This is a genomic window from Vibrio vulnificus NBRC 15645 = ATCC 27562, assembly GCF_002224265.1.
GTDB classification, from domain to species: domain Bacteria; phylum Pseudomonadota; class Gammaproteobacteria; order Enterobacterales; family Vibrionaceae; genus Vibrio; species Vibrio vulnificus.
Window position 1 is genome coordinate 1,384,115 of sequence record NZ_CP012882.1, and the last position, 115,343, is coordinate 1,499,457.

At 46.9% G+C, this 115,343-nt stretch carries 83 protein-coding genes and 3 pseudogenes (2 of these 86 running past the window's edge); 38 read left to right on the plus strand and 48 right to left on the minus strand.

What is annotated here, in order from left to right; translation table 11 throughout:
• The 3 genes from AOT11_RS21700 to glgC all read left to right on the plus strand — a co-directional run.
• Positions 1–478: the 3' portion of an inosine/guanosine kinase gene (locus tag AOT11_RS21700; RefSeq protein ID WP_017422885.1), read on the plus strand. It extends 827 nt beyond the left edge of the window; 478 of the gene's 1,305 nt are visible here — the last part of the coding sequence; its start codon lies beyond the left edge, outside the window; the stop codon is at positions 476–478.
• 181 nt (positions 479–659) lie between these two features.
• A complete protein-coding gene (locus AOT11_RS21705; RefSeq protein ID WP_017422886.1) occupies positions 660–2,408 on the plus strand; it encodes a formate--tetrahydrofolate ligase in 1,749 nt (582 codons plus the stop codon).
• A gap of 388 nt (positions 2,409–2,796) precedes the next feature.
• Positions 2,797–4,011 (plus strand): glucose-1-phosphate adenylyltransferase, encoded by a 1,215-nt coding sequence (gene glgC / locus AOT11_RS21710; protein ID WP_017422887.1) that lies wholly within the window; start codon positions 2,797–2,799, stop codon positions 4,009–4,011.
• A gap of 75 nt (positions 4,012–4,086) precedes the next feature.
• Here the strand turns inward: glgC and AOT11_RS21715 are convergent, their stop codons facing one another.
• Both AOT11_RS21715 and AOT11_RS21720 read right to left on the minus strand, forming a co-directional pair.
• Entirely contained in the window at positions 4,087–7,269 is a 3,183-nt protein-coding gene (locus tag AOT11_RS21715) for a chitinase C-terminal domain-containing protein (RefSeq protein WP_017422888.1), read from the minus strand.
• Between the two features lie 368 nt (positions 7,270–7,637).
• On the minus strand, positions 7,638–8,516 hold the full coding sequence (locus AOT11_RS21720; protein WP_017422889.1) for an AraC family transcriptional regulator: 879 nt from the start codon (positions 8,514–8,516) through the stop codon (positions 7,638–7,640).
• A gap of 123 nt (positions 8,517–8,639) precedes the next feature.
• Here AOT11_RS21720 and AOT11_RS21725 point away from each other — a divergent pair, with 123 nt between their 5' ends.
• Entirely contained in the window at positions 8,640–9,788 is a 1,149-nt protein-coding gene (locus AOT11_RS21725) for an iron-containing alcohol dehydrogenase (protein ID WP_026050853.1), read from the plus strand.
• Positions 9,789–9,846: 58 nt separating this feature from the next.
• Here AOT11_RS21725 and AOT11_RS21730 read toward each other — a convergent pair whose 3' ends face one another.
• Genes AOT11_RS21730 through AOT11_RS21740 form a run of 3 tightly spaced genes read right to left on the minus strand, consistent with a single transcriptional unit; the run spans position 9,847 to position 14,769 of the window.
• Positions 9,847–11,115 (minus strand): sigma-54-dependent transcriptional regulator, encoded by a 1,269-nt coding sequence (locus AOT11_RS21730; RefSeq protein ID WP_026050854.1) that lies wholly within the window; start codon positions 11,113–11,115, stop codon positions 9,847–9,849.
• Positions 11,105–13,468 carry an ATP-binding protein gene (locus AOT11_RS21735; protein ID WP_017422892.1) on the minus strand — a complete coding sequence of 788 codons (2,364 nt, stop codon included), beginning with the start codon at positions 13,466–13,468 and terminating at the stop codon, positions 11,105–11,107. Before AOT11_RS21735 ends, AOT11_RS21730 begins: the two co-directional genes overlap by 11 nt.
• On the minus strand, positions 13,468–14,769 hold the full coding sequence (locus tag AOT11_RS21740; RefSeq protein WP_017422893.1) for an ABC transporter substrate-binding protein: 1,302 nt from the start codon (positions 14,767–14,769) through the stop codon (positions 13,468–13,470). Before AOT11_RS21740 ends, AOT11_RS21735 begins: the two co-directional genes overlap by 1 nt.
• A gap of 278 nt (positions 14,770–15,047) precedes the next feature.
• Here AOT11_RS21740 and AOT11_RS21745 point away from each other — a divergent pair, with 278 nt between their 5' ends.
• From AOT11_RS21745 to AOT11_RS21755, 3 genes are all read left to right on the plus strand, one after another.
• A complete protein-coding gene (locus tag AOT11_RS21745; RefSeq protein WP_017422894.1) occupies positions 15,048–16,427 on the plus strand; it encodes an MFS transporter in 1,380 nt (459 codons plus the stop codon).
• 76 nt (positions 16,428–16,503) lie between these two features.
• Positions 16,504–17,973, plus strand: a complete 1,470-nt coding sequence (pyk, locus tag AOT11_RS21750) for a pyruvate kinase (RefSeq protein WP_026050855.1) — start codon at positions 16,504–16,506, stop codon at positions 17,971–17,973.
• A gap of 322 nt (positions 17,974–18,295) precedes the next feature.
• Entirely contained in the window at positions 18,296–19,123 is an 828-nt protein-coding gene (locus tag AOT11_RS21755; RefSeq protein WP_026050856.1) for an EAL domain-containing protein, read from the plus strand.
• Positions 19,124–19,213: 90 nt separating this feature from the next.
• Here AOT11_RS21755 and AOT11_RS21760 read toward each other — a convergent pair whose 3' ends face one another.
• Positions 19,214–19,768, minus strand: a complete 555-nt coding sequence (locus AOT11_RS21760) for an RNA-binding S4 domain-containing protein (RefSeq protein WP_017422898.1) — start codon at positions 19,766–19,768, stop codon at positions 19,214–19,216.
• Positions 19,769–19,913: 145 nt separating this feature from the next.
• Between AOT11_RS21760 and AOT11_RS21765 the strand changes: the two genes are divergently transcribed.
• Positions 19,914–20,726, plus strand: coding sequence for a substrate-binding periplasmic protein (locus AOT11_RS21765; protein WP_017422899.1), 813 nt, complete (start codon positions 19,914–19,916; stop codon positions 20,724–20,726).
• A gap of 12 nt (positions 20,727–20,738) precedes the next feature.
• Positions 20,739–21,707 carry an endonuclease/exonuclease/phosphatase family protein gene (locus tag AOT11_RS21770; RefSeq protein ID WP_017422900.1) on the plus strand — a complete coding sequence of 323 codons (969 nt, stop codon included), beginning with the start codon at positions 20,739–20,741 and terminating at the stop codon, positions 21,705–21,707.
• Between the two features lie 25 nt (positions 21,708–21,732).
• On the opposite strand, the gene cra is transcribed toward AOT11_RS21770, so the two are convergent.
• Complete coding sequence (gene cra / locus AOT11_RS21775; protein WP_017422901.1) at positions 21,733–22,713, minus strand: catabolite repressor/activator; 981 nt, start codon at positions 22,711–22,713, stop codon at positions 21,733–21,735.
• 472 nt (positions 22,714–23,185) lie between these two features.
• Between cra and fruB the strand changes: the two genes are divergently transcribed.
• The 4 genes from fruB to AOT11_RS21795 all read left to right on the plus strand — a co-directional run bounded on the left by fruB (position 23,186) and on the right by AOT11_RS21795 (position 27,914).
• Positions 23,186–24,328, plus strand: a complete 1,143-nt coding sequence (gene fruB, locus AOT11_RS21780) for a fused PTS fructose transporter subunit IIA/HPr protein (protein ID WP_017422902.1) — start codon at positions 23,186–23,188, stop codon at positions 24,326–24,328.
• A 9-nt stretch (positions 24,329–24,337) separates the two neighbouring features.
• On the plus strand, positions 24,338–25,315 hold the full coding sequence (gene pfkB, locus AOT11_RS21785; protein ID WP_017422903.1) for a 1-phosphofructokinase: 978 nt from the start codon (positions 24,338–24,340) through the stop codon (positions 25,313–25,315).
• A 19-nt stretch (positions 25,316–25,334) separates the two neighbouring features.
• Complete coding sequence (gene fruA, locus AOT11_RS21790; RefSeq protein WP_026050858.1) at positions 25,335–27,062, plus strand: PTS fructose transporter subunit IIBC; 1,728 nt, start codon at positions 25,335–25,337, stop codon at positions 27,060–27,062.
• Positions 27,063–27,338: 276 nt separating this feature from the next.
• Positions 27,339–27,914, plus strand: a complete 576-nt coding sequence (locus tag AOT11_RS21795) for a porin family protein (RefSeq protein ID WP_026050859.1) — start codon at positions 27,339–27,341, stop codon at positions 27,912–27,914.
• A 159-nt stretch (positions 27,915–28,073) separates the two neighbouring features.
• Here AOT11_RS21795 and AOT11_RS21800 read toward each other — a convergent pair whose 3' ends face one another.
• From AOT11_RS21800 to AOT11_RS21810, 3 genes are read right to left on the minus strand one after another with little or no spacing between them, the layout of a single operon-like run.
• Positions 28,074–31,133 carry an efflux RND transporter permease subunit gene (locus AOT11_RS21800; protein ID WP_017422906.1) on the minus strand — a complete coding sequence of 1,020 codons (3,060 nt, stop codon included), beginning with the start codon at positions 31,131–31,133 and terminating at the stop codon, positions 28,074–28,076.
• Positions 31,130–32,200, minus strand: a complete 1,071-nt coding sequence (locus tag AOT11_RS21805) for an efflux RND transporter periplasmic adaptor subunit (protein WP_026050860.1) — start codon at positions 32,198–32,200, stop codon at positions 31,130–31,132. The genes AOT11_RS21800 and AOT11_RS21805 overlap by 4 nt, the downstream gene beginning before the upstream one ends.
• Positions 32,200–33,228 carry an efflux RND transporter periplasmic adaptor subunit gene (locus tag AOT11_RS21810; protein ID WP_086016777.1) on the minus strand — a complete coding sequence of 343 codons (1,029 nt, stop codon included), beginning with the start codon at positions 33,226–33,228 and terminating at the stop codon, positions 32,200–32,202. The genes AOT11_RS21805 and AOT11_RS21810 overlap by 1 nt, the downstream gene beginning before the upstream one ends.
• 206 nt (positions 33,229–33,434) lie before the next feature.
• Here AOT11_RS21810 and AOT11_RS21815 point away from each other — a divergent pair, with 206 nt between their 5' ends.
• Complete coding sequence (locus AOT11_RS21815; RefSeq protein WP_011081172.1) at positions 33,435–34,160, plus strand: TetR/AcrR family transcriptional regulator; 726 nt, start codon at positions 33,435–33,437, stop codon at positions 34,158–34,160.
• A 6-nt stretch (positions 34,161–34,166) separates the two neighbouring features.
• Here AOT11_RS21815 and AOT11_RS21820 read toward each other — a convergent pair whose 3' ends face one another.
• The 3 genes from AOT11_RS21820 to AOT11_RS21830 form a co-directional block, all read right to left on the minus strand.
• Complete coding sequence (locus AOT11_RS21820; RefSeq protein WP_017422909.1) at positions 34,167–35,243, minus strand: S1 family peptidase; 1,077 nt, start codon at positions 35,241–35,243, stop codon at positions 34,167–34,169.
• Positions 35,244–35,329: 86 nt separating this feature from the next.
• Positions 35,330–36,463, minus strand: coding sequence for a glycine cleavage system aminomethyltransferase GcvT (gcvT, locus tag AOT11_RS21825; protein WP_015727863.1), 1,134 nt, complete (start codon positions 36,461–36,463; stop codon positions 35,330–35,332).
• Positions 36,464–36,753: 290 nt separating this feature from the next.
• Complete coding sequence (locus AOT11_RS21830; RefSeq protein ID WP_011081169.1) at positions 36,754–37,377, minus strand: helix-turn-helix domain-containing protein; 624 nt, start codon at positions 37,375–37,377, stop codon at positions 36,754–36,756.
• A gap of 383 nt (positions 37,378–37,760) precedes the next feature.
• Here AOT11_RS21830 and AOT11_RS21835 point away from each other — a divergent pair, with 383 nt between their 5' ends.
• The 5 genes from AOT11_RS21835 to AOT11_RS21855 all read left to right on the plus strand — a co-directional run bounded on the left by AOT11_RS21835 (position 37,761) and on the right by AOT11_RS21855 (position 45,991).
• Complete coding sequence (locus AOT11_RS21835) at positions 37,761–39,056, plus strand: serine hydroxymethyltransferase (RefSeq protein WP_017422910.1); 1,296 nt, start codon at positions 37,761–37,763, stop codon at positions 39,054–39,056.
• Positions 39,057–39,098: 42 nt separating this feature from the next.
• Positions 39,099–39,479 (plus strand): glycine cleavage system protein GcvH, encoded by a 381-nt coding sequence (gene gcvH, locus AOT11_RS21840; protein ID WP_011081167.1) that lies wholly within the window; start codon positions 39,099–39,101, stop codon positions 39,477–39,479.
• Positions 39,480–39,582: 103 nt separating this feature from the next.
• Positions 39,583–42,447, plus strand: coding sequence for an aminomethyl-transferring glycine dehydrogenase (gene gcvP / locus AOT11_RS21845; protein WP_017422911.1), 2,865 nt, complete (start codon positions 39,583–39,585; stop codon positions 42,445–42,447).
• Positions 42,448–42,652: 205 nt separating this feature from the next.
• The gene (locus AOT11_RS21850; protein WP_017422912.1) at positions 42,653–42,883 is read left to right on the plus strand and encodes a hypothetical protein; all 231 of its coding nucleotides are present in this window, start codon (positions 42,653–42,655) and stop codon (positions 42,881–42,883) included.
• 117 nt (positions 42,884–43,000) lie between these two features.
• Entirely contained in the window at positions 43,001–45,991 is a 2,991-nt protein-coding gene (locus tag AOT11_RS21855) for a DEAD/DEAH box helicase (RefSeq protein WP_017422913.1), read from the plus strand.
• Between the two features lie 65 nt (positions 45,992–46,056).
• Here AOT11_RS21855 and AOT11_RS21860 read toward each other — a convergent pair whose 3' ends face one another.
• The 4 genes from AOT11_RS21860 to AOT11_RS21880 all read right to left on the minus strand — a co-directional run bounded on the left by AOT11_RS21860 (position 46,057) and on the right by AOT11_RS21880 (position 49,689).
• A complete protein-coding gene (locus tag AOT11_RS21860) occupies positions 46,057–46,623 on the minus strand; it encodes an amidohydrolase family protein (protein WP_017422914.1) in 567 nt (188 codons plus the stop codon).
• A protein-coding gene (locus tag AOT11_RS21865) for an IS3 family transposase (RefSeq protein WP_086016774.1) occupies positions 46,568–47,745 on the minus strand; the annotation gives its coding sequence in 2 pieces (ribosomal slippage) (positions 46,568–47,487 and positions 47,487–47,745; 1,179 coding nt in all). The genes AOT11_RS21860 and AOT11_RS21865 overlap by 56 nt, the downstream gene beginning before the upstream one ends.
• A 596-nt stretch (positions 47,746–48,341) precedes the next feature.
• Positions 48,342–49,283, minus strand: coding sequence for a nucleotidyl transferase AbiEii/AbiGii toxin family protein (locus AOT11_RS21875; protein ID WP_017422918.1), 942 nt, complete (start codon positions 49,281–49,283; stop codon positions 48,342–48,344).
• A gap of 1 nt (position 49,284) precedes the next feature.
• A complete protein-coding gene (locus AOT11_RS21880) occupies positions 49,285–49,689 on the minus strand; it encodes a DUF6088 family protein (protein ID WP_017422919.1) in 405 nt (134 codons plus the stop codon).
• A 333-nt stretch (positions 49,690–50,022) separates the two neighbouring features.
• Between AOT11_RS21880 and AOT11_RS21885 the strand changes: the two genes are divergently transcribed.
• On the plus strand, positions 50,023–51,783 hold the full coding sequence (locus AOT11_RS21885; RefSeq protein ID WP_017422920.1) for an ABC transporter ATP-binding protein/permease: 1,761 nt from the start codon (positions 50,023–50,025) through the stop codon (positions 51,781–51,783).
• Positions 51,784–51,835: 52 nt separating this feature from the next.
• On the opposite strand, the gene AOT11_RS21890 is transcribed toward AOT11_RS21885, so the two are convergent.
• Positions 51,836–52,600 carry a nucleotidyltransferase domain-containing protein gene (locus AOT11_RS21890; protein WP_017422921.1) on the minus strand — a complete coding sequence of 255 codons (765 nt, stop codon included), beginning with the start codon at positions 52,598–52,600 and terminating at the stop codon, positions 51,836–51,838.
• 318 nt (positions 52,601–52,918) lie between these two features.
• On the opposite strand from AOT11_RS21890, the gene AOT11_RS23510 reads away from it, so the two are divergent.
• Entirely contained in the window at positions 52,919–53,113 is a 195-nt protein-coding gene (locus AOT11_RS23510; RefSeq protein ID WP_127891366.1) for a hypothetical protein, read from the plus strand.
• Here the strand turns inward: AOT11_RS23510 and AOT11_RS21895 are convergent.
• The 4 genes from AOT11_RS21895 to AOT11_RS21910 form a co-directional block, all read right to left on the minus strand.
• Positions 53,100–53,846: a carbon-nitrogen hydrolase family protein gene (locus tag AOT11_RS21895; protein WP_026050861.1), complete on the minus strand. Its 747-nt coding sequence runs from the start codon at positions 53,844–53,846 to the stop codon at positions 53,100–53,102. The two genes, AOT11_RS23510 and AOT11_RS21895, sit on opposite strands and share 14 nt — an antisense overlap.
• Positions 53,847–54,035: 189 nt before the next feature.
• Entirely contained in the window at positions 54,036–54,494 is a 459-nt protein-coding gene (locus AOT11_RS21900) for a hypothetical protein (RefSeq protein ID WP_011081157.1), read from the minus strand.
• A gap of 122 nt (positions 54,495–54,616) precedes the next feature.
• Positions 54,617–54,877 carry a DUF5062 family protein gene (locus tag AOT11_RS21905; RefSeq protein ID WP_011081156.1) on the minus strand — a complete coding sequence of 87 codons (261 nt, stop codon included), beginning with the start codon at positions 54,875–54,877 and terminating at the stop codon, positions 54,617–54,619.
• A gap of 219 nt (positions 54,878–55,096) precedes the next feature.
• Positions 55,097–55,534: a carboxymuconolactone decarboxylase family protein gene (locus AOT11_RS21910; RefSeq protein WP_017422923.1), complete on the minus strand. Its 438-nt coding sequence runs from the start codon at positions 55,532–55,534 to the stop codon at positions 55,097–55,099.
• Positions 55,535–55,660: 126 nt separating this feature from the next.
• On the opposite strand from AOT11_RS21910, the gene AOT11_RS21915 reads away from it, so the two are divergent.
• A complete protein-coding gene (locus tag AOT11_RS21915) occupies positions 55,661–56,578 on the plus strand; it encodes a LysR family transcriptional regulator (protein ID WP_017422924.1) in 918 nt (305 codons plus the stop codon).
• A gap of 45 nt (positions 56,579–56,623) precedes the next feature.
• Here AOT11_RS21915 and AOT11_RS21920 read toward each other — a convergent pair whose 3' ends face one another.
• Positions 56,624–57,742, minus strand: a complete 1,119-nt coding sequence (locus AOT11_RS21920; RefSeq protein WP_017422925.1) for a Fic family protein — start codon at positions 57,740–57,742, stop codon at positions 56,624–56,626.
• A gap of 55 nt (positions 57,743–57,797) precedes the next feature.
• Here AOT11_RS21920 and AOT11_RS21925 point away from each other — a divergent pair, with 55 nt between their 5' ends.
• The 3 genes from AOT11_RS21925 (at position 57,798) to AOT11_RS21935 (ending at position 60,909) form a co-directional block, all read left to right on the plus strand.
• A complete protein-coding gene (locus AOT11_RS21925) occupies positions 57,798–58,139 on the plus strand; it encodes a hypothetical protein (RefSeq protein ID WP_017422926.1) in 342 nt (113 codons plus the stop codon).
• Between the two features lie 246 nt (positions 58,140–58,385).
• Entirely contained in the window at positions 58,386–59,411 is a 1,026-nt protein-coding gene (locus AOT11_RS21930) for an HlyD family secretion protein (RefSeq protein ID WP_026050862.1), read from the plus strand.
• Positions 59,412–59,421: 10 nt separating this feature from the next.
• A complete protein-coding gene (locus tag AOT11_RS21935; RefSeq protein ID WP_017422928.1) occupies positions 59,422–60,909 on the plus strand; it encodes an MDR family MFS transporter in 1,488 nt (495 codons plus the stop codon).
• A 121-nt stretch (positions 60,910–61,030) separates the two neighbouring features.
• Here AOT11_RS21935 and AOT11_RS21940 read toward each other — a convergent pair whose 3' ends face one another.
• Positions 61,031–61,228, minus strand: coding sequence for a hypothetical protein (locus AOT11_RS21940; protein WP_011152019.1), 198 nt, complete (start codon positions 61,226–61,228; stop codon positions 61,031–61,033).
• A 552-nt stretch (positions 61,229–61,780) separates the two neighbouring features.
• A complete protein-coding gene (locus AOT11_RS21945) occupies positions 61,781–62,137 on the minus strand; it encodes a hypothetical protein (protein WP_011081148.1) in 357 nt (118 codons plus the stop codon).
• A gap of 575 nt (positions 62,138–62,712) precedes the next feature.
• Here AOT11_RS21945 and AOT11_RS21950 point away from each other — a divergent pair.
• Positions 62,713–63,945, plus strand: a complete 1,233-nt coding sequence (locus tag AOT11_RS21950; protein ID WP_026050863.1) for an L-lactate MFS transporter — start codon at positions 62,713–62,715, stop codon at positions 63,943–63,945.
• Positions 63,946–64,012: 67 nt separating this feature from the next.
• Positions 64,013–65,632 carry a VRR-NUC domain-containing protein gene (locus tag AOT11_RS21955; protein ID WP_017422930.1) on the plus strand — a complete coding sequence of 540 codons (1,620 nt, stop codon included), beginning with the start codon at positions 64,013–64,015 and terminating at the stop codon, positions 65,630–65,632.
• Positions 65,633–65,637: 5 nt separating this feature from the next.
• Here the strand turns inward: AOT11_RS21955 and AOT11_RS21960 are convergent, their stop codons facing one another.
• Positions 65,638–66,708 (minus strand): tetratricopeptide repeat protein, encoded by a 1,071-nt coding sequence (locus tag AOT11_RS21960; protein ID WP_017422931.1) that lies wholly within the window; start codon positions 66,706–66,708, stop codon positions 65,638–65,640.
• 20 nt (positions 66,709–66,728) lie between these two features.
• Positions 66,729–68,051 carry an anaerobic sulfatase maturase gene (locus AOT11_RS21965; protein WP_017422932.1) on the minus strand — a complete coding sequence of 441 codons (1,323 nt, stop codon included), beginning with the start codon at positions 68,049–68,051 and terminating at the stop codon, positions 66,729–66,731.
• A gap of 165 nt (positions 68,052–68,216) precedes the next feature.
• Here AOT11_RS21965 and AOT11_RS21970 point away from each other — a divergent pair, with 165 nt between their 5' ends.
• Both AOT11_RS21970 and AOT11_RS21975 read left to right on the plus strand, forming a co-directional pair.
• Positions 68,217–69,002: a formylglycine-generating enzyme family protein gene (locus AOT11_RS21970; RefSeq protein ID WP_017422933.1), complete on the plus strand. Its 786-nt coding sequence runs from the start codon at positions 68,217–68,219 to the stop codon at positions 69,000–69,002.
• A gap of 24 nt (positions 69,003–69,026) precedes the next feature.
• On the plus strand, positions 69,027–70,727 hold the full coding sequence (locus AOT11_RS21975; protein WP_017422934.1) for an alkaline phosphatase family protein: 1,701 nt from the start codon (positions 69,027–69,029) through the stop codon (positions 70,725–70,727).
• A gap of 91 nt (positions 70,728–70,818) precedes the next feature.
• Here AOT11_RS21975 and AOT11_RS21980 read toward each other — a convergent pair whose 3' ends face one another.
• From AOT11_RS21980 to AOT11_RS22020, 9 genes and pseudogenes are all read right to left on the minus strand, one after another.
• Positions 70,819–71,724 (minus strand): LysR family transcriptional regulator, encoded by a 906-nt coding sequence (locus AOT11_RS21980; RefSeq protein WP_026050864.1) that lies wholly within the window; start codon positions 71,722–71,724, stop codon positions 70,819–70,821.
• Between the two features lie 272 nt (positions 71,725–71,996).
• Positions 71,997–73,328: a BatD family protein gene (locus AOT11_RS21985; protein WP_026050865.1), complete on the minus strand. Its 1,332-nt coding sequence runs from the start codon at positions 73,326–73,328 to the stop codon at positions 71,997–71,999.
• Entirely contained in the window at positions 73,325–75,082 is a 1,758-nt protein-coding gene (locus AOT11_RS21990; protein WP_017422937.1) for a vWA domain-containing protein, read from the minus strand. Before AOT11_RS21990 ends, AOT11_RS21985 begins: the two co-directional genes overlap by 4 nt.
• Positions 75,057–76,145 carry a vWA domain-containing protein gene (locus tag AOT11_RS21995; RefSeq protein ID WP_017422938.1) on the minus strand — a complete coding sequence of 363 codons (1,089 nt, stop codon included), beginning with the start codon at positions 76,143–76,145 and terminating at the stop codon, positions 75,057–75,059. Before AOT11_RS21995 ends, AOT11_RS21990 begins: the two co-directional genes overlap by 26 nt.
• Positions 76,138–76,689, minus strand: coding sequence for a DUF4381 domain-containing protein (locus tag AOT11_RS22000; protein WP_017422939.1), 552 nt, complete (start codon positions 76,687–76,689; stop codon positions 76,138–76,140). Before AOT11_RS22000 ends, AOT11_RS21995 begins: the two co-directional genes overlap by 8 nt.
• Positions 76,690–77,652, minus strand: a complete 963-nt coding sequence (locus AOT11_RS22005; protein ID WP_017422940.1) for a DUF58 domain-containing protein — start codon at positions 77,650–77,652, stop codon at positions 76,690–76,692.
• Positions 77,653–77,663: 11 nt separating this feature from the next.
• Positions 77,664–78,653 (minus strand): AAA family ATPase, encoded by a 990-nt coding sequence (locus tag AOT11_RS22010; protein ID WP_017422941.1) that lies wholly within the window; start codon positions 78,651–78,653, stop codon positions 77,664–77,666.
• Between the two features lie 105 nt (positions 78,654–78,758).
• Positions 78,759–80,063 (minus strand): annotated as a pseudogene (locus AOT11_RS22015) (anaerobic sulfatase maturase).
• A gap of 96 nt (positions 80,064–80,159) precedes the next feature.
• Positions 80,160–80,468: pseudogene (locus AOT11_RS22020) on the minus strand (arylsulfatase); the annotation flags it as partial.
• Between AOT11_RS22020 and AOT11_RS22025 the strand changes: the two are divergent.
• Together AOT11_RS22025 and AOT11_RS22030 are read left to right on the plus strand one after the other, a co-directional pair.
• A pseudogene (locus AOT11_RS22025) lies at positions 80,457–80,924 on the plus strand (LysR substrate-binding domain-containing protein); the annotation flags it as partial. The pseudogenes AOT11_RS22020 and AOT11_RS22025 sit on opposite strands and share 12 nt — an antisense overlap.
• A gap of 271 nt (positions 80,925–81,195) precedes the next feature.
• On the plus strand, positions 81,196–82,761 hold the full coding sequence (locus tag AOT11_RS22030; RefSeq protein ID WP_026050866.1) for an arylsulfatase: 1,566 nt from the start codon (positions 81,196–81,198) through the stop codon (positions 82,759–82,761).
• Positions 82,762–82,908: 147 nt separating this feature from the next.
• Here the strand turns inward: AOT11_RS22030 and AOT11_RS22035 are convergent, their stop codons facing one another.
• The gene (locus AOT11_RS22035; protein ID WP_017422945.1) at positions 82,909–84,102 is read right to left on the minus strand and encodes an acetate/propionate family kinase; all 1,194 of its coding nucleotides are present in this window, start codon (positions 84,100–84,102) and stop codon (positions 82,909–82,911) included.
• 341 nt (positions 84,103–84,443) lie between these two features.
• Positions 84,444–86,381 carry a DEAD/DEAH box helicase gene (locus tag AOT11_RS22040; protein WP_017422946.1) on the minus strand — a complete coding sequence of 646 codons (1,938 nt, stop codon included), beginning with the start codon at positions 86,379–86,381 and terminating at the stop codon, positions 84,444–84,446.
• A gap of 377 nt (positions 86,382–86,758) precedes the next feature.
• Here AOT11_RS22040 and rnb point away from each other — a divergent pair, with 377 nt between their 5' ends.
• Together rnb and AOT11_RS22050 are read left to right on the plus strand one after the other, a co-directional pair.
• Complete coding sequence (gene rnb / locus AOT11_RS22045) at positions 86,759–88,753, plus strand: exoribonuclease II (RefSeq protein ID WP_026050867.1); 1,995 nt, start codon at positions 86,759–86,761, stop codon at positions 88,751–88,753.
• 129 nt (positions 88,754–88,882) lie between these two features.
• A complete protein-coding gene (locus tag AOT11_RS22050; RefSeq protein ID WP_026050868.1) occupies positions 88,883–89,695 on the plus strand; it encodes an AraC family transcriptional regulator in 813 nt (270 codons plus the stop codon).
• Between the two features lie 55 nt (positions 89,696–89,750).
• Here the strand turns inward: AOT11_RS22050 and AOT11_RS22055 are convergent, their stop codons facing one another.
• A complete protein-coding gene (locus AOT11_RS22055) occupies positions 89,751–90,107 on the minus strand; it encodes a DUF3024 domain-containing protein (protein WP_017422948.1) in 357 nt (118 codons plus the stop codon).
• Between the two features lie 217 nt (positions 90,108–90,324).
• Between AOT11_RS22055 and AOT11_RS22060 the strand changes: the two genes are divergently transcribed.
• Positions 90,325–91,152, plus strand: coding sequence for a phosphate ABC transporter substrate-binding protein (locus AOT11_RS22060; protein ID WP_017422949.1), 828 nt, complete (start codon positions 90,325–90,327; stop codon positions 91,150–91,152).
• Positions 91,153–91,281: 129 nt separating this feature from the next.
• Here the strand turns inward: AOT11_RS22060 and AOT11_RS22065 are convergent, their stop codons facing one another.
• Complete coding sequence (locus AOT11_RS22065; RefSeq protein WP_017428762.1) at positions 91,282–92,718, minus strand: IS1182 family transposase; 1,437 nt, start codon at positions 92,716–92,718, stop codon at positions 91,282–91,284.
• Positions 92,719–92,863: 145 nt separating this feature from the next.
• Positions 92,864–96,352: an Ig-like domain-containing protein gene (locus tag AOT11_RS22070; protein ID WP_017422605.1), complete on the minus strand. Its 3,489-nt coding sequence runs from the start codon at positions 96,350–96,352 to the stop codon at positions 92,864–92,866.
• Between the two features lie 836 nt (positions 96,353–97,188).
• Here AOT11_RS22070 and AOT11_RS22075 point away from each other — a divergent pair.
• Complete coding sequence (locus AOT11_RS22075; protein ID WP_026050709.1) at positions 97,189–99,081, plus strand: bifunctional diguanylate cyclase/phosphodiesterase; 1,893 nt, start codon at positions 97,189–97,191, stop codon at positions 99,079–99,081.
• A 106-nt stretch (positions 99,082–99,187) separates the two neighbouring features.
• Here AOT11_RS22075 and AOT11_RS22080 read toward each other — a convergent pair whose 3' ends face one another.
• The 4 genes from AOT11_RS22080 to AOT11_RS22095 all read right to left on the minus strand — a co-directional run bounded on the left by AOT11_RS22080 (position 99,188) and on the right by AOT11_RS22095 (position 106,688).
• A complete protein-coding gene (locus AOT11_RS22080) occupies positions 99,188–99,421 on the minus strand; it encodes a hypothetical protein (RefSeq protein WP_017422602.1) in 234 nt (77 codons plus the stop codon).
• Positions 99,422–99,577: 156 nt separating this feature from the next.
• Positions 99,578–101,224, minus strand: a complete 1,647-nt coding sequence (locus AOT11_RS22085) for a response regulator (RefSeq protein ID WP_026050710.1) — start codon at positions 101,222–101,224, stop codon at positions 99,578–99,580.
• 22 nt (positions 101,225–101,246) lie between these two features.
• Complete coding sequence (locus AOT11_RS22090) at positions 101,247–103,013, minus strand: EAL domain-containing protein (protein ID WP_017422600.1); 1,767 nt, start codon at positions 103,011–103,013, stop codon at positions 101,247–101,249.
• A 3-nt stretch (positions 103,014–103,016) separates the two neighbouring features.
• Positions 103,017–106,688, minus strand: coding sequence for a hybrid sensor histidine kinase/response regulator (locus AOT11_RS22095; protein WP_017422599.1), 3,672 nt, complete (start codon positions 106,686–106,688; stop codon positions 103,017–103,019).
• Positions 106,689–106,892: 204 nt separating this feature from the next.
• On the opposite strand from AOT11_RS22095, the gene dbpA reads away from it, so the two are divergent.
• Complete coding sequence (gene dbpA / locus AOT11_RS22100; RefSeq protein WP_017422598.1) at positions 106,893–108,272, plus strand: ATP-dependent RNA helicase DbpA; 1,380 nt, start codon at positions 106,893–106,895, stop codon at positions 108,270–108,272.
• Positions 108,273–108,393: 121 nt separating this feature from the next.
• Here dbpA and AOT11_RS22105 read toward each other — a convergent pair whose 3' ends face one another.
• From AOT11_RS22105 to AOT11_RS22115, 3 genes are read right to left on the minus strand one after another with little or no spacing between them, the layout of a single operon-like run.
• Positions 108,394–110,376, minus strand: coding sequence for an MtrB/PioB family decaheme-associated outer membrane protein (locus AOT11_RS22105; RefSeq protein ID WP_017422597.1), 1,983 nt, complete (start codon positions 110,374–110,376; stop codon positions 108,394–108,396).
• Positions 110,377–110,386: 10 nt separating this feature from the next.
• Complete coding sequence (locus AOT11_RS22110) at positions 110,387–111,358, minus strand: DmsE family decaheme c-type cytochrome (protein ID WP_017422596.1); 972 nt, start codon at positions 111,356–111,358, stop codon at positions 110,387–110,389.
• A 53-nt stretch (positions 111,359–111,411) separates the two neighbouring features.
• The gene (locus AOT11_RS22115; protein WP_039538202.1) at positions 111,412–113,598 is read right to left on the minus strand and encodes an OmcA/MtrC family decaheme c-type cytochrome; all 2,187 of its coding nucleotides are present in this window, start codon (positions 113,596–113,598) and stop codon (positions 111,412–111,414) included.
• A gap of 714 nt (positions 113,599–114,312) precedes the next feature.
• Between AOT11_RS22115 and AOT11_RS22120 the strand changes: the two genes are divergently transcribed.
• The gene (locus tag AOT11_RS22120; RefSeq protein WP_017422594.1) at positions 114,313–114,936 is read left to right on the plus strand and encodes a c-type cytochrome; all 624 of its coding nucleotides are present in this window, start codon (positions 114,313–114,315) and stop codon (positions 114,934–114,936) included.
• A gap of 26 nt (positions 114,937–114,962) precedes the next feature.
• Positions 114,963–115,343, plus strand: the 5' portion of a protein-coding gene (locus tag AOT11_RS22125) for a NapC/NirT family cytochrome c (RefSeq protein WP_017422593.1). The gene runs 177 nt beyond the window's last position; only the first 381 of its 558 coding nucleotides appear in the window; it begins with the start codon at positions 114,963–114,965; its stop codon lies off the right edge, out of view.

The following is a 115,343-nucleotide window of genomic DNA, read 5'->3' on the forward strand; positions in this document are numbered from 1 at the left end:
CTGGGTTGACCTTGTCCTTTGCACTGCAGGTCCAGACGGCCTTTACATGGCAGGTTACACCGACAACGATGCGAAGCGCGAAACGACGCACGACCTTTACCAAGGTGCGATTGAAGGCTTCAATATGTACGAATTTAGTCGTGCAATGCGCCGAGCTGAATGTGAAGAGCCAGTCCGAGTCTACTCCCATATTGGCCCTTACTTAGGTGGCCCGGCCGAAATCAAAAACACCAATGGTGCTGGCGATGGTGCACTCTCTGCCCTTCTTCATGATATGGCGTCCAACGCGTTTCATCTGAAGAATGTCCCTAACTCAGAGAAACATCAGCATATGTGCCTGACCTATTCGTCACTGTCACAAATTTGTAAGTATGCAAACCGAGTCAGTTACGAAGTACTGACTCAGCATTCTCCGCGCCTATCACGTGCTTTACCAGAACGTGAAGACAGTTTAGAAGAAGCTTATTGGGATCGATAGATTCCGTACTTAATTCTCTTAAGGCTGCTATTATGCAGCCTTTTCTTTTTGATCTAAGCCAATTTTTCTCAAATTAAACTAAGCTGTAGCACAACTAAGCTTATATAATACTTTACTCAATTATGCATTTAAGTATCATGCCTCCGCAAACGTTTGCGTGATTGTTAGATAAGGGTTTTGCATGCTTTCAGATATCGATATTTGTCGTACGACACCTCTTAAACCAATTGAACAGATTGCAACAAAAGCAGGACTGTTGGCGGATGAGTTTGAAACTCACGGTTTATATAAAGCGAAAGTGTCTGCCCGATGTGTAAAACGCCTTGCTGAGCAACAAGATGGCAAACTTGTTTTGGTCACGGCAATTACACCAACCCCACTTGGAGAAGGCAAAACCGTCACCACTATCGGTCTAGCACAAGGGTTACAGAGCCTCAACCAATCGGTAATGGCGTGTATCCGTCAACCTTCTATGGGGCCTGTTTTTGGTGTCAAAGGGGGCGCTGCGGGTGGTGGCTATTCACAAGTCGCCCCGATGGATGAGCTGAATTTGCATCTTACTGGCGACATTCATGCCGTTACTGCGGCGCACAATCTTGCCGCAGCTGCCATTGATGCCCGCATCTATCACGAACAACGCGCTGGTTATCAAGCCTTTGAAGCTCGCACCGGGCTCCCTGCATTAAGAATTGACCCAGATCGCGTGGTTTGGAAACGCGTAATGGACCACAACGATCGCGCACTGCGTAAAGTTCGTGTTGGAATCAATGACGAAGGCAAGACCATCAACGGATTTGAACGTGAAGAAGGCTTTGATATTTCAGCCGCATCTGAACTGATGGCAATTTTGGCGTTGTCGAAAAACCTTCAAGATATGCGTGAACGCATTGGTAAAGTGGTTCTCGCTTACAATCTGGATGGCGAACCTGTTAGCGCAGAACAGCTACAAGTGGCAGGTGCGATGACAGTAACACTGAAAGAAGCGATCAAACCGACACTGATGCAAACACTTGAAGGTGTGCCTACCCTCATTCATGCGGGTCCGTTTGCCAACATTGCGCACGGAAACTCATCCATCATCGCTGATGAAATTGCCTTGAAACTATCGAGTTACGTTGTCACCGAAGCGGGTTTTGGCTCTGATATGGGGCTTGAAAAAGCATGCAACATCAAATCTTCAACTTCGCACAAAGCCCCCGATTGCGTGGTGATTGTTGCGACTTTGCGCGGTTTGAAAGCAAACTCTGGGCTGTATGATCTAAAACCTGGTATGCCATTACCAGACGCCTTATTTCAACCGGATCACGCAGCGCTGAAATCCGGCTTTAGTAACCTAAAATGGCATATTGATAATGCGCAAAAATACGGTTTACCAGTGGTCGTTGCTATCAATCAGTTTCCGCAAGACAGCGCAGATGAGCTTGGGCAACTCAAGCTTTGGATTCAGCAACTGCCACTCAATGTTCATGTCGCAATCAGCGAAGGCTTTGCCAAAGGTGGTAAAGGCATGGAAGCGGTGGCTCGTGAAGTGATTGAAGCATGTGATGCGCCTGCAAGCTTTCGCCCACTGTATAGAGCAGAGCAGACGCTCGAGGATAAAATCATCACCGTTTGTACTAAAGGTTACGGTTGTGGTGAGGTGCAATTTAGCGAAACAGCAAAACAACAGTTGGCTCTTTATCAAACGTTAGGATTTGGCGAGTTGGCCGTGTGTATGGCCAAAACTCCCCTTTCTATCTCGTCCGAGTCCTCTCTCAAAGGTGCACCGAGTGGATTTACCATCATGGTTCGTGAAGTTAGGCTCTGTGCTGGTGCGGGTTTTGTTTACGCGCTCACTGGCAATGTGATGACGATGCCTGGTTTACCAGACATTCCCGCTTTTATGGCGTTGGATATCGATGAAAATGGCAATATTGTTGGCCTAAGCTAAGCCGCGATTTCAATATCACATTGTTGAGGATCCTGTTGAGACTCCTTAAGCGCCTTGCAAAAAGGCGCTTTTTTTGAACCTAACGCAAACTAGATTACAGAAATCCCACCTAAAGCCTTATCTAGCACAACGTGTACTAGCCACTCGTTTTAGTACTTGTGATTATCGCTTATTTACAGTGTAAAACGACTAAGCGCCAAGACCTTAGACGCCGACCTTTTTTATCATTGCAACGCACTAACACCGTGCAACAACCATGCTCACTGCTTGCTTTTTGTGCACAGCAATGGATTATTTAATGAAAACATCATGATTTCTCAATAAAAAGGTTTTGGCTCAAATCTTGTACTAATCTTTAGGACATTGCACACATTCAGGGAGAATACGCATGCAGGACATTTTGACAGTGATACTGGCCGGAGGCATGGGATCACGACTCAGTCCATTAACGGATGACAGAGCAAAACCCGCGGTACCATTTGGTGGGAAGTACCGCATTATCGATTTCACGCTTACCAACTGCTTGCACTCCGGCCTGCGTAAAATTCTCGTCCTCACCCAGTACAAATCGCATTCGTTGCAAAAACATCTTCGTGATGGTTGGTCCATTTTCAACCCTGAACTGGGCGAATACATCACCTCCGTACCGCCTCAAATGCGCAAAGGTGGCAAATGGTACGAAGGCACAGCCGATGCCATCTATCACAACTTGTGGTTGCTCGAACGCAGTGAAGCCAAGTACGTCATGGTGTTATCCGGTGACCACATCTACCGAATGGACTACGCACCGATGCTGGAAGAACACATCGCCAATAATGCGGCACTCACGGTCGCTTGTATGGATGTGAACTGTAAAGAAGCCAAAGCGTTTGGTGTTATGGGGATAGAAGAAAATAATCGTGTCCATTCTTTTGTTGAAAAGCCTGAGAATCCACCGCACCTACCGAATAATCCCGAACGCAGCCTTGTTTCTATGGGCATCTATATTTTTAGTATGGATATACTGCAAAGCGCGTTAACCGAAGATGCGCAGAATGAGAATTCGTCACACGATTTCGGTAAAGATATCATTCCGAAACTTATTGAAACGGGTACTGTTTATGCCTACAAGTTCTGCGGTAGTAAAGGCCGGGTCGATAAAGATTGCTATTGGCGCGACGTAGGCACCATTGATTCCTTTTATCAAGCAAACATGGACCTTTTAGAGCCGATTCCTCCGATGAACCTCTACCAAAAAGACTGGGGGATCCGTACCTATGAACCCCAATATCCACCAGCAAGAACCGTTTCATCAGGTTCAGGAAATGAAGGTATTTTCATTAACTCAATGATTTCAAACGGTGTGATTAATTCGGGGGGATCCGTTCAGCATTCCATTGTTTCTTCGAATGTCAGAATCAACGACAGTGCGACAATTGTCGATAGTATTATTTTTGACGATGTTGAAATTGGTGAAGGATGCCAGTTGGTCAACTGCATCATCGACAAACATGTCAAAATCCCGCCCTACACTCAGATTGGCTTGAACCACTTAGAAGATTCACAACGTTTCAAAATTTCGGACAATGGCATTGTTGTTGTACCTGAAAGCTATCAATTCTAAATTCACTAAGCTTATGTTTAACAATAAAAAAACACCCCAGAATCAATCTGGGGTGTTTGTTTGTAGTGCAATGAACTATGGACAGGTTACTTCATCCCAGAACCAGTTGGTTTGTGTTGGAGACTCCCAAACCCCTGGGCTGTTTTTCGCAACAAAACACTTACCGTTGAAGGTGACTGTTTCGCCATTATTCACTTGTGTGACGCCGGGTTCCCACTGGATAACCGTACCGCTACCTGTATTGCCTCCAGTGTCACCACCTCCGGTGTTACCGCCGCCAGTATCACCACCACCCGTGTTGCCACCGTTGCCTGCAGACAAATCAGCAACTGGCAGATCAGGTTGTTCAAACTTGAATGCGTAATCCACACCGTTGATGTTCACGCTGTAGTTTGCCGGACCAGAAATTGGTAGGTAGTAAACCATATCCAACTCGTAAGTTCCGCCTGCTGGTAGCTCTTTCCATGCAGGAAGCGAGAACGCCACACGATGCATTACGCCATCCAGACCACCGATGTTGTTCGCACGAGTATGACCAGAAGCAATCACTTTCAAGCCACCACCAGATTGATCTTTCGCATTATCTGGCGCCGATACTGGAATGTCGAACTGGAACTCAGTGCCACCCGGAATTGCTGTACCTGTATTGTTGGTAAAGGTCACTTTCGGGTTGATTGGGTAGTTTTGATCACCCACTTTGAAGCCGCCTACAGAAACTGCGATGTCCAGTGTCTCTGAAGGAATTGCGCCCGTCGCGACCGTGTTGCCGTATGGGGTTGCTGACTTAAACTTATCGTAGATAGCTTTGGTCATCGAGTTACCCATGTGGAACTCACCGTTGCCCGTAGCACACGCCTGCTCGCTTTCATCGATGGTCGTGCGGTTGCCATTGGCATCAAATACGTAACAGTTATAGTCACCTGCCAGTTCCCAGAACATGATACCGCCGATCTCTTTATCGATGACGTAGTCTGCTTTCACGCTGACAGACGCTTTATCTTCCGTTGATAGGAATACCGCTTTTTCCGCGTTCCACAACCAAGGCGCGACAGCTACACTGTCGTAGTTACGCACATAGTTTCCAACAAGTTGATCACGTGGATCGTTGACTGGGTCGAGCTTGTAAGCGGACGCGTAGGAACCAAAGATGCCTTTTTCTAGGTTCTTCGCATGCCACATTGGGTTTGAACCCGCGCCCATTTCGTTGCCTTTTGGATCGGTGTCGTGCCACATGTTGTCGATACCCATCGCACCATGACCACAGTTATTCTTCTCACCTTCACCAGTACCCGGAGCACACTCAGCTTGGTTTGGCAGCGCCGCGCGACCCCATAGACCATTGGTACCACCCGTCACACCTTGCCAGCCACGAGTATAGTAAGGCACACCGATGTTAATACGGCCTGCTGGCATTGAGCCACGGAAGTAGTGGTATGCCCAGTCTGTATTGAGGTAACCGATGCCTCCATATTGCGCCGTGCCGTAAACATTCCACTGCGCTAATTCTGAGTCTTCACCGGTATCGTACAGCGCCGCATTGTGACCAACGTGATCGTTCCATGCACCATGTAGGTCGTAAGACATGATGTTGACGTAATCGAGGTACTTAGTCACATCAAACGTTTCCATACCACGCAGTAGGTAACCCGAAGATGGTGCTGCGATGGTGAGCATGTAGTGAACACCATCTTGTGCAGATGCTTGGTCAAGCTTCTGACGCAATACGCGCATTAACTCTTGGTATGAAGCCCAGAGATAAGCACGGCGAGGTTCCATGAAGGATTTGTCATCTGGGTTACCCGCACCCGCCATGGAAGTTGGGTACTCGTAATCGATGTCCACACCGTCGAACTTGTACTTACGGATCATTTCGACCGCAGAGGTGGCAAATTTCTCAATGCCCGCATGGTTGATGGAACCATCCGCATTGGTTGTCATGGTGTAGAAACCACCGTCTGCGATACGCTTGCCGTCCGCACCAAAGTGACCGCCCGTTTCCGCCCAGCCGCCGATAGAAATCAGCGTCTTAACGCCGTATTTTTCTTTGTAAGTGGCTAGCGCACCAAAGTGACCTTTGAAGCCCAGAGTTGGATCGATTTCTACACCCGGCCACTCTTTTCCAGTTGCAGCGTTAGTCGGATCGTTTACGTCACCAACGTTGACTTTGCCGTCAGAGCCAATGCTGACAAACGCGTAGTTAATGTGCGTTAACTGCTCCCACGGAATATCTTTAACCAGATAAGCCGCTTGTGGGTCATCACCGCTACGCCAGCTGGTAAAGTAACCGATCACACGACGTGGGTGGTCTGCCCCCATCTTCTCACGACCTTCTTCATCGTAAATCGTACAGTAAGGCACGTTGACGCCTTCTGTTTGGTACAGGCCGTCAGGGCGACAAGATGCCACTGGTGCCACACCGTTGACTTTCAGTGTCTGCGCAGCGGAATCCGTGGTTGCACCAAGGTTATCCGTCGCACGAGCAAAGACCGACAAAGAGCCAGCTTGAGTGGTGGTATAGTCAAGCGTATAAGGAGCGGTTGCTGCCGTACCGACAAGTACGCCACCAACAAAAAAGTCTACTTTATCAACAGTACCATCGCTGTCTGCTGCATTTGAGGTCAACGTAACCACTGCGCCCTGCTCAACCGTGGTCGCAGAAAGTGCAAGATCGACCGTTGGTGCCGTATTGCCAGGCTGCGTGGATTCCACTGTCAACGTCACTTTGCTTGGTTGGCTTACCGCACCTTTATCGTCATAAGCGACAGAGCTGAAAGTATGAGCGCCTGCGGTTGCAGTCCATGATGCGGAGAATGGTGCCGATGTATCTTGACCAACCACAACGCCATCAACCAAAAACTCAACTTTGGCGACGGTGCCATCTTGATCCGCTGCCGTTGCTGCAAGAACAACAATATCACCTTCTTTCACTACATCCGTTGCAACTGGTGAGGTCAAAGCAGTGGTGGGAACTTGGTTGACTGGGTCAACCGGGCCATTGTCACAAGCACCGAGTGCTTTCCACTGTGCCCAATCACCCGAAAATTCTGCTGGGTTATTATTTTGTGTCCAGTAACGGGCTTCATAAGCACTACCCTGATACTGAACTTTTTCTCCACCGTTATAAACCGTCGAAGAATTCCATTCTTGTAGAGGTGAACAATCAACAGCCGCGTAGCTGTTGAATGCCATCAGACATGAAGCAGTCAAAGTACTGAGTACAAACACATTCTTTGCTGCCTTTCCGTTTTTAAAACGCATACAGGCTCTTCCCTTAAGTTGTTGTTTCAACGTTTAAATCATCACCAAAAGCAATCCCTTGATGACTTATATTTCGCTGTAAAATAACTTAAGTACAGTTTGAAGATTTCACACCTATCAATTGCAATAATTGAACATTGACTCGCAAGAAACTAGTGTAACTATGCAACGGCTACATTCTTATTTTGTACCGATAACTAATTTCTGATTAATTTTATAGAACATAATAAATCGCGTTCACTACCGATAAATACTTAATTTTTAAAATATGTCACTAAATATCGCTTCAATACCGGCATAATATTTGTGCAAATTGTTTTATATATAAGAATGCCACTTACAATCTCATTCATTGAATTGACACACTTTTATGCACTTTTCGGTGTTTCATTGAAATGGCGTTTATATTCACGGCTAAACTGTGAGGTGCTGTTGTAGCCCACCAGGCGTGCGGCATCATTCACTCTTTTTCCTTCCAGCTTGATCAGTTCACGCGCTTTGCTAAGCCTTACTTTTTTGATGTATTGGATAGGAGATTCGAGCGTTACGCTACGAAAAGCACTATGGAAAGCTGACACACTCATGTTGGCTTTGGAAGCCAAATCTTGCACTGTCAAAGGTTGGGAATAGTCCTGATGTACTTTATCAAGCACTTGTGCAATACGAGAGTAGTTGCCTTCGGCGTGCGCCAATTCAAAAAGCACATAGCCTTTCTGGCTGAGCAAAGCACGAAAAACCACCTCTTCGAGTAGCGATTGCCCCAACACTTCGGTTTCTAAAGGATCGCACAAACCGCGCATCAAGCGCTTACACGCATTGAGCATGCTCGTTTCCATTTTGACCGACTTAAGCCCGCAACTCTCCTCTTTCTCAGCGCAAAAGTTCTGAAACCCACGCTGTTCAAGCTTTTGCACCATTTGTTGAAGCAGCACCATGGGGACATCAACAGAAATCCCCAGAAGCGGACGATCTTGATCAGCGAATGCCTCACACTCTAGTGGCATGGGGACACCCACCACCAAATAGTCGTCAGCACCATAACGCACAGGATGGCTACCGATATGAATATTTTTATGTCCCTGCCCCAAGACAATAATGCCAGATTGATAGACAAAGGGCTGTCGAGCATTCCCTTTGCTACTGCGATAAAACCAAACGCCGGAAATATCGGTCTCTATCACACCTTCAAGGGTTTCAAGACCTTTTACTTCAACATATTGCTGCATTAACTCGGCAAGGCTTTCCATAAGAGAATCTCAATTTTGTAGAAATAGGCAAACAATTTAGAGTTTTGATGCTACCAAAGTCAACATCACCGCACTATTATGCACATAACAAAAAAAAACTCCAATCACAATGTGAGGTCAATGATGAAGTTTACTTACTCCAACCCTACACAAATTTTCTTTGGTCAGGGCCAAATTCAAGCGATTAAAAGCGCAGTGCCATCTGATCAAAAAATACTTGTCATCTACGGTGGCGGGTCAATCAAAAGAAACGGCGTTTATGATCAAATTGTGTCGGCGTTAGAAGGCTATAACTGGCTCGAGTTTTCCGGTGTTGAGGCTAACCCGACCAAGGAAACATTGGACAAAGCGGTCGCTATTGTGAAAGAGCAGGAGATCGATTTTATTCTCGCTGTTGGCGGCGGCTCTGTGATCGACGGCTCTAAATACGTCGCCGCATCTGCCCATTACCAAGGTGATGGCTGGGATATTTTAGTTGGTAAACACCACGTGACTTCTGCAACGCCTTTAGGTGCCGTACTAACGTTGCCAGCAACAGGTTCAGAGTCCAACTCTGGCGCGGTAATTACTAAGGCGGAAACCCAAGATAAACTGGCCTTCCTAAGCCCATACGTTCAGCCAAAGTTTGCGGTGATGGACCCAGATGTAATGAAAACATTGCCTGAGAAACAACTGCTAAACGGCATCGTTGATGCTTGGGTGCACGTTTGCGAGCAGTACATTACTCGCCCAGCCGGTGCGATGGTGCAAGACGCCTACGCCGAAGCGTTGTTGAAAACGCTGAAAAATCTCGGTGATCGCTTTGCAGAGCGCGACAGTGATGAATGGCGTGCAAACCTGATGTGGGCAGCGAACCAAGCCCTTAACGGCTTAATTGGTTCAGGCGTACCTCAAGACTGGGCGACGCACATGGTTGGCCACGAACTGACTGCGCTTTGGGGTGTCGATCACGCTCGTTCGTTGGCGATTGTTCAGCCTTCCCTGCTTCGCAACCAAATTGAGTACAAACGTGCCAAGTTGGAGCAAATGGGCCGTGAGGTCTTTGGTTTAGAAAACGGCGAGCAGCTAGCAGAGCGTACGATTGATGCCATTGAGGCTTTCTATCACTCCCTTGATGTCTCAACAAAACTTACTGAGCATAAAGAGAGCAAAGAAGAGGCGATTGAGGCAGTGGTGACACAACTGACCAATCATGGCATGGTGGCACTGACAGAAAACCAAAGCGTGACACCTGAGCAAGTGCGTAAGATCCTCGCAGAGGCGATTGCCTAATCACCCAAAACGATATCTGTATAATCAGAAAAATCCGGCATTCGTATGCCGGATTTTTTTAACGCGATTTGTAGTTATCCTTGTCGATATCGTGCTTTTTCATGCGTAAATAGAGCTTTTTACGCGGGATCTGCAAATACACCGCCGCTTCTGTCACTTTTCCAGAATGCAAAAACAGCGCATCTTCAATGATTTGCTTTTCAAAATCGTCCACCAGCGTATCCAATGGTGATTGAAGCTCGTTTTGGTTCACCAACCGCTCTTTCCCTGTCAGTTTGACAATGCCAATGGCATACAACTCTGCGACGTTTCTTAACTCACGTACATTTCCTGGCCACTGATGATTACGCAACAACGAAAGGTAGCTCGAATCAACGGCTGGCATCGGTTTACCCAGTTTCTGGCAACTGTGCTTAAGAAAGTGATGAAAAATAGCGGCGATGTCATCTGGTCGATGGCGTAGGCTCGGCACTTGAATCGCTCCTTGATTGAGCAGATAGTAAAGCTCGGGCAACAATCGATTTTCCGACATCAACTGTTCTGGGCTGGCATCAAACAGGGTGATCACCCGCGTTTTGCTGGTACTGCCTCGCTCTTGCGACAACAGCAGTTGGACAAACTCTCGCTGCGTCTTTTCATTCATCGATTGAACGTTCTCAATCACCAAAGTAGCCACACTTCCGCCATTGAAATAGCGCGCGATAGCCTCTTTGTCGTGGTCCGCGGTGAGATACAGCTCTTCCAACGTTTGCTCTTTACGTGGCAGGCTCATGTCATGGAGCAGATGAGCGATGCTGTGTCGGCCCGAGCCCGATTCACCACAAATCACGACATTGGTATTGATCAAAGCAAATCTCGCGACATGCTGGCGAATTTGCTCAATTTGCGCCGACTTTCCGACAAGCGCTTTGCCTACAGACTGCGACACATTACTCTTTTGTGCAGTGTAAGCTTGGCGCTCCTTAAGATACGATTTCACCTTAGTGAGCAGCTCTGGCGGCGAAATGGGCTTTTCGAAAAACTCGCAAGCGCCTTTTTTCAGTGCATCTACCGCCATCGGTATATCGCCATGCCCTGTGATGACCAACACCGGAATGTGTTCATCCATCTCTTTGATAAGCGCCAACAGCTCCATGCCATGCATTTGTGGCATATACATATCGAGTAAAACCACACCGGGCCAATCTTCACTGAGATATTGGCACGCTTGCGTCGGATCGTTCACCAGTTTCGCGGTCAAACCAGAAATGGACATCAGATGCGCATAAGAGTCGAGTACATCCTGATCATCGTCAACCAAAAGCACATCATATTGATTAATCGTCATGAGGCATCTCCAATACCACCATGGCTCCACCCTGTGCGTTGGAAGCCAAGTAAATGTTTCCGTTATATTTTTCTATGATTGATTTACAGATGTTCATACCAAGTCCGAGACCGATTTCTTTTGTAGTCGTAAATGGGGTAAAGAGGCGATCAACAATGTCTGGCGCAAAGCCCTTACCGTTGTCGCATACCGCAATCGCATGATGCGTTTGCGTGGAATACAAATGACACAGCTCAATCACACGCTCTGCACCATTGGCTTCGCTCAACGCATCGCAACTGTTCACCATCAAGTTAATGAGCACCTGCTCGTAGGCGACCAAGCTGCCCTGCACCATAAGGGTTGTATCCAGCTGGTTGCGAATTTGAATTTGCTGCCTTTTGGCTCGCGTATTAACGAGTAACATCGAGTGCTCCGCGACATCGTGCAGCTCTATCGAGGCAGACGTCGGCTCGCCATCCGATTTTTTCGCAAAGTGACGCAAACCATTGACGATCTTACTCATGCGCTCTTTGAGGCTTTCAATGTGCGTTAATGAGGTGGCGACCTGTTCACTGTCCGCCTTCTGGTTAAACAAATTAGCACTATAAAGGTAGGTAGACATCGCATTGAGCGGCTGATTTAACTCGTGTGCCAAGCTGGTCATGGCTTGCCCTACCACCGCCATTTTGGCCGCTTGAATCAGCTCGGATTGGGTCTTCTTCAAATGCGATTCCGCTTTTTGACGCTCTTGAATTTCCAGCTTGAGCTGGCGATTTCGCTCCGTCACATCGCGGGTTTTCTCAGCCACTCTTTGCTCTAAGATGCGATTGGCCTGAATCTGTTCGGTTACGTCGGTGATCGTGATGATCACTTTTTCACAATGACCATGAGTAAACAGACTGAACTCACAATGTAAAAAACGACCATACGGATCATCAGCCAATGACATGGTGAGTTCGCTTCGGCACTCTCGCATTAGGGCGGAATCGGTATCAAATTGCGCGCGTAATGCCTCAAACCAATGCTCAGGAAACGCCGACCAAATCGGTAACTCGGTAATGGCATCGTCTAGATCCAATAAGCGTCTCGCGCTAACGTTCGCCGATTCAACCCTGCCACCCAAACTGACCGTCATTAAACTAGCGCTGGTGTTGTTGATTAAGCTCAGGGCGTTGGTTCGCTGCATCTCTTTCACTTTGTCACCGTACTCGATCAGTTTGGCACTTAAGCGACCAATCTCATCGTTGCCGTCAACGCGAATGGGATGGTGTAAATCATCATTGATGATCGCATCAATGCTGTTACTCAAATTAGCCAAGCGCGCCACAATACGCTGATAAATGAAGTAGTAAGCCAAAATCAAACTGGTGAGGATCGAGACCGCAAAGCAGATGAGCAACACGCGGTTGCCCACATTGACCATCTCAGTGGTGTCTTGTTTGACTTCATAAAAAGCTTGGTCTGCCGACGCAACAATCCCGCCAATTTGGTTGTGAATCGTGCCGATTTGGCGATCAATGTCGCGCTGCTGCACTTCAATTCTCTCGCGGATGGAAACGTAATCAAGCAGTTGTTGATGCAAGAAACCTTCAATTTGCAGCAAGGTCGTTAACTCACCGACTAGCTGTTGGTAAGCGATGGACGATGGCCATTCAAAGATTGGCTGGCTCAAACGATGAAGCTCTTCGGTACGATACTGAATCACTTTCATGCCATTATTCACATGCCCCAACTGCGTTGCGCTCACCACATCTAGCGCCAATTCGTAAATCGTGGATTCGAGGTCCAACACCTGTTGAATGACATTCAGCTGTTGAAGTAACGCATCGGTTTTGGCCTGTTTCTGATTACGAGAAATCTGCCAATCTATCTCTTGGCGTAATGGCATCAGTTCGGTGCGGATGTCTTGATGAATCCAATCAAGTTGCTCTTTCAGTAGATCGATTTTTCGCTGTGCATCGATGCGTTTAGACACCAGATAACCATAGAGATCAATACTGCTTGCGAGCGAGGTGTACGACTCTGCAAGGGCACTCAGCGAGTCATGAGTGGCTTCGTCGGCGCGTTGCACACGTTCAACAATCTGCTTGGTGTCGCTTAATTGCTTACTTAGAGAAAGCAAGTGGTTATCGAGTTGAACTTTGCTTTTCACTCGTTCGATCTGGGAGATTTTACGTCGCACTTCACTGCTTTTGCTCTCAAGCAAATAACTGGCGTTGTAACGCGGTACGCTTTCGTCCAACAAACCACTGACTCGCAGATCGAGCTGGCTCCAAGTCATCCAGGCGATGACACAAACGAGAGTCAACAGCAAGGTGCTGCCAGCAAACGCTGCGACCAATTTTACGCCAATCGTGTTGTATCTCCGCATTATTCTTCACCCTGCTTTTTTAGCGTTTGCAAACGTTGATTTGCTGACGCTAGTTGGCGATGAAGCGCGCCGCTGACACGATGGCTAAACTCCGCCATCACAGCCTGTGCATAGCCATCATCCGTCATTTCTTGTTGGGAAGAGAGCGCCAGTTGTTTGCTCACTTCTAGCACCTCCGTTTCACTCACTGGAATATCAAAGGCAAGTTGACGGATGGACTCTAGCTGCGTTAACACAGCAGGGTTATCGGCGTACGCCTTACGCAGTTGAATAATGGTTTGCCAAGTGTCTTTTAGCTCAGGAAGGCGTTTGGTAATGGCCAAATCAAACAGGCGATTGGTCAGCACTTCTCTTTGCATTATCGCGCTAATATTCAACGCTGGGTGATCACCATCTTTGCGCTCGGTATCATGCAAAGAGAACTTGGCGAAACTGTTTTTGCCGAGCGACTCTTGCATTGGAGAAGAAAGCAGCATCGCCATAAAATCGTCCACCAAAGGATCGGCGCTGGCGCGTTGCGTTTTGGCAATGTACGTCGGCATCAGAGTGAAATCCGATTCAAACGCAAAGCCGACATGGTCAAATTTTCGCTGGATCAGCAACGCATAGCTATCGATGGTTGGACCAAGACCAAATTGCCCTTTTGCAATATAGTCACTCACGCCAAAACTGCGCGAAGAGATGGTCGCCAAATTGGCACCAATGTTAATCAAGATGCGCCAGCCATCCTGCCAACCGTATCGACTTAGGATGCTTTCTACCATCATTTGTGTCGTGCCAGAGCGACTTGGCGTACTCATGGTGATGTGACCAAAATATTGAGAACGGGTGAGATCGATAAACCGTTCAGGGATGTTCAGTTGGTGTGCTTGCAGGTAATCGCGATTCCACACAATACCGGCACCTGAATAGCCAATAGTCAGTACCTGCTGTTGAGGAGGCAACACATAAGGCGACATCCAGCTTGGTAAGGTTTCGTGCTGAGCCACATCGCCAAGGCGCTCACTCTCAGAAAGTTTTTGCATCAGAAAAGGCGAAGAGCTCAAGACCAAATCGATGTCTTGCATGTAGGTTTTACCCAGCAGCTGAATACTGGATTCACTGCGGCGATGAATAAAACGAACTTCGGCATCAGGGTGACGTAACTTGAACTCATCAATTAGGATGGACAACGGCTCTTGGGAAAACGTCGTCAATACGACGATCTCTTTGTCCGTCGACGCCGCACTGGCACCAAAACAGACCAAGCTAAACAACAAACTAAACCGACCTAACACGGCAAATCGCTTTTTACTCACCATCGATAACCTTAAAAATTGTGCGTTCAATCAAAACTCTACACTTTGCTAAAAATCGCTTGAAACACAGGCTGAGTCACTACTGACGCAATTTCCTTTCCTTGCTAGTAATTTTATCAGCAATCAAACCACAAACGTTATGCGGTTAGGTTCACTTTTGACTCATTGTTTAAAACAAATTGGGTCAAATGTGCCCCAAAAACGCCCTTTTGTACGGATTAACAGGCCGATTCATCATGCTCCCGACAACACATTTTTGTTGATTTACATGGAGAGCAATCATGCTTAATTTCTTTAAAACTCGTCCGGATGTGCCGTTATCAGACAGCTCCAACGAGGGAATGCTAAAGCGCTATAAGAGTTACCAATGGCAGGTATTCTTAGGCCTTATTTTTGGTTACGCCGTCTTCTACGTAGTACGTATGAGTTTAGGTGTTGTGAAAAAGCCCATGCTCGATGCGGGCATCGTGACCATCGAAGAACTCGGTATTATGGGTTCGGCATTCTTCTTTACTTATGCTTTCGGTAAGTTCTTAAACGGCTTCCTATCTGACTACGCCAACATTGGCCGCTTTATGTCGTGTTCCCTACTGGTATCGGGTGTTCTCTCGGTCGTGATGGGGATGAACACCGTTGGCTTCTTCTTCGTTCTGCTTTGGGGTTTGAACGGTTGGTTCCAATCCGTTGGTTCAGCACCTTCGTGTGTATCGCTTTACCAATGGTTCTCACCAAAGCAACGTGGTAGCCGTTACTCAATTTGGGGTGGTTCGCGTAACATCGGTGAAGGTATCACTTGGATCCTAACGGCGACACTAGTGAGCTACTTCGGCTGGCGTGCAGGTTTCATTGGCGCGGGTATCGCTGCAGTAGTTGCTGCACTGATCATGCTGAAAGTACTGAAAGACCGTCCACAAACTTACGGCTTGCCAGATCCAGGTACTGCATTTGGCGAAGGTACCGAAATCAAGAAAGCGAACGATCCAAAAGAAACACGTCGTGCGCAGATGTTTATCCTAAAACAACCTGTGGTATGGCTCATTGCCTTATCTTGTGCGGCAATGTACATCTCTCGCTACGCGATGTCTTCTTGGGCGGTATTGTTCCTGCAAGAAACAAAAGGTTACTCACTGATTGACGCGGGTTTTGCCATGTCAATGTACCCAACGGCGGGTCTAGCGGGTGCGATTCTGTCAGGTATCCTTTCAGACAAAGTGTTCAAAGGTAACCGTAACATCCCTAACCTACTGTACGGATTGGCAAACATTGCCGGTATGTGTTTGATGTTCTTTGGCCCAGATAACCGTGTTATCGACGCAGTAGCGCTGAGCATGATCGGCTTCTCTATCGGTGGTCTAGTGGTATTCCTAGCAGGTCTGATTGCTTGTGACCTGATGCCTAAGAACGCAGTTGGCGCAGTAAAAGGTTTGATTGGTCTCTGTTCTTACATTGCAGCGTCAGCTCAAGAGCTTATCTCTGCATCTCTGATCACCATCACTGAAGTCGATGGCGTAAAACACTACGACTTTGGTAACGCGCAGTACTTCTGGCTAGCCGCTGGTGTGGTATCGATGCTACTCGCACTGACGGTATGGAATGCGAAGAAAGTGGTCGATATCGACGAAGAACAAGACAAAAAGCTACAAACACGCACAGCTTCTTAATGTTCATTGAGCAGGGGCGAAAGCTCCTGCTGTTTCTCCTACCCCTTTTTTAGTCTCGTCGTTATAGGAATTGAAGATGTGTAAAACCAAAATCGTCGCTACGCTTGGCCCAGCCAGTCAAACACGCGAAAAACTCACTCAACTCATCCAAGCGGGCGTGAATGTAGTGCGCTTAAACTTTTCGCACGGCAGCGCTGAAGAGCACATTGCTCGTGCTGAAATGGTGCGTGAAATCGCACAAGAACTTAACGTTAGCGTTGGTGTACTCGTTGACCTACAAGGTCCCAAAATTCGTATCGCTTGCTTTGAGCAAGGCTCAATTCAGCTCAAAGCAGGTGATCCTTTCATTCTCGACGGCACACTCAACCGAGATGCTGGCACGCAAGAACGCGTCGGTTTGGATTATCCAGAGCTGATCGATGACCTGCAGGTCGGCAATATTCTGCTGCTTGACGATGGCCGTATCCAACTTGAGGTGAAGGCCGTTGATACACAAACTCGCCTAGTCAACACCGTTGCGTTGAACGGTGGCAAACTCTCAAACCGCAAAGGGATTAACTTACTGGGTGGGGGGCTTTCAGCGCCAGCGTTGACCGACAAAGATAAGCAAGACATTCTTACCGCGGCCGAGCTAAAAGCAGACTTTCTTGCCGTATCGTTTCCTCGTAACGCTGACGATATCGAATACGCGCGCTCCCTTGCTCTGCAAGCAGGCTGCCAAGCACACATCGTCGCGAAAGTGGAACGTGCTGAAGTGGTTGCCAGCGAAGAAGCAATGGATGGTGTGATTCGTGCCTCCGATGTCATCATGGTGGCACGTGGCGATTTAGGCGTGGAAATCGGTGATGCGCGCCTGCCTGGCGTACAAAAAGCGCTGATCGCTCGTGCAAAGTACTTAGGCAAACCGGTTATCACGGCCACGCAAATGATGGAATCGATGATCGAGAATCCATTGCCAACACGTGCAGAAGTTTTAGACGTTGCCAACGCGGTACTCGATGGCACCGACGCAGTCATGCTCTCTGCTGAATCAGCGGCGGGGTTGTACCCGGTTGAAGCGGTTGAAGCCATGGTTCGAATTGCACAAGGTGTCGAACACGAAACCAGTTGTGCACAAGGCTGTTGGGATAAGCTCAACCATCTGTGCAACGACGCAGGTAAGAGCTTTGCTCTCTCCTCAATGATCTCGGCAACGAAAGTACACAAAGATCTTGGGGTCGCTATCGTGACTCAACATGGTGAAACGCCACTATTGATGTCACGTTGTCAAAGCCAAGCAACCATTTGGGCGGTCTCGGACAAACCTGAATTGCTACGCAAACTGGCGATTCTGCGCGGCGTAACCCCGGTTTATCTACCCACATTGGACAAACGCGGTGACATTGCGCATCAGCTCATCAGCCTACTGAGTGCCGATGCCAAGCAGAAACAAATCTCATCCATCATGATGACCCAATTAGAATCCGTTGAAGGCGTGGGCGATATGAATGTCTGCCGCTTACTGAATCTAAACGAAACACCCATAACAACCGCCATTGCGGCATAACCGTTTAATCACCCCCCTCCTGCTCCACAGGGATCTTGGCCTGCCTTTTCGGCAGGTCCTTTTTTTTCGTCTAGCGTCCCTTATCCACTTTTCTTTTTTTGCTTCTAAAAATATTTCGCCTCATTTTTGTGACAAGCCTAAATAAAATGACGTTCGGTCTCGCGTTTGGTCAAATTTTATTGTGTACTAAGTTAGAAACGACCTATGATTTTTGAACGCAAATCAAATTTACGCATTCGCGATAAACCACAGTTGTTTTGTTGCTTTACTCAGTTGATCAAAGTGTTACATTTTTCAGTAGATATTCTTTAGGGTTGTGAATATGCAGTTAATCACTCAATCAGACTACGAGCAGTACATTCGTCAAAAGGTGGATGGTGATTACATAATGCTGCTAAACAACCTGACCTTTTCGAGCGTTTTTCAACCAATATTCAATCAGTTAATGCAACTCATTGGCTTTGAAGCTTTGTTGAGAATTCAAGACGAGAAACAGAATTTCATCCGGCCAGATCGCTTCTTTGCCGATCCTAGTCACAGTGACGAATACATTCTTTCGGTTGAATTTCTCTCTCGCGCCATTCACATTCGCAACTTTTCTAAGCACTACACAGCCAAAGGTGTGAAGCTTTTTCTTAACGTGATGCCCAATTCTTTGATCACCATGACCAAAGACCTCGAATACGTTGATAGAAGCCTCTTATTTCGCCGACTAAAACAACTTGGTATGGAACCGTCTGATGTCACCTTTGAAGTCATTGAAGAACTTTGCTATCAGAACGACGATTTACGCGAAGCAGTCAAAGTTCTCCGTTCCAAGGGTTTTCACTTTGCGATTGATGATTTTGGTGCCGGCCATTCCGATGAAAAACGTGCCGTTGAACTGACTCCCGATTTGATAAAGATCGACCGAAGCTATCTATTAAGTTATTGCGCAGGGCAACAAGAGGAGTTACTCCACGCACTCAAACTTGCACAACGTATTGGTGCCCGAGTGATTGTAGAAGGTGTTGAGGAAGAAGAACAGTATCAAGCCATGCGTGAGTTGGGGCTGGAGTTTTATCAGGGCTATCATTTTGGTCGCCCTGAGAACATCGATTACTGGGCAGCGCAACCTATCTCCTTAGCGGTGAACGATGACCGTCGCTAGCTGAGCGATTCAACCGCCAGAAACAAGGAACCTAAGATCCAAAAAAGCCGCGATGGCGGCTTTTTTCGTTTAGAGGCTGACTCGATAAGGCTAGAAGAAATCAATCGAATTGCGGCCACTCTTTGGATCGCGCGTCGCTTGAGGCTTCTCTGCCTTCTGGCCTTTCTTCGCTGACTGTGACAAGGCTTCTTTCTGCGCTTTGCGCTCTTTATGCGCGGCTTTTCGCCCAGTTGATTTTGGACCCGTGCCTTTGGGCTTGGCATTTTTGCTTTGGCGAGATTTTTCTTTACGTGCAGCTTGCGCTGGTTTTTGCGTTTTCTTCTCGGCTTTCTCTTGCTCGGTTTCAGGTTCGGTGACAGGCGCATCACACACTACCACATAGTACTCTTGGTTGAATTCAAAGAAATCACCATCGTACATTTTACGACGTTTGCGGGTTTCGAGTTCGCCATTCACGGCCACATAACCTTCAGCAATAACGTGTTTTGCTTCACCACCGCCACTGACTAGATTGGCAATCTTAAATACTTTGTAGAGTTCGATAGGCTGAACGGAAACTTCGACGCCAATGGCTTCAATTTCAATTTCTTCACCAAACTGCTCTTCTTCGTACTCGTGATCTTGGCTTAGGTGTTCTTGGCTCATGGGTGTACCTCGCAAAAAATTTGCCGCAGTTTAAACCCTCAAACCACAAATAGAAATAACTATTACGATTTCTTCAGCAAGGATTTTTACCCCGTAAGGCCGAGTAAGCTAAAGTTATAGAACGGCAAGAGCAAATGGTTGTGGTATGGAAATCAGCACAAAAGTGAAAATCACCTTGGTCAGTACACTCTACCTAAATGCTGCTCACCTTATGGCGAGCGAGGATGCCATTCCCGTCACCATTTACAGCGACGATGCCTATCCCCCATACAGTTACCAAATCCAAGGGAATGCCGTTGGCATTTATCCTGATATTCTCAGACACGTTTTTGATCAGATGCCTCAATATCGTGTGACCATCAAACCCGTGCCTTTTGTGCGCGGTTTACGGCTACTGGAAACCGGAAAAGGTTTTGCCCTTTTTCCTCCCTACTATTATGAGAATCGGCGTCCTTATATTCACCCTTACTCTAAGCCCATTCTCAAAGAACAAGTGGTGGTTTACTGTCACAACGAAGTGATGTTGAAAAACGTCGCTGAGTTAGCCAAATGGCCAGAAGACTTTTATGGACTAACCATAGGGATAAATGCAGCATTTTCTATTGGAGGTGATGCGTTTTGGATGGCCGCGCATGATGGCAAACTCAAGATTGAAGAAGCCAAAGACAATCAAGAAAACATTTTAAAAATGCGCGCTAAGCGCGTCGATTGCTACATCAATGATCGCCTTTCGATAGCGTGGGAAATTAAACGCCTAAAAGACGTAGGCCGCATCGACCATTCGGACTCTTTCCAACTGGCAGCATTTGTCAGCGAAGAGTATGGTTATTTGGGCTACAGTGCCTACGCAGAGCGATTTCCGTTCAAAGAGCCTTTTACCTCGCAGTTCGACCAAATATTGCAACGTCTTCAAGGTTCGGGCATTGTGGAACAAGTCATCAGCAGTTACGTCGACTAGGAACTCCGCATTTTGATTACCATTGCCAGTTGCAACCTATTTAATTTTCTCGCTCCTCCTGGAGCTTATTACGAGTTCAGCAACATTCTTACCGACTACGAATGGAACAAGAAAACCACTTGGCTCACACAGCAGTTACGAGCAATGAACGCAGATGTGGTTGCCTTTCAAGAAGTGTTCAGTCCGGACGCGCTCAACACTCTGACGAGCGAGTTGGGCTACCCATATTTTGTCTGCCTCGATACGCCTCATGTCACCGACGAGTTTATCTATTCCAAACCCGTCTTGGCGATAGCTTCTCGTTGGCCAGTGATTGAAAGCCGTTTGGTTCGCTTTGGGGATTGCCTAGGGGAACATTCAGAAAATAGTGACGACGTCACTGGTGATAAAGAATTTAGTCGACGGCCCCTGCACGCGGTTATTGAATTGCCCATCATTGGGCTATGCGATGTCATCACTCTGCACCTTAAATCGCAACGCCCAACCCAATGGCAAACGCAGCAGGTCGACAAAGCGGAAGATACGCCACCTTCTGATCCGGTTGGCAGTTGGTTATCCACCGTGCAACGAGGTTGGGAAGCCGTGCTGCTCAGCCAATACATCAAGAAAATTTACGCCAGCCATGCTCGTCCGATGGTGATCATGGGCGATTTTAACGCCAATATAAACAGCACCGAACTTAAGCCGCTCATTGATGAAAGCAATACACCCTTATTGAAAGACGTGCGGGATTGGCTACTCGAACAGCCTATTTTCACCGATGAAGCGCAAAAGGCGACTCACTATCACGGCAGCCAAGGTTTGATTCTCGATTATCTGTTGCTCTCTGAAGAATTTGCTCAACAAAACGCGCAGCAAAGGGGAAAAATCACCAATCTTGTCGTTTGGGATAAGCATTTGGTCAACCCCAGTTTTGAGGTTGACCAATTTGCCAGTGACCATGCGTTTGTTGCTGTCACGATCGATGCGTTGGACGCCTAATCAGTAGCTTACATCGCGATTAGATTTAAAAGCGACGCACAATTTTACGTGGGATCAATTCAACGCCCGGTTTGTAGCGTTTCGCTGAAGCATTGAGTGCCAACTCCAGCGCGCTGTCAGCGATCAATTCAAATTGTTGCGGCAGTGAGTTCACTTTAAACGGTAAGAAATCCAGCAAGCGGTTATCGCCGAATGTGGCCAGTTTAACTTTATTGACCAGTTGTGGCTGTTCCAATAGCACGTCCAACACCCCTTCTAATAAAGTGTACGAAGTGGTCACAATCGCATCCGGAATGGTGTCTGCCAACAGCCACTCGTGCATAATGCGGTAGCCCTCTTCGCGGTAAAAGTGCTCACCGTAGCCCGATTGTGCTTGTTTGCCCATTTTCTTCACCGCAGAAAGATAACCTTGGTGGCGTTCGCGTGAAATATTCAACTCGGGCAACGCACCAATCAGCCCAAGAGTTTGAATTTCATCACTCATTAAAGAGGATGTCAGCTCAAACGCCGCACCAAAATCTTCACTGACGACACAACTGAAATATTCATCGTCTAACGGACGGTCGAGCGCAATCACCGGCGTGCCTGACTTTTGCATTGCCAGATAAAATTCATTGGCATCCGCCATACTGGTTGCGACAAACAGCGCATCAATGCGTCGGCTCACTAAAGCATCGGCTACCTTACGCTCTGTTTCAGGATCATCATCAGAACAGGCAATCAGGATTTGATACCCCGCTTTTCGTGAATTTTGTTCAAGCAACTTAGCAAGGCGTGCATAACTGGTGTTTTCTAAATCCGGAATGATCAAACCAAACGAGCGCGAGTTTCCTGCTCGAAGTGACGATGCTGCGTGATCGGGACGAAAATTGTATTCCTCCACCACCGCCATCACTTTCATCTGCGTTTTTTCGCTGATGCGGTATTTTTGCGCCTTACCATTGATCACATAACTTGCCGTTGTTTTCGAAACACCTGCCAACTTGGCTATTTCATCCAGTGTCATATTACCTACCCTAATCTGTGCGCCTGATCATAGATTCGAATTCCAGATCTTCGCGTCTGTTGAATTATACGCTGAATCGATTCAGTATAAAAGCTGAAAGGATTCAGCAAAATCTGCAAATAGACATACATCACCTAATTGAATGATTTTGTCGAATTGAACAGCATTCTCGGTATTGAACTCGTTGGCCGTGTCCACGTTGTAAATAAAAGTGCCGTTTGCTGAATTTTTTTAAACCAATTGCTGAATCGGTTCAGCTTAAGTTAAGCAACAGTTAAGCAACGCTGTGAAAGTGCTTAACGCTCCAAATCTAAGGGTGTGCTTTTAACCAAAGGCGCTTTTAGGCAGAGACGTTTTTAGGCAAAGACAGTCTGTTAAGCAAAGCAGACTTCTTAAACAAAGAAGACCTCTCACACCGTAGAGAAACAAGTGAACCGAGAGAAATGACGACGCGATACGCTAAGAAGGCAACATGCTCAAATTAACTTCATCAGATATTACGCTCCAGCAGAGCGCCGACAACAAACTTGATGCGATCAAAAGCATCGCTGCCGCTCTCACCGCAAAAGGATTGGTTGAGCAAGGTTACGTTGAAGGCATGCTCAACCGTGAAGCGCAAAACTCCACATTTTTGGGTAATGGCATTGCCATCCCTCATGGCACGACCGACACGCGCGATTTGGTGCAAAACACCGGGGTGGCCGTACATCACTTTCCTCACGGCGTTGATTGGGGCGATGGCAACAAGGTTTACCTTGCGATTGGAATCGCCGCGAAATCCGACGAACACTTAGGCATTCTCAAGCAACTGACTAAAGTGCTCAGTGCAGACGGCGTAGAAACGCGTTTGCAGCAGGCCACAACGGAACAAGAGATCATTGCTTTGTTGAATGGCGAAGTTCAACTTGAAGCCGACTTCGATGCCGCCAGCATCCAACTGCTCTTCCCTGCCAGCGACATGATCCAAATGAGCGCGGTTGCCGGTGGTTTGATTAAAAACAGCGGTAATGCAGGCAGCCCATTTGTGGCAGATCTCGTCACCAAAACCCCGACACATCTGGGCAAAGGTTTGTGGCTTGTTGGGAGCGATGCCAGCGTCACTCGCACTGCCGTGTCATTTGTGACGACCGCGAACGATTGTGAGTATCAAGGCACACCCGTAAAAGGCTTACTGGCATTTGGCGCTTGCAACAACGCGCACCAAGCGATACTCACCAACCTAACTCAACTGGTTTATCAAGGTAAACAAGAGACATTACTCAGCGCGAATGCCGAACAAGTGATTGCCATGCTGAATGGTGAAAGGGTTGCAAATACCTCTCAAGAGCCAGCAACGTCTGACAATACCGCGGTATTTAAAATCAAAAACGCACACGGTCTGCATGCGCGCCCTGGTGCCATGTTAGTGGCAGAAGCGAAGAAATTTGAATCCACCATCAAAGTGGCAAACTTAGATGGCGACCGCTCAGTAGTCAACGCGAAAAGCTTAATGAAAGTAATCGCGCTTGGCGTGAAACACGGTCACCAACTGCAATTTACCGCCGAAGGCCCAGATGCTTCTCAAGCACTTGAAGCAATTGGCGCAGCGATCGCCTCTGGTCTTGGTGAAGGTTAAGGTGCTGCTATGACCACTCAAATGACCAACAAAGTTGTCACTATTACGCTGAACCCCGCGCTGGATCTAACAGGATCACTAGAGCAGTTAAACATTGGTTCTGTCAGCCTTGTGAATCACAGCAGCTTACACGCGGCTGGCAAAGGGGTAAACGTCGCGAAGGTGTTGAGCGACCTCGGTGCACAAGTCACTGTGACAGGGTTTCTTGGCAAAGATAACCCTGAAATGTTTAGCCAACTGTTTGCCGATATCGGTGCAAGCGATCAGTTTGTGCGCGTCGAAGGCGCAACGCGCATCAACGTCAAATTGGTCGAAGCCGATGGCCGAGTCAACGACATCAACTTCCCTGGCGTCACGGTGAACGAACAAGACATCGTTGAGTTTGAGCAGCGCTTAACTCGCCTGATGACGGATCACGATTACTTTGTGTTTGCCGGCAGCCTACCTCAAGGTGTGACGCCAGAGCAGTGCGCAAAGTGGATAGCGTTACTGCAAAATGCAGGCAAGAAAGTGCTGTTTGACAGCAGCCGAGCCGCGCTAAAAGCGGGACTCGACGCCGCACCTTGGCTGATCAAACCCAATGACGAAGAACTCAGCGAGTTCGTGGGAAAAGCACTGCACAGCGCTGACGAATGCCAGCATGCCGCACAGAGCCTTGCCAACAAAGGCATCGCCAACATCGTTGTCTCTATGGGGGCGGACGGTGTGATGTGGCTTCATGACGGTCAATGGCTACGCGCCATGCCACCAAGAATGTCGGTGGTGAGCACCGTTGGCGCAGGCGACACCTTAGTGGCCGGTTTATGCTGGGGCCACATGCAACAAATGCCAAAAATGGATTTACTGAAATTTGCCACTGCACTGTCCGCGATGGCGGTCACGCAGGTTGGCGTGGGATTAACCAGCCAGCAAGAGCTGGAAAGCATACAACAAAGAACGCAAGTTCAATCGCTTGACGACGTGCAGAACTCTGCTATCGCAAGCTAAGAGACATAAGGTTACTACTATGAAAATTGCGATTATTACTGCCTGCCCTAGCGGCGTAGCAAACAGCATTATCGCTGCGGGATTACTCGAACAAGCAGCGAAAAGCCTCAACTGGGATGCATCGATTGAATGTCAATCGAGCGTCATGCCGACCACACCACTCTCTGCGCAGCAAATTGCGGACGCGGATGTGGTTGTGATTGCTGCCAATACCCCTATCGATGAAAGTCGTTTCGTTGGCAAAAAACTGTATCGCTCAGAGATCAGCGCGGTCACCAGCGACGCCATCGCCTTTTTACAAAGCGCGGTCGAGAAAGCGCAACTGCTGCAAGCCAGCGCAGGTGTTCAACCCACAGTGCAAACTGCGGCGAAGAAAATTGTCGCCATCACGGCTTGTCCAACGGGCGTTGCACACACCTTTATGGCGGCAGAAGCTCTAGAGGAAGAAGGCAAACGTCGTGGCCACCAAATTAAAGTGGAAACGCGCGGTTCTGTGGGCGCGAAAAACCAGCTAACCGAGCAAGAAATTGCTGACGCGGATCTGGTTATCATTGCAGCAGATATCGAAGTGCCACTGGATCGCTTCAACGGCAAACTGATGTACCGCACCAAGACAGGCCCAGCATTGAAGAAAACAGGCGAAGAGATGGACAAAGCGTTCGCTCAAGCAACGGTTTATCAACACACTGCTTCTACAGGTAGCAGCAACGCTTCTGAAGAGAAAAAAGGCGTTTATAAGCACCTGATGACAGGCGTCTCTCACATGCTTCCTGTGGTCGTGGCAGGTGGTTTGATCATCGCTCTCTCTTTCGTTTTCGGTATCGAAGCGTTTAAAGAAGAAGGTACATTGGCTTCGGCACTCATGACCATTGGTGGGGGCTCCGCTTTCGCACTGATGATTCCCGTTCTTGCTGGCTTCATCGCGTTTTCAATTGCAGATCGCCCAGGTCTGGCACCAGGTCTCATTGGCGGTATGCTGGCAAGCTCAACTGGCGCTGGTTTCCTTGGCGGTATCGCGGCGGGCTTTATTGCCGGCTACTCAGCGAAATTCATTGCAGATAAAGTGCAACTGCCACAATCAATGGAAGCACTCAAACCGATTTTGATCATCCCATTCATTGCGAGCTTGTTCACTGGTCTCACAATGATTTACATCGTAGGTGGCCCGGTTTCCAGCATCATGTCCGCGATGACAGAATTCCTCAACAATATGGGCTCAGCGAACGCAGTGCTGCTGGGTGTGATTCTTGGCGCAATGATGTGTTTCGACCTTGGTGGCCCAGTAAACAAAGCGGCTTATACCTTTGGTGTTGGTCTACTGGCTTCTCAAACTTATGCACCAATGGCAGCCATCATGGCAGCAGGCATGGTACCTGCACTGGGTATGGGCCTAGCGACTTTCCTAGCGAGAGACAAGTTTGAACCAAGCGAGCGCGAAGCAGGCAAAGCCTCTTTTGTCCTTGGTCTATGCTTTATCTCTGAAGGTGCCATTCCTTTTGCAGCGAAAGACCCAATGCGTGTCATCCCTGCTTGTATGGCTGGTGGCGCACTAACCGGTGCCCTATCCATGCTGTTTGGTGCTAAATTGATGGCACCTCACGGCGGTCTGTTTGTACTGCTGATTCCAAACGCGATTACTCCAGTACTGATGTACCTAGTAGCCATCGCCGCAGGTACCGCATTAACCGGTTTTGGTTATGCCTTCCTGAAGAATCGTGCTGAAGCAAAAGAAGCAGCAACGGCCTAAGTTTTATCCTTACCTTGATGCCAGTTCCCCCTCGAATTTGGCTTTCAACACCTCCCTTGCGGAGGTGTTTTTTTATGCCTCCTCCGTAATGACAAAACCATACATATCAATACTTTTCAGTTAAATCAGCAACTTATAATATACGCCGCATAGGGTGCGGAGGTTATTGATGTAAACAACCTTTCTATCACTTGTATCAATAATAAGACTTGTATCGCATAAGTCGCGCCTTATAATGCACACCGTTTTATTGAACGTAACAGAGTGAATTACAAAATGAAAAAAGCTGTATTTTTGTTAGCTGCTGTCTCTGCATTTGCGCAGGCAAACACCAACGACATCGAGAAGAAAGATGTTTCTGGTTTCTATCTAGGTGGTGGTATCGGTACGACAACCGCATTCGACGATGGTGTGGGCACAAACGATTTAAACCTAAAATCAAACGATTCAACGTACAAACTGTACGGTGGTTACCAGTTCAACCGCATTGTGGCAATCGAAGCGCAATACACGCGTTACGGCGATATTTACAGTAAAGACGACGCAGACCGCCACATGGTAAAACCAGAAAGCATCGCGTTGATGGCAAATCTTGGTTACACCTTTGATAGTGGATGGCGTCCTTTTGCAACAGTGGGCCTTGGCCGCACTGAACTCGATTTTGGTCCTCTATCAAAGACAGAAACCTCATTCCGCGCTGGTGTGGGTGGCGAATACTCACCAAAAGCAATTGAAAGCCTCAACTTCCGCGTAGCCTACGAAGTGGACAGCTTTATGTTCGATAACGGCCCACGTGATGACATCAACATCGTGCTTGGTTCACTTTACGCAGGTGTTTCTTACAAGTTCTAAGCCTTCAACAACGTTTGGTTGAAAGCTAGGAAACCGCATAAAAGAACAATTTCTGACTCTTACACGGAACAAGAAAGCAAAAACAATGCGGAAAAACGATTTGGGGCAGTCACACTGCCCCATTTTTTATCGATAGAATTGTGCCATTGGTAAGTCGGGTTAAGACTTTGCCGGCTTAATGCCAAACAAAATAGCAAACATAACGGGCACGACGACTAAGGTTAGTACCGTCGCGAAACCCAAGCCTGCCATGATGGTAATGGCCATAGAACCAAAGAACGCATCAAACACCAACGGAATCATACCAAGTATGGTGGTCAATGCCGCCATGCTTACAGGGCGAACACGGCTCACCGCGCTATCGATGATGGCAAGATACGGATCTTTCCCTGAATCGAGTTCCAGATTGATCTGATCCAGCAACACAATGCCATTTTTCAGAATCATACCGCTAAGGCTCAACAGGCCAAGAAAAGCGGTAAAACTGAACGGCATGTTGGTGGCTAACAAGCCAAACGCCACACCAATGATAGACAGCGGCACCGTGAACCAAATCACCAACGGTTTTTTGAACGAATTGAAAAGCAACATGGTTATGATGAACATCAACAAATAGCCCATTGGCAGTGAACCAAACAGCCCTTCTTGCGCATCTTTCGATGATTCGTATTCCCCACCCCACGTGATTTCATAGCCATGTGGGATAGGCAGCGCCATCACTTTAGGTTGCACGCGGGCAAACAAACTTGCTGCCGTGTCCTCGCTTAGCACGTCGTGGTCAGCCAACACGGTCAACGTGCGTTTACGGTCGCGGCGTTGTATTAACGGCTCCTCCCAATCTAAAGTCACACCATCGATGATTTGATCAACCGGAATGTAGCTTTGCAACGATGGGCTCCAGATGCTGACGTTTTGTAGCGATTCAAAGTCCACTCGTTCTGTTTCTGGCAATCGCACCATAATCGGCAAAATGTGTGTGCCATCTCTGAGTAGACCCAATGTGCTGCCACCAAAACTCATCTGCAAGGTGCTCGACAAATCTTCTTTTGAGATACCTAAACGGCGCGCTTTCGATTCGTTGAAAATCGGCACGATTTGCTTCGTTCGCTCACGCCAATCATGGCGTATATTACGAGCACCCGGATCGGTATGGAGAATGTCTTCCACTTGAACCGCCAACGCTCTAAGCACTTGTGGATCTGGGCCAGTGATGCGCGCTTCAATCTTAGATGCCGGCGATGGGCCAAACTCCATCAGCTTTAATTGGAAGGTTGGCTTATCAAAAGTTTTGGCTAAGCGGCTATCCAGTTCGTTAAGCAGCACAAACATGGTGTCGCGATCCGTTGTTCGCACTTGAAATTGCGCATACGCTTCGTAGTTCTTGGCCGGCTCATAGGTTAATGCAAATCGCTGCAAGCCCTGACCAATCGATGCTGATACAAAGTCGATGTTTGCTTGTTGGCGAATGTAACTTTCCACTTCACTGGCTTGCTTCATGGTTTCACGAATGTCCGTCCCTTCTGGCATCCACATATCCACGTAAAACATCGGCGTGTTCGATGGCGGGAAGAACTGCTGCTTAACATGACCAAACGCCACTACCGCGCCAACGAGCAAGGCCACCATGCCTGCGACCGTCAGCCAACGAAAACGTAACGCCCACTTTAGCGACGCACCAAATGCGACAAACAACCAACCTTTGTATGGGTCTTCTTCATCGGCAGCGAGCGTTTTGTCTTGCTCTTTCAAGAGCAGATCCGCCAGAAACGGTGTCAGTGTGATGGCGGTGATCCAGCTTAAGAACAGCGAGAAACACAAAACCCAGAACAGCGACCCCATGAACTCACCTGTTGCGTCCTGTGATAAGCCAATCGGCGCAAACGCAGTGATGGCAATCACGGTCGCCCCCAACAATGGCCACTGAGTTTGTTTCACAATGTCGGTCGCGGCTTGGATTTTTGTGCGCCCTTTCTTTAGGCCCACCAAGATCCCTTCCACCACCACAATGGCGTTATCCACCAGCATACCTAGGGCGATAATCAACGCCCCTAGCGAGATTCGGTGCAGTTCAATGTCGTAATGATTCATCAAGATAAAGGTGCCGAATACCGTCAGCAGCAACACCAAGCCGATGATCACCCCACTACGAAGCCCCATGGTGAACAGCAGAACAATAATCACGATCGCCACCGCCTCCGCTAGGCTGATCACAAAGGCTTTCACTGAATCATCCACTTCTTGTGCCTGATTGTAGAAATAGCTCATGTCGATGCCTGCTGGCTTGATGCTTTCTAGGCTGGCCAGTTCCGCTTCAATACGCTGGCCCACTTCCACTACATTCACACCTGACGCAAATGAAACGCCAATGTTGATTGCTTTCTTGCCGTTAAACAACAGCACATTATCGGGCTTTTCTTGAATACCGCGAGTAATGGTCGCCACGTCTTTTAAGCGAATAAGATTCCCAGTATCGCGGCCATGAATGATCAAATTTTCAAGCGCGTCGACGGTGTTCAACGTGCCGCTTGGGCGAATCATCAAACTCTCGCCATTGACCATCACTTCACCGGCAGAAACCACATTATTCTGCTTATTGAGTAAACCGGAAATGACGTTCATATCTAGGTTGAGCGCGGCAAGACGATCGAGGGAGATTTCAACAAAGAGTTGCTCTTGTTGATCGCCTGCGATGTCCACTTTGCCCACACCATCAATCAGTTCAAGCTCACGAGTCAGTTGATCTGCGTAGCGTTTCAGTTCCACATAATCGTAATCGTCGCCCGTAAGCATCAGCATCACGCCGTATACGTCACCAAAATCATCAATGATTTGCAGAGATTGAACACCTTGCGGTAACGAGGGTTGCAGATCATTGATTTTACGGCGCATCTCATCCCAGATTTGGGGTAGCTCGTCAGGGCCGTAATCCATCTTCATGCTCACCATGATTTGCGACAAACCATTCGATGAGGTGGACGTGATCTTATCGATGTAAGGCAGCTTGCGGATCTCTTTCTCGAGCGGATAAGTCAGCTCTTCTTCAACCTCTTTCGACGTCGCGCCTGGGTACGTAGCAATGACCATCGCATCTTTAATGGTGAACGCAGGGTCTTCCAAACGCCCCAATTCTAAGAATGACGTGACCCCGCCAATGGCGAGAATAACGATAAACAGCCAACTGATGACTTTGTTCTTGATGGAATATTCCGCAATGCTCATTCTTGTTCCTTCTCTACCACATCCACGTGTTTGCCTTCGCGCAACTTGCGTAAATTCGAGTTCACCAACACATCACCTTGTGCCACTCCCGATGAGACAATCGCCCCATCGCCGTGGATTTGTTCAATGGCCACAGGCACTTTAGTGACCGCGTCACCATTTAATTTCCAAACAAAGAACTCCCCTTCATGACTTCCCGCTTGCAGTGCTGTCATCGGAATGGTGTAGCCATCAATGGCGGTAATGCCCGCTGCCGCCATATCAACCAGCACGCTGACACTGGTACCAGGCAGGATCTCACTTTGCTGCAACGGCTGTGGCATCGATAAGTACATTTGGTAAGTTTGGGTTTGCGCATTCGGTTCACTGGTGTGTTCCAAATAATTGAGTGCGAACGTTTTCTGCACGCCAGAAAACGTCGCTTGGGGCTGGTAATCCATACTTTGTGTGTTCGGGTTCACCAAAGCTAACACGTTGTCGGACAACTCAATTCGCACGTACACCTTGTCGTTTTGATACAAACTGACGATCGGCTCACCAATCGCGATACGCTCAAAACGTTCTTTGTACACGTCCGAGATCTTACCGGTGAACGGGGCAAACAATCGGGTGTAGTTGAGTTGGTTTGTTGCGTTGTAAAAATTGGCTTCTGCCAATGCTTTGCTCGCAGTGAGCGCATCTAACTCCGCGTTAGAAATCATCCGTTTGGCGTAGAGCTCGTTACCACGTTTCAGCTGACGAATTGCCAAGTTGTATTGCGCTTGTGCATCGTTCACTGCTTGTTTTTCTTTGCTGTCATCAAGCTTAGCGATCATCTGACCTTGCTTGACGAGATCGCCCGCGTTGACCAAAACATGCTGAATTTCTCCGGCGCGGCGAAAAGCGATCGGTGTTTGCTCGGCAGGCACAACTTGGCCTTTAAAGGTGCGATACTGGCTCTTAACCGGCGCATCAACAGAAACCGTTGAAACGTACAACGGCGGTTCATTAAACGACTGTGGCTGGGAATCACACCCTGTCAGCACGGCCAACGTGATTGCCGAAAGTAGTAATAAAGGACGTTTCATTAAATGCCCTCCTCGCGTACCCAAGCTTTCACCACTTGGCCTTCCACTAAACGCTCAACCCCCGCAATGACCACGTAGTCACTGCTGTCGAGGCCAGATTCCACGCCTCCCTCAGCATTTAAAGAGAGCGTTACTTTGTTAACTTGCTGCGTCTCACTGTCCATCACCCACACCTCTCCTTGCGAGGCTTGTTTTGTCACCCATGCAGCATTTGGCAGCATCACCGCGTTTGAGAGGTTTTGCTTGGCAATGTGGACTTGCCCCGTCATTCCCGTTAACAAGTTGCGATCTTCGGGTCTGTCGATGGTGACGATCACTTGGTAGCTGTTTGTGTCTGGGTTTGGTCGAGTTGAGATCTCTTTAAACTGACCAGAAATGCGCTTATTGGGTTCGCTGTCCATCGTCACCCACATCTCAGCATGTTTGAGCGCCGCCAGAGAAAGCGATTCAACATAGGTCACAGGCAATGCAAACGACACATCCAACACACTGTTGTCAATAAGATTGAGGATCTCTTGTTTTTCCGCCACCATTTGATGAGGTTTGACATAGGTGTAAGAAACCACACCATCAAAAGGCGCGTGAATTTTGGTGTAACTGAGATCGGTTTTGGCTTGTTCCCAATTGGCTAGCGCCGCTTTGTATTGGGTTTCTTGCTGATCATAGCTATCGGCGCTGACGAGTTTTTTCTCATACAGTTGCTTGGCGCGTTGCCATTCCGTCTTCGCCAGTGAGTATTGTGCCTGAGCAGCGTTAAGTGCCAATTGCAAATCTTTCGGGTCAAGCGTCACCAAAACATCACCTTGGCTCACCTCTTCCCCCATCTTGACCAATAATTGCTTAATTTCACCGCCCACTTGGAAAGAGAGCTGAGCGCGATACGTTGCGTCGATTCGCGCTAAAAAGGCATCCGATTCAGCAGCGCTCAGATCGTCCACCGCCAGTAACTTAACGGGTTTGATCAGAGGATCGGCAGGCTCCGATATGGCTTTGTCACAGCCCGTCAGCAGTGTTGATAGACCAAGCATCACCACAACAGCGACAGACGTGCGTGTTATCTGGGGTTTGCGCACTGAGATTCTCCGTTTCTTTATTTTGCTATACAGGCGTGCAGTATATGGAGAATCAAAAAATGATCAATATATTTTCCATGTGGACAATATAAGAATTGGTCAAATTCTCTCGTTTCTGGTAAAAATAGGCGCGTTGATGGATATCTGAGAAAACTCGAACGATGACTGAAAGAAAGCAAGGTCGAAGAAGTGCCGAAGCGGCCGAGCAAACTAAGTGCATGATCCTTAAAGTAGCAGCCGATATGTTCTGCGAATTGGGTTACGAGCGCATCTCTTTGCGAAACATCAGTGAGAAGGCAGGCGTGTCACACAGTTTGATTCGCCACCACTTCGGTAGCAAAGAGAAGATTTGGCAAGCCGTCAGTGATGGTATGGACGAGTTTTTGCAACTCTACATGGCTGAACTCATCAACCAAATGCCAAAAGATATGCCATCAAACCGAAAAATTTATCTGTTTATGGTGCGCATGCTTGCCTTTGCTTTGGTCAATCCTCACCCAATCCAAATGATTGCCGATGCGATCCGCCAAGGTGACGACGCCCTACTGCAATACTTCCTCAGATCAAAAGACGAGTTCGCTGAAATTTTTACCAAGCTATTTGCCGACTACAACGTGGAATACCCAGAAACACCCATCGATCAATGGGAATCCAAATGGCAGATGCTGATCTTTGCTCATGGTGCCATCACACTCGCTCCGATGATGAAAGAGACGTGGCCTGACGATGCAGAGAACCGTGATCAAATGCTGATCAATCATTGGGAGCTGTTTAATACCATCATGGCGAACCAGTTTGGTGTTGAAAAAGCGCAAATGATTCACCCAGCGAAGTTGAACGATATCGTCATCGATATGTTCTGCCCAATTGAAGATCTCACTCCTTAGAACGCTTCAGCGAAAAATAGACTCCCGAACACGAGTCAAACAGGCATGCAGTAGGTAGCACATCAACAGCCATAGCCCTACTGCGCCGCCCCCCGAGGAACTGCCGAAACTCATTGGGGCCTCTTCATTGTTGCCAGATGAACCTGTGTCATCGACACTGCCCGTGTCGCCATTCATGTAATCCAATCGCATCTGTTCCGTCACGGTCACTTTTGCCGTTTCATTGCCTGCCAATACACTGTCTATCCATCCGGCGTAATCAGTAATTTCGGTAAACACCGACGTCACGGCCCAATTGGGATCGCCGCAAATATTCGGTCCAAAGCTGGTTACGCCCACTTGCATCATCACCCCATTGTTCTCCCAATACACTGGCCCACCGGAATCACCCTGACATGTGCTGTTTTTCAATTGGCTACTTTGGCTAAAATCGCCATCAAAACAGATCTGCTTGCTGGACAGATAATTTCCGGCGGAAAACACATTGGCGCATTGGGTGTTGCTGATGTACGTAAGTGGTGTTTCTTGCAGTTGCGATTCGCTGTCAAAGCCAGAGCGCGTATTGCCATGACCTACGGCAAAGAAAGTTTCCGAGGCATTGCGGTACACCTCATTTTGCGGACGTCTAATCACGTCATTGACCGAATCAATATTCATCGACGTTTCTAGCTTGAGAATGGCAATGTCGTTTGGAAACAGCGTGGAAGAACTGTTTGAGAAATTATCGGGATAGAAAATTTTCGCTACTCGGTGGCGCTGAATGTTACCAAACGGATAGTCGTTTTCATCTTGAAGCTGCGGCACCACCACCAGAAACAGCGCCAATGAGCCCAACTCTTCCACACAATGGGCAGCCGTTAGCACATGGTCGACATCGAGAATGGTGGCTCCACAAGAAGCACCGGAGTAGTAACCGCCATCGTATTCAAGGGAATCGTAGAAAAGACTGGCAAAGGAGGCGTATCGGTTTACATCAACGACCGTGCCATTGACGATGCGGCTTTCCACTTCACCCGCCATTGTCGCTGCGGAGAAAAGTACAGAAAGGAAGGAAAACTTCGCTAAAGATTGTGCTGAAAACATAACACCGCGCCCCTATGTTAGAAGCGCGGTGCCAATTATTCGCAAAAATAAACGTCTTATTTGCGGTAACTTAGCTCAACGCCTCATTAACCACGGTAGTAGCGTTGTGGTACAAACGGCATTTTCTCTACCGTCATTGGTAGCAGTTTGCCACGAACTTCAGCAAACACTTCAGTGCCGATTTCCGTTAGGTCTGAACGTAGATAAGCCATGGAAACTGGCTTGCCCGCATTTGGACCTGCGGTACCACTGGTTACTACACCCACTTTATTACCTTCTCCATCAAACAGCTCTGCACCTTCGCGGACTGGTGCTTTTGTTTGACCAACCAGACCAACACGCTTGCGAGACACATCCTTCGTTTCGATCTGCTTAAGGATGATGTCTGCCCCTGGGAAGCCACCTTCACGCTCACCACCTGCGCGGCGAACTTTCTGAATGCCCCACAATAGGCTGGCTTCTACTGGCGTGGTGGTTTCATCAAGATCATGACCGTACAAACACAAACCACACTCTAGACGTAACGAATCACGTGCACCAAGACCGATCCATTCGACTTCTTCTTCCGCGGTCAATGCACGAGCAAGCGCTTCTGCTTTGTCTGCTGGTACAGAAATTTCGTAGCCGTCTTCTCCAGTATAGCCGCTGCGAGAGATGATGCATTCTACGCCAAGCAATTCAAGCTTTTGCACGTCCATAAACAGCATCTCAGCCACGGCAGGTTGGAAGCGGCTCAACACCTCAACCGCTTTTGGACCTTGAATAGCAAGCAGTGCGCGATCATCAATGATTTCAAGTTCAACGTCTGATGGAATATGTGCTTGCAGATGGTTGATGTCTTGCTCTTTACATGCAGCATTGACGACAACAAACAGATGATCACCCAGGTTAGCCACCATGAGGTCATCCATAATGCCGCCCTGCTCGTTGGTGAAAAACGCGTAACGCTGTTTGCCTTCACCCAAATCAACGATATCCACTGGAACCAGCGACTCAAGAAACGCTGCTGCGCCCGCACCGTGCAGTCTTAGCTGCCCCATGTGAGACACATCAAACAGGCCTGCCGCTTCACGCGTGTGCAAGTGTTCTTTCTTCACACCTAACGGGTATTGAACTGGCATGTCGTAACCAGCGAATGGCACCATTTTCGCACCCACTTCAATGTGCAATGCGTGAAGTGGTGTTTTAAGTAGTACTTGGTCTGAGTGTTCTTGAGTCATTTTCGTCTCCATTAGCTAGACCCATCACAGCGATCTATCAGCAATTAATTGTCCAGATTTCCACTCAAAGGAAACTGTGTTTCCAATAATAAACACGTGTTGTGCTAATTTGCACGTTCAACCTACTGGGTCCTGCTCAAAATGTGACTTTTAACAATTTAATCACATTAAGCAACCACAAAAAAAGCGCCGCATTGAGGGAATTATCATCAGAGCGGCGCTATTCTAATCTTGTTTTAAACAAAAGCAAACGTTTGCTTTCACTATAGGAAATTTACATCTTTTTAAAACTATTTTGCTGTCACCCACAAAATATGCGCATCTTCCTCGCTAACGGAGACCAACATATGCCCCATGTTCGCATCGTAATAGACGCTGTCGCCTTCGCTCAGAACCACAGGCTCATAGAACTCAGAATAGAATTGAACCGCGCCAGATAAGATCAACAAGAACTCTTCGCCATCGTGACGAACCCAATCGCCATACTCTTCAAACGTGCGCGCATGCACCACACTTTTGAACGGCATCATCTTTTTATTCGACAGCTGAGTGGCCAACAGTTCGTGCTCGTACGTTTGTGTTGGGTGCGGTTTCCCTTGCCCCGCCAACGTAATATCACGACGGCCAGTCGCAACCTTTTTCCTTGGTGGTTCAAAGAGTTGTGGCATATCAATTTTCAAACCGTGCGCGAGTTTCTGCATTGCTTGAAAGGTAGGAGAAATCTGTTCGTTCTCGATTTTGCTCAGTGTTGAACGCGCCAAACCGGTTCGTTGGCTGGCTTCTTCAAGCGTAATACCGAGGCGTGAGCGCACTTCTTTAATGCGTTGGCCAAGCTTCAATGGCTCGATATTTTGCTCTTGCGATTCTTTCGCTAATGTCAGGGACGGGTACTCGTCATACAATTCTTCCGACATAAATCCCTCATGTTTCTTATACGCTTCCTGTTTACAAAACATTGTGCATGAAGCGTAAAGTGGAGAAAAGTCCACCAAGTTAAATAAAGCGTGCTCCTGTTAACAAAATCCGAATCTCTGTTTCCTATAGGAAATTTTTGTTGATTGTTCACTGAACAACGGGTATGTTACCGACTTGTTAGATGAAGAGATGCTTTTTCCGCTTGAAATAGACAATGGATTTGATGCTATTCAGCGGCCTTTTTAACCCATTTGGGACGGAATTCACTCTGTTTGGTGTGTGAAAACAAATCACAAAAACAGCGCCAAACGGTTGTTATAAAGGACGGTCGGATCGTAAAGCAAAGACGCCGATTCGACGGATGATTGAAAGGTTATCTACCATGAATAGTCATTACCAAAATCACAGCTTGGAAAACTTTTTCTCGACTAACTTGTCTGCAACGGATGATGCCGTTTTTGCTGGTATTCAAGCCGAATTTACTCGTCAAAATGAACAAATCGAATTGATCGCTTCTGAGAACATCGTGTCTAAAGCGGTCATGCAAGCGCAAGGCACCTGCCTCACTAATAAATACGCAGAAGGTTACCCAGGCCGTCGTTACTACGGTGGTTGTGAACACGTTGATACCGTGGAAGCCATCGCTATCGAACGCGCGAAAAAACTTTTTAATTGCGAATACGCAAACGTTCAACCGCACTCTGGCGCTCAAGCCAACGGCGCGGTGAAACTGGCGCTATTGCAACCTGGCGACACCATTATGGGCATGTCGCTCGATGCAGGCGGCCACTTAACTCACGGTGCGCGCCCTGCTCTTTCGGGCAAATGGTTTAACGCCGTTCAATACGGTGTTGATAAAGAGACGCTCGAAATCAACTACGATGATGTTCGCGCACTGGCGGTAGAACACAAACCAAAAATGATTATTGCTGGTGGCAGCGCGATTCCTCGCGTGATTGATTTTGCCAAGTTCCGTGAAATCGCTGACGAAGTTGGCGCGATTTTGATGGTCGATATGGCGCACATCGCGGGTTTGATCGCCACAGGCGCACACCCTAGTCCACTGCCTCATGCACACGTGGTGACCACCACCACACACAAAACGCTACGCGGCCCACGCGGCGGCATGATCCTCACCAATCACGAAGAAATCATTAAGAAAATCAACTCTGCGGTATTCCCTGGCCTACAAGGCGGCCCGCTGATGCACGTGATTGCAGCGAAAGCAGTAGCGTTTGGCGAAGCACTCGGTCCTGAGTTCAAAACTTATATCGATTCGGTGATCAATAACGCAAAAGTTCTTGCTGAAGTGTTGCAAACTCGCGGTTGTGACATTGTGACTGGCGGAACGGACACGCACCTAATGCTGGTTGATCTTCGTCCTAAGGGATTGAAAGGTAACAAAGCAGAAGAAGCACTAGAGCGTGCGGGGATCACATGTAACAAAAATGGCATCCCATTCGACACAGAAAAACCTATGATTACATCGGGTGTTCGTTTGGGCACGCCAGCGGGTACAAGCCGAGGCTTTGGCACAGAAGAATTCAAATTAATAGGTCACTGGATTGGTGATGTTCTCGACGGGTTAGTTGAAAACCCAGAGGGCAACGCAGAAGTAGAACAACGCGTGCGTAAAGAAGTGAAAGCACTCTGTTCACGCTTCCCACTTTACCAGTAACCACAAATTTAAATCCTAATACGATATTTTGGAGATTATGCAATGGACAAAACACTGAAGTTTACAGAAAGCCACGAGTGGGTTCGCGACAACGGTGACGGCACTGTAACTATCGGTATCTCTGAGCACGCTCAAGAAATGCTGGGTGATGTGGTATTCGTCGAGCTACCTGAGCTTGAAGCAGAAATCGAAGCAGGTGAAAGCTTTTCACTGGTTGAATCCGTAAAAGCGGCGTCAGACATCTACGCACCAGTGACCGGTGAGGTCGTTGAAGTGAATGAAGAGCTTTCTGATAGCCCAGAGCTAATCAACGAGGAACCGTACGAAGGCGGTTGGATTGTTAAGGTGAAACTGTCTGATCCTTCAGAGCTTGATAATCTGAAAGATGCAGAAGAGTACCTAAACTCAATCGAAGAAGATTAATAAAGGAATTTTGATATAAAGCTGCCTCCTCCCGTGGGCAGCTTTTTTTCAAGGCTGTGTTTTAGCGCTCGCGCTTTCGCAGCTCTCTTGAAGGTAAAGGACCATGACTGAATTACTTCAAAGCCTCAACACACAACACGAGTTCGTTGGTCGCCACAACGGACCAAATCACGCCGATCAACAAAAAATGCTTTCTACCATTAACGCAGAAAGCCTAGATGCCTTGATCGCGCAAACCGTTCCAGCACAAATTCGCCTAGAAAAGCCAATGCAACTGGCCGAAGCGCAAAGCGAAGCAGACATGCTGGCATCAATCAAAAAGTTCGCTGACTTAAACCAAGTTAAGCGCACTTTCATTGGCCAAGGTTACTACAACACCTTCACGCCAAACGTTATTTTGCGTAACGTACTGGAAAACCCAGGCTGGTACACGGCTTACACGCCATACCAACCAGAAATTTCTCAAGGTCGATTGGAATCATTGTTGAACTATCAACAAATGGTGATGGACCTAACGGGCATGGACATCGCAAACGCCTCTCTACTCGATGAAGCCACCGCCGCCGCAGAAGCAATGACGCTTTGCCAGCGCGCAGGTAAGAGCAAGAGCAAAGTCTTCTTCGTCGCAGACGATGTTCACCCGCAAACCATTGAAGTGATCAAAACTCGCGCGAAATACTTCGGCTTTGACGTAGTGATCGGCAATGTTGATGCACTACGACAAACAGAAGCCTTCGGTGCCCTACTTCAATACCCAAGTACAACAGGTGAAGTACGCGATCTCACCGATGTCATCGCACAAGCACAAGCCAACAAAACACTGGTTTCAGTCGCGACCGATCTCCTTGCTTCAGCACTTGTGAAGCCAGCCGGTGAAATGGGCGCAGATGTTGTCATTGGCTCAGCACAGCGCTTTGGCGTACCGATGGGTTACGGTGGCCCACACGCAGCCTTCATGGCAACGCGCGAACAGCACAAACGCACCATGCCAGGCCGTGTGATCGGTGTTTCTATCGACGCCAAAGGCAACCAAGCACTGCGCATGGCAATGCAAACACGTGAGCAGCATATCCGCCGCGAAAAAGCGACCTCGAACATCTGTACGGCGCAAGCCCTGCTTGCCAACATGGCATCGTTCTTTGCCGTGTACCACGGTGAAGCAGGCATCCGCACCATCGCACGCCGCACTCACCACATGACGGCCATTCTTGCTGCAGGCCTAACCAAATCCGGTTACGAGCTTGCGCATAACGCGTTCTTCGACACCATCACCATTAACACCGGTGACAACACTCAAGCGCTTTACGCCAAAGCACAAGCAGCAGACATCAACCTGCGTCTGCTTGACGGCCAAATTGGCATCAGCTTTGACGAAACCACCACAGTGGCAGACATCGACGCCCTATTCGCGATTTTCGATGTGAAAGAGAGCGTAAACGCACTTTCAACCGACATCGCAGGCAACGAGTTTGCAGCGATTCCAGAAGCGTGTCGTCGTACTAGCCGTTTCCTAACTCACCCTGTGTTCAACACTCACCACAGTGAAACACAGATGATGCGTTACCTAAAACAGCTAGAAAACAAAGACTTCTCGCTTACTCACGGCATGATCCCACTGGGCAGCTGTACCATGAAGCTCAACGCAGCGGCAGAGATGATCCCGGTGACTTGGCCTGAGTTTGGTGCGCTTCACCCATTCGCGCCAATCGAGCAAGCCGCAGGTTACACTGCACTGGCTGAAGATCTCAAAGCGAAGCTGTGTGAAATCACTGGCTACGATGCGTTCTCACTACAACCAAACTCCGGTGCTTCTGGCGAATATGCAGGCCTTATCGCGATTCAGCGTTACCACGAGAGCCGTGGCGAAGGTCACCGTAACGTGTGTTTGATCCCAAGCTCCGCGCACGGCACCAACCCAGCAACCGCTGCGATGGTTTCGATGAAAGTGGTAGTGGTGAAATGTGATGAAAACGGCAACATCGACCTTGTCGACCTTGCTGCAAAAATCGAAAAACACCAAGAAAACCTATCAAGCATCATGATCACTTACCCTTCAACGCACGGTGTTTACGAAGAGCAAGTGAAAGAAGTGTGTGAAATGGTTCATGCGGCTGGCGGTCAGGTTTACCTTGATGGCGCAAACATGAACGCGCAGGTTGGCCTAACGTCTCCGGGCTTTATCGGTTCAGACGTTTCGCACCTCAACCTACACAAAACCTTCTGTATCCCACACGGTGGTGGCGGTCCGGGTATGGGCCCTATCGGTGTGAAATCGCACCTAGCGCCTTTCCTACCTGGTCACATCGAAAACGGTGTGGAAGGGAAAGAGTTCGCGGTTTCAGCAGCGGATCTCGGCAGTGCATCAATTCTGCCAATCTCTTGGGCTTACATTGCAATGATGGGCGCAGATGGCCTAACAGAAGCAACCAAAGTAGCGATTTTGAACGCGAACTACGTGATGGAGCGTCTACGCCCGCACTACCCTGTTCTTTACCGTGGCACCAATGGCCGCGTGGCGCACGAATGTATTATCGATATTCGTCCGCTGAAAGAAGAAACAGGCATCAGCGAAGAAGACATTGCAAAACGTTTGATGGACTACGGTTTCCACGCGCCAACCATGTCGTTCCCTGTGGCAGGCACACTGATGGTAGAGCCAACGGAATCGGAAGATCTGGAAGAGCTAGACCGTTTCTGTGACGCGATGATCGCCATCCGTGAAGAGATGTCTAAAGTGAAGAACGGTGAATGGCCACTAGAGAACAACCCTCTGGTTAACGCGCCACACACACAAGTAGACTTGATGGAAGAGCAATGGGATCGCCCATACCCACGTGAAATCGCGTGCTTCCCATCGGCTGCAACTAAACGTTCTAAATACTGGCCAACCGTGAACCGTGTAGACAACGTCTACGGTGACCGCAACCTAGTCTGCTCATGCCCAGGCATTGAGAACTACGAAGAGTAGTTTTTTGTTGAGGATAACTAATTAAGTTGGTTAACGATTTAATGAAGATGGTTATCTTAATAAAGTTGGTTAATTCCCAATAATTCAAAAGCGAACCCTTACAAGGTTCGCTTTTTGCTTTGTGGACTAAGCTATTGATCACAGATAACCAAGTTGGAAACTTTGATAACCGAGTTGAAAACCGATAACTAAGTTGGAAACTAACTTGAAAAAAAAGGTGGAGCGAGCAGTTGCTCCACCAGCATTAGTTTCTAAATACCTAGATAAAGGTGACTTAGAAGGCTACGAGAGATTGGTCTCAGCAGAAGCGCAAAGTCATAAATACGTAACCGCTAAGCCCTGTGACTTGATTGATGACCCGCTGTTTGAGGTGTTCGTTGAGGACTGGTTGAAGTCAGATGAACGACAAGTCTCATCTAAGTATCTAAAATATTAGGGGCATTCTTAATCAGATCTAAACATTTTCAATTGACTACATTAGCAACAGGCACCAATATGCACCTTGTTACAAATAACCATGTTGCATCTGTGTGTTTGTTTAAAGGAATCGAAAATGGGAATCGTAAAAGAGAGCTTAGTCGGAAAAAGCCAACTTTCTTGGTTAGGCTTGGCAGATAAAAAACCATCACCTGACGAAATCTATACTTCATGGTGTGTAAACAATTTTATCTTTAAAGAAGAAAACTTAGCTCTAAAAATCCCAGGTTTGCGCCCTCCCCAAATTGGCGGTATCTATGCTGCACTTGGTTACGAAAAATCCGAAGCTAGCAGTGCTGCAACTATTGTTATGCCAACAGGTACAGGGAAAACCGAAACTATTTTATCCATCGTTGTTGCGGGTAGATTTCGTAAAACACTAGTTATTGTGCCTTCTGACGCCTTGCGTGAACAAACCAAGAAAAAGTTTTTAGAACTTGGGCTCTTAAGACAACTAGGGATGCTTAATGACAGCTTCGAGAACCCTATTGTTGCGACTATAAAACACGGTATTCAAGATCTCATCGAAATCAATCAACTATTAAACTCGAATGTAATCATTGCTACTGCCGCTGCACTATCACAGTTCCACAAGGATGCCTTAGAAGCTTTAACAAAAGCATGTTCTCATCTAGTTGTGGATGAAGCACACCATGTAACAGCGAGCACTTGGGCGCGAATAAAAGCGCAGTTTGCCGACAAACCAGTGTTTCAATTTACCGCAACTCCTTTTCGAACGGATTGCTCTAGAGTAGACGGAAAGATTATTTTTAACTATTCACTTAGCAAAGCTCAACTTGATGGTTACTTTAAGCCAATAGAATTTCATCCAGTGAAAGAGTTTGTAGAAGAGAAAGCAGATAAAGTGATTGCTCAGAAAGCCATTGACTTACTGAAGGCCGACTTGAAGAACGGTCTTAACCACATAGTGATGGCTAGAGCAAACAACATCAAAAGAGCAACACAAGTATTTGAATACTATAAAAACGAGACCGAGCTCAATCCTATTCTGATTACAAGTAAAGCAAAACGCAAAGACGAAGTTCTTAAAGCTATCAAGGCGGGAAAACATCGAATAATCGTATGTGTCAATATGCTCGGGGAAGGGTTCGATTTACCTCAATTAAAAATTTCAGCGATTCATGATCCACATAAGAGTATCAATGTAATGCTCCAGTTTACTGGACGCTTCACAAGAACAACGCAAGGAGTCGGGGATGCAAAATTTGTTGCTAACATAGCCAACCCTAAACTGAACGACTGCCTTGAAGAACTGTACAATGAAGACTCCGACTGGAATTGTATCATCAGTAACATCAGCAGTGAGAAGGTAACGTCAGAGCTAAGGTATCAAGATTTCAAGGCTGGCTTTTCAGAGCCAAGTAAACTGCTGGATTTGGGGCTAACCCCTAGTATAAGTACCACCGTATTTAACTTAAGAGCAGCTACTTGGAAACCTGAAAACTTCTATAAGTTTGGTAATAAGCATTTTCAGATTCATGACTCCGTTCTAAATGATGAGCAAGATACCCTTGTCTTTTCGGTCAAATCATATGCTCCTGTTGGATGGTCAAGCTCTAAAGAACTATTTGACGAATCTTGGGATCTATATATCGCCTATTTAGATAAACGAAACAAGTTACTCTTTATCCACTCATCTGCAAAGGATGGTCTTGTAAAGCGTTTAGCAAAGTTAATCGCGGATGGAGCTCCTCAAGTAAACGGAGAGCGGGTATTTCGTGCACTTTCTGGACTAAAGAGATTGAAGCTCCAAAATGTTGGTCTAAACAAGAACAAGAAAGGTCTCCGCTACTCTATGCATACAGGAACTGAAATCAATGATCAGATTCCAGACATTGAAGCTAAACGTTCTATCAAATCCAATATTTTTGGTAAAGGGTACGAGGACGGTAAACTTGTTAGCGTCGGGTGTTCATACAAGGGTAAAGTCTGGTCAATGGACAGCGATTCTCTGGAGCAATGGATCGACTGGTGCAAAAACGTTGGCAAAAAAATCTTAGATGAGTCAATCGATACTAACCAAGTATTGAAAACGGCTATGCAAAGTGAAGAGTTAACCGAATACCCAGAACTTAGGTTACTCAATGTTGAATGGCCAGTTGAGCTATTGCGCAAGAATGACCGAAAAGTATATCTAAGTGATGGTAAGTGGGAGGAAACATTATTCAACTGCGAGCTAACTTTATCAGATAAGACTAATGATAAAGATAACATCAGGCACTTTGACATCTCGACTCCTCGCGGATCATTTGGTGTTTCTGCAACCATTACAGCCAAGGGAGAAGTAACTTACAGCTCTGATACACCTTTATACATAATCATAGGGAGTGAGGAGCGTCTATTGACTGATTTCTTTGATGAAAATCCCCCCGCTTTCTTCTTAGAGGATACCTCTATCATCGATGGTGGATATAGGTACTATTCGTATGAAGAGTATGCATACTTATACTCCTTGAACAATATTGAGGGCTGGTTGTGGGATGGTGTTGATATTTCGGTGGAATCCCAAACACATCTAAGGCACCCACACTCAATTCAGTTCCATACTATCCAACAAATCAAAGATAACTACGATCTAGTGTTCGATGACGATGGTAGCGGAGAGATCGCTGATATTGTAGCCATCAAAAATAACGATGATTCCGAGCTAATTATAGATTTATACCACTGCAAATATTGTACTAAAAAGAGAGGCGTAGCGAAGCCTGGAGCACGAGTAGACGATATCTATCAAGTGGCAGGGCAAGCTGTGAAAAGTATTAAATGGTTTGCTAACAAAGAAGCTCTGATCAACAGATTAATCGATAGAGAGCGAGTTAGATTAAGTCAAGAGAAGGCATCACGTATAGACAAAGGAACGCTAGAACAGCTAATCCATCTGTCAAAAGTTGCTAGATATGCCTCATTCAAAGTTGGAGTAGCTATCGTTCAACCAGCAATTTCAAAACCTCTGATTTCTAAAGATATTCTATCAGTTTTAGGAGCTACTGAAGCTTATATTGACGAAATCAGTGGTATTAAGCTAAGGGTTGTCATAAGCAAATAAGACCCTGTAAATAATTTACTTGTATAAAAGAAGAAGCCCATTAGGCTTCTTCTCTATACATAATTCTAAACTGTATTTGACCAGTTGAGATGGTTTGAGCGGAAAACTTCAACACCAGTTCGACGGATAGTCTCTATCCATTGATGTGCGTCGGATTCACTAACAGATTCATAAATCATAGCACACTGCTTAATTACCCGATGCTCGTTTTCTAGTGTTGTAGGCATCAAACCAGCGTCATCCGTATTGATACAGACGCGAACAGCCCCCGTCCTGATACCGAATTTATTCGAACTACCACCAGGGTTGAGATTCTCTCTGTTAGGTGGCGTCCATCTAAAAATCGGGTGTTCATGGTAATTGTTTAGTCTGCCAATATAAATATTCGATGTAGGACATGCTTCAAGTATCCATTGTGACTGACTAACCTTCTCTAACATGAAATCTTGAATACCCTGAATTAAGTCAAGTTCCGCATTAGATAATGAGTCAGCAAGCTCCCTCTTATCATAGTGCAATCGATTTATTGAAATATCTTTCTCATAACTAATCGATACTATTTGGTCATTGTAGTGGTCAACTAAAATTGGCCACGGTTTTAGAGTTTTCCCAATATAATCGTTCTGACTCATTGGGAGTTAGACCACCGTTATACTGATGTCGCCTGAGTTGGCAGTAATATCCAATGATGTAGCGAGTGATCTCTTGTTGAGCCTCAGCGAAGCTACGATAACCCACAGTTGGCACCCATTCCGTTTTCAGACTTCTAAAGAAGCGCTCCATCGGTGCATTATCCCAACAGTTTCCTCTGCGAGATAAACTCTGTTTTATTTGAAAACGCCACAGTAATTGGCGGTATTTACGACTGGTATAGTGACTACCTTGATCGCTATGGAACATGACTCCTTTAGGCTTACCACGAGATTCATAAGCCATCGACAAAGCTTTGCCTGTTAGCCGACTATCAGGTGATAAAGACATCGACCAACCAATCACTTTACGAGCAAAAAGATCGATAACGACCGCTAAATACATCCACCGATTACCCGTCCAAATATACGTAACATCGCCAACCCAGACTTCATTTGGTGCGGTGACAGCAAACTGACGTCCTAAGTGATTGGGAACTTCAATATGCTCTTGTGAAGCTTTTCTGTAACGATGCTTTGGTTCTTGGCAACTCACTAAACCAAGAGTTTTCATAAGCTTTGTTGCTCTGTATCGGCTCAGCTTCATGCCCTGATTTGTGACTATATCTGCAATGGTTCGCGCCCCCGCGGAGCCATTGCTTGCGGCGTGGGCCTCACTAACTAAGCTGCGAAGTTTTACTGTTTCAGCATTAATTACCGTTGGTCGTTTGAGCCAATAGTTATAACTACTTCGATGAACATTGAAGACTTCGCATAATGTTTTTACGCTGTAGCTCTGCTTGAGTTTCTTGATGATCAAGAATTGTTCAGTGAGTCCGACATCAACAGAGCCGTGGCTTTTTTTAGTATTTCATTATGCTCTTCAAGGCGAGCCAGCTTCTTTTTTAGTTCCCGAATTTCTATTTGCTCAGGGGTCATAGGTGAAGCTTTCGGTGCTTTCCCTTGGCGCTCTTCTCTAAGCTGGCGAACCCATTTATCCATCGTGGATTTACCCACATTCATGGCTTGGGCTGCTTCAGTCACTGAATAGTTTTGGTCTAGGACTAACTGCGCCGCTTCTAACTTAAATTCTGCGCTAAATAGTCGTCTTGTACGTTTTGTCATAATGTCACCTGTTAACTTATGAGGTGATGATATCACCTCTAACTAAGTGACCAAATTCACTATGCCACTACAACTTCAATATGCGTAACCTTCATCCGCTTCGATTGGATAGATCTACAAGAGCGATTTCTAGTACAAGTGTAGGCAATCACGATAGAACGCTCCCTCACTATTCTGAAACAACCTTACCTTCCCCTCATTCGTAACCAAGAAGACAACAACAAGCCCAATAACATTGCTATTGTTCAGTAAAGATCTTAACCAAAACGTTTCCTTACACTCCAAAGGTGCCAGCGCGTCAGCTCCTTCAAAGACGACAAGTGTCTTGCGTCTACAACCTTCCAAAGTCGCAAACAGTTCTCGATTCTCTTCTGCTAGGAAAGCAACCAGGGGGGATGCATACTCATTAAAGTTCATATTAAAGACATCTATGCCTCTACTCTTCACTTCGTCTCTACACACATCCAAGTAGCCCTCTGGTGTTTGGTCAGTTATCAATGAGCAGATGGTGAGCTCTAGTTCCCATGCCACTTCTATCTTGCTTGATTAGATCAATCTCTTTTGTAAATAGGAGCATTTAGTGGCCTCAAATAGTGTTAAATTTTTTCAATTAGCGACGCGGCAATGCGCTTGAATGAGGCAAAACAGGTATCAAAATCATGGGGCTCGGTGTTAAACACCATTGGCGTGACAAAGTCCTGAAAGCGTTGGCGGAAAATGGGATTTTCCTCAAGTTCTTTGAGGCCAAGTTGTAGCTCTTGTTTGGGGTTGGCAACAAACTCTGCATTTTGATTGCCAAAGCGGGCAATATCTTCTTCCAGTACCGCTTTGAATAGGCCGTCAATCGAGTTGAGTTCAGTCGTTGAGAGCTTTGTTATGCAATGCACATCGTAGATATGGCGAACCAAAGCAACATCATCGGTTCGCTCCGTATTGCGTTTTACCGACATGGTACGGCGCAGCATCGAAATAATTTTTTCAACCAATGTGGCATAGACAGAGACGCAATCAAATGAACTCACTTCGTGCGGTTGTTGGTACAACTCTGCAACCAGTGATTGAATGCTGCGCGACTCCACATCCAGTAATGGAATAGTTTCGATTAACTCTAACTTAATAATGGGACGAAGACAGGGCGCTTGACTAAACTGTTGCGGATATCTGAGTTCAAACTCAACGTAACGGTACTCATCTCGCACAGCTCGCGTTTCAACGGTAAATCGTTCTGAATGAGTGATCGCCTGTTCAATCTCGTTAACCCATGCCTTTCTAACGGCTTTCTTTTTTGCACGACTCAGTTCATCAAACGCTTGGTTGGGGATGAGTTTTATATCCACATCTTCCGACATTCTTAGAATTTTAACGTTTGATTTCGCCAAGGCCGTACCGCCGGAAAAGACCATTTGATGATATTCAGGAGAAACTTTTGCTAGCTCGGCAAGTAAGGCAACGACCCAGAAATCTTTTTCAATGATGGCAGGGTTTCCGAGCTCAAGCGCGTCGGAAACCTCAAGGAATTTCTGTTTCAGTGTGTTCATACTAACTTGGCAAGTTCAGCACACGGCTACCAACCACCAGTTTGCGATTAAACTGTTTTGGGTTCCATGAATAGTGAACAGAGGATGGAATTTGGGTACTCGCACCTGAAAGACTTTGTTGCGATAGACTATCCATTTCAAAATCAACGCCTTTCATTTTAAGAATTTCACGCACAAGAGCATCGGTACCACCTGGATTGGTGGGCATAGGCTTACCAGTGAGGCTATTGATTCTTGCTTTGGTATACAAACCATAGCCAAGCTTCATTAGCTCCCCTTGCTGTACAAGCTGCCTCAGTGCCCGCCCTATTTGGTCGTAACTTGCAAATCCGTCAAAGTCTTTGCGTTCAAATACATAACGTCTTGAACGCTTTATCTTTTGACAAATGCGGTCTACTGCTGTCATTTGAACCTCCTTACGTACAATAAAAGCAGTATAACTGACCATGCACATTCAAGGAATAGATACGGCATAGCGCCATGAAAAAAAACGGCATAATTAGATGCAGAATTGAACCTAAATATCTGTTTTTAATTTAATTTTAATGTAGTTTACTTTAACTCACCTTTAAGAATTTAAAAGAATGACCTAGTTCACGAGTCGGTACTCTCAGAGATACTGAATGCAGCTTCGATTTAAAGCCGAATACGAATTCGCCAGACTAAGCTACCCTCTCCCTAGCCTCGCTCCTCAAACTCGCTTACTATGCCAAGTACCCAATAGCTTTGTGAGTCATTCATGAGCAGCAAAAACAATAAAAACCTCGGTATTCTTCTTAAACTCAGTACCTTTATTTCACCTTATAGATGGCGGGTTGCTGCCGCTTTGGTGGCGCTTGTGGCCACGGCGAGCCTTACCCTTTCTGTTGGGTATGGGGTGCGTATGCTTATCGACCACGGGTTTGCCCAACAATCGTTGCAAGAGCTCACCAATGCGATTCAATTTATTGTTGGCGTGACGCTGTGCATTGCGATTGGCACCTTCTTTCGCTTTTATTTGGTTTCATCGGTTGGGGAGCGTGTCAGCGCCGACATTCGCCTTGCGGTGTTTAACCATGTGATAACCTTGCACCCGAGCTATTTCGAGACCAACAGCAGCGGCGATATTATGTCGCGCCTCACTACAGACACCACCTTGCTGCAAAGCATCATTGGCTCGTCGTTTTCCATGGCGATGCGTAGCGCGCTGATGTGCGTCGGGGCGATCATCATGTTGTTTGCCACCAACTTTAAGCTCACGCTGATTGTGCTCGCTTCCGTGCCATTTGTGTTGGTTCCTATTTTGGTTTATGGCCGACGCGTGCGTGCCCTCTCTCGCCAAAGCCAAGATTCAATGGCCGATGTGGGCAGCTACGCCGGAGAAGCGATAGAACACATTAAAACCGTGCAAAGTTTTAGTTCCGAGCAACATGAAAAAGCCGCCTTCGCGGTTGAAGTTGAGAAGGCGTACGAAATCGGCAGACAGCGTGTAAAACAGCGGGCGATTTTAATCTCTGGCGTGATTGTGATTGTCTTTAGCGCCATTGCAGGCATGCTTTGGGTTGGTGGTAGTGATGTGATCCACGGAAAGATGTCGGCAGGCGATCTCGGCGCTTTTGTCTTTTATGCCATTATGGTCGCCTCTTCCACCGCCACCATTTCTGAAGTGCTAGGCGAGCTGCAAAGAGCGGCGGGCGCAACCGAAAGGCTGATTGAAATTCTGCAAGTGGAAAGCGACATTAAAGCGCCTAGCCATCATCAATCCATCCCCACAGACATCCCTGCCGAAGTAAGCTTTGATTCGGTGGATTTCAACTACCCTTCTCGCCCCAATCAGCCTGCGATCAAAGGCTTAAATCTCACCGCGGAACAAGGCAAAGTATTGGCCTTAGTCGGCCCATCGGGCGCGGGAAAAACCACGTTGTTTGAACTACTGCAACGCTTTTACGACCCGCAACAAGGGCAAGTGCTGTTGGGTGGTATCGATATTCGCCAGTTTGATCCTAACGAGCTGCGCCAACAAATGGCGCTCGTGCCGCAGCAACCTGCGTTATTTAGTCACGATGTGTTCCATAACATTCGCTACGGCAACCCAGACGCGACTGACGAGCAAGTGATTGAAGCGGCGAAAAAAGCGCACGCACACGAGTTTATCGAAAAGCTGCCAGAAGGTTATCGCAGCTTTTTGGGTGAGCGCGGAGTTAGGCTCTCTGGCGGGCAAAAACAGCGCATTGCCATTGCTCGCGCGATTTTGAAAGATCCCAAAATTCTTTTGTTGGATGAAGCCACCAGCGCACTGGACAGCGAGAGTGAACACCACGTTCAGCAAGCACTTGAAGCGTTAATGAAAGGCCGCACAACGTTGATCATCGCGCATCGCCTTTCCACCATTCAACACGCCGATAAAATCGCCGTGCTGGACAATGGCGAGTTGGTCGATATCGGTAATCATCACGCCTTGATGCAAAGCTGTGAGCTATACCAGCGCTTGGTCGCATTGCAGTTTAAGCATCTGAATTAAAATCGTATTAAAACACATTGTTTAGCCCGCGGTAGCTCGTGGGCTTTTTGTTTTATTGGCAAGGCATAATGGCTTGGCTAAGACGACGATAGAGCGCGAATGCGTCACTTTTTGAAGTCAGATTCCCCAGCGCGAATTGATAGGCCAATTCTAGATCGTCACTTTGATTTGGATAATATTCTTTCGCCACTCGTATGCACTGCGATAAGTCGGTGTACCAGCTTCCGTCGTTCTCCGCCACGAAGTAATACGCGGCACGCACCAATTTCTTACCGAGCACTTTTGCGATGTTTGCTTCGCTCATATCCGCAAAACTTGGGGCCATTTGTTGTAAAAAACTCGGTAAGTCGCCATTCAGCGCGAGTGCAATCTCGAGGCTGGGTTTGTAGGGTGGAAACTGAACCGACAAATCGTTCCCCCAAATGCAGCAACAGCAATGCTTTAACCAAAATTGCCAGTGATACTTTTCTTGTGGCGTGAGGATGTTATTTAGGTATCCAGGATCGATATCGAGTTTACTCACTTGCGGATACGCTTTGGCAATGGCCGCCGAAATCGTTTGGAAGATCGCGCGTTGGGTTTGGCTGATGGGCGTTTTTAGCACGATGGATATATCGAGATCGGAGTGTCCCGCTACGGCATTCCCCCTCGCGACACTGCCATAAAGATAGATGCCATCAATGTGATCAGGAAGCTGAGACAACAATTCTGCCACCACCGCATCGGCAACCGTTTTGAATTCAGGCTGGATGTGTGTTGGCGAATAGGCATTGAGAATAAAGCCCCGTTTATCGAGCCCTCTGTCTTGCTCCTGCATGTGATTTCCCTTGTTGCGTTGTGAGAGGTATTAACTGTAAATCTGAAGCGATATCGCTGATCCTAATTATGCTGCACTTTTGTTGCCCATGACCACCGAACGGAAGCAGCGAAATGTAATCCACAAATGATCGAACCCGTCTTAAACGTTGCCACATTGCTTTGCATTGATGATTCCTCGGTATCATTAACATTTCGCTCCTAACTTCGCTCGTCATCCTCGCGAATGCGGGGAACCATCGTACAACAAGTGCCATAGGTCTGTATTACCGCTGCGTTGACATCTTGCTGTCGATTTGCGCTATCGCGGGAGGTGCACTTGCAAACGCAGCATACGGTAGGCGCAGATGAATGGATTCCCGCGTGCGCGAGAATGACGGCAAGCGATGTGGCTCGATGTTTCAGTGCATTTTCGTTGCTGCTGTCCGTTTCCGATTACTCAAACGGTATCGAGTTCCCTTCTGTTTACCCACCCGTTATCGACATTTCGGTATCGCTCTTTAGGCATTTCTAACGGTAATATCACCGCCGGAAATGGCGCATAAAATAAGGCCCACTTCTTTTGAATCGGCTTCTGTCAGACGCTTGCCTTGGGCATTCCAGATAGAACTTTTGCCACAAGTTTCCCAGCCGCCGGTCTGTGAAATATGGTTGCTCAATAGAACAGGAAAAGCGTGCTCTGAAGCAATATCAGAGAGGATTTTGGCATCCGTCTCATAGCCATTTTTAGAAATCAGCGCACTGACGAGGTAAAGGTCAGCACCCAGTGCTTTGGCTCTTTGTGCGTGTTCTGCATGAGTAAAATCCGCACAAATTGCCAAGGCGATTTGCTGCTCTTTGACGTTAAAAACGTAATCCGACGAGCCAGAAGAGCAAAACTGCGCCTCACCTTCGTGCAAATATTGCTTGTCATAATATTCCACCCTGCCATCTGGAAAGCAGATCACCGCACCGATTGTCGGCTTTGCAGCGTCATCATGGCGTAATGGGCAACCGGCAATCACGATGACGTGATGTTCAACGCTCGCTTGAGACAACGACTGAATGCTTTCCGCCTCAGGCAACAGCGCCAACTCGTTGACTAAATCGAGCTCATAGCCAGTGAGGGAAAGTTCTGGAAACACCACCACATCGGCATCGTGCTCTGCAGAACGTTCAATCATATAAATGTGCTGTGCAAGGTTGCTTGGGAGATCCCCTCTTACCACTGGAATTTGCGCCAAACTTATCGTGATCGCTGCGTTCATGTTTTCTCCCTTTTTCACGCCCAAAACAAGCTTGCCATGGTGCCGACTTTTCATTCACAACACAATTTCAAATCAATGCGTTAATTCACAAATAACAGACTGATTCACGTAAACGAAAAAGCCGAAAAAACAAAAGGCGAACTCAATGGATCGCCTTTTGTTTTATACCCTATTAACACCGAATCATTATTACGCTTCTGGGTTCTCTTTGGCGTTGATTTCCGCATACGTGTGCAGCAGTTCGGTCAGTGTTTTGACCCAAGCAAACACATCGTTGGGGGTGTTTTCGAGCAGTTTTTCCACTTGTGCGCAGTGCGCTTCAAGCGTGATCGCTTCTTCCAAACGAAATGAGATGGCGTAGAAATGCCAAAGCACAAGGCGAGTCATACGCTCACTGTTTTGTTTGGCGTTTTCTGAATCATCAAACGCTTGCTGAATTTCACTCAGTGCGATTGCCGTCATACGCAACATGGCATCAAGGCGCGCCGACAACATGCGGTCTTCACTATCCACTTCTTCTTGATCAAAAGTAAACAGTTCGCTCATCACGTCTTCAGGTACCATTTTACTGATCATGCGCACACTGAACTCTTCCAGTTCATGACGAGGCATGGAGACAAGACAATCGAAGGTGTAATCACGAAGCATAAAATCACTCTACATCAGTTATCACTTTTAGTGTGCGCATTCTAAGTGCTCAAATTTCAATTACCACTGTTTATTACTATTGACCCCAAAAATGGCCAATACTCAGCGATTTTAGTAACGAGTTACTTCAGCGGATCGTTATCCGGCAACGCGGCGTGAATCCAGAGTGCTAGGCGGTGCTTGATGTTTGCGCCATCGAGCTTGCTGTCGGGTAACGGAGCGATTTGCTTGGCATCCACCAAGAATAGGTAGACGGCTTTTACACGCACGGGTTGAGGTGATTGAGGTAAATCGAAGCCCTGCATTTTGGCCATCTTACCGCCTATCTCTAAGGCCTTTTTCACTAACTTTTCTTCGTTATTCAGCTTCGCGGTTTTGGACATGCTTTTCACCTATTCTTTTTCATCCTGCAAGGAGTATATCAGCGCTGAAAACACACGGTTTTATTCGGCGTTAAAATTGAGCGCAGCACGACAGAATAAAGGTTGTTTTTCGATTTATCGCTCGTAGGTTTGTACAAGATAAGAGCAGCAGGTAACAGGGTAAAGCGGCCCAATGTTGCTGAATTCCTCCGATACATTGGGCCACGAAGCACTTACGGGTTATTCATGCATCATCGCGGTGGCAAGCGCAAATCGATTCCACGCGTTGATCATGATGATCTGCATCATTGCTTGAGCTAAGCGCTCTTCTCCAAGTAACTCAAGGCAGATCTGATAGACGCTATCTGATACGCCAGCATCGGCAATTTTTGTCATGTCATCTGTTAGGTGAAGCACTGCTCGCTCTGCCTCATCAAACAGTGGCGACTCTTTCCATGCAGACAATGCAAACAGCTTTTGCTGAGCGATCCCGTTTTTCAGAGCCTCGGTGGTGTGCATCTGAATACAGTAAGCACACCCGTTGATCATTGACGCTCGAATTTTGATGAGCTCTTTAAGCTCAGTAGATAATGCGGTATCCGCAAGGTAGTTTTCTATTCCTAACATTGCCGTTAACGCTTTAGGTTGTACTTGAGCAAGATTGATACGTTTGGCCATTTTCCCATCCTTATTTCAGTGATAAATACCGCCTTAGTGCGATGGGGTTATTGTGCAGAATTCGATATTGCGGTGGAATGAGTATAAAATCTCAATCAGTTATGCATAAAACGCAAAGGTAAACACGTGCTAGAGTTACTCAAAGTGTTTGATCAGGTGGTCGAGTCTGGCAGTTTTTCTCAGGCAGGAAGAGCGCTAAATATGGCCCCCTCGTCGGTGGCAAGAAATATTGATAGCCTCGAAAACAGGATCAAAACGACACTGTTTAAACGCAGCACGCGTCAGTTGATTTTGACTGAGGAAGGGCAATATTTTTATCAGCAATCGAGCAAGATCCTGCGCGACAGCGATAACTTATTGGCGGAAATGAGAGGAAATCATGGTGTGCCTGAAGGAATACTGAGAATCTCGGTATTCGAAAGCTTCGGCAATTTATGCCTCACTCCATTAATTCCAGAGTTCCTCGAGCGCTACCCCAAGATACAAATTGAACTTGAGCTGGATAACAAACTTGTGGATTTAAACAGCGACAATGTCGATATGGCGATCCGTATTGGCACCCCACAAGACAGCCGACTGAAAGCTCGGCACTTGCTAACCAATTACACCGCGTTGGTTGCTTCGCCTGCATATATAAATACGCACTCCCCCATAACACAACCAGAAGATTTACAGCAGCACAATTGTCTATTGATAAGTCACGAACGGCAGCGGAATTATTGGTACTTCCGCCAAAAATCGATCACTAGAAAAGTCATGGTCGCTGGCAATTTGATTTCAAAAGGCGGCTCTCCTCTTTTATGTGCAGCGCTGCAAGGTACTGGCGTACTTATGTTGTCGAAGTGGATGCTCAAACCCTATCTGGAAAGTGGGCAGTTAGTGGAATTGCTGCCTTCCTGGACGGCAACACACGGTGAGTTAGGCAGTGGTGAGATCTTCGCTATCTACAAAAACACACAATACCCCAAACCTCACCTGCGTGTGTTTTTGGACTTTTTGCTTGAGAAGCTTAAACCGATGCAAGAAACATTCAGTTCAAGCTAACCCCTGTGTGAACGATTTTTCGGCTATGGTCGATCTCTTCGTGAATCACGCCGTTTGGTCGCCAATCTTTGGCAAATGATAACGTGTGCTCCGGCCTCCAGCGTCAGATTTAATCAGGCAGCCAAGCTCAACAAGCGCGGCCAAATGCCTTGTGGCGGTGGGCTTACTCACTTTCGCAACCTTGTGGTATTGCGATGTGTTGATCCCCTCAGGGAAATCACCATCGAGCATTCGATTAAGCACTTTGGTTTGTTCACTCAACAACCGCGTTTGGTCGATGTGTCGCCAGTAATTGGTTTTAAATACCGTTTGTTCAATCTCTTTTAACGCAACATCAAAGGTTTCATTCAGTGTGTCTAAAAACCAACGTAGCCACGCGGTGATGTCCAAATCCCCTTTCTGCGTTTGTTCTAAGATCTCGTAATAGCTTTTTCGGTTAGCAAGAATCGCTACCGACATGGCGTAAAAGCGCACGGATTGGTGCTCTGCTTGTGCCAGTGCGAGATCAGTCAGCACTCGAGTAATACGACCATTGCCATCATCCAATGGGTGTAGTGTGACAAACCAAAGGTGAGTGATGGCCGCTCTTAATAGAGGATCGAGTGAGGTATCCTTCTTTGAATCGTTAAACCACTGTATAAACGTGCTCAGTTCAGCGTCTAAGCACGCTCTACCTGGTGCTTCAAAATGGACAACGGGTTTGTCTATCCGTCCAGATACCACTTGCATGGGCGTTTCGCTTCTTAACTGCCCACCAATAACAGGATTGAACAGCGTGTATCCTTGGGGGAATAACAAGGCATGCCAATGCAAGACGCGTTCTAAAGTGAGTGGAACTTCGAGGTTATCGACCGCATCGAGCATGATCTCTGCCAGACCATCGGTCTGTTTCGTTGTCGGGAACGGATTCTCTTCACTGATGCCCAATTTGTTGGCAAGTGAAGAGCGCACAGAAAAGGCGTTGAGTTTTTCCCCTTCTATCGCGCTAGAGTGCACAATGTTGGCGAGCAAGGTATCCAGCATATTTTGGGTTTGATCAAGTGGCTGACAAAGCATTTTCCCTAACAAGATACCTTGATTAAGGCGTGTGGTTCTCACAAGCGGCTCAATCACACTTCTGTCCCACTCAAATTCAGGCCATGACGCCTGTTGCCAGATCCACATAACGGCTCCTTGATTCGAAAACCCAACACATTCGAATCACATTATGATTCGATTAATGTTTTTTTTCAAATCATATGGTGATGAGATTAAGTGTTGCATTCACATCAACCACCCTGCGCTTGTCGGAAAGCGCTTAATCGAAAAGCTGACACCGCCAGCGCGTTACTTGGATCCACTTAGCGAATTGGAAGCTGCCTCTCCGGACAGCGTCGGTTATTTGAAGAAAATGCTGGCTCAGATGCAGGCCAAAAATGAAACACAAAGCTTTGGTATTTGCCGTACTTGCCGACACCACGAAGATCGCCCGGGCAGTACCTTTTATTGTCGCCTAACCGAACTGGAGCTCGATAAGAAGTTCGGCGAGTTGATCTGCTGGGAGCATCAGTATCAATCTTGAATTAGTATGGCGGATACTCATATTCGCTTTTATTTCAATCAGTTAAAATACACCCTCTCACTTTTACCTATCACGAACAGTAATGCTTTGGGTCACCATTAATCACTGCGATTGCTTACTTTTCTTGCGCATCTTTCAAACACATTAGCAACATTCAAAATTGGATCTTAACCTTGCAGATCATTCGGTTGTTCGAGAGTGGGAAAATCCTACACTGATCACAAAATTTACCACTTGGACAATATAATGAGCGACACTATCGCGAACAAAAGCAAAACAAAATCCAAATTGACCAAAACCCTTTTTCTTGCTGCTTGCGCCATTGCCTTTGGCGCGATGTATCTTTCTTGGCAATATTCCGATAGCCATCCAAGCACCGAAGATGCTTACGTTCGAGCGAAGATCCTCTCGGTTGCTCCTCAAGTACAAGGCCAAGTGGTTGCTGTGGAAGCGAAAGATTTCCAAGCCGTGAATAAAGGCGATTTGCTGCTGAAAATTGACGCGCGCCCTTACTTATTGGCCGTCAAACAGGCGAAAGCAGCGTATCAGTTAGCCGTTCAGCAACACGATGTCGCGGACAAACAAGTGACGGAAGCAGTCGCAGGATTAGACGCAGCGCGCTCCAACTTGACGGAAGCTCAGTTGGAATACAAACGTATTGATTCTCTCGTGACGCGTAAATTGGCTTCTGCTCAAGATCTCGATACCGCTAAGAACAAACTGGCTAATGCTCAAGCCAGTCTAGAACAAGCGCGGGCATCGGTCGAAAAAGCAATTGCGAACCGTGGTGAAGAAGGGGCTGAAGCCGCAGTGGTTCAGCAAGCGGCCGCTCAATTGGCTCAAGCCGAGTTAAACCTGAGCTATACCGACATCACCTCGCCTGTGGATGGAATCGCTGGCGAAATCAATACGCATGTGGGCTCTGTGGTGGCTGTGGGTCAAACGCTGTTTCCGGTGATCATCAAAGACAGCTATTGGGTACGCGCCAACTTCAAAGAAACGGACCTTACCCATATTAAACCCGGCATGGAGGCAGAAGTGGTGATCGACATGTATCCAGATCGGGTTTGGAAAGCAACGGTCGAAGAACTTTCTCCAGCCAGCGGGACTTCTTTCTCTTTGATGCCACCTGAAAACGCAACGGGTAACTGGGTCAAAATCAAGCAGCGCTTCCCTGTTCGTTTGGCGCTTGACGTGCCAAAAGACGCCCCTCAATTACGCGTGGGAGCCAGTACAGAAGTAACGGTTGATTTGCAAAGTCACCCACTTTGAGTGCTGAGCGATGAATAATCAAATAACGGCAGACAAACGGGGAATTGCCACCGTCGCCGTGATGCTATCTGCCATCATGGTGCTGATTGACATGACAGTGGCCAACGTCTCCCTTTCACATATGATGGGTGCGCTGGGCGCAACCGCAGACCAAATCACTTGGGTGCTGACAGGCTACAGTATGGCGGAGGCGATCTTCATCCCGATGACCAGTTTCTGGGTCTCTCGATTTGGTGAGCGCAAAGTGATGCTGGTGGCGGTGATTGGCTTTGTGATTGCGAGTGCCCTATGTGGCCAAGCCACCTCACTCGAAGAAATGGTGCTCTTTCGCATCATTCAAGGTGCGTTTGGTGCATCGGTCATCCCACTCGCACAATCGATGCTGGTGCAGATCTACCCTTCGGAGCAAAAAGGCAAAGCGATGGCGATTTTCTCCATCGGTATTTTGTTGGGGCCGATTCTCGGTCCAGTCGTGGGCGGAATCATTACCGATAACATCAACTGGCGTTGGATTTTCTACGTCAACCTACCCTTTGGGCTGGTATGTGCGACGCTGATTTATCGCTACATTCATATCAGCAACAAAACAAAGCCGAATTTCGATTGGTGGATCATCGGCTATATGGCGCTCGGCGTTGGCGCGCTTCAATTTGTGCTGGATAAAGGCAACGACGAAGATTGGTTTAACTCACGCATGATTCAAACCGCGGCGTTACTTGCCGTTATTGGCTTGATTATGTGGGTCTATCGCAGTTGGAAAACCAAAAGCCCGATAGCGCCACTGTGGTTGCTGAAAGACAAAAACCTCATGGTCTCCTCGTTGATGATTGCGGTTGTCTCGATGGCGATGTTCGGCTTGACCACACAGCAACCCATGCTGTTGGAGAGTCTGTTGCACTATCCCGTTTCGACTACGGGCATGTTGATGGCTCCGCGAGGGTTGGCGTCAGCAGCCATGTTAATCCTAGTGATCAAACTCAATCCACAGTTTGACCCTAGATTGAAGATCATCTTCGGCTTAACTTGCATCGGTATTGGTAGCTACTTGATGACCTTGTACTCGTTGGAAATCGATACTTTCTGGATCGTGATGCCCAGCATGATTCAAGGCATGGGTTTGGGATTAACCTTCTCTACCCTATCCACATTGGCGTATCTGACACTACCCAAAGAGCAATCGGTCGCGGGCGCCAGTATCTATAATTTGTTTCGCACCATTGGCAGCTCGTTTGGTATTTCCATCGCGACCACCTTTCAATATCGCGACAGTCAACAGCAATGGCATGCGTTGGGCGAAGGCATCAATCCTTATAATCCGGTACTGCATGATTGGGCGTCGCAGCAAGGGCTCTCTATCACTGATCCTGCCGCGCTTGAGCAGTATCAGACCATGCTGCATCAACAGTCACAAATGGTGGCGTTCATTCATACCTTCCAGCTCGTGGGGGTCATGTTCGTTATCATGATGCCAATGCTGATATTGATACGTTCGAAATAATCCTTAAATAGAGCGTATAAAAAAACGAACCGCCGGGTTCGTTTTTTTTATCGCTTGCTGTCAATGCGTCACAGGATTGTCGGCACATCCGCCAATCATGACCTCAAAGATGCAAGAAAGCTTATTGATTTTGTTTAAAAAAGCGCTCTGCAGAAGCAAACAATGCATTACAGTGTTTTTCTTGCTGGCTATATTCTTCACTTCCCTTAGACATGGATTCTAATAGCGCTTTAGCTTCATGATAGTCTTTAACCATTTGTTCAAACTTGGTTTCATAACCGCTTTTTTTATTATGATGTTTTACGCGTTTTTTACTCATTTATTTTTCCTTCATCGAACATCATAATAACTCATAATTTAAATATATTTTCATCTACAGACTGTTTATAAACTCAACTCTAACTAGCGCCCTACCGTATAAAAACGAGAGAACACAAAATCGTGAGTCGCAAAACGCCCAGATGAAAATACATGATAACAATCAGCAATATACCGATCGTTTAATATCAATAAACCATCAATTATTATGATATAAAAACTGAGGCTATTTAATGGAAGATAAAGAAGAAGTAACTACAGATGTAATATAACGAAAGGAATCGAAAGAAAACTAAGAATAGACTTGAACTATATATTTCATAAATAACACATGTTTGAAAACCATGTGCACTATACTCCGATCATTCGAAAATGATAGAAATTTCTCTGATTAAATTTCTGCTGCTTTTCCTTTTTAAAGAGTTTAAAAGTCTATGAACTCGCCACTGCCTAGCTGAAACGACAAGTAGCTTGGCCAAAAAATGGCATGACGCTGAAATGGCAACCTAAAAAAACGCCAGCAATCTTGCTGGCGTTCTTTAAATTCGTTCAATTAGGCTGGAAGACGTTGCCCTGGCGCTTTGGTTTTTTTCTGGCGGTAACTGAACCATAGGTACGTCACCACAATTGAGAAGAACAAGTACGAAAGCGAGAAGATGAATGGCGAGCCAATCAAATCTTGCGATAGTCCCCAAAATACGCCGATAACCGTCACTGCTAACTTAGACAGCATGCCGCAAAGCAACAGGAAAACCGCCAGTTGAGGGAAACGCGAGCTGCGGAATGCAAACCAGTAACAACTGCCTACCGCCAGAGATGAAATATAGAGACCAAACAAGAAAGAGTGGATGTGGTCAGCAGAGGCATAACCCGCCGTAACAGATATCAGTAGAATAAGGAAAATCTTCATATACACCTCGCTATAAAAGCCTAAAAAGCATCCTTTCAATATTGCAATCTCAGTTTCCGCTATATTTTGCCAAACTAGTTTCAGAGATCAAGAGGCCAAACCTGTACAAAATGTGTACAAACATTAATCAAACCAACTGATTTTACATATGATTAACACAATGATTTTTAAGAATCCTTTGTCTACGGCATTTCGAGAGAAAAGTGTAAATTTAGAAAAGGATTGTTACATTCATTTAACAGCAGAAAATATTTTGTCTTTTTTTTAGCAATGTGAACTCAGTACCATATCGACTCTCTTCCGCATATCTAAGCCCCGCCAGATAAGCGCTCAACATCCAAAGATCACAAGATTTTCACAAACAAGCGTTAATTCAGAAAACTCTGTAACAACACTTTTTTAACGTATCAAAATATTTTCAGATCTGGCCTTAAAAAGAGATTCCAATCACAAAAGGATTGGTTATAATCCGCGCTCATTGCGTTATCTGTTGAAAAACGCAAACTAATTTTGAGTTTAACCACCTTTTTATTCGCCCCCTTTTGGTATTACCAGAAGCAACACTGAGAACAAAAATGAGCAAGATTGATAAAGCTATGCGCATCCTGCTTGCAGGATTCTGTATCAACCTTTGTCTTGGCATCCTGTATGCTTGGAGTGTATTCAACAAAGCACTAGTGACTGAGTCAGGCTGGAGCGCTGCAGAAGCGTCTGCCCCTTACGCAACCGCAACGATCACGTTCTCTATTTGTCTTCTTGTTGCTGGTATTCTTCAAGACCGCATGGGTCCACGTATGATTCTTATCCTAGGTACTGTTCTTACAGGTCTAGGTATGATTGCATCTGGTTTTGTTGACTCTCCACTGATGCTCAACATCACGTTTGGTGTGATCACCGGTGCGGGTATCGGTTTTGGTTATGCTTGTCTATCTCCATCGGCGATGAAGTGGTTCCACGCATCGAAGAAAGGCATGGTTAACGGCATCATCGCAGCAGGTTTTGGTCTTGCAGCGATCTACCTAGCGCCACTGACTTCAGCTCTGATCACGAACATGGGTATTCAGACCAGTTTTATGATTCTTGGTGTTGGTGTTCTTGCTATCGCGGTGCCTCTAGCGGCAACCATCAATAACCCACCAGCAGACTACACCCCAGCAGAGCCGAAAGTAAAAAAAGGCCAAGCACCTAAAGCGGTGAAGAAATCTGACGATCTGACGTGGAAAGCGATGCTTAAAACGCCACAGTTCTACGCACTATGGATCATGTACGCATTTGCAGCGTCTGTTGGCCTGATGATCATCGGTAACATCACCACCATCGCAAGCGTTCAAGCAAACCTGCCTAACGCGGTTTACCTTGCGTCTATTCTTGCGGTATTTAACTCAGGCGGCCGTGTTGCAGCAGGTATGCTTGCAGACAAGATCGGCGGCGTGCGTACGCTTCTTCTCGCGTTCGTTCTACAGGGCATCAACATGGTTCTGTTCGCAACGTTCCAATCTGAGTTCACTCTGATCATTGGTACGGCTATCGCAGCAGTAGGTTACGGTACGCTTCTTGCGGTCTTCCCTACTCTAACCGCAGAATTCTACGGTCTGAAAAACTACGGCACTAACTATGGCGTACTTTACACAGCATGGGGTATTGGTGGTGCGATTGGTGCAGCAGTGGTTGGTTTCTCTATGACCAACGGCACAGGCTACACCTTGGCTTACACAATTTCAGCCGTGATGATGGGCGTTTGTATTGTGCTTGCACTGGTAACGAAACCACTTTCAGAAGCGAAAGTCGCAGAGCTGAAAAAGGCGTAATTACGCGTTGATTTGAACATGAAAAGGCTTAACCTGCGGGTTAAGCCTTTTTTATTGTCGGTCGTTTATGGAAAACAGCGTTGAACTCGCCCCGGATTACTATCTCGATAACTTTTTTAAGCTTACGCGCCACGCACTGCAGTGGTACCAAGATTTGCTGACAACAGACGAACAGCAATGGCTTTTGGCGTTTACTGCGCTTGATAAGCGTGCGCAATGCCTTCTGGTACGTTTGTACAGTCGCAAAGGCTGTTGGTTTCGTAGTGATAAACTGCATTACGCTGAAATTCCACAAATTGATCACGCCCTAGACATACTCAGCCAAGGCGAGTTTGTCGAACTCTCTCCTGTAATTTCTCACCAAAAGCTCGCTCTCTACTTACTCACAAAACCAGAGCTGCTTTCGCTCTACCCCCATCTCACCAAAACGCAAAAGAAAGAGGCACTGGTCAATTGTCTAAGCGACGATGCCTTCACTCAGTTTGATGAACTAGCCTTCACCGTCATCAAGCTCAACTCCGCTCACATGATCGACCTACTACTGACGCTGTTTTTTGCAAACACTCATCAAGATCTGAGCCAATTCGTTTTAGATGATCTCGGTCTGCATCAATTCGAAGCTTACCAGTTAAGTAAAGAGCGGCGATTCTTCGATAGCCGAGAGCAGATTGATCGCTTAATCGACCTTAGTGAGCTTTCCAACCGTTACTGGCTTTGTGATCGAAAACAGAAGGAGAATCTGGAGCAGTTGCAGGCAGTACTGCCTGGCCCAGTGGCACATCCCTATGTCGACCGTAAACGCGAGCATCTGCTCAATGACATTGCCCGAGACTTTGAACGACTTGGCGAGTTCACTACGGCGCTCACACTGTTTGAACAAACTACGCTGGCACCCAGCCGAGAACGCCGTGCTCGCATCTACGATAAACTTGAACATAACCAGCCATTTAGTGACATTGTCACCGAAATGCTCACCCAGCCAATTGACGTCTCTGAATTTGAAGTAGCCCAGAAGCTAGAACAGAGACTAAAACGCAAGTTGGGCGAAAAGCTGCCGCGAGTCAGTAAACCTCAATGCAGCGAATACCGCATCTCGCTCGATCTGTCACAACAACGCGTCGAAATCGCAGCGTTGGCGCATTTTGAGCGTTTAGGTTGGCACGTATTCTACAGCGAAAATGCCCTACTCAACGGTTTGCTCGGGCTCACTTTCTGGCCTGCCTTTTTTGCCCCCGTCGAAGGCGCATTCATCAATACCTACCAGCATCGCCCTCTTGATTTGTATCATGACGATTTTACGCACAAGCGCGCCGCCGAGATCGATCAGGCGTTTACTCAATTACTAACCGGTGATAATGAATTTATTTTGCAGCGTTTTCGCGAAAAACAGGGAATTGCGAACCCATTGGTGCAGTGGTCAGCACTGTCAGAAAGTCTACTTTTGCATGCCTTAGAGAGCATACCGCGTGAAAGCTTGGTGGCGTTATTTAAAATCCAGCTCAGTGATTTAAAACTCTACCGCAATGGCATGCCCGATTTGATCGCGTTCAAAGATGGTGAGTATCAATGGATTGAAGTCAAAGGGCCCGGTGACAAACTGCAAGATAATCAGTGGCGTTGGATACACCATTTCAAGCAATTAGCGATTCCTTTCGCTGTGTGTTACGTAGAGCATCAAGCTGGCTAGGCAGACTAGCCGCGCGCCGATAATTTTCGTTCGTCTTTTTTCTGTTTGATCTGATCGATGACATACTCTGGTGCGACTTTTTGCAGCTCTGTCAAACAGAGCTCTGTCTTGGGATTGTCGTACCGTGCGTAGATGTCGCATACCGCGTAGAGTTGCTCTGGTGCTCCTGAAATTAAGTAGGCTTGTTCAAAAGCACCAACCGATTTCTGCACATCAAACGGCTCTTGCAACACACCATTGAGATACCAGTAATAGCTGTTGTTTTCAGCCATGTTGGCAGCCAATTCCATCTCTTGTGCTGCCGCATTTTTGTCATCCAAACGAACCAACGTCAGCGCTTTTGAATAATGCAACGCCGCATTGCTTGGATGTCGCTGAATAGCTTCATCCAGCGTTCCTATCGCCTCATCTTCGTTTTTCTGCGCGCGATAGTTATCTGCCAAGCTGAGCCAAACTTGCGGATTATCTGGCGTTTGCTCCGTCAGTTGCTGATAGAGCGGCTGCGCTTTGTCCCACTGCTTATACCAGCGATAAACGTCTGCCAGCAGCAATTGAGAATCGGTGTCTTTTTTCTGCTCTAAATAGCGAATAAGCTCCGTTGTCGGCGCATCTAACGTTTGCTGTTGGCTCTCACTGAGATTGCCATAGTCGCGCAGCAAATTCACCGTGGACGCCAATCTCACCATTGCGGTGTCATCGGTGAGCAATGGAGAAACCATGCGCCAACGGTGGGCAATATTGTATGGACCAGCACCAACAATGGCCGCTTCACGCAATGCAGGGTCACTTTCTTGCAGGTTGCGACTGACCGCCACCAGCGCGTTTTGGCTTGGGTAATTGGCCAAATTTCTTAGCGCGCCGACTCGTAGCTCGGTCGGCAAGCTTTTGTCTTGCGCTTGGTAGGAGAGTTTCGACACCACTTCCTGAGGAGAAGTAGCGTGAGTGAGCTCAAGAGTTGCACTCTTGCCTTCGCTATCACCTGCACTAGGCGACTGCATAAAAGAGACATCATGCGCGCTGACTTGCGCAGAGAGGCCCAAGGCCGCAAGTAAAAGAGTGTGGGAACGTGTCATCATTTTTACCTCAACGCTGGATCTTAAAACTTCGTTTCAAAACGCGATGTTCGGCTTGCCAACTGGCGTATCGCTTGATCACTGTATTGACCATGAACCACCGGATGGCCCGTTGCGCGTAAAACATACGCCAGAGCTTTGTCTGCGTGAGCGAAAAACTTTTTCCAACCCGCACAAAGATAGTTAAGCCCTGGTTCACCCTGTTTTGTGCGGATAAAACGGTTTTTCGGACACTCACCAAAGCAAGCAAATTGATACTCACATTGTTGGCATTGGCTGGTTAACGAACGCACCTTGCCGTAACCAAATTTTTGTTGCTCATCGCCATAGGCCAAGTGCTCTAGTGACTGCTGATGAATGTTGCCCATTTTATATTCGGGATAAACATAATGGTCGCACGCAAACACATCGCCATTCGGCTCCATGGCCAAGCCTTTGCCGCAAATTTCCCCTAGCGTGCACAATGGGTTCTTTCGCCCCATCCACGTTTCGACACTGGCTTCAAAATACTGCACAAAGACCTTCCCGATATCGTGTTGAAGCCACTCATCGAAGATAGCAATGAGAAAATTGCCCCAAGCCTCGTCTGCGACACACCATGGCTCCATTACCGAATCTTTGTGGCCGGGAATGAGGCGCTTATCTCCTTGCTTGAGCTGAGCTTGCGGTTGCCATGTTTGCGGGGCGGTTGTACGAAAGCTTTTCTGCTCGACAATTGGGATAAATTGCATTTGCGGCGAGCGTACCTCATCTCGCAAAAAACGATACACTTCTAACGGGTTACGGCTGGTCAAATTGTTCACACAAGTTAATGTGGCGAACGGCACTTGATGTTTGTGCAGCAGCGCCACCGCGTTCATCACTTGCTTAAATGTGCCTCGTCCCGCACGGTTGGTGCGGTAGGCGTTATGCATCATTTCAGGGCCGTCAATACTCAGACCCACCAAGAAATTGTGCGCTTTAAGAAATGCACACCAGTCGTCATTCAGTAAGGTGCCATTGGTTTGCAGATCGTTGGCGATGGTTACCCCTTCTGGCTGGTATTTGGCTTGGAATTCAACGATTTTTCGGAAGTAATCCAAGCCAAGCATCGTCGGCTCTCCCCCTTGCCATGAGAAGATAATTTCAGGCGTATTTTGCCCTTCAATGTACTGACGAATATAGGTTTCGAGCGTTGCCTCATCCATCACGGGCGTACAGCCCTTCTTATACTCAAGTAAGTCCTGTTTACTGAGGTAATAGCAGTACGTACAGTCGATGTTGCAAACAGCACCAATCGGTTTTGCCATCACGTGTAAACGCTTTGATGCTTTACCATTAAACTGTGGGCCCTGAGTAATCTGCATAATTCACCTATTTCTTCGCGCCGAGCGCCAAGTCTTGTTTGAAGAAAATCTCGATAAATGCATCTTAAAAGGCTTTCCGAACAAGGGCTTGTTATACCCGTTATAACCTTTTTTCATGGCAACAATGCGTAAGCTGAAAGCTCGCTGACTTAAGGAGCATTTCGGATGACTTTATCGCCTCGTCACTGGCTTTTTCCCCTCTTTCCTCTTACGGTTGCTTTGCTTGCGAACGGCTGTAGCTCAACGCCCCATCCCATCGCCATGGCCATTAACCAAGAGATGGTATTGGTCGAAGGCGGCACTTTTGAGATGGGTTCTGATCATCCCAGTGCAAAGAAATCTGAAACCCCTGCACACCAAGTGACTGTGGATAGTTTTTACCTTGCCAAATTCGAAGTCACTCAAGCACTGTTTGAGTCGGTGATGGGCTCCTCGCTCAGCTATTTCCCGAATCCAAACGTTCCCGTCAACAACTTAAGTTGGCAGCAAGCGAACTACTTCATTGAACGCTTGAACACCCTGACAGGCGAGCACTACCGCTTACCGACAGAAGCAGAATGGGAGTTTGCCGCTCGCGGTGGCGTGCATAACCAAGGGTTTACGTACGCAGGCTCGAACAACATTGATGAGGTTGCTTGGTATGTGCGCAATGCCAATAACCAAGCGCATCCGGTGGGATTAAAGCAACCCAATGAGCTCGGACTCTATGACATGACTGGCAACGTGGGTGAATTTGTCATCGATGCCTTTGACGCGGGTTACTACAAATACGCCCCAAGCCACAACCCAAGTAATGCCAAAGATGAAACGGCGGGCTTGGCGCATAAATCCGTTCGCGGCGGCAGCTTTTCTTACGCTGCAGACGAATCGGAAAACTTCCGACGTGATTTCGCCAGTCAATCGATACGCATGGCCGACATGGGCTTGCGACTGGCAAAAGACATTGATTGATCGACAACATCAAAGAGGACGACAATGAAAGCAGTTTGGCTCACTGGCGCATCGCTACTTTGCGCTTTCACCCCCTATGCAATCGCGGCAGCAAGCGAAAAGCCAGCCTTAGTATTGCAAATTACCGTTGATGGACTACGTGGCGATTTACTCGACCGATACAAGCACAACTTCGCGGAAAAAGGCTTTCGCTATTTGATGGATGAGGGGGTTTATTACACCAATGCACACTATCAGCACGGCAATACAGAAACCATCGTCGGCCATGTGTCGCTGGCAACTGGCGCGCCGCCGTCGGTTCACGGTATGGTCGGCAATGTGTGGTACGACAGGCAGAAAGAGCGCCTTGTTTACAATGTCGAAGACGAAAACTACACCATGCTCAATAGCCATGCTGGTGTCAACAAAGCGACCGAAATCGACCCGACTCAAAAAACCGCGCTGAAAGATGGCCGCTCACCACAACCCATTTTGACGACGACGTTCAGTGATGAACTGGCGCTCTCTTCCAACGGCAAAGCCAAGGTGTTTTCGGTGTCCGTCAAAGACCGAGGAGCAATTTCATTGGGCGGTCATTCTGGCAAAGCGTTTTGGTTTTCCAAAGCGACCTCAGAGTTTGTCACCAGCAGCTACTATTATGACCAGACGCCACAATGGGTGACGCAGTGGAACGCCGAGAAAATTCCCGCACAATACTCAGGTCAAAAATGGTCACTCACTCTGCCGCAAGATCGCTACACTCTCCAAGAAATCAGCCAAGAACATAAGGTGGACCTCGCTGGTTTTGCCCGTACTTTCCCCCACCCTTATGGCCCGGCCAGCTTTAAGTATTTTTCCACCATGCTGACTTTGAGCCCAGCGGGTGACGAGATCACGGCCAACTTCGCGCAACGAGTGTTGGAGAAAGAGCAATTAGGTAAGGGCGACGCCACCGACTATCTTGCGGTGAGTTTTTCGTCAAACGATTATGTGATTCACATGTACGGTCCAAACAGTTTGGAAACCGAAGATAACTTGATCCGGCTTGACCGCACCTTGGCGAAGCTGTTTGACGCCGTGGATGAGCAGGTAGGATTAAACAATACGCTGATTGTACTCTCCGCTGACCATGGCGTGCCCGAAGCATCACCAAATGCTCGTCAAATTGGCTTACGCCAAGCGCAGTATTTCGACCAAAAGACGCTGTTCTCAACCCAAATAGAGCAGCGTTTAAAGCAAGAATTTGGCTTAAGTAAAGACGCCATTCGCCTCTACGCACAGCCTTACATCTACCTTAACCATGACGTGATTGCCAAGAGCAAGGCGAGTTTAGCTGATGTACAAGCAATGATCGCCGAAGAGGTTTCGAAGGTGGAAGGCGTTGCGTACGCCATCACCAGCAGCGACATCGAAAACAACCGAGTCGTGGATAGCCGCATTACACAGTTGATCAAAAACAACTATCACCCACAACGCTCGGGCGATATCTATTTGGTGTTTGGCGCTCGCAGCTACATCAATGATATGGATGGTTTAACCATCGCTTCGACGCACGGTTCTCCATGGCGTTATGACACGCATGTGCCGGTAATTTTTGCGGGCTATGATGTGAAAGCGCAGCGCGTTTCTCGAGCGATCACTCCGTATGACGTTGCACCAACCTTATCCAATAAGCTTGGTATTACCCAGCCCAGTGGGGCGACTGGTCAGGTGCTTAGTGAGGTAGTGAAAGAGGTGGTGAGATAGGCGGTGAGATAGGTGGCAACGCCTTAAGCACGCCATGCAAACAGACACAAAAACGGCAGAGATGGTGTCATCACTGCCGTTTTTCTATTTGTTATCGTTTCAACACCTTAACAGCCGCTTTGAGTTGATTTCGCAACCATTGATGCGCACTTTCGCTGCTGCGGCTTGGATGCCAAATCGCGCATAAATCGTAAATATCGTGCTCAAAAGGCAAAGACACCGCTTTGATGTTGTAGGTTCCTGCAAAGGCATTGATGGTCGACTCCGGCAGCATACCAATGTACTCACTGCCATGGATAACCGGTAACATTTCCAATGCCCCGGACGCACGATAGACAATTTTCCGTTGCGCTAAATCGGCAATATCTTCTTCACTCATTAAGCTTTTGCGCGCGTGCCAGCGTGAAACCACCACATGCTCTTCTGCCAAAAACTGCGCAACGCTACACGCGTCAGCAATACGTGGATGATCCGCGCAGCAGACCACCATTAATCGTTCGGAAAAAATAGGTTCCACTTTTAAGGTCGTCCACCCTCTTGGCGCCATGTCGATGATCAAATCATAACGCTGCAACCGCAAGTCACTTTCGTAATCTTCCGTAAACAGGGGGTGCACTTCCAAGGAGATATTTGGCGCGTGCTGACGAATTTGCTTCAAAAGCTGTGGCATCAACTCATAACTGGCGACCGACACACAAGCAATCGAGAAAATCCGATTTGACACTTTGGCTTCAAATTCACTGGATGCGGATAAGGTCGAGGTGAAGTTTTTAAATGCTGTCAGCATTGCGGGATAGATGTCCACAGCGAAACTGGTTGGCTCTACGCCTGACGGGCTGCGGTGAAACAACGGCTCATCGTAAATATCACGTAAACGTGCCAGCGCTTTGCTCACGGCAGGCTGGCTAATATCCAAACGAGCCGCGGCTTTCGAGAGATTCTGCTCTTCAAAAATCGCAACAAAAATGGGGATGAGATTCAAATCGGTATTTTTCATGGCAAAACCGGGAACACAAACGAATGGCCCAATTTTACCCAACCCAACGCCATGGCACGACGAGCGTGCTGTAAAAGTTAGTGACAGAACGCATTTTAGCGAGATTTAACCCGTCATTGACCCAAACTGAGCCCATCTCCGCTGGGGTCCACTCAATACGGCGGTTGTGCTGTTGAAAAGTTGGATGAAAGCATTGCTTAAAAGCCATAGTGGAAAGCGGTGGTTAAAAGCGCTAACGCAGAGCGACGATTCCAATTCTGTTACTATGATTTCTACCCATCCTTTTTCACCTGTTTATTTTTCGCCTGTAGGTCACGGTGCAACTTAGGCAATGCCTTGGGTAAAGAAATGCGCCAGTAACCTCGTGACTTTGCTTGTACGCCTTGCCAAAGCTGCTTCATCAGAGAAACGTCTTCTACACCTTGATGAAACAGCGCCGTGCTCTGTTGCCAAGGTTTTGAATCATGAGCTTTAGCGATCTGCAATTCGCCATCATTGACTCGTAACTGCTTGTACAGCAGCGCCCGAACCGCCGGCCAGCGCTTGGCTTTAAGCAGACGGCGAAACACCAACCATGTCGGTAATGGTCGCGAACGATAATGGCGTTTCACCATAACGATCACCGCCATCAACGTGAGCAGGAATAGCCCGCCCGCGACAAGCCACTTCGAGTAGGCACGGATAAACGACTGAAACGTATGTTTCGCATGAAAAGTGTTGCCTTCAATCACCACCGTCTCCAGCGTCTGGCTATCACTGTTCCACCACTGAAATTGGCGCTCAGGTAAGCTCAAATCCCCACCTTGTTGAATCACATACACGGTTTCCTCTGTGCGACTCGAACGATAGTCACCCCTTATTTGGGTATCCTCCAGACGATTGGGTTGAGGATACGCTTGATAGCGAGGCGTGGATTCGTTGCTGAGGAGTTTGGGGAGCAACACAGAAAGGCTATCTTTGGCGCGAATGGTGATGGTTCTGGTTATGGCATCCCCGACTTTCAACGGCTCCGAGGAGGTTTGCCATTGCTGCTCCACCTCAACGTCACTGGCACTAAACCAAGCCGATTGTTGCTGTATCAATCCTGAAGGCATAGAAGCGTCAAACGAAATCGGCGCGGTGTAGAGCGTGCCCGAGACGTTTTCTCCATTGGGCGCAGATACTTGCACGCTCACCGCTATGGGGGGAACGACAAAGCGCCCCGACGCCTGCGGGTAAAGCGTGATTTCCCAACGCTGACGCGACCACGTATGGCCGTCCTTACGCTCGGTATAGTTGGTTGCCAACGGATTACGTTGCTTGGCGATGACGTTGGGGATTTCAACGTGACCAATGCGAGTGCCCGCGGTGAACAAGCGTGGTGTCGCGACTTCGATAGTCAAAATCACCTGCTCATTAACGCTGAACACGGGAAGCGTTTTCGTCTCCTGCGCCTTCGGCGGCTGGCCAACCCAAGCCAAAAGCTCAACATGGTTGCTGCGCTGCAAATCCTCAATATCCTGCGCGCACGTTGTCGCACTCAGCACCAGGTTAGCGAGGGTGAGAAACATCGCCATTAGCCACTTATGTGGAAACGGAGTAGCAAATTTGGCGTACATCATCATTGCTTTTGCTCCTGTTGTTCGAGCGTTGTGTCACTTGTTTTAGCCCCTTGATGCAATTGAATTTGGAACTTAGCCGCTAGAAAGTATTTGGGGTCAGCTTCCACACGTTTTAACCATTTGTCTGCTAATGCATCACTTCCCAAGATCTCGTTTGCATTTAACGTTTCTTTAAGCATCATTTCGGCAACGGTTTGCTCGTCCACGCCGTCAGCAGTTTGAGGGTTATCCCCTAACTCGATCGACTCTTCTGGGCCATCCGTGGAACCTGCTTGGCTTGCACTGGTGCGATTGATTTCTTCAACAATGCCACCAATGACCCGAAGATTGTGTTCCACGTCGGCTCTTAACTTGCTGCTCAAGGTTTCTTTATCGGCAAGGGATCGTAACAAGTTACGCGCGGCCAAATATTCTCGTTGGCGAGCCAGAGCGGTTGCTGCGTTATAAAGCCCGAGGTCTTTGGCTTCATCTGACGGATCGTTTTGCATGGTTAAAAATGCGCTGTGTGCTAAGGCGTATTCTCCGGCGTAGTAATAGGCCGTGCCTTTGCGTAATGGGTCGTTGAAATGTTTGGCGGCTTGCAAGTATTGCCCTTGGTTCCACCATCGTTGACCTTGCTGGTCAGGAGTCAGCCAGAGATCCCACCACCACTGCTCCGTCTTCTCCCACACCGTCATCATTTTTGGCTGAGCTGTTCTTTCCACACTAAGCGAAACGGTTTCTGCCATGGCATTGGGCGTTGCAAACAGCGACGTAGACACCGTGACCACCAAGCACCATTGCACTAACCAGCCTTTGCGAAACCAGAGCATCATAATGATGGCGATGGGTAACAACAGCGGATAGCCCATATCTTGCCACGGCATCGACGAGTCGCCATTGAGCTGCATATTCCGTTCAACGTATCGGTTGAGGGTTTCGATATCACGATTATCGACACTGGTTTGCACTAAACGCCCCCCCGTTGCGTTGGCCAATTTGTTCAATGAACCTAAATCCACTGGAGTGTCGGAAACAACATTTGAATTGCCCGCCGCCAAGATCAGTAATTGATACGGTTTTTCTGCAAAATACGCTTCGTACGCATCGATGGTGGCCGGATTCACCCCATCACTCACTAACAATACGCTTGAGCCAGCCTGCCCTTGCAGTTGTTGATCAATCAGAGGCAATGCTTTTTCCGCAAGCTTACCTTCTATGGGCATAATCTCGGGTGTGATTGCCGCTAAAAACGGGTCAAAGACTTTACTGTCTTGCGTTACAGGCATCGCGACGTGTGCAGAGCCAGCAAAGACCACTAACCCCGTGCTGCCTCCTTTTCTTGCGACTAACAAATCGCGAATTTTCTGTTTTGAGCGAGCTAAGCGACTGGGAGGAAGATCATTTTGTAGCATCGAGTTGCTGTTATCCAATATCACCAACATAGTCGCTTTGTCTTCACCAAATGGTGAGGCTTGGCGCTGCCAAGTCGGGCCTGCGCAAATAATAATTGCTAAAGTGACATTGACCACCAATAACTTGAGCGGCAGTTGCTTGCGCCAGCCTTGCTCACCTATCGTTAACACTTGGCGTAAATGCGTTGGCAAAATGGCTTTCCAACTCGCGGCACTCTCCTCCCGCCACCTCATCCATAACAGTAGTAACATCGGCACAAACGCCAATAACCATTCCGGTCGCAGGAAGTGAAACTGAGAGAAAAACGGCGTCACTGTCATGCCGAATGAAGACGTATCAAGCATGGTGTTTCCTCTGTTCATTTTCCAATGTTGTTGCTTTGACCTTTGTGTTGCGTATCCGTCGCTTCAACGTCACCACACTAAACGCAACTAGATAGAGGCCCACCACGATACCCATAAATCCATGATGCAAACTCTGCTTAGGGCGGTAGGTGATGCTTTGGTACAACTGAGGCTCGAGCTTACCGATATCATCGTATGCGCTGGCCAACTCATCGCGGTTCAAAGCTTGAAATGCTTGGCCGCCAGATTCACTGGCAATGCGTTCGATCGTTTGCATGTCGAGTGCAGTTTCCCCAACCGTGCTGGGATCGCCCATCGCAATCACATGAATTCTAACCCCTTTTGCTTTGGCCACCTTGGCCGCGTCTATCGGTTCAACAAAGCTTCCAGTGTCATTGCCATCCGTGAGCACGATCGCCACTTTTTGTCGTGGTTTTGAAGACACGGCTTGGCTTTGTTCACTTTGCTCAAATACCTTGATGGCCAAACCAATGGCATCGCCCAAATGCGTACTCTGCCCCGCCATTGCAACATCGGTTTGATTGAGCAGCGCTAACCATACTTTTTGATCCGCGGTGAACGGCGTTTGTACAAAAGCCGCATCCCCAAACAAAATCAGACCAAGGCGATCCCCCTGTCTGGTTTTAGCAAAATCCGCCAGTACCTCTTTGGTGGCATCAAGACGAGAAATTTTTGCACCCGACGCACTGGTAAAATCCTGCTCAGCCATTGAGCCAGAAAGATCGACCACCACCATGACATCGCGACCCGAACTTTCGCGTATTTGCGGTGCGCCCAAAATGGTTGGTTTGGCAAGCGCACTGACCACCAGTAACCAAGACAACACTAACGTGGCACGTTGCCAACTGCTGGGTGTTAACTGACTGGCTCCTTCTGAGGGCGTTTCCCCCATGGCTTCCACCAGTTGATGAAAGAATGGCACCTTAATGGCGGTTTGTTTGGTGCGGTATGCCGGCACAACGTAATAAACCACCAATGGCAGCGGTAGCGCCAGAAACCACAACGGAGAGTCAAACTCGAGATGAATAAGACTCAACATTGACGATAGATAATCAACCATGACGCAGCCCTTTTAACCATTGCCATGGAGACAATACACTCCGTTTTTCAACACTGGACGCCTTCTCTTGATGCGATTTGACCCAAAGTGCCGCACGCGCTTTCAGTGTTGCTCGCGCTGATTCAGTCAAAGGTACGTTGGGGTTCACGGTGCTTTGCACCCACTGTATTGCCAACTCATCGTCAAAGAGGGGTTGTGTTGGTATAAGCTGATTCAACACAGCCAAAAATGCATCGCCAAACAGGCGTGCGTAGCCGCTGTCGTGGTAGATCAATACCTGTTTTACTATCGAAAACAGTTCGCTCGCCATGGCTGGATCTTTTGGATCTAACTGCGCGATTGCCTGCAAAGCTTCGGCGCGATATCGATTATCCCAACAAAAACGGAGGTATCGATAGCCAATGTAGAACAGCACCAGCCCCCCAATGATGGCCAACACTTTCCAACCCACCGTTTGTGGCAACCAACTGACACACTCGGGCACTGCCACATCGTGCAGTTCACGCAGAATATAGGTACTTGGCGGTGTATGTTGAATCGTCATCTATCGCCCTCCTACCCATTTTTGGAAGTGCGCGATGTGCTCGCCTTTGGTGTCCAATTCGATGTGGGGCAAGTTTTTCATCGCCATGAGTTGTGCGAGCGACTGGCGCTGCTGTTGTGACTTTTCCGCCAAGCTGATACTGGCCGTGTTGATTTTCGCTTTGCTATCCATACTCAGTTGATAGCGTCCATCACCAATCACCCAGTTAATGCGAGCAAGCTCTGGTGGAAGAGATTGTTCAAGTGGATCCCCCACCATCACAACAAGAATGTCGTTGTGCTGCTGTAGTTGCTTTAAATGGTCAAGATGATGCGTTTCACAGTCACGCCAGTCACTGATAAAAATGAGAGTCGAATGCCTTGGTTTGACGCGTTTGATCAATTCAAGCCAATGCCCAAATGAGACTGAGGTGGAATCCTTGGATGCAACGTTTAGGCTCTGATTTGTTTGCGCTAAACGCTTTAGCTGCGCCAACAAATCATTTTGTGAGCGCTTCACTTTGCTGTAGTACAACTCTTGATGCGACGCAATGACGAAGCCAACACGATCACCATCTTTCAATGCTCGCCAAGCGCACATCGCGGCAATTTCCGCTGCCACCACCGATTTCATTATCTCGGTCGAGGCAAAGAACATTCCGCTACGCTGATCGACGCACACCAACACATTGCGATCTTTCTCTTCCGTATAACGACGCACGTGGGGCTTTCCGGTACGCAATGTGACTTTCCAGTCGAGGTTACGGATGTCGTCACCAAGCTGATAATGGCGCAACTCTTCAAAGTTTAAACCTCGTCCCCGAAACAAGGAACGGTGTCGCCCAGAGAGCACGCTGCCAGCCCTAAGATGCGGCAGTAAGCTAAAGCCGTCGGCTTGTGCTTGCAAACGGACAAGCCTTGCGTAATCACAGTAGACTCTAGGGTCGAGTCCTTGCGGCTGAGGGGCGATCGTTGGCTTGACCATACTGGTTCCCCTTATCCGATTTCGACACAATCAAGCAGCGCTTGCACCACAGCTTGATGGTCAACACCATCGGCAATCGCTTCATAGGAAAGTGAAAAACGATGCCCTAGCACACATGGCACCATTGCACGCACATCATCAGGTGTGACGTGGTCACGTCCCTGCAGCCAAGCGTAAGCACGCGCGCACTTATCCAGCGCGATTGACGCTCGAGGGCTCGCCCCCACTTCAATCCATTTTGATAAGGCAGTTTCGGCATAGCGATCTGGTTTACGCGTCGCCATCACAAGTGCCACGATGTAGTTTTCGACCAAGTCAGACACCGCGATAGTTGGCAATTGTCGACGGGCTTCTAACACTGTGTTGGGGTCAATAGGCTGAAGCGCTTGATCACCATCACCACTGACTTTTTTCTCTCCCATCTCTTCGCTGCGCACTAAACGAATAATCTCTCGTTCAGCCTCATCTTCTGGGTAGTCCACCGTGACTTTCATCATGAAGCGATCCATTTGCGCTTCTGGGAGTGGATACGTCCCTTCTTGCTCAACGGGGTTTTGCGTGGCAAGCACCATAAAGAGCTCAGGCAGCTGGTGCGTTTTGTCACCGACCGTTATCGTGCCTTCCGCCATCGCCTCCAGCAGTGCCGCTTGGACTTTCGCTGGTGCTCGATTCACTTCATCGGCCAGTACAATGCTGTTGAAAATAGGCCCCGCTTGAAAATGGAGCTGAGGCTTACCCTCACGCTCTTGGTACACTTCTGTGCCCGTCACATCAGACGGCAGTAAATCTGGCGTAAATTGAATGCGGCCAAAGCTGGTGTTAAGCCGCTTCGCCAGCGATTTCACCGATCGCGTTTTGGCGGTGCCAGGCAATCCTTCAAGCAACACATGGCCATTAGTCAGTAATCCAATCACTAACGCCTCAACCACATGCCTTTGGCCAATGACGCTTTTTTCCGTTTGTTGAATGAGTAGATTGATGGCTTTCTGTGCGTGATTCATCGGCGTTTTCCAGTTTTGTAAACGAAAGGAAGAGATTGAAATCAGTATAAAAACAATTTGAATAACTAAAGGTTATAACGTCTATATGCCTCTTGCTGCTAAACGCTATTCACGGCGGTCATGAGGAGCTTTGAGGATTTGAGTAATGCCAACCAACATTGGCAATGCATAATCAAAAAACGCTTTGATGCCCGGACACAGATAGTTCAGTCCAACTTCACCGTCTGGGGATTTGATCAAGCGATTCTTAGGACATTCACCCCAACAATATTGAAGATAGGGGCATTGCAGGCAATAGCTCGGCAGCGACTCTCTTTTCGCCATACCAAAGGTGTACTGACGCGTTGACATGGCCAGCTCACTCAAATCATGCTGCTGAATATTGGCCAGTTGATATTCGGGATACACATAGTGATCGCAACTGAATACGTCACCATTGTGTTCTATCGCCTAGCCCTTGCCGCAGAACTCTGACGTCACGCAAAGTTGCGAAGGCAATCCCATCACCTGCGCAACGGCGGTTTCAAATAGATTAACAAGTACACGCCCTAAATCGTTATTCACCCACTCTTCAAAGGTTGCAATAAGAAACGCTCCCCACTGCTGCGGGTCCACGGACCAATCCGTGACCACAGACATAGGATGCCCCGGCTTGGCCAGTTCACTACCCACGACAGGGATCATCTGTTCATTCCAAAACTGCGGCGCTGTGGTTTGAAAACCATTGGATTCGACAACGGGTGTAAACTGGAGATAAGTGGCGCCCAACTCTTGGGTAAGAAAACGATAGACCTCACGAGGATACTGAGCATTATGGCGATTCACTGCGACCAAAGCGTTAAATTTCACCCCATATTTTTTGAGCGTTTCAACCGATTTCATTACCAAATCAAAGGTGGGTTTTCCGCTTCGTGTTCGGCGATATTTATCATGAATTTCGCGCGGGCCATCGATCGACAGGCCCACAAGAAATTGGTGTTCGGCTAGAAACTGACACCACTCATCATTGAGCAAAATGCCATTCGTTTGCAGGTCATTTTCTATGCGAACGCCAACTGGCTGATATTTTTTCTGCAGTTCAACCACTTTGCGAAAGTAGTCGAGGCCGAGCAGTGTCGGCTCTCCACCTTGCCACGAGAACACGATTTCATTGCCATCCTGGCTCGCTATGTAACTTTTGATAAATGTTTCAAGTAACTCCTCACTCATCTGAGGCTGTTTCTTTTGATGCAGCAACGCTTCTTTATGCAGATAGAAACAATACTGGCAATCAATATTGCATTTGGCACCGCCGGGTTTCGCCATCACATGAAAACGACGTTGATAACTTTGATTTGCTTCGGGCTTTGCCGCAGTTTTCATGGGCACAATAGGCATCGCAGTTGAATGACGAGGAGTGACTTTTTGCATCAGTATTTCTCTTTTCTGCTGTCTCGGTATGGGCAAGACGATGAATTAAGAAGAGATAGCCTCTCCTTTTCCAAAGAGGCTATCGCTTAGACAGGATTATTTCGGTACAAACGAACCCGGCGCCATGCGAGGTGGGTACGCTTTGAATGTTCCCATGACTTCTTGAACTTTCTCAATTGCTGGCATCATGAGGAATGAGCGTTCATACATCCAAGTGTCATAACCCATACCAGTGTCTCCACGTTCGAACGGGTCGATACTCAAGTCGAATATCTTAGGTACACGCAGTTTGGTGAAAGGCTTCTGCCAAATTGCGAGACCAGTTTCATTCTCTTGGATCATGAAGTGGTATTTGTATTTGTATTTGCCATAGCGCAGTGCCAGCAGATCCCCATCATCACCAAAGATTCCTCTTTTGTAATCGAGAACGCCTACCAAGAACCCGCTGTCGTCATTTGCCGTCAGGGCCACCCTCGTATTCAAGGACAACTTAGCAAAGCCCAGTTTTATCAAGAGAGCCATTGTCTGTTTTCCGGCAAATGGAACAACACCACAGGGTTTGAGCAGCTAGCCAATGAACCTATTGAAGAGCGGATTGTCGAGATTGTGACGACGTCGCTGTCGAGTATGGCGCTCTATGTCGCCCAACGAGATTGCCTCGGCGTGGTCTCTCGTTCGTTTGCCTTAAAATGGAGTCAGGCGCTGAAACTGCAAATTCTCGATTGCCCAATTGCTATTAGCCTGATTCCCTATAAGTTCATTTATCATAAGCGCGAGCTAAACAACCCAGCTCACCAGAGGTTGAGAGAGAAGATAAAAGCGCAACTCGAACAAGCACACGCCCATCCCATCGAACTATAAACACGAGCGTCGAAATCACAGCCGCTTTCGACGCTCACTTCGACGGACAAAACCCGGTTGTTAAAACGTGATTGAGCGTTCATTTTTCATCATAGCGAGCGGCACGGCATTCCACCGCTCTCCTTGTCGATGAAGGCGTCAAGCGCTTCGCATAACCATTGGTTATATTGACTATAAAGCGACAATTTCCAGCCACATCATTAGCTTATTAGCCATCTTAATGCAGGAAAACCTGTTTTTTCTGCTTCCTCTACCCCTTATTGGAGTTTCTATGGCAAACCAAATAAGCAAACTGGCGATCGGTATTGGTGTTCTTGCAACCTCTGGTGCCGCAACGGCTGCTGACAAGCCAAATATTCTAGCCATTTTTGGCGACGATGTTGGTTACTGGAACATCAGCGCCTATAACCAAGGCATGATGGGCTATCAAACACCGAACATTGACCGTATTGCTAACGAAGGCGCACTGTTCACCGATCACTATGGTCAACAATCTTGTACCGCAGGCCGTGCCTCTTTCATTACTGGCCAAGAGCCGTTTAGAACTGGGCTGTTAACCATCGGCATGCCCGGCTCAAAACACGGCATTCCTGATTGGGCACCCACTATTGCGGATTTGTTGAAAGAGCAAGGCTACATGACCGCGCAGTTCGGCAAAAACCATTTAGGCGATCAAGACCAACATCTGCCAACCAATCACGGGTTTGACGAGTTCTTTGGCAATCTATACCACCTCAATGCAGAAGAAGAACCAGAGACTTACTACTATCCAAAAGATCCTGAGTTCCGCAAAAACTACGGCCCTCGTGGCGTGATCAAATCTTATGCTGACGGCAAAATTGAAGACACCGGTCCAATGACGCGTAAACGTATGGAGCACGCAGACGAAGAGTTCTTGGAATCCTCGCTCGCCTTCATGGAAAAAGCGGTAAAAGCCGATAAACCGTTCTTCATTTGGCACAACACCACGCGCATGCATGTGTGGACGCGCCTTCAAGAAAAGTACCAAGGTAAATCGGGCGTGAGCATTTACGCAGATGGCATGTTGGAGCACGATGACCAAGTGGGCATCCTACTCGACAAGCTCGACGAACTGGGCGTTGCTGACAACACAATTGTTATCTATTCAACCGACAATGGTGCAGAAACCGTGACATGGCCTGATGGCGGCGCAACACCATTTTATGGTGAAAAAGGGACGACTTGGGAAGGCGGCATGCGTGTTCCACAACTTGTTCGTTGGCCAGGTGTCATCAAACCAGGAAGCAAATTCAATGACATGATGGCCCACCAAGACTGGTTGCCAACCTTAATGGCAGCCGCAGGTGTACCGAATGTGAAAGAGAAACTCGCCAAAGGCTATAAAGCGAATGGTAAAGAGTGGCGTGTTCATATCGATGGCTATAACTTTAAGCCTTATTTCGAAGGTAAGGAGAAGAAAGCCCCACGCGAATCGCTTCTTTACTTCACGGCTAATGGTGAACTGAACGCCATTCGTTGGAACGATTGGAAGCTAAACTTTGCGGTAATGGAAGGCGATATTTCAAACGCGATTCGCTTCTCTCCAAACTGGCCACAAATCATACACTTACGTGCAGATCCATTTGAGAAAGCGCCACACGAATCGGGCATGTATCTACGTTGGATGGCAGACAACATTTGGTTGTTTGTACCCGTTCAAGACGTTATTGGGGATTTCTTCAAAACATTGCCTGATTACCCAATGCAACAAGGTGAGATGATGAACCCAGCGTCCATCAGCTATCAATCACTGGGTTTGCAAGGAAAGATGAAGCAACTTGAGCAACTGCAAAAAGAAGTGCAGAAAATCAAGTAACCTTATCTCCCCTCTTTCTATCAGCCGCTCCAAATGTGAGCGGCTTTTTTTGTTGTATGGGCAGTTGTATGGACAAAAAAGGTGCTAAATAAAAAGGCCCAGTCACTCAAGTAACTGGGCCTATCAATCAGCAGTAAAGAGCTGTCATTACAGCAGTTCAACCGACTGCTGAGCAATCACGAATTCTTCGTTGGTTGGAATAACCATCGCCACTGCGTTTAGCAATGCCGATGTTGCAATCACACCTGCATTACCGAAACGAGCATCTTCGTTGCCTTTTTCATCTTCAACAAAACCAAGAAGTTTCAGATTCTTAAGGATCTCACGACGAATGGGTAGTGAGTTTTCGCCAATGCCGCCAGTGAAGATGATGCCGTCAAAAGAATCTAGCGCAGCTAGGTATGACGCAATGTATTTCGCGACACGGTAGGTGAACACTTGGAATGCCAGCGTCGCGCCTTCGTGGCCCTGTTCCATCGCTTCTAAAATGCCACGAGCGTCGCTAGTTAGGCCAGATACACCTAAGAAGCCAGAAGCTTTATTTAGCGAGTTGAACACTTTCTCTTGAGACCAACCTTTCTTAAGTAGGTATTCAATAATGCCAGGGTCTAGGTCACCACAACGAGTTCCCATCATAAGGCCAGAAAGCGGCGTGAAGCCCATAGAGGTATCGACAGATTCACCATTGTTAATTGCACACACTGAAGCACCATTGCCAAGGTGTACAGAGATGAAGCTAGACTCTTCAATTGACTTGTTCAGCATTTTCGCTGCTTCGCGACTTACGAAGTAGTGGCTGGTACCATGGAAACCGTAGCGACGAATACCGAAATCCGTGTATAACTCGTTCGCGATAGCGCCTGTAAACGCACGCTTTGGCATAGTTTGGTGGAAAGCGGTATCAAACACAGCAAACTGAGGAAGTGCTGGAAAGGCTTCCATCGCCGCACGAATACCGATAGCACCCGCAGGGTTATGCAGAGGAGCAAGATCGGCAAGCTTCTCGATCTCTGCCGTCACTTCCTCATTAATACGTACTGTCGACGTGAATTTCTCACCACCGTGTACAATTCGGTGCCCTACAGCAACGATATCTTTCGTCAAACCTAATTCTTCAGTCAAACCAACCAGTTTGCCGATAGCGATTTTGTGGTGGTTATCTTCACCTTCAATGGCAATCTCAGTTTTTTCGCCAGAGTATTTCCAGCTCATGCGCGCATCTTCCAGACCGAAACACTCACCCAAGCCACTCAACACGGCTTCACCAGTGACAGAGTTTATGACTGCAAACTTGAGAGAAGAGCTACCCGAGTTGATAACCAATACGAACGAATTAGACATTAAGTTTATTTCCTGTTGTGGAGCGGAATATAAGGGACCGACGCCAAGGCGCGATGTTCATTCATTGTTGAAACCATTATTCAATAATTTTTGAATCTTTCAACTATCTTTTAGTTCAATTGTTTAGGTCACGACTTTTTTGTTGATCTACCGCAATTTTTGATTTTATTTGAAGCGAAAAATTATATAACCATAGTGCAAGTGACATCATATGTTATAAGCATTCGTTGCCCTCAACTTACAACAATGTTATTCACTTAAGCCCATAATGGTGCAGATCTTTGAAAATTTGAGCGAAAAAAAACCGGGTTATCACCCGGCTTTCTTTAAATCGTATTGGATTAGTCTTCGTTGCGACGTGGACGACCGTGGCCACGCTCACCACGATGGTTACCACGGTGATCACCACCACGGTTGCGATCAAAACGACGCTCACCGTCACGGTTACCACGGAAACCACCTTCGCGACCACCTTCACGGTTACCACGGTAGCCACCTTCACGACCACCTTCGCGATTGCCTTCGCGATTGCCACGGTAGCCGCCTTCACGACGACCGCCTTCGCGGAAACCACCTTCACGGCGAGCACCATCACGACGACCACGGTTTTCGTTGAAATCGTTGAAGTCACAAACAACGGCACCCACTTCTTTCTGACGAATACGCAGTTTACGAAGTTTGCTTGCAGCTTGTGTGCTCATCGCTTTTGGTAGCTGAACAAACGTGTGCTCTTGAGCCAGTTTGATTGCACCAATGGAACCTTTACCTAAGCCAAGTTCGTTTGCCAGTGCGCCTACGATGTCTTTCACTTGAACACCTTGCTCACGGCCAACTTGAAGTTGGTAAGTATCCCAATCTTGGTTGCTGTTAAAGCTTTCACGACGACCGCCATTGTCACGACTTTCACGACGCTCACGACGGTTTTGCTTATCGCGCTCAATCGCTTCGATCATTGGGTCTTCGCCAATGTAGAATAGCGGACGTTTGCCTTGCTGACGCTTCAATAGAATCGCCGCTAGAACGCTTGAGTCGATCTCTAGACGCTCTTCTAGTTTCTCGATTAGCTCTGCGAACTTATCAAGCGCTTTATGCTCGATGTCAGCTTGAAGCTCAGCGGCAAGTTTATCTAGACGCGCTGCTGCAACTTTGTCACGAAGTGGCAGTTGGATCTCTTCCATAGAAGACTTAGTAACACGCTCGATAGTACGAAGCATGCGAATTTGGTTTGTGCGAACAAGAAGGATCGCTTTACCTTGACGTCCTGCACGGCCAGTACGACCGATACGGTGGATGTATGACTCAACATCGAATGGGATGTCGTAGTTAAACACGTGAGTGATACGTGGCACGTCTAGACCACGAGCAACAACGTCTGTCGCAACAAGGATATCGATAACACCTTGTTTGATGTGATCAACCGTGCGCTCACGTAGAGACTGAGGAATATCACCGTGTAGTGCTGCTGCTTTGAAGCCGCGTGCACATAGCCAATCCGCTAGACGCTCAGTGTCTTGACGAGTACGTACGAACACGATTGATGCATCTGTCTCTTCTGTTTCTAGAAGACGAGACATTGCTTCATCTTTTTCTACGCCTTTAACAACCCAGAACTGCTGTGCAACTTTATCTACAGTGTGGTTTTTACCTGCAACGTCGACAGTGACTGGATCACGCAAGAAGCGCTCAACAATGTTTTTCAGCATTGGAGGCATAGTTGCAGAGAACAGTACGCGTTGTGCAGATGATGGAGCGTGCTCCATGATTTCCGTTACATCGTCAACGAAACCCATGTTTAGCATTTCGTCTGCTTCATCAAGAACGAAAGTATGCACTTCACCTAAGTCTAGGCGCTCGCGGTTGATAAGGTCTTGAACACGGCCCGGAGTACCCACGATAACGTGAGCGCCATTCTTAAGAGCACGCATTTGATCAACGATAGATGCACCACCGTAGATCTCTAGTACTTTCAAACCACGGATGTTTTGACCAAGGTTTTTCATCTCAGCCGCAACCTGGATCGCTAGCTCACGAGTTGGAGCCAGTACGATTGCTTGAGGTTTACGCTGTGCGAGATCAAGTTTGTTGAGAAGAGGCAGAGAAAATGCTGCCGTTTTGCCCGTACCCGTTTGTGCTTTACCTAGCGCATCCACACCTTGTAAAAGATGAGGAATCGCAGCTGCCTGAATCGGTGTTGGCGAAACAAAGCCCATACCATCAAGAGCGGAAAGGATAGCATCATTCAGCTCTAAATCGCTGAATTGAATTACAGAATCTTGCATTGGGATCCTACTGTATTAATTGTAAAAATGGGTCCCACAAGCTCTTCTCATTCGATACTGGTCCATTCAGATGCTGCTTTTTAATTCAAAGCAACACAGTACTAAAACGCTACAAGCCATTGGGGACGACTTAAGGGAGGCGGATTATTCCCTAAAAGCATAAAAAAAGCCAGAAAAAATTGAATTTCATCACAATTATTTCTTTGAATTCTCTTCACATACGCTTGCTACTCGCTCAGCCCCCGAAAAACAAGGCTTCAAGACGAATATTATTTGCACAATTTTTATCGAGACTGGGGGGTTAAACCGGGTTTTGGTAGCAATAACGCGGCGCAATGATTATAGTGTGCCCAATTTCAAACATAAGTTTAGTAAAGATGTTTCAAGATAACCCACTTTTAGCCCAGCTTAAGCAACAAATTCAGGAAAATCTGCCAAAGAAAGAAGGCACGATTAAAGCAACCGAAAAAGGTTTTGGCTTTCTCGAAGTCGATAGCAAGACAAGTTTCTTTATTCCACCCGCCTACATGAAGAAATGTATGCACGGTGATAAGGTGATCGCCATTATCCGCACCGAAAACGAACGCGAAGTGGCTGAGCCACAAGAGCTTGTCGAGCAGATGCTCAATCGCTTCATCGGTCGTGTGAAAATGTTCAAAGGAAAATTAAATGTTGTTCCTGATCATCCTCAACTGAAGAAGATGTCTCTCAAAGCCAAAACGAAGAAAGGTCTTAATCCTCAAGAGTTTGCAGAAGGCGACTGGGTTGTTGGCCATCTGATCCGTCACCCACTAAAAGATGACAACGGTTTCTTTGTTGAAATCAGCGAAAAAATTACCGATGCCAATGACAAGATCGCACCATGGTGGGTAACGCTGGCAGAAAACGATCTGCCTAACTCAGAGCCTGCCGGTATCGACGATTGGCAAATTAAAGATGATGCGGATCTTGAACGTATCGACATGACGCATATCCCTTTTGTGACCATCGATGGTGAGTCAACAAAAGACATGGACGATGCACTCTACGCGAAGAAAAACGACGCTGGCGATTTTGAGTTGACGATTGCCATTGCCGATCCAACTGCTTATATCACACCAGATGATGAAATGGACAAGGTTGCACGAGAGCGTGGCTTTACCATTTATCTTCCTGGACGCAACATCCCAATGCTGCCTCGTGACCTTGCTGATGAACTGTGTTCGCTAATCGAAGGTGAAATCCGCCCTGCCCTTTGCTGCACAGTCACCGTCAGTAAAGACGGCGTGATTGGCGATGATATCCAGTTCTTTGCGGCAAACATCAAGTCGCACGCCCGTTTGGCGTATGACAATGTCTCCGACTGGCTCGAAACAGGCAGCTGTGAAAAATGGCAACCAAGCGAAGAAATTGCTGCCATCGTGCGTGACCTATACCAGTTCTCGCAAGCTCGCGCTGAATGGCGAGAGAAGAATGCTGTCGTGTTCCCAGATCGTCCAGATTACCGTTTTGAACTGAGTGAAGATAACGATGTCGTTGCGATTCACGCAGACATGCGTCGCAGTGCAAACCGCTTAGTCGAAGAGTCGATGATCACAGCCAACATTTGTGCGGGTAAAACACTGCAAGCCCATTTCGGTACTGGCGTATTTAACTGCCATGCAGGCTTCAAACCAGAGAAGATTGCCGATGTAGTGGAACTGGTTAACCCAGACGGTACGTTGGAGTTCACAGCTGAGTCGATTGCCACTCGTGAAGGTTTTGCTGCGCTACGCCGCTGGTTAAGCAAACAAGAAACGACTTATCTTGATAACCGAATTCGCAAATTCCAAACCTACAGTGAAGTGAGCAACCAGCCTTTACCGCACTATGCGATGGGCCTTGATATCTACGCAACTTGGACATCTCCAATTCGTAAATATGGCGATATGATCAACCATCGTATGCTTAAGGCACTAATTCTAAACAAAGAGCCTGTGCAAAAACCGGATGATAGTGTCGGCGAAGAGCTTGCTTTACACCGCAAACATCACAAGATTGCAGAACGTAATGTTGCAGACTGGCTGTATGCACGCACTCTAGCAGACGCTCCAGCAAATCAAACGCTGTTTACCGGTGAAATCTTCGATATTAACCGTGCTGGTATGCGCATCCGTTTACTTGAAAATGGCGCTGCGGCATTCATCCCTGGTTCTCTTATTATTGATAATAAAGAAAGAATTGAGTGCAATGGTGACCTAGGTACTGTTTCTATCGATAAAGAAGTGGTATACAAACTGGGAGACGTTCTTGAAGTCGTGTTAGCTGACGTTAACCAGGAGAACAGAAGCCTGGTTGCGAAACCTACCCAAGTATTCGCTGAATTACCCGTGGTAGAAGAAACTCAGAATTAACATCTTAAAAAGCGTTCAAATGAACGCTTTTTTTATACCACCAATTCACAAAAACGTGATTTTCATTGGTAACACTGCAAGAACAGTTCTATTAAATATAACTATATTCATTCAGTGGTAAGCTACTTTATGCCAACAATAGAAATTATCAGATTTAACCACTTTGCTCCGAGGAAACAGGAACGTTATCCAGTGACAAAGAATGGCCTATTTTTCGTGGAGCAAGGCAGCCTAACCGTAACACAAGATTCCGGAGCAACGAGTGAGCTGACGGCAGGAGAATTTGCATTGTACAATTCCGGCCAATTAAAAGAAGCTCAAGCTCAACCGGGAGAAAATGGATTTTCAGCGTTAGCCTTGGTGTTTAGCATCACGCTGCTTCAAAAGTTCCGTAACGTTTACCCTTTATCTAAAATTCCAGCTCAACAAACTGACACCTTTTTCAAATTCAGTGGTCAACATAAGCGAATCGACCAGCTGAAAGATATGCTTATTGAAGAAGTTGAGAGGAAACAAAACTCGCAAGCTCAAGAACATTTAGCCTTGGCGTTAATGGCGCTCATGGTTGAAAAACAGCCAGAGCTACTCAATATGATTATTCGCGCAACACAATTTAGTGAAACGCAAAAAATCATTCAGTTTATTGAAAGCAATATCGAAGAAGAGATCTCTTTGGAGACGCTAGCCAAGCACATGGGTATGTCCACCGCAACCCTGAAACGACGCTTAGCGGCAGAAGAGATGTCATTTTCACAGTTGTTGAAGATCAAGCGAATCTCTCATGCAGCGACTCAGCTTCGCGTCACGGATAAATCGATTACCACCATTGCTTACGAGTCTGGATTTAAAAGTGCTGCCCATTTTAGTACCGCGTTTAAAGCGGTACAGCAAATGACGCCCAAAGAGTTCCGCGCGAAAGTACAACAACACGGTAAAGCCTAGCGACGAGCTTTCCAAATCAGGCAAGCGTAATGCGTAGTGATTCACTCACTGCGCATTACCAAAAACACGCCAATGGGTCGTGTTCTATCTCCTCTAAAATCGAATCAAGATCATCGGATTTCATTAGCGGGTAATAGGGTTCCCAATAGAACGTGTCACCGTCAAACTTCGCTTGAAAGAACAACCATTCGCCGTGAAATACATCAAAGAGAACTTTGGCCACCGGTGAGGTGTATTCACTGTGACGAGAATCCAACAAATACGCCGCTTTGTAAAAAATCACTCCAGTCTCGATCGGTTGATAGAGACATTTTCCGAGCTCAACGGGAAGGTTAACGTTTCTTTTTGTGCACAGCGCTTGGGCACCTTTATTAAGCCGACTGATAGCAATTTGCGTCACTGACATAGTCATTCCTTCATCTATTCGGCTAGATTTGCTGACGTTTGCTTTCGAAGCCCTATCAAAAAGCCACAGGCTTACTCAACGCCACCGTTTGCCGCTTTATAGACTTATTTTAGTACACAAAGTGTAATCGCCATGCGAGTGACTTAATGTTTAGACCTTCACAAAAATGTAACCTGAACGAAATATCATTCCACTCTCAAATAACCCTATTTTGGAGTAAGTTATGTTTCGCTTTGTGGTACCCGTCCTTTTATCTCTCTTTTCTATCGTCCCATTAAGCAACGCTAAAGAAGTGAATATTTCCGGTTCGACCTCTGTTGCACGTGTAATGGACGTGCTTGCCGAAGAGTTTAACAAGTCTCACACAGATTCTTTTATCGCCGTCCAAGGTATTGGCTCGACCGCAGGAATCACGATGGTTAACAAAGGCGTAGTTGAGCTGGGGATGAGCTCCCGCTACCTCACAGAAAGCGAGAAAGGTGAAGATTTGAATGTGGATTTAATTGCTTACGACGGGCTAGCGGTGGTCATCAACCGTTCCAATACCCTTTCTAATCTGACTCAAGAGCAACTCTACAATATCTACAAAGGCAAAATCACCAACTGGAAACAAGTGGGTGGTGAAGACAAACCCATCGCTGTTGTCACTCGCGAGACTTCCTCTGGCACTCGCTATAGCTTTGAAAGCTTACTGGGCCTGACTCGCATTATTAATGATCGTCTTGTTTCGGACATCAATCCAAGCAACTTAGTTGTCAACAGCAATAGCATGGTGAAAACCATCGTAAACCATAACCAACATGCTATTGGTTTTATCTCGATGGGTTCGGTTGACAACTCCGTAAAAGCGATTAGCGTTGAAGGTGTTGCACCAAACTCAGATAACATCAAAAACCACTCATACTTACTGTCACGTCCATTCTTGATTTTGTATAAAGTCGGCGCCGTCGATAAAGACAGTAAAGCATTCATCGCTTTCATTAAGTCAACTCAAGGACAGAAAATCATTACCGATTATGGCTATACCTCAGTGAGCAGCCAGAAAGAATAAGTGATTTCGCATTCGATAAAAAAGCCAGTCCGTTAAAGGACTGGCTTTTCAGATTGATGACGAACCCCGCTTTTTAAGTGGGGTTCTTTTTTGGAAGCGACCGTAGGTCGCGATCGTGATTTTTTTTTGTTATATCGTGCGCAGAAGTTCCCATTCATTACATGGGTATACAGAAGCAAGTATCTGCCTTATTTCTGCCATATTTAAGCCCATTTTTCGTAGATAGTTCACCACCAACGCTATCTTCTTGATGTTTTGGGCTGCCGCTGCCAACCAACACTGCATTTGCACATTAGCTAGACCTCTGAATCGTGCATAACGATGACCATGATGTTGCTTAGCGTCTGCAAAGCTCCGTTCTACTGTTTCACTTCGACGTCGATAGGTCTTCTTACCATAGGAAGAAAGCCGCATTTGATTTGCTCTCTCTACGGCATCGCTATAGATATGCCGAGTAATCACTTTCTTCATGTTTTTGCTTTGAGTACAGTCATCCCTCATTGGACAGAACGCACACTCTTTCGGGTCTGAGTGGTATTCTCGGTAGGCATCGCGTGACGTGGTTTTATAAAGCAACGCCTGACCATTCGGACACTGGTAGCAGTCTCTTTGCGCATCGTAAGTAAAGTGTTTCTTTTTGAACGCATTTTTCGTTCTCGATGGACGTCGATAACCGAACACGCCAAGAATACCTCGACGTTCAAGTGACTCCGCCACTGGAGCGGTAAAGTAGCCCGCATCCAGTCCAACGGCTATCGGGTTCAATTGGAATGTAGCAAGCGTGTAATCTAAGCGTTGAACGTAAGGCTGTGAGTCATTGATGTTGCCCGCGGTGGTATAGGTATCGAGGATAATTCCATGTTGACCATCAACGGTTCGATGGTCGAGGTAGAAGAAGCCTTGTGGCTTATTATCACGAGTCATGAAGCCACTCTCTGGGTCAGTGGTGCTGGTTTTGGTATTCTTTGTTTTTGACTCTGATTCACGAGCCTTAAGAGGCTTCTTACCCGCTTTTTCTCGGTCTAACGCGACGTCGTCATCCAGCATATCAAGATAGGCACTCGCGCGAACCGCCGTGACTTTATTGGTGTGTTTATTCTTGTTGGCGTTCGCTTTGAGATGAGTACTGTCCGTAAAGAGCTCTTGACCCGCGACCAAGCCTTTCGTCATGGCTTGCTCTACGATATTGATAAAAATACGTTCGAATACATCCGTGCCATTAAAGCGACGAATGCGGTTTTGGCTTAGAGTCGAAGCGTGGATGACTTTCTCTGTTAATGACATCCGTAAGAACCAACGGTAAGCGACATTCACTTCAATTTCTTTAACGAGCTGACGCTCACTTTTTATACCAAAGATATAACCAAGCAAGATGATTTTGAAGAGACGAACAGGGTCAACAGGTGGACGCCCATTATCTTTACAATAAAGATGAGCGACTTCATCACGAATGAATTCAAAGTCGATAGCATTATCGATTTTGCGCACTAAATGGTTTTTAGGAACTAACTGTTCCATCGTCACCATTTCCAGTTCGTATTGTTGCGGAGTCGGTTCTTGAAGCATATCGGAGTATCCATATTTCGATACCCCTATTAGATCAAAGGTCTAGCTCGAAAGCTAGACCTTTGTCAGCAGTCTGAAAAGCCAGTCCGTTAAAGGACTGGCTTTTGATTTCTCCGCTCAAATATGGCGGTTATTGAGAGAGATGTTAAGGCGTCACATCTGGCTCTACTGGTGTTTCAGGTTGCGTCTCGTCTACAATCGGCTTACGTAATTGCAAGAACCAGTACTCAGCTGACTCTTGGCCCTCAGTAGCAAGTATCACCGTGTCACCAAGGTTATACGCTTTCGCTTCAGTAGTTGAAACTTTCGCAGGCAATTGATACATGAAACTATCGCTAAACCAGTCGCCTTTCTCCCCTTTGACTGCTGCGCCGTGACCGAACAAAACAAACTGCTCGTTTGGTACATCCGCATTAGACACTGTGTATTGATTGCCATCAATCACCGGGAACTTGGCATAAGAGCCTTCCAGCAGTTTGTCCTTTTTGTTGAAGAGATCATGACGAATCTGTTTCTCGATCACGCCTTCCACTTCCACATCAACAATCTCTGCCACATGGAACATGTCTGTGCTATTGACTGACTGACGCCCTGCACTGTAAACGACATTGGCATCTGACTTAACACTGGCGACGCCATAGTTATCACCACCACGACGGGACATGCCTTCTTCGAACAGGAACAGGTACGGAAGATCTGCAATTGAGTTCCAAACCCAGTAGCCGATCAGGTCATAACTGCCGCGAGCAGCAATCAAACAACCCGCACCAGATTCTGCAAGCTCTGCTCTTAGCGCAACACTGACCGATTTAGGTTCAGCACAGAAGTAACCTGCATCACCTGGGTACATAAACTGCTGTGATGTCGCAGTTTTCGTTTCCATGTTATAGAGGTTCAATGTTGGTGGAGCAAATGCGCCGTAGTCCATCTGATTCGTATCTAGTGCAGCGATCATCCCTTGCTGAGACGGCAGTTGCACTGGCACACCATTGAGTGAAGCAATCTTGTCATTCCACGTATTGCTCGCGAAATCAAATTCAGACACGAGCGTTGTATCGTCTTCTTTGACTAGGAATAAGTTACCATTCGACGCAAAGTAGAAACTATCTGCATTGAGATTAAATTGCTTTTTGTACAAGGTGCTGGTATCAACTTCGGCAAGCGTGCCATCCGCCAGCGTCATACGATACGCTTTGTGCTCAGGAATCACGCCGCTTACGTGTTGGTTAGAGGTAACCAACATCACATAACCATTCGACGCTGAGATCACTTGATTGGAGAGCAGTTTGAAATCCGTTGTCGGCAAGAGCACCTCAACCGCATCACTCTCACCATTTGCCGTTACTTGAGTAACAAACAACGCACCATTTTGAGATCCTGAAACCTGCCAGAAGCGGTATAGCGTGTCACCACTTTGTACAGCTTGAACCAGCGTTAGCCCCTGCAAACTTGCTTGATTACCCGCGACTTTGTGCCACTGATAGACATCTTGATTATCCAACACAGCGACAGGGAGATCGATGCGTGTTGGGTAGTCGTACGCGTCTGTAATTGCGCCAATTTCAGCGAAAATATTTTGCAGTTCAACCGGTACAGAATCAAGACCCAGCTTAGTTTCACCCGCTCGTACACCACGCATAAAGTCTGCATCTTTATCTAAGTTTGCAACTTGAATACCCGATGCATCGACTTCCTCTCTAAAACCATAACTTTCAAAGTCTAGCCCACCCGAAGTGGCAGAGAACTCATGAACAACGCCATTTGAACGCGTAAATTTGAAGGTATAAGGCAGTTTACTACCCTCATTCAAAATCATCTTACCGTCGACGAACTCTGGTACAGAAGACACGATCATGGCTTGGGTTACCGTTACGGTTTGTTCTAACGTAAAACCTTTGTATGTGGCCGTAACAACAGACGTGCCTTCGACAATACCCGTTGCGAGACCTTGCTCATCAATAGTGAGCACATCTGATGCGCTTGTCGTCCATGCGACACCTTCAACGATTTGAGATACAGAACCATCGTTATACTCACCGTTCAACGTTAGCTGTACAGATTGGTTCTTAGAGACACTACTATTCGGTAGGTTTAGGCTGATCCCTGTAAGTTTAGCAACCACACTAAACTCTTGAGACGCGCTGTAACCTTCGTAAGTTGCCGTTACCGTGGCACTTCCAACCCCTTTCGCGACAAAGACACCCGAACCCACAGGTTCAAGGATCGCAGGATTACTCGATACCCATTCAGCGTTCTCGCTAAAGTTCACCACGTAACCGTTCTCGTGCACACCTTCAGCGACCACTTTAAACTGCTCTTGGAGATATTGTTCGCGTTTGTCAAAGCCCAATCTCAAGCCAGATAATGTAGCTGGTTCAGCATTGAAAGCAATGGTTGACGTCGCACCTTGATAAGTCGCAGTGAGAGAGATATCACCCGTACCCACAACTTGAAGATGGCCATCAACAAACGTAATAGCGTTTGCTGGCGACGCTGACCAAGTGACGAATCCAGTCACCTCAGTTGTTGTACTGTCTGTCCAGATTGCAGAAACCAACGGCAGAAGCTTATCGCCTACGCTCACTTTTTTATCGACGCCGCTCAACACAATGTTGCTCAGCCCTACACCTTCAGCGGTAAATGTGCTCGATGTGGATACGCCTTTGTATTCGGCTTTAAAAGTAATCACACCCGGCTCTTTGACCTTCCAACGAGCGCCGACTTTTTCTAACGCAGAAGCAGGCGTAACGGTGAAAGTCGCGTCTTTGCTGATGTCAGTTGACGATGCATCCGACCAAAGCGCAAATGTTGAAGGACTAATCAAATCCCCCACATGCGCGATTTGTGGCAGGCCAGTCACTAGCACATACTTGATACTTGCAGGAGCAGGGTCCGGTGAAATCACCGCATCATATTCTGAAGACCAACCAGGAAGGTTAGTGAAACGGTGCGCTTCTTGCTCGACGAACCAAGTATCGGCAAACAGAGCGTTCCACGCATTGTTGTACGGAATGTCGTTAAGGCGATGCCACTGCTCCCATGAAATGTCACTTCTCACATTTCGTAGCCAAGTCACGGTATTGTCGAACCCGGTGAGAGAGCCATCAAAATCAACAATCGACTTTAAGCCGACACCGTAGCGAACAATCATTTGCTCGGCGTAACGGCGATCAAGTGTTTGGTACGCCGCCCATTCATTGGCAGAAACAAAGTTGTCTTTGTTGACATCGGCCAATACATATTCAACCGTTGAGAAATTACTGATCAGAGCATCAACACCTTCGCTGTCGATAGTCTGCTCCAGTGTTTGTCCGGCATATTCATAAAGAATCACTTCATTGCGTTGCGCCTTATAAGTGATTGGCAAAGATTTGAGGCTTTCGTACTCGTCTAGATACACTTTTGCTTCAACAAAGTATCGACCATCTTGATCGGTCTTTGCTTGTGCCAAAAGCTTCTCACCTGCATAGATGGAAACTTCCGCATCGTACAGTGGGCCATCATAGACAATGCCCGTAAATTTTAAGCCTTTATACTCTCGTGAATCTGTCGAGGCATCTGAGCCACCACTGTCACTACCACAAGCCGTTAACATCAAAATGAGTGGAATACCCATCAGGCCATTTTTATACATGAACTCTCCTTAACATGTATTAGATTTAAATATCGATAGCAGTTTAAAAACCAAAAACAGATATAAAAAAACATCAGTTACGGATGAATTAATATAAAAGTCGCTATCAAAAACTGACGCCCGCGGATTTTAATTTTCATAAAAACAAATATCAAACTAAACCATCCCAAACAAAAATGGTTTAAAAAACAAGCTAACACTTATCTTATAAACTTAAGAAAAATCAAAAAACAAAATCAATAACAACAAGTTATAGTAACCAACTAAACACTAAAAAATGACACAACTATAAATAAACGAAATAAACACATTGATTAATTACACGTTTCTGTTAAATGCATCGGATATAACAACTCAATATCAGCCTTATTGAAACAAAATGTATAAGCAGCGAAAAGTTATTATTGAATCCATATATCTCGAACAAAAACACGATTTAATTATCAATTACATTATTTTTGCGATCAACTTTGCATTCAATAATTAATAAAACTAAAAGTAAACAATCAAGATAATGTTTGGAATTTATAAATATAGTATAGATTTCATCCCATTCTATTTTTAATAGAACATACCGTTGTGACGAAATTTATATTATTTAATCGTGATGTCCACTCACCGCTCACGACAAAAATAAAATCACTATTTAACGCAATGAGTGCCATGGATATTCAAACCGTGCTTGTGAACGGTTAACTTTCTATAACCAAAAGAGACCATCACCCCTGGTAACATTCATGATGGCAATGGCTTTTGCATCACCTATACTCAATAATGCGAACCAAGCGCCTCACCGCTGAATGGATATCAACACTCTTACACATTGGATAAGCATCATGGCAAACATAGATACCTCTCAATTGATCGTTCCGGATTCTGTACTCAAGAGCTGGCAAGAAATCGTCGATTTGGTTGCCAAAATGACGCAATGTCCTGCCTCTCTGATCATGCGTATTCACGAAAACGATATCGAGGTATTTTCCAGCAGTCGTAGCGAAAATAACCCCTACGCGCAAAATGCAAAAGATTCACTTGGGCATGGCCTGTATTGTGAAACGGTGATTAGCGAGCGGCGCATGTTGAATGTTCCCAATGCGCTTAACGATCCTGAATGGGATCATAATCCAGACATCAAACTGGGCATGATATGTTACTGCGGGCTGCCTGTGTTTTGGCCAGATAACACCCCTTTCGGCACCATCTGTATGCTTGATAGCCAAGAGCGATACTTTGATGAAGACGCGATGTCATTACTTGGCCGCTTTCAAACGGCCATTGAAGGACAACTTGAAACCCTTTACCGTAAAGAAGAGCTTGCACAACTCAACCAGGAGCTGGAACAAAAGGTCGCAGAACGAACCAAAACACTCGCCGATCTGAGTAGCCGATTGCTAACAGAGATCGAGCAACGAACCGCAGCTGAAAGCCATTTGGACTTTCACCTTCATTACGACCCGCTCACAAAACTCCCCAATCGAATTACCTTGGCGGACGATCTCGCCGAGCAAATGGCCTCTTTAGAAGATGATGAACAAATTACTCTGATCTATTTCAGTTTGAAAAACTTTAAGTTTGTTAACGCAAGCTATGGCTACATGTTCGGTGATCAAATTTTATCCTCTCTGAGCCAACGCATTTGTCACAAACTGCCTAAAAAGTGGAAACTGGCAAGAATTGTTGGTTCGGATTTCGTCTTAGCAGCGCAGCATCTGCGCAAACCCGAGATACAAGAACAAGTCATCGCGCGCATTACCAAAGCGTGCACCCAACCGTTTAACGTCAACGATATGACAGTTAATTTGCAATGCCATTTAGGGGTCGCGTTAGCCCCAATAGATGCAACAGACTCATTCAGCCTTATTCAGCGAGCGTGCTCTGCAATGAGCGAAGGTAAAAACGAAGGTTTGCAGGTCTCTTATTTTAATTTTGCCGCACAAAAAGCCGCAGAAGAGCGCCTACAACTGGAGTCACATCTCTCTGAAGCACTGAAGAACAACGAGCTTGAAGTGCATTTTCAGCCGATCATTTGCTTGAAACAAGGAGGGAAAATCATCGGTGCCGAAGCACTACTGAGATGGAATAATCCAACGCTTGGGCAAGTCTCCCCAGATAGATTTATTCCTTTAGCGGAAAGTAACGGCCAAATTATTGAAATCGGCTACTTCGTTTTACATCAAGCATTGAAACAGGCAGCAGAATGGCATCGCGCATCACCTCACTCGTTTAAAGTGGCGATTAACATCTCACCTATCCAGTTCCGTGAACGACACTTTGTGCAACACTTACAAGACATCATTGACCTTTACCAATTGCCAGCAAAATGCATTGAACTGGAACTGACTGAAGGTATTCTGCTGCACGATGAAGAGTATGCGCAAAGCGTACTCGCTCAGTTGCGTCAGTTCGGCGTCAGCATTTCTCTTGACGACTTTGGTACTGGTTACTCTTCACTCAGTTATCTGCAAAAATACGCTTTCGATACGCTAAAAATTGATCGCAGTTTTATCAACCAGTTGGAACACAATCAGCACAATCGAGAACTGACAAGAGCCATCATCGCAATGGCGCACAAACTTAATATGATGGTGATAGCGGAAGGAGTAGAAGATCGATACCAAGAAGACTTCATTCGAACCGAGGAATGCAATTACGCTCAAGGCTTTTTGTATGGCAAGGCGGTTCCGGCTGACGACTTCTCTCAACAATTAGCAAGTCCTCTGCAACTTTAAACGTTATTTTTAACTCACTCATGAAAAAGCTGAGCGACTCGTACTTGAGCCGCTCACACTGAGTTGAGTGTCGCAATGCTTTTGCGTTGCTTGCAAAAGTAAGTCGTTATTCTTCTATGATCTTATGTCCGCATCGTTCACAGACGAGATGGCGTTCAAATTCGTCCATCGAAGCGACGAATGCTCCTAAAGCAGCGCCTTTTACAAAGCCAGAGAAAAACTCTTTCCAATCGCGCTTTTTGTCATCTTTATAAGGACTGGTTTTTCGCACCAAGATAACGACATGAGGTGTATCGGTGCCGCATTGTGGGCAAGCATGTGATTCGATTTTGTGTGACATAGAAAACTCCTGTAACAGCAAAGCCCTAATTGTCATCAGGGCTCAACAGAAGCACATAAATACCATAAGTAATGACTCATGAATATGACTAACCTTCAATTCATCCCATAAAGATATGAGTAAGTTCTCATATCTAATCATCAAAGCGATATTCGCTTAAGAAGCGACCTGATATTGCTGCTCATGTAGCTCATGCGCTCTGGCGTAAATCGACTCATAACCAAGCTTTTCACGCTCTTCTTCTGTCATGAGCTGACGAATTGTGACATCACATTCTTTCATAATCTCTGCAGTACGTTTGATTTCCCTCTCTTTTGGCCAATAGCGAGACAAAATAGTGATAATTTTGATGCAAACGGTCCTTAACGTTGGGCTGCGCTCAAATATCTCCGCGTATATGAGAAACAGTTTTTCGATGTCTTGTTTATGCTCAATCAGCGATTTGTACTTGCCTTCTAACCACTCGACTTTCTGTTGACCTTGCGCTTCTAATGCTCTCGCCATCGCAGTTTTACTGGCTAAAATGGTTTCTAGCTCATCGTCGAGTAAACTCTCTTTACACCAGGTAATGCATTGTGAAAACTCGCTGTCAAAACCCATCGCATTCAACAGCCATGCGAAATGGTATCGATCATAAAAATGCTTAAACGGTTTGACACGATAAAGTTGGTTGAGTATCTCAAATGAAATTCGATACTGTTTTTCTGCCATGGCAATGTGTGCTGCAATCAGTTGAAACTGGCTTTCCAACTCCTCATCAAAACTAAACTCGTAAGCATGTTTAAATAAGGTTTTCGCTTCTTTCAGCCAACGAAGCCTTTCTTGCGGCTCGGCATCATGCAGCGCATAGAGTAAAGCTCGAATATGATTCATACGCATGAAATGGTTGTTACGAAAAGTCTCTTTGTTCACTTCCGAATAGAGACGAAATCGTTGCAAAGCCGAGCGAGTGTCCCCTTCCGACAAACACAAGTTAGCGATCACCAATTCTCGTTCTGAGTTACCGGGTACAATTGAGCTGGCAATCTTAAGGTGTGCAATGGCGTCAGGTACATCGCTGTTCATCAAGCTTAAGCTGGCCGCTTCAACCCTTACTGTGGTGTTACTCGGCATTGCAGCAATCAACTCATGCACCAGTTTTGCGGCTTCCGACTTTTTACCTGTGTGCCTTAACGCATTGGCAAGGCCCACTTTCGCCCAATCGAGCTCTTTCTTTTCCAGCGTCTGCTCATAAACCTTTTTGGCTTCTTCGTACAGCTTCAGCCGAGTGAGGAAACCGCCACGAAATTTCTGAATAATGAAATAGTATTCGGGATGAAAGGGCTCCAACTCTGTACACACCGCCAAGCCTTTGTTCGCATTGCCTTCCGCCTCGGCTTGGTAAAGATCCACCAGCGCTTGCTTGCGCAACACCGCATTTTCGAGCCGAGTTTGCAATATACCGATATTGAACGGTTTTAGAATGTATTCATCTGGTTTGAGTTCTAAAATGGAATGAACAATGAAGGCCGAGCTTTCCCCTGTCACGAGAATGAAAACGGCATCATTTGCCAGCAACTTGTAATGTTTCAACTCTTCAAAAATTTGCTTACCATTCATCCCTTTGCCGAAATTATAGTCGCAAATAAAGATGTCGAACTTTTCTCGGTTCGCTTTGAATACTGCCGATTTTGGGCTTTTACTGAACTGAATATTGCTATCGGAAAAACCCAATTTGAGCAACATACCTCGTAAACTAGTGATGACGACAGGCGCATCATCGATGATCAAAACTTTAAGCTGTGAAAAACGTCTTTTTGCCATAGTGTTATTAATCAGTACCATATCAATCTAGAGTAAAGAATCTCACCAGTTCCATGGCAGACTTGATCCCTAATTTTGTTTGTACTCGTGTTTTGTACGTGCTGACTGTTTTTTGATTGATGTCCAAGTAATTTGCGATCTGCTTGTTACCAAGCCCTTTAAACAGCATCTGCGCAACCGCCAGCTCTCGTTCTGACAGTTGGTCGAGTTTATTTTGCTGTGCTGAGAAATCCGTTTTTTCAAGCTTACTGTGCGCTAAGATCTCTTGAACGGTATCGAACAGAGCACTACCTTTGGACAAAATGGTACTACGTGCGGTGAGCTCGGGTAACAGAACAATGTCAGGATTCGATTGTTCTGTCAGTAAAATCATCCGCCCACTAAAGCGCTGATCAATATCGGTCAACAATGTGTAATTTGTCGCATCAGACATAAACTTGATATCAACCACCACCAAATTGACAGGGTAATCCCTTAACGTTTTCACCGCCTGGTCGAGATTACGAGCGATCAATACTTGCGCCACACTGCTAGCACGTTGTAATTGTTTCGTGAGCGCGGAAGAGCTGACCGAGCACTCGTCGATCACCAACGCGCAAATCCCGCCTTCGATGCTCTCTTGACTCAGGCTACGGCTCTGGTTTTTGGCATATTGCTCAGAAAGCTCTGCAATCGTCAGTGGTGGCGAAGAGTAATAGCCTTGACACGTATCGACCCCAAGCGTACGCAGATATTGCCAAGATTCTTCGTCCTCGACACCTTCCACCACACAATGCAGCCCTAACGATTGGGCCAACATCAAACACATTTTGGTCAATTGCTGATGCTTGTAGTTAGTCACGAGATCAAAGACAAAGCCTTTGTCTATTTTGAGCTCGTTAAATGGTAATTTACCAAGCTGGCTGAGCGATGCGTACCCAGTGCCAAAATCATCAATGGATAAACCGACCCCATGCATACGCAGCCGAGCAAGATTGGCCAGAGAAACGGTGTTACCGTTGTAAACCTGATCTTCAGTAAGCTCCAACGTCAAGCGATGGGGATCGAAGTCGTACTGCTGGCATAACGCCATCACGCGGTCACATATAGGCTGTTGCAGATTGCTTTGACTTATGTTGACCGACAGCTTTAAACCATCGCTCATGCTGGAAATCGCACTAATCGCTTTTTCCAACACGCGCCAGAATAACCTATCCATCCATTGGCACTGCTCAATCACAGACAGAAAGGAGGCCGGAGCTAACACCCCATGTTCCGGATGTTTCAGTCTGACCAGAGCTTCCACTCCAACCATGGCACCCGTGGCAAAATCGTATTGCGGCTGGTAATAGTTGAAGATTTGATCGGTCTCAAACGCAACCTCAACCTCTTCACAACGAAGCAAGTGTTGAATACTCGGCTCAACCGTGCGCTGTTTTGAGCTCGCATAGTAATTAATGACGTTATAAAGCGACTCAATGCTAAAAGGCTTTTTCAGCACATCCACGTAAGGAAAGCCCGCCAGACTGCACATGTTTTTGGTCAACTCAAGTACCGCATCTTCGACCGCGCTAAGAATGACAATAGCCGGGCGATGGCGTTGTTCACTGAGTTGAGTGAGCAGGCTAATACCATCCATCTCTGGCATATGAATATCACAGAAAATCAGTGAAAATTGCTGCTTCGCACAAAGCTTTAAGGCTTCTTCACCATTGTCTGCCACGTGAACGTCACAGTAATTGAGTGACGCCAGTTTTAATTTGAGACTGGTGGATTGTATCCGTTCATCCTCAACAATCAGTATTCTCATTGGTTACTCTCCCTTTGAACTGGCTAGCCATGCGTTCGCCTGCTCGACAACCGTCTGCATGGATAAGATCAATTGCTGTTTGTTACTTTCAACATGCTCGAGTTCTTTTTGCTGTTCAACGCGTTTCGCCAACGCGGCCAACTCATGCAATAGTAACGCTCCTGCCGCCCCTTTTACACGGTGGGCAATGGCCGCGACATCGGCACCTTCTTGTTCGAGCTGTTCAATATCAAAACTAAATGACTCGATAACGACATTCGCCATCTCTTCTCTTTCTTCTTCTTGATATTCATTCAACCAATTTGCGTTGGTGTCCGCTTGTTGAACTTGCTCGGGCAAATAGTGCGCGAGTACGCGTTGCAGTTGTGCCAGCGAATACGGCTTGTAGATCACCTTATCCATCCCGGCTGACGTGGCTTTTTCTGCTGCGATGCGTGAATCCTCCGCGGTGCACCCGACGATTGGTTTAGTCGCAAATGAGAGAATATCGCTACGTGTTTTTGCCGTTAATTCAAAACCATCCATGATGGGCATATGGCAGTCGGTGATCAGCAAATCGATGCCCTCGGCGTGCTGTTGGAGATAACGATACGCCTGTTCGCCATCGGCCAGCGCAACGCTAGTAATGCCGATTTCTTTTAGCTGTTTCTGCATCAATAAGCGATTAATCGGTTCATCATCAACGATCAGTACCCTGCCCTGCAGCTGGCAAGTTACCTGTTCATTAGGAAGGCGAACCTTGTTAGACTCATGGGCAAGCCATTGTTTGAGTAATAAATCCGGATAGAGGTTATCCATAGGCGATAATGACCAATCGACAAACTTTGGCACACCATGCGCAACATTTCTTCGCGTACTCCATTTTTCGAACCAAGCCATGACCAGGTCACTTGCGCCGAGGTAGTGCGTCACTTCAATGTCACTTGTGTAAGCGCAGCCTTTAACCGGGATCCAGACCGACACCTTGGTTCCTTGTTCAAGCTCGCTATGGAATGCAATGGTCCCCCCCATCAAATCCAGCAAACTTTTGACGATAGACATCCCAAGGCCAGTGCCACCAAAGCGGCGAGTAATGCTGGTATCCGCTTGAACAAACGGCTGGAATATACACTCGAGTTGAGCCTCTGTCATGCCGCAGCCAGTGTCTACAATCTCAATAGATAGCGATTTTTCATCGCAAGAAATCGCGACCTTTATCTGCCCGACTTCGGTGAATTTCATGGCATTAGAAAGCAAGTTACCGACAATTTGATTCACTCTCAACGCATCGTACTGCGCGTCAATGTACGCCGTTGGTTGCCAATGAACGTTAAACTGTAATCCCTTTAGCTGCGCGCTTGCTTCAAAACTTCGTAAGACTGGGCCCAGCTCTTCGATAATTCGATACTCTTGAATGTCTAGCTGCAGTTGGCTGGCCTCAATTTTTGAGAAATCGAGAATGTCGTTCACATGCAAACTCAGACGCTCAGCCGAACGGATGGCGTTATCAAGCAGTTGCTGACTTTCACTGTTTGAAAGGCGATGAGACAGAATCTCCATCAGCCCCAGCATGGCCGCAATCGGGGTTCTTAATTCATGACTCACCACCGCTAAAAACTGATTGCGAGCTTCAACGGCTTGCAACGCCGCACGGTTGGACTCTCGCAGCGCCAGTTCGGTTTGCTTCAAATCTGAAATATCGCTAAACAACGTGAGATAGTGGGTCATTTCCATTTGGTCATGAATAATGGCTTTGCGCGTCACATGGTAAAAACGCTCCCCCATACCACATTCGCTGGCCGGCACTTGAATGATCTCTTCAAATTCAGCTTGCTCTCGCTCAGACAAATTAAGAAACGAGCAGACACTCTCCAGCTCGATACAGCCATTCTCTCGACATTGACGAAAACTCGCTTGATAAGCTTGGTTTGAAAGCACCAAACGCCCTTTTGAATCTGAAATGGAAATCATGCTAGGGATGGTATCGAGCAACTTGGTTAACCAACTGATTTGATGTTGGGACAACTCAACCACTTTTTCACTCTGACGTAATGAGTCTTTCAAGCGTGTCGACCAAAGAGAAAACAGCAGAACGATCAACAACGCTAGGCATAAAGCGATCAACGAGTAAATTATGACCTGCTGCTTGTCATAGCCAAAATGAAGCATCACTTTGCGGTAGGCAGACTGGATAGAATCGATTTCCTTGGCGGAGAATGTCTTCAGCGCACTGTTGAGCATGTCATGAAACATGGGATCGTCTTTACGAACCACCATCGCTAATTTAACGACGAATTCGGTCTCTAGGGAGTCCGCCAATGGCTTAAAATGATCGCTATGATCGTCAATCAACAGTTGATGAATTAGATCCCGATTCATCAACGCGTGACTCACTTTTCCCGATTCCAACTGCGGCAAGAGTTCTTTTAACTCACGGAACACACGCACATTTCGATAGTTTCGATTCACATCCAGATAGGAGTAGTAGTTGCCCGTGCGATCGAGAATCGCCAGATTACGCTCTTGATAGTCCGCGGTACTTTCCACCATATCAAACGTGATATTGGCATAGGGTTCCGTGACCAGAAAGTCGCGTTGATCCACGCCTTGGTAGTTACGCGCAGGCAGAAGATCGACAACACCATCTTCCAACATTTGCAACACATCACGCCCTTCTGCGGGTACATACTCAAATTCGAGTACGCTCCGCATGCTGATACGATCCAGAATATCGTGCACATAGCCTTTCACTTTTCCATCTCGATCGCGATAGGAAAGTGGAAAGGTTTCTTCTTCAATCGTATAACGAATCACTTGCTCTCGCCCTTCGTCAAAAAGCAAGCGAAGGCTGGCTTGATCATTCAAAAAATAGATGTCTTTTGAATGAATTCGGCTGCGCGTCAAGCCTCTTTGTTCTGCCAGAATCACTTTGTCGATGATGGACTTCAGTTTGCGCTGCTCTTTGTTAAACAACACACGATTAATTTGGGTACCCAATGACTTGTCAAATAACACCTTGCCCTGGCTGACCTCTTTTTCGCTCAAGAAGTGACTCAGCGAAACATAGTTACTGATGGTGGCATCGGCTAACCCTTGCAAGATCATTTGCGCGGCAGCCTGATAATTGCGTGCGGTGATAATGTTGCGATACCCACGCTCGGCCAGCACTTCACAATAGGAGGTTTTTTCTACGCATACCCACTTGAGGGATTCGAGCGGTTCAAGCTCAAGGGCTTTGTCGCGCAACCAAATCACGCGCACATTTTTGTACAGCGGCAATGAAAACAGGAAATCATTCGCGCGAGACGGCGTTTTGCCAAAACCGATCACCATATCCACTTCTTTGTTTTTTAACCCAAGCAGCATCTCGTGAATACTGTCGTAGCCTTGATAGCGGATCTGTATGCCTAGTTCTCTGGCAAAACTCATTGCGTAGTCGTGATGAATCCCTTGAGGCGCGAGCTCTAGCCCTCCCCAATAGGGTAACCAACTATTGTTTAGAATGCCGACATTCAGCACCGGATGGGCCGAAAGGTAATCGCGGTCTGCATCTGACAGATAATTAGCCGCAGAGGTCAATGATGTGAGCAAACTAAGCAAAGCGATCGCGGCGATTCGTAACAACAAGCAACAACTCTCTCTGATAATGACAATAAGGTGGGGAAGTGTAGCGATTGATTGACAAGCGCACAACATTTAAACAGTGATGATAAGTTTTAATTTATATAACGATATCAACAAGATATCTTTTTGTAGGAATATTCTCACAACCATTAATGCGCAATCACACATTCACTGATGAGTGAGAGTTTGATGGCGAAAATGACTTTTCTATGTTCATTTTTTTTAAACTCGGTATAGTACCCGCCCCAACCTCTTTTCCACTTAAGGATTGCGCCTGTGACTGCACCATTTAACACCCTTTCTCTCAAGCCTGAACTGCTATCGACTCTTGATACATTGGGCTACACAGAGATGACGCCAATTCAAGCTCAGAGCTTACCACTAGTGCTCGCAGGAAAGGATGTGATTGGTCAAGGAAAAACAGGGTCAGGGAAAACCGCCACCTTCGCTTTGGGTCTGCTGAGCAACCTTAATGTCTCGCGCTTTCGCGTTCAATCGCTTGTTCTTTGCCCTACGCGAGAATTGGCAGATCAAGTCGCAACGGAAATTCGTACTTTGGCGCGTGGCATTCACAACATTAAAGTGCTCACGTTGTGTGGTGGTATGCCTATGGGGCCACAAATTCTTTCGTTGGAACATGGTGCACACATCTTAGTTGGCACTCCGGGGCGCATCCTCGATCACCTAAGCAAAGACCGTATTGATCTTACAGAACTGAATACGTTAGTGCTCGATGAAGCCGACAGAATGTTGGAAATGGGCTTCCAAGATGCGATTGATGCCATCATTGATGCCGCACCAACTCAACGCCAAACACTACTTTTCAGTGCGACCTTCCCAGAGCAGATTGAATCCATCGCAAGCAAAGTGATGCAGAATCCGGAAATGGTGAAAGTAGAGTCTACACACCAAAAGAGCACCATCGAACAACGCTTCTATCAGCTCGAGAGCACCGAAGAACGCGACAACGCTTTGGAAGCTCTGCTGCTGACGCACAGACCCGAATCTACCGTGGTCTTTTGCAATACCAAGAAAGAAGTGCAAAACGTCACCGACGAGCTGAACCATCGCCGCTTCAGCGTCATCGAACTGCACGGTGATATGGAACAGCGTGAACGCGAACGCGCATTAACCATGTTTGCCAACAAAAGCATTTCCATTTTGGTCGCAACTGACGTTGCCGCTCGTGGTTTGGACGTGGACAACCTAGACGCCGTGATTAACTTTGAGCTTTCTCGTGATCCTGAAGTGCATGTTCACCGCATTGGTCGTACTGGCCGAGCGGGCGCGAAAGGAATTGCGATCAGTTTCTTCAGTGAGAAAGAGTTGTATCGAGTAGAGCGTATTGAAGAATACATGGGTATTGATGTGCATCCGGCCAAACTGCCTCAACCGGAAAACCCTAAACCTTACTACCCTTCGATGCGTACGATTCAAATTTTGGGTGGCAAAAAGCAAAAAGTCCGTGCTGGTGATATCTTAGGCAGCCTAACCAAAGAGGCCGGAATTGACGGTAAGTTGATAGGTAAAATCAATATCTTACCTATGGTCTCCTATGTTGCTATCGATAACTCTGTGGCCAAAATCGCCGAACAGCAGCTGCAAAACGGCAAAATGAAAGGGCGTAACTTTAAAGCCCGAATTATGAAAGGTTAAAAACGCGTTTCCGTTCATAGCAAGTGTCGGTGATCTTGACTCACCGACACTCAACTCCCCTAAGTTCAACCACCTTTCCTCCTTCGACAACGCGCAAAATCCACAAGCCACTCACTACGATTTAGTGACGAAATTCCCATGAAAGCATCGCGAAGAAGCCATTATAATCTTCTTCAACGCGCCCCATATTGGCCGTTTCCGCATCGAACAGATAATCCGCCTCATTGAAGTCTTCAAAACGCAAGTTCAATATCACACTTTGGTTTTCCGCCACGCGATAATCGCCTATAAGTTCGAGGCGATGCACCACCGAGTCTACATCTGGATAATGATACCCAGCTCCTGTGGTGTTAGTTTGTCCACGACCATGGTTGTAGCTATAGTCCAACGACAAGCTGAGTTTTTTTTCTAACAAGTTCTGCCGTTTAAAACCAAATCCCACTGTGGTCACACTGTCTTTTGTCTCTGTTTCGTAGCGATTCCAACCCGGCGCAGCGCTGTTGGCATGCTGCTGTTCAAAGCGAATAAATTGTTGATTGAAAAAGAGATGTCCTGTGGTGTCGTCTTCAAGATAAAAGCTGACGCCGAGATCATAACCGTAATCCTGCCCTTCGCTGCGACCGATATCCGGTTGCGGATAGCGCTCATTAGCCAACCAAGCAATAACGGTAAATTGTGCGTTATCGGCAAGATCGTGACTGGCATCGCCACGCAGCTCCAAACGCTCACGATCTGCGAGGTAAAATTGACGTAGATGAGGCGCATCAGAAGAGGTTTGCGTCCATTTGGAACCATCACGAGTTTGATACGAGAGTTTTCCGCCCATTCGCCAATCGGCTTCAGGGCGATACACGCTACCTAGATAGAAGGTATGCTCATTGGTTTCTTCACGCACTGCGTATTGGCGCTTGTCTGCCCGATACTCATAACCCGCATTCAAGCGTAACGAGCGAGAATAACGATGACCCAGCTTCGCATCAAACTTGATTGCATTCCTATCGTATTCTTTACGTGTCTGACCAATCACCACTTGGCGATCGGAGCGATCATCGCGATCACGATAATCTAACCCTAGCTTCAGCGAGGTAGAACGACTCAAACGATTGTAATAGTTCGCATCGATCTGAATCGTATCCACTCGCCCGTGGAAACTATCCGTTGTGACCGGCGACTGAGGAAATGGGTTCATGCCCCCCTCTGAGGTCGCACGTGACAAAAGCAGGCGTCCGTTAAGACTTTGCGCTTCTAGCTGGTAATTGCCAGAAAGTGACAATTGATGGAAATCGTTTTCCGGCTCGTACGCCAGTTGATTGGCATACGGATTCGTTTGCTCTCCGTAGTAAAGAGCACTGTATTTCTGACGAAAGAAAGCGCCTTGATAAGAAATGTCCGCATTCCACGCCTCTTCAATGTAGCTAATCCCCGCAGCGGTATTCAGTGTTTCATAGTCCACCACCTTCGGAAGATATCCCGGTACATTGCCATAGGCAGGTATTGAGGAGGTATAAGCCGTCACTGTGCCTTTTTTTCTTTCATGTTGAACGGCGACATGCGGTTTCCAAGGAGAATGTGGCGTGAGCGCAAGCGAGAGATTCAGTGTTTCTCTTTTCACACCTTTCTCAAAAGTGGCCAACTCACCCGCCGTCTGCACGTTATTTTCTCCACTGTAGGTGCTGAGTAATGCCTTATTCCAATAGTATGGCGATTCTCGATACCGCCCTTGGAAACGTAGGCCATCATACTGGCCCACATCGAGTTGCATTAAAAACCGTTTTAGTCCTAGATCTTCAATTTTCAGCTTGCTGTAAAAACCATCATCGTCGTATCTCGATAGATCGGTGTTGAAGCTGCTACCCACGCCGTTTCCGGGATCATTGGAACTCCAAATTGGTGGAACCCAGTTATTAAACCGAGATGCGCCGTCGTTGTTTTGGTATCCCAACCCAAAACTGATTTCCCCAATCCACTTGCCGTCACTTTCACAGGGTTTACAACTCCAGCGACTGGTGTCTGCTTCACTCGCCTGTTGTAAAGCGTAGTCATCAGCAAGAGCGGGAATGGCGAGAGCGGCAACAATGGCGGCCCACAAAGGTGATACGTTCATGACACCCTCCCTAGTTTCTTAATGACATGCCGCGCGGATGATTGGTTCCGTGCACTTGATTGTGGCAGTTCAAGCAACTGCCTCCCCTCACCTTTAGATCATTTTCCGGTATCTCAACATTCGCGTGCGGCACGCTATGGCAATCCTGACAAAGTTGCGGAAGCCGTTTAATCAATAACGCCTGATTGACCGACCCGTGTGGATTGTGGCAGTTAGAACAGTCTTCTGTAACGGGCTCATGTTCCCATAAGAATGGGCCACGTTTTTCTGAGTGACAATCCAAACAGGTTTCATTGGTGGTGGTTTGCTTCAAGCTGTATTCATTAACGGTTTGATGGGGATCATGACAACTCGAACACGCCAGAGAACCGTTGAGAATCGGATGGCTACTGCGTTTATGCAGATCAGATTTTGTTTTTGCATGGCAGTTAGTGCAGGTTTCCACTTGTTTTTCGGCCACCATCATAGGATCGTCTTTCTCGTGCAACTTATGGCAACTCGAACAAGAGAGATCCTCAAAAGCATGTTCGCTGCTGTGCCACGCAGAGCGACTCGAGTCGGTATGACAAGACAAGCACACACTGTTTTGCTTTTCTGACGGCACTGGAGACATGGGGCCAAAGGTAATCATGGGTTCACGCATTTCACCTTTACGAGGATTACGTTCATGATTGTTGGCTGGGCCATGGCACGCTTCACACTGTTTGTCGCTCATTGGCCCATGAACATTGGCCGACTTACCATGGATATTGTCGAAAATTCCCGTTGCGGGTAACTCAGAATCGTCATCATGGCAGCGTAAACAGCCATCAGGGCCACGTCGTGAATACTTTCCGTCACTAAACTTCTGATCCAATATTGCTTCAATCGCTTCACGAGAATCGACCACTGGCTGCGTAGAGCGCTCTTCTGCACTCAAATTTGAAGAGAGACCAAGCGCCATCACTATCGTCACGAACCACCACTGAATCGTTGTTTTCATAAGATTTTCCTATTGCTCAACCGTGCTCCGGAAGTCTCTCCCGAAGCACTCAGTTAACGGTATTCGTACACTTTATGGACTTTATCTACGCCTTGCTCCTGACCGATGGCGTGACACGTTGCGCACTGTTCTTTGCCCGTTGCTTCCACAGCGGTATCCGCAGCAAACACGGCCCCGTTTTTGATCATATGATCGAGCACGGCATCACCAGGAATCGTATCAGGATCGGCATTAGCCAAAGGCGATTCAATATGACAGGCACCACACGCCACTAATGCGGGGCTGAAGTATTTTCCACTGGCCAACGAAGGTCGTGTATTTTTCTGGCTTGGTAAGTTGTATTGCCCAGCACTATGGCACGCTTCGCAGTTGTTAATTGCGCCAGGGAAGACGGATTCACCTACATGCGCAGAGCCGAAGGCATGGAATGAGTGAACATGATATTTGAGATCCGCGGCCATGCCTGCGTAGTACGCGGAGCGCTCTGAATTGTGGCAATTTTTACACTGTTGCAAATCCGTTGCTGCGTGTGGATGAGCGCCCAATTTGTGAATGGTGAGCTCTTTGTGACAATTGTTGCAAGACGTTACCTCTGCACCAACAGGCAAGGTATGCGGCGTTGTGATACCGCCCACATCAAACGTTCCTTTTGCGTTCTTAGCAGCAATCACATAAGGGTATTTCAAATTATCAATGCCAGTGAATGTCGAACAATCCGCCAACTCACCTGTTGTTCGGTTGGCACACAACGGCATATCAGCCACATTCACGGTCAACGTGGACGTTGCAGTTGGCAAAAGCGTCGCGCCAGTGAAATCTTTCTGGCAAGTGAACAAGCCATTGCCTTGTGCGGTACAGGTAGAGAGATCCAAACCGTTATTTGCCAGCATTGGGCCTTCACCGTTATCCCAATTGAGCAACAAGTTGACATGACCATGTTCATTGATAAATGGCGTGATTTCACTAAGCGCGCTAATACCAACGCCATCTTTCTGAATAATGACATCAACTTCAAACATGGAATCCACAAAACGAGCCTGCTTAATACTGACAAGCAACGTATCCCGTGCTGCCGCTAACTTATCCAAACGGCCTAGATGCACTGTGCGAGCGCTTCGGCTGGCATCCATACCAATAATTGGGTCACCGTTCTCATCGCGCTCATAAGGGCGATGGCAACCTGTGCAGGTTTCTCTATCCCAGGTAAAACCGACTTCATTGTCGTGTGCACCTCTGTCTCTGTACAAATGACAAGACTCACAAGCCACTTGGCTAGGATGTTCAAACCAGTTGTTCGCATCTGACGCTTTTGTCACATCCTGCGAGTGGCAAGTCGTACAGTTACGCGCGTCTTGTGGAAATGGATTGCCTTCCATCACCAATCCATTGATCTCCGTAACCAACGCGCCATTGCTATCGACTGGCTGTTTGTAGGTTGTCGGATCGCTTGAACTTGAGCCAAGGGCATACACATTTCCGTGATACTGATGCACGATGGCGGCCAGTGGGCGACGACGTGGGGCGGCACCAGGATTACTGTCATTGTGGCAGGACGAACAAACTGCGATGTTGTTATCAATGGAGCGATACCCAGGGCCATGATGCAGTGGTTCACCCATGTGACAGTTAGAACAAGTCTCTTCTTCAATGACGTTGCGAGAAACCGTTTGATCGGATGGTGTTCCAGGAATCCACTGGTACACATAGGTAAATCCTAGCTCTTGGTCACCATACGCCATCACAATACGATGCAACTTGTCTTCATCCCAAGCGATCATGCCTCCGTTATTTACCGAGTCAGTTGGGTAAGGATCGGCAACATTCAGAATATCTGCAATTGCAAAGGTATAAGTGTAGCCGCTCTCTGTTTTGAGCAACTCACCACCCGCTGTCCAAACATTTTCCATGCTCGCTCGATTGGTTGCGTCATTACTAGAATGGTGGAAGCTCTTCCAAAACGTGTTGCCATCTCGCCCACCGCCGCTTCTTTGAGGCATTGCTTTAAGCACCGCGATACGAAAATCTTTCGTTGCATCGAACTCATAGGCGCGGCCTGATGCATCAAAGACTTCAAAATCAACCACAAGCTTGGTTTCACTGGCCCCATCAGGTACCACGAGTTGAGGGGTTGCCACTCTGACCGTAAAGTCTTTCCCAAGCTGGGGAGGCGGCGTATTTTGATCGTTACCACTTTCTGGTCCACAAGCAATCAGTAGAATACTGAGTACAGAGGCCAACATCGCTCTTAATATAATCATAGGATTATCCCTTATTCCTATTAATCTTCTGTATGTTGGAGTTATCGCTTTATACTTTACGTAATTGTAGTGGATTTTTACCAGATGTCTCGCCAAGACAACCTGTCGTGATAAGCTCATCAAAAGAAAATAAACAGTGAAAATAAACTTACTATTAATTATATTCTCTAGAACAAACGAATTGGCATTGTTATATTTATCAATTACTTTCCCACTATCAAACAAGACGTTTAACATGTCCTGAATAATATCTTTTCACTTTGAGACATAGAGCATGCATTTGAATTTGAAATATTAGAGAATTAAACTACAAATTAAAAAGGCAACAAAATCAATGCCATAAGAAAAAACAGGCGGTTGATAAATGATATAAAGACTCATTTAACCCATGCGTCTTTTCTATTTCCATAGAAATAGAATTAAGAAAAATCGACATCTAATTGATTTAGATCATCTATTCCATCGTCATAAATTAGATATTAACGAGGTTAAACCAAGCTAAACACAAAATACCTCACCCATGCATAAATGGCTCAATCATCAATCCAAATGAATCACAAATTAAATTCCTTAGCACAACAAATAAAAATATCAAAGAGATCGAGCAAATTTTAAATAATGTATTACTATCAAATTAGAAAGCCAACTAACTTTAGAAAGTATCACTGCACTATTTAATTATAGGAACGTCACGCTATGCTTGATAAAAAATCTACTTTAAACAACATCTTCTGTACCATTGCTCTGTTTATCGCTTCATTTGGTTCGGCTTTCGCTAGCACGCAAGCCCTCGTTAGCGAGAAACAATGCGATGCATGCCATGGAGCAAATGGTGTGAGTGGGCACACTGATATACCCACCATTGCGGGCATTCCTGAGTTCAATCTCAGCGACCAAATGCTACGCTACTTAGAAGGACGCCCCGCCAAAACCGTCCAACACGTGTCGGGAGATATCAGTCAATCCGGAGACATGGCAACCATCGTTCGTTCTTTAACAGAAGACGAAATTGAACAACTCGCAGCCTACTACGCTGACATGGAGTTTGTTCGCGCAAAACAACCTTTTGATCAAACACTGGTAAACCAAGGTAAAGCCATTCATCTAAAAAGTTGCGAAAGTTGTCATGCCGATGGAGGAAGCGATCCTCTTGATGAAGCTTCCATTTTAGCAGGCCAACAAAAAGGCTATTTGTTAACAACCTTAACGCAATTTCATCAAGGCCAACGCTCAGCAGACAAGAAAATGGATAAAGCGATTAAAGCATTATCTCAAGAAGAGCGACAAGCACTTGTTGAATATTATGCAAGCTTCCAATAAATACGTTTATATCAGGGAGTCGTCTTATGAGCCTATGGGATAAACCTCGCAGCAAATGGTGGTTAGGCGTTCCACTTGGAGGCGTTGTGGCTGTTGTTATTGGTGCCATAGCCATGACCGGCTTTCATTGGGGTATGACGTTCACCAACAGCAATGCGTTTTGTTTTGGCTGCCATATTGGGATGGATACAATTGTTGAAGAATACCAAGAGTCCGTTCATTTCAAGAACGCTAAAGGTGTGATTGCGGCAACGTGCAGTGATTGCCATGTCCCTCGCGAATTGCTGCCTAAGCTCAAGTTAAAAATCATGGCGACTGCGGATATCTTTCACAAGTTGTCGGGCGACATCACTCTGGACAACTTTGAGACTGAGCATCGACCTAGACTGTTTGAAAAAGTCACCAAC

Bases quoted from the DNA above. Each gene is read 5' to 3' on its own strand.
- AOT11_RS22040 (WP_017422946.1), bottom strand. From the start codon at position 86,381: ATGCAAGATTCTGTAATTCAATTCAGCGATTTAGAGCTGAATGATGCT.
- AOT11_RS22080 (WP_017422602.1), bottom strand. From the start codon at position 99,421: ATGTCACACAAAATCGAATCACATGCTTGCCCACAATGCGGCACCGAT.
- AOT11_RS21905 (WP_011081156.1), bottom strand. From the start codon at position 54,877: ATGTCCAAAACCGCGAAGCTGAATAACGAAGAAAAGTTAGTGAAAAAG.
- AOT11_RS21940 (WP_011152019.1), bottom strand. From the start codon at position 61,228: ATGAGTAAAAAACGCGTAAAACATCATAATAAAAAAAGCGGTTATGAA.
- AOT11_RS21755 (WP_026050856.1), top strand. From the start codon at position 18,296: ATGCAGTTAATCACTCAATCAGACTACGAGCAGTACATTCGTCAAAAG.
- AOT11_RS21730 (WP_026050854.1), bottom strand. From the start codon at position 11,115: ATGACGATTAATCAATATGATGTGCTTTTGGTTGACGATGATCAGGAT.
- AOT11_RS21900 (WP_011081157.1), bottom strand. From the start codon at position 54,494: ATGCTTCGTGATTACACCTTCGATTGTCTTGTCTCCATGCCTCGTCAT.
- AOT11_RS22095 (WP_017422599.1), bottom strand. From the start codon at position 106,688: ATGTTGTGCGCTTGTCAATCAATCGCTACACTTCCCCACCTTATTGTC.
- AOT11_RS21925 (WP_017422926.1), top strand. From the start codon at position 57,798: ATGTTTTTTTTCAAATCATATGGTGATGAGATTAAGTGTTGCATTCAC.
- AOT11_RS21960 (WP_017422931.1), bottom strand. From the start codon at position 66,708: ATGATGACACGTTCCCACACTCTTTTACTTGCGGCCTTGGGCCTCTCT.
- AOT11_RS22010 (WP_017422941.1), bottom strand. From the start codon at position 78,653: ATGAATCACGCACAGAAAGCCATCAATCTACTCATTCAACAAACGGAA.
- AOT11_RS22000 (WP_017422939.1), bottom strand. From the start codon at position 76,689: ATGACGATTCAACATACACCGCCAAGTACCTATATTCTGCGTGAACTG.
- AOT11_RS22085 (WP_026050710.1), bottom strand. From the start codon at position 101,224: ATGGCAAAAAGACGTTTTTCACAGCTTAAAGTTTTGATCATCGATGAT.
- AOT11_RS21875 (WP_017422918.1), bottom strand. From the start codon at position 49,283: ATGAACACACTGAAACAGAAATTCCTTGAGGTTTCCGACGCGCTTGAG.
- gcvH (WP_011081167.1), top strand. From the start codon at position 39,099: ATGGACAAAACACTGAAGTTTACAGAAAGCCACGAGTGGGTTCGCGAC.
- pyk (WP_026050855.1), top strand. From the start codon at position 16,504: ATGTGTAAAACCAAAATCGTCGCTACGCTTGGCCCAGCCAGTCAAACA.
- AOT11_RS21945 (WP_011081148.1), bottom strand. From the start codon at position 62,137: ATGAAGATTTTCCTTATTCTACTGATATCTGTTACGGCGGGTTATGCC.
- AOT11_RS21720 (WP_017422889.1), bottom strand. From the start codon at position 8,516: ATGGAAAGCCTTGCCGAGTTAATGCAGCAATATGTTGAAGTAAAAGGT.
- AOT11_RS21980 (WP_026050864.1), bottom strand. From the start codon at position 71,724: ATGAAAAATACCGATTTGAATCTCATCCCCATTTTTGTTGCGATTTTT.
- cra (WP_017422901.1), bottom strand. From the start codon at position 22,713: ATGACACTGGATGAAATAGCCAAGTTGGCAGGTGTTTCGAAAACAACG.
- AOT11_RS21715 (WP_017422888.1), bottom strand. From the start codon at position 7,269: ATGCGTTTTAAAAACGGAAAGGCAGCAAAGAATGTGTTTGTACTCAGT.
- AOT11_RS21745 (WP_017422894.1), top strand. From the start codon at position 15,048: ATGCTTAATTTCTTTAAAACTCGTCCGGATGTGCCGTTATCAGACAGC.
- AOT11_RS22115 (WP_039538202.1), bottom strand. From the start codon at position 113,598: ATGTTGGCCTCTGTACTCAGTATTCTACTGATTGCTTGTGGACCAGAA.
- AOT11_RS22110 (WP_017422596.1), bottom strand. From the start codon at position 111,358: ATGAAAACAACGATTCAGTGGTGGTTCGTGACGATAGTGATGGCGCTT.
- AOT11_RS21930 (WP_026050862.1), top strand. From the start codon at position 58,386: ATGAGCGACACTATCGCGAACAAAAGCAAAACAAAATCCAAATTGACC.
- AOT11_RS22030 (WP_026050866.1), top strand. From the start codon at position 81,196: ATGGCAAACCAAATAAGCAAACTGGCGATCGGTATTGGTGTTCTTGCA.
- AOT11_RS21920 (WP_017422925.1), bottom strand. From the start codon at position 57,742: ATGTGGATCTGGCAACAGGCGTCATGGCCTGAATTTGAGTGGGACAGA.
- AOT11_RS21795 (WP_026050859.1), top strand. From the start codon at position 27,339: ATGAAAAAAGCTGTATTTTTGTTAGCTGCTGTCTCTGCATTTGCGCAG.
- AOT11_RS21735 (WP_017422892.1), bottom strand. From the start codon at position 13,468: ATGCGGAGATACAACACGATTGGCGTAAAATTGGTCGCAGCGTTTGCT.
- AOT11_RS21970 (WP_017422933.1), top strand. From the start codon at position 68,217: ATGACTTTATCGCCTCGTCACTGGCTTTTTCCCCTCTTTCCTCTTACG.
- AOT11_RS21820 (WP_017422909.1), bottom strand. From the start codon at position 35,243: ATGTTTTCAGCACAATCTTTAGCGAAGTTTTCCTTCCTTTCTGTACTT.
- AOT11_RS22050 (WP_026050868.1), top strand. From the start codon at position 88,883: ATGCCAACAATAGAAATTATCAGATTTAACCACTTTGCTCCGAGGAAA.
- AOT11_RS21860 (WP_017422914.1), bottom strand. From the start codon at position 46,623: ATGAGTCAGAACGATTATATTGGGAAAACTCTAAAACCGTGGCCAATT.
- AOT11_RS21830 (WP_011081169.1), bottom strand. From the start codon at position 37,377: ATGTCGGAAGAATTGTATGACGAGTACCCGTCCCTGACATTAGCGAAA.
- rnb (WP_026050867.1), top strand. From the start codon at position 86,759: ATGTTTCAAGATAACCCACTTTTAGCCCAGCTTAAGCAACAAATTCAG.
- AOT11_RS21950 (WP_026050863.1), top strand. From the start codon at position 62,713: ATGAGCAAGATTGATAAAGCTATGCGCATCCTGCTTGCAGGATTCTGT.
- AOT11_RS21740 (WP_017422893.1), bottom strand. From the start codon at position 14,769: ATGGTGAGTAAAAAGCGATTTGCCGTGTTAGGTCGGTTTAGTTTGTTG.
- AOT11_RS22105 (WP_017422597.1), bottom strand. From the start codon at position 110,376: ATGAACGTATCACCTTTGTGGGCCGCCATTGTTGCCGCTCTCGCCATT.
- AOT11_RS22065 (WP_017428762.1), bottom strand. From the start codon at position 92,718: ATGCTTCAAGAACCGACTCCGCAACAATACGAACTGGAAATGGTGACG.
- AOT11_RS21995 (WP_017422938.1), bottom strand. From the start codon at position 76,145: ATGGTTGATTATCTATCGTCAATGTTGAGTCTTATTCATCTCGAGTTT.
- AOT11_RS21895 (WP_026050861.1), bottom strand. From the start codon at position 53,846: ATGAACGCAGCGATCACGATAAGTTTGGCGCAAATTCCAGTGGTAAGA.
- AOT11_RS21705 (WP_017422886.1), top strand. From the start codon at position 660: ATGCTTTCAGATATCGATATTTGTCGTACGACACCTCTTAAACCAATT.
- AOT11_RS21965 (WP_017422932.1), bottom strand. From the start codon at position 68,051: ATGCAGATTACTCAGGGCCCACAGTTTAATGGTAAAGCATCAAAGCGT.
- AOT11_RS21805 (WP_026050860.1), bottom strand. From the start codon at position 32,200: ATGAAACGTCCTTTATTACTACTTTCGGCAATCACGTTGGCCGTGCTG.
- pfkB (WP_017422903.1), top strand. From the start codon at position 24,338: ATGACCACTCAAATGACCAACAAAGTTGTCACTATTACGCTGAACCCC.
- AOT11_RS21985 (WP_026050865.1), bottom strand. From the start codon at position 73,328: ATGATGATGTACGCCAAATTTGCTACTCCGTTTCCACATAAGTGGCTA.
- AOT11_RS22060 (WP_017422949.1), top strand. From the start codon at position 90,325: ATGTTTCGCTTTGTGGTACCCGTCCTTTTATCTCTCTTTTCTATCGTC.
- gcvT (WP_015727863.1), bottom strand. From the start codon at position 36,463: ATGACTCAAGAACACTCAGACCAAGTACTACTTAAAACACCACTTCAC.
- fruA (WP_026050858.1), top strand. From the start codon at position 25,335: ATGAAAATTGCGATTATTACTGCCTGCCCTAGCGGCGTAGCAAACAGC.
- AOT11_RS22055 (WP_017422948.1), bottom strand. From the start codon at position 90,107: ATGACTATGTCAGTGACGCAAATTGCTATCAGTCGGCTTAATAAAGGT.
- AOT11_RS21855 (WP_017422913.1), top strand. From the start codon at position 43,001: ATGGGAATCGTAAAAGAGAGCTTAGTCGGAAAAAGCCAACTTTCTTGG.
- AOT11_RS21760 (WP_017422898.1), bottom strand. From the start codon at position 19,768: ATGAGCCAAGAACACCTAAGCCAAGATCACGAGTACGAAGAAGAGCAG.
- AOT11_RS21975 (WP_017422934.1), top strand. From the start codon at position 69,027: ATGAAAGCAGTTTGGCTCACTGGCGCATCGCTACTTTGCGCTTTCACC.
- AOT11_RS21815 (WP_011081172.1), top strand. From the start codon at position 33,435: ATGACTGAAAGAAAGCAAGGTCGAAGAAGTGCCGAAGCGGCCGAGCAA.
- AOT11_RS21800 (WP_017422906.1), bottom strand. From the start codon at position 31,133: ATGAGCATTGCGGAATATTCCATCAAGAACAAAGTCATCAGTTGGCTG.
- AOT11_RS21890 (WP_017422921.1), bottom strand. From the start codon at position 52,600: ATGCAGGAGCAAGACAGAGGGCTCGATAAACGGGGCTTTATTCTCAAT.
- AOT11_RS21910 (WP_017422923.1), bottom strand. From the start codon at position 55,534: ATGGCCAAACGTATCAATCTTGCTCAAGTACAACCTAAAGCGTTAACG.
- AOT11_RS22070 (WP_017422605.1), bottom strand. From the start codon at position 96,352: ATGTATAAAAATGGCCTGATGGGTATTCCACTCATTTTGATGTTAACG.
- AOT11_RS21885 (WP_017422920.1), top strand. From the start codon at position 50,023: ATGAGCAGCAAAAACAATAAAAACCTCGGTATTCTTCTTAAACTCAGT.
- AOT11_RS21765 (WP_017422899.1), top strand. From the start codon at position 19,914: ATGGAAATCAGCACAAAAGTGAAAATCACCTTGGTCAGTACACTCTAC.
- AOT11_RS21935 (WP_017422928.1), top strand. From the start codon at position 59,422: ATGAATAATCAAATAACGGCAGACAAACGGGGAATTGCCACCGTCGCC.
- AOT11_RS22005 (WP_017422940.1), bottom strand. From the start codon at position 77,652: ATGGTCAAGCCAACGATCGCCCCTCAGCCGCAAGGACTCGACCCTAGA.
- AOT11_RS21880 (WP_017422919.1), bottom strand. From the start codon at position 49,689: ATGACAGCAGTAGACCGCATTTGTCAAAAGATAAAGCGTTCAAGACGT.
- AOT11_RS22075 (WP_026050709.1), top strand. From the start codon at position 97,189: ATGGCAAACATAGATACCTCTCAATTGATCGTTCCGGATTCTGTACTC.
- AOT11_RS21835 (WP_017422910.1), top strand. From the start codon at position 37,761: ATGAATAGTCATTACCAAAATCACAGCTTGGAAAACTTTTTCTCGACT.
- AOT11_RS21990 (WP_017422937.1), bottom strand. From the start codon at position 75,082: ATGAACAGAGGAAACACCATGCTTGATACGTCTTCATTCGGCATGACA.
- AOT11_RS22120 (WP_017422594.1), top strand. From the start codon at position 114,313: ATGCTTGATAAAAAATCTACTTTAAACAACATCTTCTGTACCATTGCT.
- AOT11_RS22090 (WP_017422600.1), bottom strand. From the start codon at position 103,013: ATGAGAATACTGATTGTTGAGGATGAACGGATACAATCCACCAGTCTC.
- AOT11_RS22035 (WP_017422945.1), bottom strand. From the start codon at position 84,102: ATGTCTAATTCGTTCGTATTGGTTATCAACTCGGGTAGCTCTTCTCTC.
- AOT11_RS21955 (WP_017422930.1), top strand. From the start codon at position 64,013: ATGGAAAACAGCGTTGAACTCGCCCCGGATTACTATCTCGATAACTTT.
- fruB (WP_017422902.1), top strand. From the start codon at position 23,186: ATGCTCAAATTAACTTCATCAGATATTACGCTCCAGCAGAGCGCCGAC.
- AOT11_RS21725 (WP_026050853.1), top strand. From the start codon at position 8,640: ATGAAGTTTACTTACTCCAACCCTACACAAATTTTCTTTGGTCAGGGC.
- AOT11_RS21810 (WP_086016777.1), bottom strand. From the start codon at position 33,228: ATGCTTGGTCTATCAACACTGCTGACGGGCTGTGACAAAGCCATATCG.
- glgC (WP_017422887.1), top strand. From the start codon at position 2,797: ATGCAGGACATTTTGACAGTGATACTGGCCGGAGGCATGGGATCACGA.
- gcvP (WP_017422911.1), top strand. From the start codon at position 39,583: ATGACTGAATTACTTCAAAGCCTCAACACACAACACGAGTTCGTTGGT.